General features: G+C 70.7%; 102 protein-coding genes, 2 tRNA genes and 4 pseudogenes. 64 read left to right on the top strand and 44 right to left on the bottom strand.

Going from position 1 to position 113,744, the window contains the following annotated elements; all coding sequences use genetic code 11:
* Nucleotides 1-40: 40 nt before the first annotated feature.
* Together ACTWPP_RS23245 and ACTWPP_RS23240 are read left to right on the top strand one after the other, a co-directional pair.
* A pseudogene (locus ACTWPP_RS23245) lies at nt 41-724 on the top strand (ABC transporter permease); the annotation flags it as partial.
* Between the two features lie 182 nt (nt 725-906).
* Nucleotides 907-1,800, top strand: a complete 894-nt coding sequence (locus ACTWPP_RS23240) for a glycine betaine ABC transporter substrate-binding protein (protein ID WP_443106443.1) — start codon at nt 907-909, stop codon at nt 1,798-1,800.
* 117 nt (nt 1,801-1,917) lie between these two features.
* Here ACTWPP_RS23240 and ACTWPP_RS23235 read toward each other — a convergent pair whose 3' ends face one another.
* Complete coding sequence (locus tag ACTWPP_RS23235) at nt 1,918-2,667, bottom strand: ZIP family metal transporter (RefSeq protein WP_443106442.1); 750 nt, start codon at nt 2,665-2,667, stop codon at nt 1,918-1,920.
* Between the two features lie 123 nt (nt 2,668-2,790).
* The gene (locus tag ACTWPP_RS23230) at nt 2,791-3,546 is read right to left on the bottom strand and encodes a hypothetical protein (RefSeq protein WP_443106441.1); all 756 of its coding nucleotides are present in this window, start codon (nt 3,544-3,546) and stop codon (nt 2,791-2,793) included.
* Nucleotides 3,547-3,709: 163 nt separating this feature from the next.
* On the opposite strand from ACTWPP_RS23230, the gene ACTWPP_RS23225 reads away from it, so the two are divergent.
* The gene (locus tag ACTWPP_RS23225) at nt 3,710-5,473 is read left to right on the top strand and encodes a BTAD domain-containing putative transcriptional regulator (RefSeq protein ID WP_443106440.1); all 1,764 of its coding nucleotides are present in this window, start codon (nt 3,710-3,712) and stop codon (nt 5,471-5,473) included.
* A 65-nt stretch (nt 5,474-5,538) separates the two neighbouring features.
* Here the strand turns inward: ACTWPP_RS23225 and ACTWPP_RS23220 are convergent, their stop codons facing one another.
* Complete coding sequence (locus ACTWPP_RS23220) at nt 5,539-7,686, bottom strand: (Fe-S)-binding protein (protein WP_443106439.1); 2,148 nt, start codon at nt 7,684-7,686, stop codon at nt 5,539-5,541.
* Nucleotides 7,687-7,996: 310 nt separating this feature from the next.
* On the opposite strand from ACTWPP_RS23220, the gene ACTWPP_RS23215 reads away from it, so the two are divergent.
* From ACTWPP_RS23215 to ACTWPP_RS23205, 3 genes are all read left to right on the top strand, one after another.
* Nucleotides 7,997-8,596 (top strand): TIGR03086 family metal-binding protein, encoded by a 600-nt coding sequence (locus tag ACTWPP_RS23215; protein ID WP_443106438.1) that lies wholly within the window; start codon nt 7,997-7,999, stop codon nt 8,594-8,596.
* 304 nt (nt 8,597-8,900) lie between these two features.
* A complete protein-coding gene (locus ACTWPP_RS23210; RefSeq protein WP_443106437.1) occupies nt 8,901-9,551 on the top strand; it encodes a DUF1326 domain-containing protein in 651 nt (216 codons plus the stop codon).
* Nucleotides 9,548-10,387 carry a DUF2182 domain-containing protein gene (locus ACTWPP_RS23205; protein WP_443106436.1) on the top strand — a complete coding sequence of 280 codons (840 nt, stop codon included), beginning with the start codon at nt 9,548-9,550 and terminating at the stop codon, nt 10,385-10,387. Before ACTWPP_RS23210 ends, ACTWPP_RS23205 begins: the two co-directional genes overlap by 4 nt.
* On the opposite strand, the gene ACTWPP_RS23200 is transcribed toward ACTWPP_RS23205, so the two are convergent.
* On the bottom strand, nt 10,384-11,592 hold the full coding sequence (locus ACTWPP_RS23200; RefSeq protein ID WP_443106435.1) for an acetyl-CoA C-acetyltransferase: 1,209 nt from the start codon (nt 11,590-11,592) through the stop codon (nt 10,384-10,386). The genes ACTWPP_RS23205 and ACTWPP_RS23200 overlap by 4 nt on opposite strands.
* A 192-nt stretch (nt 11,593-11,784) precedes the next feature.
* On the opposite strand from ACTWPP_RS23200, the gene ACTWPP_RS23195 reads away from it, so the two are divergent.
* The gene (locus tag ACTWPP_RS23195) at nt 11,785-12,024 is read left to right on the top strand and encodes a hypothetical protein (protein ID WP_443106434.1); all 240 of its coding nucleotides are present in this window, start codon (nt 11,785-11,787) and stop codon (nt 12,022-12,024) included.
* Between the two features lie 71 nt (nt 12,025-12,095).
* Complete coding sequence (locus ACTWPP_RS23190) at nt 12,096-13,640, top strand: 3-hydroxyacyl-CoA dehydrogenase (protein WP_443106433.1); 1,545 nt, start codon at nt 12,096-12,098, stop codon at nt 13,638-13,640.
* A gap of 63 nt (nt 13,641-13,703) precedes the next feature.
* On the opposite strand, the gene ACTWPP_RS23185 is transcribed toward ACTWPP_RS23190, so the two are convergent.
* The 5 genes from ACTWPP_RS23185 to ACTWPP_RS23165 form a co-directional block, all read right to left on the bottom strand.
* On the bottom strand, nt 13,704-14,924 hold the full coding sequence (locus tag ACTWPP_RS23185; RefSeq protein WP_443106432.1) for a CU044_5270 family protein: 1,221 nt from the start codon (nt 14,922-14,924) through the stop codon (nt 13,704-13,706).
* Nucleotides 14,921-15,490 (bottom strand): RNA polymerase sigma factor, encoded by a 570-nt coding sequence (locus tag ACTWPP_RS23180; protein WP_443106431.1) that lies wholly within the window; start codon nt 15,488-15,490, stop codon nt 14,921-14,923. The genes ACTWPP_RS23185 and ACTWPP_RS23180 overlap by 4 nt, the downstream gene beginning before the upstream one ends.
* A 164-nt stretch (nt 15,491-15,654) precedes the next feature.
* On the bottom strand, nt 15,655-16,821 hold the full coding sequence (locus ACTWPP_RS23175) for a CU044_5270 family protein (RefSeq protein WP_443106430.1): 1,167 nt from the start codon (nt 16,819-16,821) through the stop codon (nt 15,655-15,657).
* The gene (locus tag ACTWPP_RS23170) at nt 16,814-17,437 is read right to left on the bottom strand and encodes an RNA polymerase sigma factor (RefSeq protein WP_443106429.1); all 624 of its coding nucleotides are present in this window, start codon (nt 17,435-17,437) and stop codon (nt 16,814-16,816) included. Before ACTWPP_RS23170 ends, ACTWPP_RS23175 begins: the two co-directional genes overlap by 8 nt.
* Nucleotides 17,438-17,579: 142 nt before the next feature.
* Nucleotides 17,580-20,966 (bottom strand): S8 family peptidase, encoded by a 3,387-nt coding sequence (locus tag ACTWPP_RS23165; RefSeq protein ID WP_443106428.1) that lies wholly within the window; start codon nt 20,964-20,966, stop codon nt 17,580-17,582.
* A gap of 374 nt (nt 20,967-21,340) precedes the next feature.
* Here ACTWPP_RS23165 and dnaK point away from each other — a divergent pair, with 374 nt between their 5' ends.
* From dnaK to clpB, 5 genes are all read left to right on the top strand, one after another.
* Nucleotides 21,341-23,212, top strand: coding sequence for a molecular chaperone DnaK (dnaK, locus tag ACTWPP_RS23160; RefSeq protein WP_443106427.1), 1,872 nt, complete (start codon nt 21,341-21,343; stop codon nt 23,210-23,212).
* The gene (grpE, locus tag ACTWPP_RS23155; protein WP_443106694.1) at nt 23,206-23,862 is read left to right on the top strand and encodes a nucleotide exchange factor GrpE; all 657 of its coding nucleotides are present in this window, start codon (nt 23,206-23,208) and stop codon (nt 23,860-23,862) included. Before dnaK ends, grpE begins: the two co-directional genes overlap by 7 nt.
* 140 nt (nt 23,863-24,002) lie before the next feature.
* The gene (dnaJ, locus tag ACTWPP_RS23150) at nt 24,003-25,181 is read left to right on the top strand and encodes a molecular chaperone DnaJ (protein ID WP_443106426.1); all 1,179 of its coding nucleotides are present in this window, start codon (nt 24,003-24,005) and stop codon (nt 25,179-25,181) included.
* A gap of 5 nt (nt 25,182-25,186) precedes the next feature.
* The gene (locus ACTWPP_RS23145) at nt 25,187-25,633 is read left to right on the top strand and encodes a heat shock protein transcriptional repressor HspR (RefSeq protein ID WP_443106425.1); all 447 of its coding nucleotides are present in this window, start codon (nt 25,187-25,189) and stop codon (nt 25,631-25,633) included.
* Between the two features lie 66 nt (nt 25,634-25,699).
* The gene (clpB, locus tag ACTWPP_RS23140; protein WP_443106424.1) at nt 25,700-28,297 is read left to right on the top strand and encodes an ATP-dependent chaperone ClpB; all 2,598 of its coding nucleotides are present in this window, start codon (nt 25,700-25,702) and stop codon (nt 28,295-28,297) included.
* A gap of 51 nt (nt 28,298-28,348) precedes the next feature.
* Here clpB and ACTWPP_RS23135 read toward each other — a convergent pair whose 3' ends face one another.
* Nucleotides 28,349-29,059 carry a hypothetical protein gene (locus ACTWPP_RS23135; protein WP_443106423.1) on the bottom strand — a complete coding sequence of 237 codons (711 nt, stop codon included), beginning with the start codon at nt 29,057-29,059 and terminating at the stop codon, nt 28,349-28,351.
* Between the two features lie 105 nt (nt 29,060-29,164).
* Here ACTWPP_RS23135 and ACTWPP_RS23130 point away from each other — a divergent pair, with 105 nt between their 5' ends.
* Nucleotides 29,165-30,148: an NAD-dependent epimerase/dehydratase family protein gene (locus tag ACTWPP_RS23130; protein ID WP_443106422.1), complete on the top strand. Its 984-nt coding sequence runs from the start codon at nt 29,165-29,167 to the stop codon at nt 30,146-30,148.
* 144 nt (nt 30,149-30,292) lie between these two features.
* Here the strand turns inward: ACTWPP_RS23130 and ACTWPP_RS23125 are convergent, their stop codons facing one another.
* Nucleotides 30,293-30,730: a MarR family winged helix-turn-helix transcriptional regulator gene (locus tag ACTWPP_RS23125; RefSeq protein ID WP_443106421.1), complete on the bottom strand. Its 438-nt coding sequence runs from the start codon at nt 30,728-30,730 to the stop codon at nt 30,293-30,295.
* Between the two features lie 66 nt (nt 30,731-30,796).
* Between ACTWPP_RS23125 and ACTWPP_RS23120 the strand changes: the two genes are divergently transcribed.
* The 8 genes from ACTWPP_RS23120 to ACTWPP_RS23085 all read left to right on the top strand — a co-directional run bounded on the left by ACTWPP_RS23120 (nt 30,797) and on the right by ACTWPP_RS23085 (nt 39,716).
* On the top strand, nt 30,797-31,843 hold the full coding sequence (locus ACTWPP_RS23120) for a substrate-binding domain-containing protein (RefSeq protein WP_443106420.1): 1,047 nt from the start codon (nt 30,797-30,799) through the stop codon (nt 31,841-31,843).
* A 49-nt stretch (nt 31,844-31,892) separates the two neighbouring features.
* Complete coding sequence (locus ACTWPP_RS23115; protein WP_443106419.1) at nt 31,893-32,900, top strand: alpha/beta fold hydrolase; 1,008 nt, start codon at nt 31,893-31,895, stop codon at nt 32,898-32,900.
* A 167-nt stretch (nt 32,901-33,067) separates the two neighbouring features.
* Entirely contained in the window at nt 33,068-33,349 is a 282-nt protein-coding gene (locus tag ACTWPP_RS23110) for an FmdB family zinc ribbon protein (RefSeq protein WP_443106418.1), read from the top strand.
* A gap of 10 nt (nt 33,350-33,359) precedes the next feature.
* The gene (locus ACTWPP_RS23105) at nt 33,360-33,989 is read left to right on the top strand and encodes an AmiS/UreI family transporter (RefSeq protein WP_443106417.1); all 630 of its coding nucleotides are present in this window, start codon (nt 33,360-33,362) and stop codon (nt 33,987-33,989) included.
* 69 nt (nt 33,990-34,058) lie between these two features.
* The gene (gene fmdA, locus ACTWPP_RS23100) at nt 34,059-35,306 is read left to right on the top strand and encodes a formamidase (RefSeq protein WP_443106416.1); all 1,248 of its coding nucleotides are present in this window, start codon (nt 34,059-34,061) and stop codon (nt 35,304-35,306) included.
* 256 nt (nt 35,307-35,562) lie between these two features.
* On the top strand, nt 35,563-37,215 hold the full coding sequence (locus tag ACTWPP_RS23095) for a DUF7800 domain-containing protein (RefSeq protein WP_443106415.1): 1,653 nt from the start codon (nt 35,563-35,565) through the stop codon (nt 37,213-37,215).
* 453 nt (nt 37,216-37,668) lie between these two features.
* Nucleotides 37,669-38,988, top strand: a complete 1,320-nt coding sequence (locus ACTWPP_RS23090) for an NYN domain-containing protein (RefSeq protein WP_443106414.1) — start codon at nt 37,669-37,671, stop codon at nt 38,986-38,988.
* A gap of 80 nt (nt 38,989-39,068) precedes the next feature.
* Entirely contained in the window at nt 39,069-39,716 is a 648-nt protein-coding gene (locus ACTWPP_RS23085) for a tetratricopeptide repeat protein (protein ID WP_443106413.1), read from the top strand.
* Nucleotides 39,717-39,729: 13 nt separating this feature from the next.
* On the opposite strand, the gene ACTWPP_RS23080 is transcribed toward ACTWPP_RS23085, so the two are convergent.
* Complete coding sequence (locus tag ACTWPP_RS23080) at nt 39,730-40,257, bottom strand: hypothetical protein (RefSeq protein WP_443106412.1); 528 nt, start codon at nt 40,255-40,257, stop codon at nt 39,730-39,732.
* 69 nt (nt 40,258-40,326) lie between these two features.
* On the opposite strand from ACTWPP_RS23080, the gene pyrE reads away from it, so the two are divergent.
* The gene (gene pyrE, locus ACTWPP_RS23075) at nt 40,327-40,863 is read left to right on the top strand and encodes an orotate phosphoribosyltransferase (RefSeq protein ID WP_443106411.1); all 537 of its coding nucleotides are present in this window, start codon (nt 40,327-40,329) and stop codon (nt 40,861-40,863) included.
* Here the strand turns inward: pyrE and ACTWPP_RS23070 are convergent.
* A complete protein-coding gene (locus tag ACTWPP_RS23070; protein ID WP_443106410.1) occupies nt 40,860-41,270 on the bottom strand; it encodes a RodZ domain-containing protein in 411 nt (136 codons plus the stop codon). The two genes, pyrE and ACTWPP_RS23070, sit on opposite strands and share 4 nt — an antisense overlap.
* Before the next feature lie 60 nt (nt 41,271-41,330).
* Entirely contained in the window at nt 41,331-42,056 is a 726-nt protein-coding gene (locus ACTWPP_RS23065; protein ID WP_443106408.1) for a DedA family protein, read from the bottom strand.
* A gap of 173 nt (nt 42,057-42,229) precedes the next feature.
* On the opposite strand from ACTWPP_RS23065, the gene fbaA reads away from it, so the two are divergent.
* The 6 genes from fbaA (at nt 42,230) to ACTWPP_RS23035 (ending at nt 47,119) form a co-directional block, all read left to right on the top strand.
* Nucleotides 42,230-43,252 (top strand): class II fructose-bisphosphate aldolase, encoded by a 1,023-nt coding sequence (gene fbaA, locus ACTWPP_RS23060; protein WP_443106407.1) that lies wholly within the window; start codon nt 42,230-42,232, stop codon nt 43,250-43,252.
* Between the two features lie 98 nt (nt 43,253-43,350).
* Nucleotides 43,351-43,800 (top strand): winged helix-turn-helix transcriptional regulator, encoded by a 450-nt coding sequence (locus ACTWPP_RS23055; RefSeq protein WP_443106406.1) that lies wholly within the window; start codon nt 43,351-43,353, stop codon nt 43,798-43,800.
* A 78-nt stretch (nt 43,801-43,878) separates the two neighbouring features.
* Nucleotides 43,879-44,418: a GNAT family N-acetyltransferase gene (locus tag ACTWPP_RS23050; RefSeq protein WP_443106405.1), complete on the top strand. Its 540-nt coding sequence runs from the start codon at nt 43,879-43,881 to the stop codon at nt 44,416-44,418.
* A 25-nt stretch (nt 44,419-44,443) separates the two neighbouring features.
* The gene (locus ACTWPP_RS23045) at nt 44,444-44,863 is read left to right on the top strand and encodes a DUF3151 domain-containing protein (protein WP_443106404.1); all 420 of its coding nucleotides are present in this window, start codon (nt 44,444-44,446) and stop codon (nt 44,861-44,863) included.
* Between the two features lie 126 nt (nt 44,864-44,989).
* On the top strand, nt 44,990-46,273 hold the full coding sequence (locus ACTWPP_RS23040; RefSeq protein WP_443106403.1) for an adenylosuccinate synthase: 1,284 nt from the start codon (nt 44,990-44,992) through the stop codon (nt 46,271-46,273).
* Between the two features lie 6 nt (nt 46,274-46,279).
* Nucleotides 46,280-47,119 (top strand): glycerophosphodiester phosphodiesterase family protein, encoded by an 840-nt coding sequence (locus ACTWPP_RS23035; RefSeq protein WP_443106402.1) that lies wholly within the window; start codon nt 46,280-46,282, stop codon nt 47,117-47,119.
* Nucleotides 47,120-47,122: 3 nt separating this feature from the next.
* On the opposite strand, the gene ACTWPP_RS23030 is transcribed toward ACTWPP_RS23035, so the two are convergent.
* Nucleotides 47,123-48,208, bottom strand: coding sequence for a magnesium and cobalt transport protein CorA (locus tag ACTWPP_RS23030; RefSeq protein ID WP_443106401.1), 1,086 nt, complete (start codon nt 48,206-48,208; stop codon nt 47,123-47,125).
* Between the two features lie 340 nt (nt 48,209-48,548).
* On the opposite strand from ACTWPP_RS23030, the gene purD reads away from it, so the two are divergent.
* From purD to ACTWPP_RS23015, 3 genes are all read left to right on the top strand, one after another.
* A complete protein-coding gene (gene purD, locus ACTWPP_RS23025) occupies nt 48,549-49,784 on the top strand; it encodes a phosphoribosylamine--glycine ligase (protein ID WP_443106400.1) in 1,236 nt (411 codons plus the stop codon).
* A gap of 210 nt (nt 49,785-49,994) precedes the next feature.
* The gene (gene purB, locus ACTWPP_RS23020) at nt 49,995-51,305 is read left to right on the top strand and encodes an adenylosuccinate lyase (protein WP_443106399.1); all 1,311 of its coding nucleotides are present in this window, start codon (nt 49,995-49,997) and stop codon (nt 51,303-51,305) included.
* 28 nt (nt 51,306-51,333) lie between these two features.
* The gene (locus ACTWPP_RS23015; protein WP_443106398.1) at nt 51,334-52,116 is read left to right on the top strand and encodes an MOSC domain-containing protein; all 783 of its coding nucleotides are present in this window, start codon (nt 51,334-51,336) and stop codon (nt 52,114-52,116) included.
* A gap of 1 nt (nt 52,117) precedes the next feature.
* Here the strand turns inward: ACTWPP_RS23015 and ACTWPP_RS23010 are convergent, their stop codons facing one another.
* Complete coding sequence (locus tag ACTWPP_RS23010) at nt 52,118-53,161, bottom strand: suppressor of fused domain protein (protein WP_443106397.1); 1,044 nt, start codon at nt 53,159-53,161, stop codon at nt 52,118-52,120.
* Between the two features lie 272 nt (nt 53,162-53,433).
* On the opposite strand from ACTWPP_RS23010, the gene murA reads away from it, so the two are divergent.
* Both murA and ACTWPP_RS23000 read left to right on the top strand, forming a co-directional pair.
* Entirely contained in the window at nt 53,434-54,720 is a 1,287-nt protein-coding gene (gene murA, locus ACTWPP_RS23005) for a UDP-N-acetylglucosamine 1-carboxyvinyltransferase (protein WP_443106693.1), read from the top strand.
* A gap of 857 nt (nt 54,721-55,577) precedes the next feature.
* A complete protein-coding gene (locus tag ACTWPP_RS23000) occupies nt 55,578-56,906 on the top strand; it encodes a transcriptional regulator (RefSeq protein ID WP_443106396.1) in 1,329 nt (442 codons plus the stop codon).
* Between the two features lie 201 nt (nt 56,907-57,107).
* Here the strand turns inward: ACTWPP_RS23000 and hisC are convergent, their stop codons facing one another.
* The 7 genes from hisC to ACTWPP_RS22965 form a co-directional block, all read right to left on the bottom strand.
* Nucleotides 57,108-58,181 carry a histidinol-phosphate transaminase gene (hisC, locus tag ACTWPP_RS22995; protein WP_443106395.1) on the bottom strand — a complete coding sequence of 358 codons (1,074 nt, stop codon included), beginning with the start codon at nt 58,179-58,181 and terminating at the stop codon, nt 57,108-57,110.
* A 53-nt stretch (nt 58,182-58,234) separates the two neighbouring features.
* The gene (locus tag ACTWPP_RS22990) at nt 58,235-58,516 is read right to left on the bottom strand and encodes a DUF6401 family natural product biosynthesis protein (protein ID WP_443106394.1); all 282 of its coding nucleotides are present in this window, start codon (nt 58,514-58,516) and stop codon (nt 58,235-58,237) included.
* A 49-nt stretch (nt 58,517-58,565) separates the two neighbouring features.
* A complete protein-coding gene (locus ACTWPP_RS22985; protein WP_358464893.1) occupies nt 58,566-59,243 on the bottom strand; it encodes an NUDIX hydrolase in 678 nt (225 codons plus the stop codon).
* A 110-nt stretch (nt 59,244-59,353) separates the two neighbouring features.
* On the bottom strand, nt 59,354-60,697 hold the full coding sequence (locus tag ACTWPP_RS22980) for a flotillin family protein (RefSeq protein WP_443106393.1): 1,344 nt from the start codon (nt 60,695-60,697) through the stop codon (nt 59,354-59,356).
* Nucleotides 60,698-60,786: 89 nt separating this feature from the next.
* The gene (locus ACTWPP_RS22975; RefSeq protein ID WP_443106392.1) at nt 60,787-60,969 is read right to left on the bottom strand and encodes a hypothetical protein; all 183 of its coding nucleotides are present in this window, start codon (nt 60,967-60,969) and stop codon (nt 60,787-60,789) included.
* Between the two features lie 208 nt (nt 60,970-61,177).
* The gene (locus ACTWPP_RS22970) at nt 61,178-61,870 is read right to left on the bottom strand and encodes a hypothetical protein (RefSeq protein WP_443106391.1); all 693 of its coding nucleotides are present in this window, start codon (nt 61,868-61,870) and stop codon (nt 61,178-61,180) included.
* Nucleotides 61,871-61,957: 87 nt separating this feature from the next.
* Nucleotides 61,958-62,629, bottom strand: coding sequence for a lysophospholipid acyltransferase family protein (locus ACTWPP_RS22965; RefSeq protein ID WP_443106390.1), 672 nt, complete (start codon nt 62,627-62,629; stop codon nt 61,958-61,960).
* A gap of 370 nt (nt 62,630-62,999) precedes the next feature.
* Between ACTWPP_RS22965 and ACTWPP_RS22960 the strand changes: the two genes are divergently transcribed.
* The gene (locus ACTWPP_RS22960; RefSeq protein WP_443106389.1) at nt 63,000-63,389 is read left to right on the top strand and encodes an STAS domain-containing protein; all 390 of its coding nucleotides are present in this window, start codon (nt 63,000-63,002) and stop codon (nt 63,387-63,389) included.
* A 201-nt stretch (nt 63,390-63,590) separates the two neighbouring features.
* Here ACTWPP_RS22960 and ACTWPP_RS22955 read toward each other — a convergent pair whose 3' ends face one another.
* From ACTWPP_RS22955 to ACTWPP_RS22925, 7 genes are all read right to left on the bottom strand, one after another.
* Complete coding sequence (locus ACTWPP_RS22955; RefSeq protein WP_443106388.1) at nt 63,591-64,418, bottom strand: glutamate ABC transporter substrate-binding protein; 828 nt, start codon at nt 64,416-64,418, stop codon at nt 63,591-63,593.
* Nucleotides 64,419-64,431: 13 nt separating this feature from the next.
* Nucleotides 64,432-65,841 (bottom strand): hypothetical protein, encoded by a 1,410-nt coding sequence (locus tag ACTWPP_RS22950; RefSeq protein WP_443106387.1) that lies wholly within the window; start codon nt 65,839-65,841, stop codon nt 64,432-64,434.
* A 116-nt stretch (nt 65,842-65,957) separates the two neighbouring features.
* Nucleotides 65,958-66,707 carry an FHA domain-containing protein gene (locus ACTWPP_RS22945; RefSeq protein ID WP_443106386.1) on the bottom strand — a complete coding sequence of 250 codons (750 nt, stop codon included), beginning with the start codon at nt 66,705-66,707 and terminating at the stop codon, nt 65,958-65,960.
* A 5-nt stretch (nt 66,708-66,712) separates the two neighbouring features.
* Nucleotides 66,713-68,023, bottom strand: coding sequence for a VWA domain-containing protein (locus ACTWPP_RS22940; RefSeq protein ID WP_443106385.1), 1,311 nt, complete (start codon nt 68,021-68,023; stop codon nt 66,713-66,715).
* Nucleotides 68,020-69,150 (bottom strand): PP2C family protein-serine/threonine phosphatase, encoded by a 1,131-nt coding sequence (locus tag ACTWPP_RS22935; protein WP_443106384.1) that lies wholly within the window; start codon nt 69,148-69,150, stop codon nt 68,020-68,022. Before ACTWPP_RS22935 ends, ACTWPP_RS22940 begins: the two co-directional genes overlap by 4 nt.
* A 2-nt stretch (nt 69,151-69,152) precedes the next feature.
* Nucleotides 69,153-71,198 (bottom strand): tetratricopeptide repeat protein, encoded by a 2,046-nt coding sequence (locus tag ACTWPP_RS22930; RefSeq protein ID WP_443106692.1) that lies wholly within the window; start codon nt 71,196-71,198, stop codon nt 69,153-69,155.
* Between the two features lie 551 nt (nt 71,199-71,749).
* Complete coding sequence (locus ACTWPP_RS22925) at nt 71,750-72,964, bottom strand: hypothetical protein (protein WP_443106383.1); 1,215 nt, start codon at nt 72,962-72,964, stop codon at nt 71,750-71,752.
* Nucleotides 72,965-73,306: 342 nt separating this feature from the next.
* Here ACTWPP_RS22925 and ACTWPP_RS22920 point away from each other — a divergent pair, with 342 nt between their 5' ends.
* The 4 genes from ACTWPP_RS22920 to ACTWPP_RS22905 all read left to right on the top strand — a co-directional run bounded on the left by ACTWPP_RS22920 (nt 73,307) and on the right by ACTWPP_RS22905 (nt 79,964).
* Nucleotides 73,307-74,722 (top strand): hemolysin family protein, encoded by a 1,416-nt coding sequence (locus ACTWPP_RS22920; protein WP_443106382.1) that lies wholly within the window; start codon nt 73,307-73,309, stop codon nt 74,720-74,722.
* Nucleotides 74,710-75,726 carry a hemolysin family protein gene (locus ACTWPP_RS22915; RefSeq protein ID WP_443106381.1) on the top strand — a complete coding sequence of 339 codons (1,017 nt, stop codon included), beginning with the start codon at nt 74,710-74,712 and terminating at the stop codon, nt 75,724-75,726. The genes ACTWPP_RS22920 and ACTWPP_RS22915 overlap by 13 nt, the downstream gene beginning before the upstream one ends.
* Before the next feature lie 74 nt (nt 75,727-75,800).
* Nucleotides 75,801-76,853, top strand: coding sequence for a cation diffusion facilitator family transporter (locus ACTWPP_RS22910; RefSeq protein WP_443106380.1), 1,053 nt, complete (start codon nt 75,801-75,803; stop codon nt 76,851-76,853).
* An 81-nt stretch (nt 76,854-76,934) separates the two neighbouring features.
* Nucleotides 76,935-79,964 carry a hypothetical protein gene (locus ACTWPP_RS22905; protein ID WP_443106379.1) on the top strand — a complete coding sequence of 1,010 codons (3,030 nt, stop codon included), beginning with the start codon at nt 76,935-76,937 and terminating at the stop codon, nt 79,962-79,964.
* Nucleotides 79,965-79,968: 4 nt separating this feature from the next.
* Here the strand turns inward: ACTWPP_RS22905 and ACTWPP_RS22900 are convergent, their stop codons facing one another.
* Entirely contained in the window at nt 79,969-80,346 is a 378-nt protein-coding gene (locus tag ACTWPP_RS22900; RefSeq protein WP_443106378.1) for a phage holin family protein, read from the bottom strand.
* Nucleotides 80,347-80,477: 131 nt separating this feature from the next.
* Nucleotides 80,478-80,978 carry a hypothetical protein gene (locus tag ACTWPP_RS22895; RefSeq protein ID WP_443106377.1) on the bottom strand — a complete coding sequence of 167 codons (501 nt, stop codon included), beginning with the start codon at nt 80,976-80,978 and terminating at the stop codon, nt 80,478-80,480.
* A gap of 199 nt (nt 80,979-81,177) precedes the next feature.
* On the opposite strand from ACTWPP_RS22895, the gene ACTWPP_RS22890 reads away from it, so the two are divergent.
* Together ACTWPP_RS22890 and recQ are read left to right on the top strand one after the other, a co-directional pair.
* On the top strand, nt 81,178-81,837 hold the full coding sequence (locus ACTWPP_RS22890; RefSeq protein ID WP_443106376.1) for an HAD family hydrolase: 660 nt from the start codon (nt 81,178-81,180) through the stop codon (nt 81,835-81,837).
* 45 nt (nt 81,838-81,882) lie between these two features.
* Complete coding sequence (gene recQ / locus ACTWPP_RS22885) at nt 81,883-83,727, top strand: DNA helicase RecQ (RefSeq protein ID WP_443106375.1); 1,845 nt, start codon at nt 81,883-81,885, stop codon at nt 83,725-83,727.
* Between the two features lie 88 nt (nt 83,728-83,815).
* Here recQ and ACTWPP_RS22880 read toward each other — a convergent pair whose 3' ends face one another.
* Nucleotides 83,816-85,162, bottom strand: a complete 1,347-nt coding sequence (locus tag ACTWPP_RS22880; RefSeq protein ID WP_443106374.1) for a flavin monoamine oxidase family protein — start codon at nt 85,160-85,162, stop codon at nt 83,816-83,818.
* A 60-nt stretch (nt 85,163-85,222) separates the two neighbouring features.
* On the opposite strand from ACTWPP_RS22880, the gene ACTWPP_RS22875 reads away from it, so the two are divergent.
* The 4 genes from ACTWPP_RS22875 (at nt 85,223) to ACTWPP_RS22860 (ending at nt 88,487) form a co-directional block, all read left to right on the top strand.
* Nucleotides 85,223-85,810, top strand: a complete 588-nt coding sequence (locus ACTWPP_RS22875; RefSeq protein ID WP_443106373.1) for a TetR/AcrR family transcriptional regulator — start codon at nt 85,223-85,225, stop codon at nt 85,808-85,810.
* Nucleotides 85,811-85,885: 75 nt separating this feature from the next.
* Complete coding sequence (locus ACTWPP_RS22870) at nt 85,886-86,374, top strand: DUF5666 domain-containing protein (RefSeq protein ID WP_443106372.1); 489 nt, start codon at nt 85,886-85,888, stop codon at nt 86,372-86,374.
* A gap of 71 nt (nt 86,375-86,445) precedes the next feature.
* Nucleotides 86,446-87,123: a response regulator transcription factor gene (locus tag ACTWPP_RS22865; protein ID WP_443106371.1), complete on the top strand. Its 678-nt coding sequence runs from the start codon at nt 86,446-86,448 to the stop codon at nt 87,121-87,123.
* The gene (locus ACTWPP_RS22860; RefSeq protein ID WP_443106370.1) at nt 87,120-88,487 is read left to right on the top strand and encodes a sensor histidine kinase; all 1,368 of its coding nucleotides are present in this window, start codon (nt 87,120-87,122) and stop codon (nt 88,485-88,487) included. The genes ACTWPP_RS22865 and ACTWPP_RS22860 overlap by 4 nt, the downstream gene beginning before the upstream one ends.
* A gap of 550 nt (nt 88,488-89,037) precedes the next feature.
* Here ACTWPP_RS22860 and ACTWPP_RS22855 read toward each other — a convergent pair.
* Nucleotides 89,038-89,110 (bottom strand) — tRNA-Arg (locus ACTWPP_RS22855).
* Nucleotides 89,111-89,301: 191 nt separating this feature from the next.
* On the opposite strand from ACTWPP_RS22855, the gene ACTWPP_RS22850 reads away from it, so the two are divergent.
* Together ACTWPP_RS22850 and ACTWPP_RS22845 are read left to right on the top strand one after the other, a co-directional pair.
* Nucleotides 89,302-89,727, top strand: coding sequence for a hypothetical protein (locus ACTWPP_RS22850; protein WP_443106369.1), 426 nt, complete (start codon nt 89,302-89,304; stop codon nt 89,725-89,727).
* A 156-nt stretch (nt 89,728-89,883) separates the two neighbouring features.
* Nucleotides 89,884-89,972: transfer RNA gene (locus tag ACTWPP_RS22845), tRNA-Ser, on the top strand.
* Between the two features lie 24 nt (nt 89,973-89,996).
* On the opposite strand, the gene ACTWPP_RS22840 is transcribed toward ACTWPP_RS22845, so the two are convergent.
* The 3 genes from ACTWPP_RS22840 to ACTWPP_RS22830 form a co-directional block, all read right to left on the bottom strand.
* A complete protein-coding gene (locus ACTWPP_RS22840; protein ID WP_443106368.1) occupies nt 89,997-91,517 on the bottom strand; it encodes a tyrosine-type recombinase/integrase in 1,521 nt (506 codons plus the stop codon).
* Between the two features lie 198 nt (nt 91,518-91,715).
* Nucleotides 91,716-91,958: a helix-turn-helix domain-containing protein gene (locus ACTWPP_RS22835; RefSeq protein WP_443106367.1), complete on the bottom strand. Its 243-nt coding sequence runs from the start codon at nt 91,956-91,958 to the stop codon at nt 91,716-91,718.
* Nucleotides 91,959-92,020: 62 nt separating this feature from the next.
* Nucleotides 92,021-92,221: a hypothetical protein gene (locus ACTWPP_RS22830; RefSeq protein WP_443106366.1), complete on the bottom strand. Its 201-nt coding sequence runs from the start codon at nt 92,219-92,221 to the stop codon at nt 92,021-92,023.
* Nucleotides 92,222-92,391: 170 nt separating this feature from the next.
* On the opposite strand from ACTWPP_RS22830, the gene ACTWPP_RS22825 reads away from it, so the two are divergent.
* Nucleotides 92,392-92,763 carry a hypothetical protein gene (locus ACTWPP_RS22825; protein ID WP_443106365.1) on the top strand — a complete coding sequence of 124 codons (372 nt, stop codon included), beginning with the start codon at nt 92,392-92,394 and terminating at the stop codon, nt 92,761-92,763.
* Between the two features lie 188 nt (nt 92,764-92,951).
* On the opposite strand, the gene ACTWPP_RS22820 is transcribed toward ACTWPP_RS22825, so the two are convergent.
* Both ACTWPP_RS22820 and ACTWPP_RS22815 read right to left on the bottom strand, forming a co-directional pair.
* A complete protein-coding gene (locus ACTWPP_RS22820; protein ID WP_443106364.1) occupies nt 92,952-93,926 on the bottom strand; it encodes a C40 family peptidase in 975 nt (324 codons plus the stop codon).
* A gap of 30 nt (nt 93,927-93,956) precedes the next feature.
* A complete protein-coding gene (locus ACTWPP_RS22815) occupies nt 93,957-94,241 on the bottom strand; it encodes a helix-turn-helix domain-containing protein (protein ID WP_443106363.1) in 285 nt (94 codons plus the stop codon).
* A 182-nt stretch (nt 94,242-94,423) separates the two neighbouring features.
* Here ACTWPP_RS22815 and ACTWPP_RS22810 point away from each other — a divergent pair, with 182 nt between their 5' ends.
* The 11 genes and pseudogenes from ACTWPP_RS22810 to ACTWPP_RS22760 all read left to right on the top strand — a co-directional run.
* Nucleotides 94,424-94,924, top strand: coding sequence for a hypothetical protein (locus ACTWPP_RS22810; RefSeq protein WP_443106362.1), 501 nt, complete (start codon nt 94,424-94,426; stop codon nt 94,922-94,924).
* Nucleotides 94,921-95,229 carry a hypothetical protein gene (locus ACTWPP_RS22805; RefSeq protein ID WP_443106361.1) on the top strand — a complete coding sequence of 103 codons (309 nt, stop codon included), beginning with the start codon at nt 94,921-94,923 and terminating at the stop codon, nt 95,227-95,229. The genes ACTWPP_RS22810 and ACTWPP_RS22805 overlap by 4 nt, the downstream gene beginning before the upstream one ends.
* A 74-nt stretch (nt 95,230-95,303) precedes the next feature.
* Nucleotides 95,304-95,957, top strand: coding sequence for a hypothetical protein (locus tag ACTWPP_RS22800; RefSeq protein ID WP_443106360.1), 654 nt, complete (start codon nt 95,304-95,306; stop codon nt 95,955-95,957).
* Complete coding sequence (locus tag ACTWPP_RS22795) at nt 95,957-97,363, top strand: hypothetical protein (RefSeq protein ID WP_443106359.1); 1,407 nt, start codon at nt 95,957-95,959, stop codon at nt 97,361-97,363. The genes ACTWPP_RS22800 and ACTWPP_RS22795 overlap by 1 nt, the downstream gene beginning before the upstream one ends.
* Nucleotides 97,353-97,490 (top strand): hypothetical protein, encoded by a 138-nt coding sequence (locus ACTWPP_RS22790; protein WP_443106358.1) that lies wholly within the window; start codon nt 97,353-97,355, stop codon nt 97,488-97,490. Before ACTWPP_RS22795 ends, ACTWPP_RS22790 begins: the two co-directional genes overlap by 11 nt.
* A gap of 279 nt (nt 97,491-97,769) precedes the next feature.
* Nucleotides 97,770-98,153: a hypothetical protein gene (locus tag ACTWPP_RS22785; RefSeq protein ID WP_443106357.1), complete on the top strand. Its 384-nt coding sequence runs from the start codon at nt 97,770-97,772 to the stop codon at nt 98,151-98,153.
* A gap of 23 nt (nt 98,154-98,176) precedes the next feature.
* On the top strand, nt 98,177-99,133 hold the full coding sequence (locus ACTWPP_RS22780) for a hypothetical protein (RefSeq protein ID WP_443106356.1): 957 nt from the start codon (nt 98,177-98,179) through the stop codon (nt 99,131-99,133).
* Nucleotides 99,134-99,751: 618 nt separating this feature from the next.
* Nucleotides 99,752-100,960 (top strand): monooxygenase, encoded by a 1,209-nt coding sequence (locus ACTWPP_RS22775; protein ID WP_443106355.1) that lies wholly within the window; start codon nt 99,752-99,754, stop codon nt 100,958-100,960.
* A gap of 171 nt (nt 100,961-101,131) precedes the next feature.
* Complete coding sequence (locus ACTWPP_RS22770; protein WP_443106354.1) at nt 101,132-101,401, top strand: hypothetical protein; 270 nt, start codon at nt 101,132-101,134, stop codon at nt 101,399-101,401.
* A gap of 13 nt (nt 101,402-101,414) precedes the next feature.
* Nucleotides 101,415-102,374, top strand: coding sequence for a Rieske 2Fe-2S domain-containing protein (locus ACTWPP_RS22765; RefSeq protein ID WP_443106353.1), 960 nt, complete (start codon nt 101,415-101,417; stop codon nt 102,372-102,374).
* Nucleotides 102,375-102,768: 394 nt separating this feature from the next.
* Nucleotides 102,769-102,987, top strand: a pseudogene (locus ACTWPP_RS22760) (AfsR/SARP family transcriptional regulator); the annotation flags it as partial.
* Between the two features lie 363 nt (nt 102,988-103,350).
* Here the strand turns inward: ACTWPP_RS22760 and ACTWPP_RS22755 are convergent.
* The 4 genes from ACTWPP_RS22755 to ACTWPP_RS22740 form a co-directional block, all read right to left on the bottom strand.
* Nucleotides 103,351-104,406, bottom strand: coding sequence for a response regulator (locus tag ACTWPP_RS22755; protein ID WP_443106352.1), 1,056 nt, complete (start codon nt 104,404-104,406; stop codon nt 103,351-103,353).
* A gap of 739 nt (nt 104,407-105,145) precedes the next feature.
* Nucleotides 105,146-105,676: a hypothetical protein gene (locus ACTWPP_RS22750; protein ID WP_443106351.1), complete on the bottom strand. Its 531-nt coding sequence runs from the start codon at nt 105,674-105,676 to the stop codon at nt 105,146-105,148.
* Between the two features lie 354 nt (nt 105,677-106,030).
* Nucleotides 106,031-106,834, bottom strand: coding sequence for a polyphosphate kinase 2 (gene ppk2, locus ACTWPP_RS22745; RefSeq protein ID WP_443106350.1), 804 nt, complete (start codon nt 106,832-106,834; stop codon nt 106,031-106,033).
* A gap of 219 nt (nt 106,835-107,053) precedes the next feature.
* A complete protein-coding gene (locus ACTWPP_RS22740; RefSeq protein ID WP_443106348.1) occupies nt 107,054-108,133 on the bottom strand; it encodes a winged helix DNA-binding domain-containing protein in 1,080 nt (359 codons plus the stop codon).
* Nucleotides 108,134-108,805: 672 nt separating this feature from the next.
* On the opposite strand from ACTWPP_RS22740, the gene ACTWPP_RS22735 reads away from it, so the two are divergent.
* From ACTWPP_RS22735 to istB, 4 genes and pseudogenes are all read left to right on the top strand, one after another.
* Nucleotides 108,806-109,642 carry a hypothetical protein gene (locus ACTWPP_RS22735; protein WP_443106347.1) on the top strand — a complete coding sequence of 279 codons (837 nt, stop codon included), beginning with the start codon at nt 108,806-108,808 and terminating at the stop codon, nt 109,640-109,642.
* A pseudogene (gene istA / locus ACTWPP_RS22730) lies at nt 109,632-110,567 on the top strand (IS21 family transposase); the annotation flags it as partial. The gene ACTWPP_RS22735 and the pseudogene istA, both read left to right, overlap by 11 nt.
* Entirely contained in the window at nt 110,480-111,043 is a 564-nt protein-coding gene (locus ACTWPP_RS22725) for a Mu transposase domain-containing protein (protein ID WP_443106691.1), read from the top strand. The pseudogene istA and the gene ACTWPP_RS22725, both read left to right, overlap by 88 nt.
* Before the next feature lie 52 nt (nt 111,044-111,095).
* Nucleotides 111,096-111,740, top strand: a pseudogene (istB, locus tag ACTWPP_RS22720) (IS21-like element helper ATPase IstB); the annotation flags it as partial.
* Nucleotides 111,741-111,931: 191 nt separating this feature from the next.
* On the opposite strand, the gene ACTWPP_RS22715 reads toward istB, so the two are convergent.
* Nucleotides 111,932-112,606, bottom strand: a complete 675-nt coding sequence (locus tag ACTWPP_RS22715) for a hypothetical protein (RefSeq protein WP_443106346.1) — start codon at nt 112,604-112,606, stop codon at nt 111,932-111,934.
* Between the two features lie 237 nt (nt 112,607-112,843).
* Here ACTWPP_RS22715 and ACTWPP_RS22710 point away from each other — a divergent pair, with 237 nt between their 5' ends.
* A complete protein-coding gene (locus ACTWPP_RS22710) occupies nt 112,844-113,611 on the top strand; it encodes a DUF429 domain-containing protein (RefSeq protein ID WP_443106345.1) in 768 nt (255 codons plus the stop codon).
* Nucleotides 113,612-113,744 lie beyond the last annotated feature (133 nt).

Genomic DNA, 113,744 nt, shown 5'->3' with positions numbered 1-113,744 from the left:
TTCGGCGATCGACGCATCGGTCGTGGGGCTGACGGACACGTTGACGGTCCTGCCGCCGCTGGCGCTGACGCTGGTGCTGGCCGTGCTGGCGCTGCTCGTGAGCGGCTGGAAGCTCAGCGTGTTCACGATCCTCGGCTTCGTGCTGATCGACAGCATGGAGCTGTGGGAGGCCTCGATGGACTCCCTGGCCCTGGTGATCGTGTCGGCGGTGGTGGCGACGGCGCTGTCGGTCCCGATCGGGATCGCGGCGGCCCGCAATGATGTGGTGAGCCGCATCGTCCGGCCGGTTCTCGACTTCATGCAGACGATGCCGGCGTTCGTCTACCTCATCCCGGCGATCTTCTTCTTCAGCATCGGGGCCGTCCCCGGCGTGGTCGCGACGGTGATCTTCTCGATGCCGCCGGGGGTGCGGCTGACCGAACTCGGGATCCGCGGCGTCGACCCGGAGATGGTCGAGGCGGGCGAGGCGTTCGGCACCCCGCCGAACCGGATCCTGACCCGCATCCAGATTCCGCTGGCGATGCCGTCGATCATGGCCGGCATCAACCAGCTGATCATGCTGTCGCTGTCGATGGTCGTCATCGCGGGCATGGTCGGCGCCGGCGGTCTCGGTGGCGAGGTGCTGGAGGGCATCAACCGGGTGGACGTCGCCAAGGGCTTCGAGGGCGGTATCGCCGTCGTCATCCTGGCGATCTACCTGGACCGCCTCACCGGTGCCCTCAGCCATGGCCCGAGCATGCTCCGCACGCTTTTCGCGCGCGGCAGGAACGGCCGCGGTACGGCCCACCGCGGTGCGGCGGCCCCGGAAGCCGCCACGGCGGCCGACCCGGCAGCCGAGAAGCAGCTTGTCGGCTGACGAATCCGCTCCCCCTATCTCTCACCTTGCAGGTCAACGAAAGGACGGGAATGCGCTTCAAGTTCAAGGGTCTGACCATCGCGGCGATGACGCTGACGCTGGGGTTGGGCACCGCCGCGTGCGGCGACTCCGATTCCGGCTCCGGCGGGGGAGAAACCGACAAGAGCATCACCATCGGCATGGTCGCGGGCTGGGCCGAGGGCGAGGCCGCGACGCAGCTCTGGAAGAGGCTGCTGACCGACAAGGGCTACGACGTCGAGGTCAAGACCCTCGACACCGGGCCCCTCTACGCCGGCATGGCCAAGGGTGATGTCGACCTCTTCCTCGACGCCTGGCTGCCCGGTACCCACGAGGACTACTGGAAGCAGTACGGCGACAAGCTGGAGAAGGTCAGCGCGTGGTACGACTCGGCGCCGCTGACCATCGCGGTGCCGGAGTCCTCGCCGCTGAAGTCGCTCGAGGACCTCAAGGGCAAGGGCGACCAGTACGGCGGCAAGATCGTCGGCATCGAGAAGAGCTCCGGCCTGTACCGGGTGTCGCAGGAGGAGATGCTCCCCGCGTACGGCCTGGAGGACGAGTACACGGTCGCGACGTCCTCGACGGCGGCGATGCTCACCGAGCTGAAGAAGGCCATCGACGCCAAGGAGGACATCGTCGTCACGCTGTGGCGGCCGCACTGGGCGTACTCGAAGTACCCCATCCGTGACCTGGAGGACCCGAAGGGCGCCATGGGCAAGCCCGACGGCATCTACACGGTCGCCCGCAAGGGCTTCAGCGAGGACCAGGCGGACGTCGCCAGCTGGCTCAAGAAGTTCAAGATGACCGACGAGCAGCTCGGGACTCTTGAGGACCTGATGGAGAACAAGTACAAGGGCAAGCCCGACCAGGCCGTGGACGAGTGGCTGAAGAACAACGCCTCGTTCGCGCAGTCCATGACGGGCTGACCGCCCGCCTTCCGGGACGTTCAGTCTCAAGGCGCCAGAGGGCCGTCCGGGGTTCCGGACGGTCCTCTGCCTTTCTACGGGGCGTCCCTGTCCGGACGCCGCAGAGCCGTGGCGGCGTCAGTGTGCGAGGCCGACGATGAACAGGACGGCCGCCAGCCCGAGCCCGGTGGTGCACAGCGTCATCACGCGCGGGTGGACGCTGTGGGCCTCCGGCAGGATCTCGGCGGCGGACAGGTAGAGCAGGACGCCGGCGAACAGCCCGAGGTACGGCCCGAGGACGGCGTCCGGTACCTGCGCCAGCGTGCCCAGCGCGGCGCCGGCGATCGGGGCGGCGGCGTCGGCGAGCAGCAGCAGGACGGCGGGGCGGCGGTCGCCGCGGTTCAGGGACGCGGCGGTGACGGTGTTGAACCCGTCCGCGAAGTCGTGCGCGACGACGGCGAGGGCCACGAAGAGCCCCACTTCGGTCCCGGACTGGAAGGCGAGGCCGATGCTGAGGCCGTCGACGAGGCTGTGCGCGACGAGCGCGGACGCGGCGAGCAGCCCCGCCGGGCCGGCGGCGTGCGCGTGGCCGTGGGCGTGCACGTGCGGGGCGTATTCGTGTTCGTGGGCGCGGTGGATCGCCACCGCCTGCTCCACGACGTGCAGCAGCAGGAACCCCGCCGCGAAGCCGATCATGGGTGCGGGGACGCCGAGCGGGCGGTGCCGCGTCATCTCCAGCGACTCGGGGATCAGGTCGAACGCGACGACGCCGAGCATCAGCCCGCCCGCCAGCCCGAGGACGAGGTGCCGGTTGTCGCGTACCCGCATCGCCGCGAGGCCCCCGATGAGCGTCATCAGGAACGCGGCCAGGGACACGAGAACGGCCATCCCTGGGTCTTACCAAGGTGACCCCTCCGCAATCCCTCCCGGCGCCCTGAAACGCCGCAGGGGCCCTTGTGGCGGGTACGCCGCCGTCCGCTCGCCGTGCGGGTTCGCGAGCGGACGGGCGGCTCACTCCATCTCGTCCGCGTCGACGACGGCGCCGGCGGGCGGCCGCCGGACGTCCACCGGCTGGTCGTAGGCGAGGTATTCCAGGCGGTTCTCCGGCCCGCCGTCCAGGCTCAGCACGTACGGCCGGCCTCGTGTCGCGATCTGGATCTGGTCCCCGGCGGCGCTGGTCAGCGCCACGGCCGGAACGCCTCCGGCCGTCCCGGTCTTGCCCCTCTCCCACTGCGGTACGGCCTTCAGGACCTCGTTGAGCAGGCTCGAACGGTCCGTGAAGGCCGCAAGCTGCTCGAAGTCCGCGTTGTCGGCGGTCGTCTTGAGGTACTTGCCGGTGAACAGCTGCACCGCGCCCTTCCCGCCGATCGACTTCCAGAACGCGTCATTGCCCTTGAGGTAGACGGTGTCGCCGATCCTGATGATCTCGACGCGTTCCTCGCCCTGCTTGAACCATCCGGTCGCCTTCGTCTTCCCGGCATAGCGGAAGTCGAGCGTGAACGGCCGGCTGCCCTCCTCGAGCCGCCCGCGCATCCGCAGGGACTTCGCCGACGCGGTGGCCTTGCGGGCCCGGTCAAGGATCTCCGCGGCCGCCAGCTTCTCGACCCCGTTGGAAGTGGCGGCGGACGAGCCCGTGGCGGGCGCCGTGGCCGTCTTCGCCGGCGCCGTGCCGGTCTCCTGGTTCGGGCCGCAGCCCATGGTGAGCGCGAGCACGAGCACGGCCGGTAGGCCCAGCGCGTGGCCGGCGCGTAGTCGGTGATGAGGCACCCCGAGTCCCCTCTCTCATCTTCTTCGGTGGCATCGGCATCGACCGATGCCCCTGGAAGGAGATTGCCGGGCGTCCGTGCGAGAACGGTGCGGAGGCACTGTCGATATGCTGCGCTCACTGCGCCGGGACTGCTGAAAGCCTGCCGTGGCGCCGAAACGGCGAGTGGAGGTGGTCACCCTGCCGGGCGAGACCTCATCACTGCGCTTCGAGATCCTGGGCCGGCCGGCCGCCTGGCGGGACGGCCGGGAGCTCGACCTCGGGCCGGGGAAACAGCGGGCCGTGCTCGCCGTGCTGCTGCTGACGCCCAACCGGCCGGTGCCGACCTCCTCGATCGTGGCGGCGGTGTGGGGCGACGAGCCACCCGACAACGGCACGAACGTCGTCCAGAAGTATGTGGCGGGTCTGCGTCGCGTGCTGGAGCCGGACCGTTCGCCTCGTGCTCCGGGGCGGCTGCTGACGTTGACCGGCGCGGGCTACGCGCTGTCCGTCCCGGAGGGAGGCTTGGACGCCGACCTCTTCCAGGACCGTGTGAAGGCGGCCCTGGCCGTGCGCGCCGCGGGCGATCCGGCTCGGGCCGCCGTCCGGTTGCGTGAAGCGTTGGCCCTGTGGCGCGGTACGGCCCTGGCCGGGCTGAACGGTCCGTTCTTCGACGCGGCCCGGGAGCGGCTCGACGAGGAGCGTGCGGCGGCGCTGGAGGCTTCCGCCGAGATGGGGCTGGAGCTGGGGGAGCACGCGCGGCTGGTGCCCGAGCTGATCCGGCTGGTCGCCGAGTTCCCGCTCCGGGAGGGGTTCCGCTCCCTGCTGATGCTGGCGCTGTACCGGTGCGGGAGGCAGGCGGAGGCCCTGGCCGCCTACCGGGACGCGCGCGAGTTCTTCACCGAGGAGTTCGGCGTCGAGCCGGGCGAGCGGCTTCAGAGCCTCCATGTGGGCATCCTGCGTTCCGATCCGGCCCTGGCGGCACCGCCCGCGCCCGCCGGGAGGAAGGGCGAGGCGGCGCCGGCGCCACGGCCCTCGCTGGAAAAGGAGGCGGCCGGCGCCCTTCCCGTGCGTCCCGGACGGGTCGCCGGGCCACGCCCCGACGCTCACGCGGTACCCCGGTTCGCTCCCCCCGACCCGCACGCCGCACCCTCGGCGGCCGGGTACGTCCCGGCGGCGGCGTTCCCTCACCCGATGGCCGCGCCCGCCGCGCGGCGTTTCCCGCGGCCGGTACGGGCCGTCCTGGTGATGCTGCCGCTGCTCACCTTCGGCGCCGCGACATGGGCTCTGGTCGCCTACTTCGCGGGACGCCGCCGGAGCCTGCCGCTCGCGGTGATGACGTCGGCCTACCTTGTGCTGACGGTCGTCTTCTTCGCCGGCGTCGAGGCCGCCGACGCGGAGCGGACGACATGGTGGGACCTGCCGATCATGGTCTCGCTGCTGGCCACGGTGTTCGGCGGCGCCGTTCATCTCGCCGTCCTCACGGCCGGGCCGCCGTCGTCCGGGCCCGCCGCGGTCAGCCTCCCGCTGATCGAGCGCAGGGTCCGCCGGGAGCAGGCTCGTTCCCTGGTGGCGCACTATCCGTCGATCGCCCGCCGGCTCCGCATCGGACGTCCCGACCTGCCCCGCAACTTCGATGACGGGGGCCTGGTCGACGTCAACACCGCGCCCGAGCATCTGCTCGCCTCGCTGCCGGGCCTGGAGCCGTACCACGCGAAGCTGATCGTGCTGGCCCGGACGGCGCAGGGCCCCCTCGCCTCCGTCGACGACCTCGTCGCCCGGGAGATCCTTCCGTCCTGGACGGTGCACGCCCTGCACGAGGTCCTCGTCGCCATCCCCCCGCCCACCGACACCGACACAGCCGCCGGCACGGGCATCGACACGGGCACGGAACGGGACACGGCGACCGGCGCCGCGCTGCCACCGGCGCCGCCCGTCCCGGGCACCTGAGACCGGCGACGAGAGGACCCCCGGCCGAGGCGGTGGCCGGGGGTCCTTCTGCCGTCCGGTGTGCGCTACTCCGCCGCCACGGGCTCCTTCTCCGGGGCGGTGCCTTCGCCCTTGATGGAGCGGATCAGGAGCTGGGAGACGTCGACGACTTCCAGGGACTCCTTGGCGTCGCCGGTGTTCTTCTTCTCGTTGATGGCGTCGCCCAGCATGACGAGGCAGAACGGGCAGGCGGTGGAGACGGTGTCGGGGTTGGTCTCCAGGGCCTCGTCCACGCGCTCGGTGTTGATGCGCTTGCCGATGCGCTCTTCCATCCACATCCGCGCGCCGCCGGCGCCGCAGCAGAAGCCGCGGTCCTTGTGGCGGTGCATCTCCTGCGTCTTGACGCCGGGGACGGTCGCCATGATGTCGCGCGGCTGCTTGTAGACCTTGTTGTGGCGGCCGAGGAAGCAGGGGTCGTGGTAGGTGATGTTCTCCTCGATCGGGGTGACCGGGGTGAGCTTGCCCTCCTCGACCAGGTGCGCGAGCAGCTGGGTGTGGTGGACGACCTCGTAGTTCCCGCCGATCTGCGGGTACTCGTTGGCCAGGGTGTTGAAGCAGTGCGGGCAGGTCGCGACGATCTTCTTGGCGCCCGCGTCGTTCAGCGTCTCGACGTTCTGCTGGGCGAGCATCTGGAAGACGAACTCCATGCCGAGGCGGCGGGCCGGGTCACCGGTGCACGCCTCCATGGGGCCGAGGACGGCGAACTTGACGCCCGCGATGTGCAGGAGTTCGGCGACGGCCTTGGTGGTCTTCTTGGCGCGGTCCTCCAGGGCGCCGGCGCAGCCGACCCAGAACAGGTACTCGGTGTCCTCGGAGAGCTTGTCGTCGGCGACCTCGACCTCGAAGTCCAGCTCCTCGATCCATTCGAGGCGCTTCATCTCGGACATGCCCCACGGGTTGCCCTTGTTCTCGAGGTTCTTCAGCATGACGCCGGCCTCGGACGGGAACGAGGACTCGATCATGACCTGGAAGCGGCGCATGTCCAGGATGTGGTCGATGTGCTCGATGTCGACCGGGCACTGCTCGACGCAGGCGCCGCAGTTGGTGCAGGACCACAGGACGTCGGGGTGGATGACGCCGTCGTCGGCGACGAGTTCCTTGTCCACCTGCATGGCGAGCTTCTGCTCGTCGGTGAACTTCTCCCGCTGTTCCTCTGAAGCGGTCAGGTAGGGCGCCTTGGCGAGCGCGTGGTCGCGCAGCTCCAGGACGAGCATCTTCGGCGACAGCGGCTTGCCGGTGTTCCAGGCGGGGCATTGCGACTGGCAGCGACCGCACTCGGTGCAGGTCGCCATGTCGAGGAAGCCCTTCCAGGTGAAGTCCTCGATCTTGCCGCGGCCGAAGACGTCCTCGTCGGGGTCGGCCTCTTCGAAGTCGAGCGGCTTGCCGTCCGACATCATCGGCTGCGCGGCGCCCAGGCCGTCGGGGCTGCGCTTGAACATGACGTTCAGCGGCGCCAGGAAGATGTGCAGGTGCTTGGAGTGGACGACGAAGACCAGGAAGACGAGCGCGACGCCGATGTGCAGAAGCAGTCCGGCCGATTCGAGGATTTCGAGGGTGTCGTCGCTCATGCCCTCGAACAGGTTGCCGGTCAGGTGGGAGAAGTAGGCGGCCCCGCCGTAGCCGAAGTTGTCGCGGGCGACCTCGACGCCCCGGAAGAAGAACATCGTCCAGATCACGTTGAAGATCATGAATAGCGTGATCCAGGCGCCGGACAGGTGCGAGCCCTTGAAACGGGACTGGCGGCCGATGCGCTTCGGCGAGTCCTTGACCCGGATCGCGGTGAAGGCGATCAGGCCGGCGAGGGCGGCCAGGGCGATGGTGTCCTGGACGAAGCCGATCGGACCCCAGGTCTGCAGGCCGGGGATGTGCGCGTCAAGCCCGAAGAGCAGTTGGACGGCCGCTTCCCCGTAGACGGTGGCGAGCAGGAAGAAGGCCCACATGACGGCGAAGTGCGCGGCCCCGGCCACGGTCCACTTCAGCAGCTTGCGCTGGCCGAAGACCTCGACGGCCTGGCCCTCGATGGCCTTCCTGGGCTCCCGCTTGACCTGCAGCGTCCGTTCGGGGTCGGGCTGGCCGATCTTGGCGATCTGGTACAGGAACAGCACCCGCCGACCGGCGAGCGCCAGAGCGACCGCCGTTCCGGCGAGCCCAATGACCAACGTGATCCAGAACACTGTTCCGTCCTCCTGGGGTACGGGCGATGGCAGTCAGCGTAGGGCTCGCGACAGACTGCTCTTCATCCGGGGCCCGAATACTACTCGGTAGTAGCTTATGCGTCACATTCGCAGGTCACCCACGCTACGGCCATCCGAGGCCATTCGCGCACCGTCCCGGCGTCACGCATCCCACACCTTATGGATTCCCCGCGGCGATGAGTATCGGGCGGTTCCCGAGTCCATAACACCGGACGGATACCGTCCAGCCGGTATCCCGTCCAGTGGTACACACCGGATTCTTCCGCGGAGGACCCGAAGGAGAACGCGAATGACCTCGATGCCCGACCTCACGCCCGCCGCGCGGCGCATGGCCGATCTGCTCGCGGGCGTCCGCGACTACCAGCTCACCGCGCCGACGCCGTGCGCGGACATGTCGCTCGCCACGCTCATCGACCACGTCAACGGCCTGACCCTGGCCTTCACGTGGGCGGCCACGAAGGACTTCCCGGACGGCGCGTCGCCGCCGCCGTCCGCCGACGCGTCCGGCCTGCCCCCGGACTGGCGCACCCGCATGCCCGAGCAGCTCGACGCGCTCGCCGCCGCCTGGCGCTCCCCCGGCGCCTGGCAGGGCATGACCCAGGCCGGCGGCCTCGACCTGCCCGGCGACGAGGCCGGCCATGTCGCGATGAACGAGCTGGTCGTGCACGGCTGGGACATCGCCCGCGCCAGCGGCCAGCCCTACGACGCCGGCGAGGGCGAGATCGGGGCCTGCCTCGCCTTCGTCGCGCCGGCCGTCGAGGAGAGCGGCGGCGAGGGCGTCGAGGGCCTCTTCGGCCCCGCCGTCGAAGTCCCCGGCGACGCACCCGCCGTGGACCGCCTCATTGCCCTCACCGGCCGCGACCCGTCCTGGACCGCCGAGGGCGGATGACCCGGCCGGTCTTCGAGCCGGCCGACGCGCCGGGACGCGGGTAACGGGAGCTTTTACCCGCGCCGCCTGGCTCCTGATCTCGCGTTTTGTGACGATTGTTGGAGAGGTTGCCTTTGTTGGGGCCGTCCGTCCTGGTCCCGGCATCGAAAAACAAGATCACTCCGCCATCGCATCCGCGGGCTCCCCCTGCCTCACCGGACCCCACGTTCGCCCAGACCGCGAGGATCGCCGTCGCGGCGTGGGAGATCGTCAGCGGCCGGTGCTCCGTGAGACGGCGGCCGGAGCGCGATCAGAGGGGGAAGACATGACCGACACCGCCGCAATACCGCAATGGCATGTCGTCGGCGACTGGTTCGACGTCTGCAAATGCACCATCCCGTGCCCGTGCACCTACGCGCAGCCCCCCACGTTCGGGGACTGTGACGGTGTGCTGGCCTGGCACATCCGCGAAGGGCGCTACGGGGACGTCGCACTCGACGGCCTCAACGTCGTGATGCTGGGCTCCTTCGTGGGGAACGCGTGGGGCGAGCACTCCGACGCCTACGCGGCCGTCTTCATGGACGAACGCGCCGACGAATCCCAGCGCGAAGCGCTCGGGAAGATCTTCGGCGGAGAGGCCGGGGGATGGCCCGCCCAGTTCGTGGAGATGTTCGGTCCCGAGATGAGGGGACTCGAATACTCGCCCATCACGTTCTCGGTCGACGAGGACCTCGCCACATGGAACGCGGAGGTCCCCGGCAAGGTCGTGGCGAGCGCCGAGGCGCTCACCGGTCCCACGGCACCCGAGGGGGCACGGGTACAGACGATCAATCCCCCCGGTTCCGAAACCGGTCCGGGGCAGGTCGCCACCTGGGGCCGCGCACTCGTCGACCGGGCCGACGCCTACGGGTTCGGCTGGGACTGGGAAGGCCGCTCCAGCAAGCACATCCCGTTCGATTGGACCGGACCCGGGTGAGGGCGACGGCGCCGGCGCGGACGCGTCAGCGGGAACCCGGCTCCCGGCCCGCGCCCCACGAGATGGTGTTCGTCGGGGTCCTCATCGCCATCTCCGCGATCGCGTGGCTGGCCGTCCACCACCTCGCCACGCCGGACATGCGCGCCGGGATCCTGACCGGCTCCGCCCGCCCCGACGGCGGGGGCGGGATGCCGGCGATGCGGATGGACCACTCCATGAGCGCGGGGCTGTTCCTCGGCACCTGGTTCGTGATGATGGCGGCGATGATGCTACCCGCCGTGACACCGGTGATCGTGCGGATCGACCGGCTCCTGCGCCGGCGGGGCAGGACGCGCACGACGGCGTACATGCTGGCGGCCGGTTACCTGGTCGTGTGGGCGGCGGCGGGGGTGGCGGCGTACGGCCTGTTCATGGCCTTCCAGTCGACGGTGGCGGCAGGTGACTCGCCGGCCGCCGTGCGCGCGGGCGCCGTGGTGCTGCTGCTCGCGGGCGCCTACCAGCTCACTCCGCTGAAGCGGGCATGCCTGCGTCAGTGCCGTTCACCGCTCGCCGTCGTCGTCCGCCATGGAGAGAGGATCACGGCGAGCCCCTCGGGCGCGCTGCTCGTCGGCGTCCACCACGGGGCCTTCTGCCTGGGATGCTGCTGGGCGCTGATGGCCGTGCTGCTCGCCGCCGGAATGATGAGCCTCGTCTGGATGGGGATCATCGCCGCGGTGGTCCTCGTGGAGAAGGTCTGGCGGTACGGGGAACTGGTGAGCCGGCCGCTGGGCGCCGCGATGATCGCCCTCGGCCTCGTCCTGGTCGCCGTCCCCGACCTCGCGCCCGCCCTGACCTAGACCCTTTCGAAGACCGCGGCGAGGCCCTGGCCGCCGCCGATGCACATCGTCTCCAGGCCGTAGCGGGCCTCGCGGCGGTGCATCTCGCGGGAGAGGGTCGCGAGGATGCGGGCGCCGGTGGCGCCGACGGGGTGGCCGAGGGAGATGCCGGAGCCGTTGACGTTGACGCGGTCCCAGTCGGCGTCCTTGAGGCCCCACTCGCGGGTGACGGCGAGGACCTGCGCGGCGAACGCCTCGTTCAGCTCGATGAGGTCGACGTCGGCGAGGGCGAGCCCCGCCCGGTCCAGCGCCTTCGCGGTGGCGGGGACCGGACCGATGCCCATCGTGCGGGGCGGCACCCCGGCGCGGGCCCACGCCACGAGCCGGACGAGCGGACGCAGCCCCAGCTCGGCGGCGCGTTCGGGGGTGGTGACGACGCAGGCGGCGGCCGCGTCGTTCTGCCCGCTGGCGTTGCCGGCGGTGACGGTGGCCTGGTCGTCGGACCTGCCGAGGACGGGACGCAGCTTCGCCAGCCCCTCGACCGTCGTGCCGGGACGCGGGTGCTCGTCGGTGTCGACGACCGTGTCGCCCTTACGCGACCGGACGGTCACCGGGACGATCTCCTCGGCGAACACCCCCGACTCCTGGGCGGCCACGGCGCGCTGGTGCGAACGCACGGACAGCTCGTCCTGCTCCTCGCGCCCGATGCCGTACTCGCGCCGCAGGTTCTCCGCGGTCTCCAGCATCCCGCCGGGAACCGGGTGGTTGACGCCGCCGGCGGTGACGCGGCCCTGGGCGAGCGCGTCGTGCAGTTCGAGGGACGGGCCGCTGACGCCCCAGCGCGCCTGCGTCGTGTAGAACGGCGCGCCGCTCATGCTCTCCGCCCCGCCCGCGATGATCACGTCGCTGACGCCGAGCTGGATCTGCATGGCGGCGTCCAGGACGGCCTGGAGCCCCGATCCGCAGCGCCGGTCGATCTGGGTGCCGCCGACCTCGATGGGGAGTCCGGCGTCGAGCGCGGCGACGCGTCCGATGGCGGGGGCGTCGGCGGTGGGGTAGCAGTGGCCGAGGACGACCTCGTCGACCGCGTTGCCGGGCAGGCCGGTGCGCTCGGCGAGCGCGCGGATGACGGTGGCGGCGAGCTCGACGGGCGGGACCGTCTTCAGCACCCCGCCGAACCGGCCGATCGGGGTCCGCAGAGGCTCGCAGATGACCGCTTCACGCATGTTCGCTCCTCAACTCGGGGTGCCGGCGGCGCACCCTCGAAGGTTACGACTCGGGTTCGGACCGGGTGTCGCCGGGCTTCCGTCCAGCGGAGGGGAGATTGCGTGACGTGAGGTGGATCGCGCTCGGGGTAGCACCCGGCGTGGAGCGTCCCGCCCCGGGGCGCGACCGCCCATCAGGATCTTGGAGGACCGATGGCGAAGCTGCCGATGAAGATGCTCAAGACGTTGATCGCCGCGGTACTGGCTCTCACACCGGCGTCGGTCCCGGCCGCGGTCGCGGTGGCCGGGGTGCTGGGCGCCACCGCCGCGGTGACGGCCGGCTGCGGCGGCGGCGGTGGCGACGAGGACGGCGGCGGCGAAGACGGCGGTGACGAGGACGGCGGCGGGAACGACCGGGAGAACGAGAACGACGGCGGCAACGAAGACGACTGACGGTGAGCGGCCCCGGCGCCGTGGGCCCCTGCGACGCCCCTACTATCCTGCCGACGGACTCGGGAGGCGGCGTGGTGGAGCAGCAGTGGGCGCGGGACGTGCGGACGATCCGGGTGATCGGCGCCGGGGCGATGGGGCGCGGCATCGCGCAGTTCGCGGCGGCCGGCGGGCTGACGGTGGAGCTGGCCGACGTCCGGGCGGAGGCCGTGGTCGACGCGGTCGAGTACGTCTCCGGGATGTTCGACAAGCTCGTCGGCAAGGGACGGATGGCCGCGGACGAGGCGGAGGCCGCCAAGGGACGGCTGCGTCCGGTGGGTGAGCCGCTCACGCCGTTCCAGGAGTGCGATCTCGTCATCGAGGCGGTGCGCGAGGACCTGGAGACGAAGCGGGAACTGTTCTCGGCTCTTGAGAAGGTGTGTCCCGAGCACACGATCCTGGTCACCAACACCAGTTCGCTGCCGGTGACGGCGATCGGGGCCGCGCTCAACGACCCGTCCAGGATCGCGGGCCTTCATTTCTTCAACCCGGTGCCGCTGATGCGGTTGGTCGAGGTGATCCCGGGCGCGCGGACGGCCGAGTGGATTCCGGGCGCGCTGGCCGAACTCGTCAGGCGCCTCGGCCACGAACCGGTGCTCGCGCCAGATGCGCCTGGCTTCCTCGTCAACCACGCGGGGCGCGGCCTGGTGACGGAGGCTCTGCAGATCCTCTCCGAAGGTGCCGCCGAGCCCGCGGACATCGACCGCATCGCGCGGGACGTCCTCGGCCTGAAGATGGGGCCCTGCGAGCTGCTCGACCTCACAGGGATGGACGTGTCGCACCCGGTGATGGAGTCCATCTGGACGGGGTTCTACACCGAGCCGCGGTTCCGTCCGTCCAGGATCGGGCGGGCCCGGCTGGAGGCGGGCCTGTTCGGACGCAAGACGGGCGAAGGCTTCTACAAGTACGTGGACGGGGCCAAGCAGGAGCCGCCCGAGGTCACGGCACCGGCCGTGGGGGCTCGACCTGTCTGGGTGCACGGCGACGTCCGTGAAGAGCTGGGGGCGCTGCTTTCAACGGCCGGAGTCGACGTCGAGGCGGAGGACGAGCCGTCCAGCCAAGCCGTCGTGCTCGTCGCGCCGTTCGGGCGGAGCACGATCGACATGGCCCATGCCGAGGGCCTTCCCCTGGAGCGCACCTTGGGTATTGACCCGTTCGGTGGGTTCTTCACCCGTCTCACCGTGGCCGTGCACCCGGGCGTCGACGAGGAGACCGGTCGCGCCGGTCTCGCGGCCCTCGCCACTACGGGACGATCCGTCACCGTCGTCCGGGACGCCCCCGCGCCCGTCGCTCAGCGGCTTGTCGCGTCCATCGTGAATGTGGGCTGCGGGATCGCGGAGCAGAGGCTCGCCCGTCCCGAGGACATCGACACCGCCGTCCGGCTCGGGCTCGGCTACCCGCGCGGTCCGCTGGAGTGGGGGGAGGACGCCGGGGCCGGCCGCGTCCTGGAGATCCTGCGCGGCCTGCACACCTCCACCGGCGACCCGCGCTACCGTCCGAGCGCCTGGCTGGCCGAACGTGTGGCGCTCGGCCTCCCGCTGACCGAGACCGGCACCGTCCCGTCCGACCTCACGTCCTGACGGGCTCGCGGCGCAGGCCCCCCGCCCGGTCGCGGACGAGGGCCTGCCGGGATGGGAGCCCGGTCAGAAGGGAAGCTTCGCCGGCGGCTTCGGCCTGCCGTCGGTCCATTTCGCCGAGCGGACGGTCTGGTGCTCGATGACGAAGCCCGGCTTCATCTCGGCGAACTCGCCGCCGGGCCTGGTCAGCTGCTCCTGCCGGGACAGCAGCGCGCCCGTGCGCTCATCGAAGACGATCACAGGGCGGGAGCGCCATGTTCCCCTGCGGGCCTTCGGCCCGTCGGTGATCGTCGTGGCGCGGTCGCCGGCGGCCAGGGCGACGCCCGGCCGGCCCAGCGGATCGGTGACGCGGCCGATCGGCCGGACGCCCTCCTGGGCGGCCAGCGCGCGCATCAGGCCCGCCCGGACCTTCGGCGGGAGCGGGGTGTTCATCAGCAGAGACGCCGCTCTCATGATCTTGCGGTACGGCGTGGCCCGCCGGGAGGCCGGGCCCATTGCCGACGTGTCCGGCGGGAGGCCGGCGCCCCCCCGCCCGCCCTTCCGGCTGAGGAACATGTCGGCGAGCTCGTTCGGATCGGTCGGCAGGTTCTGCAGATCCTCCGCCGACCTGCCGCCCGCGAAATCGCCGCCGCCGCTCGCGTCGTGGCCGACCTCCGGCCCCTCCGACCGCCACGGCCCCGCCTTGGTGACGAAGACGAGGTCGCGGCCGTCGGACGGGACGCGGAAACTCGTCGGCGACCCGGCCTCGCGCCACAGTTCCATGTCCCGCGCGGTCTGCGGGCGGGCGGGCAGATCGCGCTGGAAGTACGCCGCGCCCATCCCCGACCTCGCGCCGTGCCAGCTGAACGACTCACTGTGCGAAACGGTGATCGCGTAGGTCCCGGTCTCGGCGCGCACGACGGCCGCCCGGCCGCTGACGACGTCGGTGTACCAGTACTCGCCGGCCGGCTGCGCCTCGGCCTTCTCCGCCGCCGCCAGCACCGCCTGCCTGCCCAGGTCGACACTGGCGGGAGTGCCCGGAGACGACGGGGAGCCGGGGCCGGAGCCGACGGCCGCGATCGCGACGGCGGCCGCGGCACCGGCGGCGAGGGCGCCCACCCCGAACGCCGCCCAGCGGACGGGACGGCGCCCCCGCGCCCGTCCCGCGGCGAGCGCCGTCTCCGGGGCCGCCCGGAGCGCCCGCTCCAGGTCCCGTTCCCGGCGCGCGCGGGCGGCGGCCGGGTCCGCCGAGGGGTCGAGCTCCTCAGGCCGTGCCGCCGACAGCGCCTTCATCACGTCATGCTTCATCGGACTGCTTTCCTCTTGGGAGTGATCTGGGACGGGCCGCGCGCGGACACGTCGAGGTCCGGCGCCCGTGACTGCGCGGTCAACGCGCGCTCCAACCGCCGCCGTGCGCGGTGCAGCCGCACGTAGAACGAGGCCTTCGAGCACCCGACGACCTTCGCCGCCTCGTCCGGTGACAGCGCATGCCAGGCGACCAGCGTCAGCAGCTCGCGGTCGCCGTCGGACAGGTCCGCCAGCGCGCGCAGCATCCCGGCGCGCTCGGCCACCGCCTCCGCGACGTCGCCGGCGGGCGGCTGCCCGGCCGCCCAGGTCCGCAGCTCGCGGGCCAGCGCGTCCCGCCGTTCCCGCACCCGGTACGACTCGCGCAGCAGGTTGCGCGCGATGCCGAACAACCAGGGCAGCGGCTCGTCCGGCAGGTCGCGGATGCGCCGCCACGCGACGCAGAACGCCTCACTCGTGATCTCTTCGGCGGCCTGCACGCCGACCCGGCTCACGACATAGGCGTGGACGCGCGGATGGTGCGCGTCGTAGACCGCCGTGAACCGGGCGATGTCTTCGGGGTCCGGCAAGGTCTGAGCCCTCCGTCTGGGGGTTTGGTCACCTGGGTAGTGATCCGGACTCGCCGCTTCTTACCGAAGCATCCGAAGTGCCTGGAAAGGAACGGCCGGTCTCCGTCCGCGGAAGGACGGAGACCGGCCGGTGCGGGACCCGGACGCGGGTCCGGGCCTGCGGGTCAGCGCAGTCGGAAGGGCTGTTCCGCCGGAGGTGAGGGCTTGGTGTTCGTCCAGCCGGAGCTGCGGAAGACCTCGTAGTTGATGACGAAGCCGGGCTTCTGCGTCCAGTAGAGGCCACCGGGGTCGGTCAGCTCCCTATGCCGGGACATGAGCGCGCCGCTGCGCTTGTCGAAGACGATCACGATGCGGGATTGGTAGGTTCCCTGCTCGCTCTTCGGCGTGCCGAACTCGCCGTCGTCAGTGGTGGGGAGGGAATGGCCGGCCAGCGCGACACCCTGGCGGCCCATCGGGTCGGTGACCTGGCCGATCGCGTGGACGCCCGGCTGGGCGGCCAGCGCCCGAATCAGACCGGCCCGGACCTTCGGCGGCGTCGGGCCGCCCAGGAGCGCCCCCACTTTCTGGATCTGGAGGTTGGGCAGCACCCGCGGGTCGATGCCCGCGGACCGCAGCTTCTCCCACTCAGCTCCCCCATCAAGGAACATCTTGGTGAGCTCGGCCGGGTCGGTGGGCAGGTTCTGCAGCTCCTGGGCCGACTTGCCCAGGGCGAACCTCCCGGCGCCCAGTGGGTCCGGGCCTGTGCCCGGCACGTCCGACCGCCACTTCGTCGGCTCGGTGGTGAAGGTGAGGTGCTTGTCGCCCGACCAGACGCGGAAACTCGACGGCGACCCGTCCTTGCGCCACAGCTCCTCGTCCCGTGCGGTCAGCGGGCGGGCCGGGAGGTCGCGGTCGTAGTACATCCCGCCCATGCCGGGCTTCACGCCGTGCCAGCCGAACAGTTCGCTGTGCGCACCGACGATCGCGTACGCGGCGCCGGACTTCGACCGCACGACATAGGACTGGCCGCTGATGACGTCGGAGTGCCAGTACTTGCCGGCCGGCTGCGCCTCGGCCTTCTCCGCCGCCGCCAGCACGGCCCGCCTGCCCAGGTCAACGCCGGACGCCGGCGGCCCGGGGGACGCCGGTGAGCCGGAGCCGACCGTCGCGATCGCGACGGCGGCCGCGGCACCGGCGGCGAGGGCGCCCATCCCGACCTTGAACCGCCACCCGGAGAAGAGCCGCCGGCGCGGCGGGTCGTCGAGCATCCGTGCGCGGGCCTCGGTCATCTCCTGCATCGTCGGCGGCGCGGGCTCCCCGTACGCCTCGCGGACCGTCCGCAGCTCATCCATGATCCTTCTCCATTTCGTGCATCGGATTGGTCCCGCCGAGCGCCTCGCGCACCTTCCTCCTGGCCCGGCTCAGCCGCGACCCGACCGTCCCGTACGGGATGTCCAGCGCGGCGGCCACCTCCTTGTGGCTGAGGTCGGCGAGCGCGACGAGCAGCAGCACGTCCCGGTCCCCGGCCGGCAGCCCGGCGATCGCCCCGGCGAGCCGTCCCCGCAGCCCTTCGGCGCTGACCCGGGCGTCCACCCGGTCCGCGTGCCCGGCCGTGTCCCGGACGGGCTCCAGGCGGGCGCGGGCCCGCAGCCCCCGGACCTCGCTGCGCCGGTGCTTGCCGATGACGTTCGTCGCGATCCCGTACAGCCAGGTGCGCACGCCCGCGCGGGACGGGTCGTAGCGGCGGCGGCCGCGGAACGCCTCAAGGAACGTCTGGGAGGCGATGTCGGACGCCGCGTCGGGGCCGAGCCGTCTGGCGGCGTACCCGTGGATCTCCGGGAAGTAGGCATCGAAGATCTCGCCGAACCTCTCGGGATCGTCCAGGGACATCCGCAGGGCGACCGAATCGTCGGCCCGCCCCGTGCCCCCGTTTCGGGGCGGGTCCGCAGTGAGGGGGTCCCCTGTCATTTCGTGCCTTTCCATGGCGCGGACGGCGGTCGCCTACGTATCACCCGCACCCGCGGTCCTCTTTCACGACCCGTTCCGCCTTCACGCGCGAAGGCCCTCCGCCCTGGACGGCAGGCGGAGGGCCTCGGCGCTTCGGGCGGCGCTACCGGATCCGGTACGCGCGGATGATCCGCTGGTCGATGCCGTTGCCTCCAGCATCCTCGGCGCTGACGCGCAGGGACACGGCCTGGCCCTTGACCGGGGCCGGCAGCGGGGCGCTGAACCTGCCGTCGCCCAGCGACTTCACCCTGACGGACTCCCATGTTCCGCCGTCGTCGACGGACGTCCAGAAGCGGAGCCGGACGTTGCGGGCCTCACCCGTGCCGGCGACGCGTGCGACGGTCAGCACGGCGGGTTCGCCCGTCGGCTGGTTGCGCAGGTCAAGGTTGAGGTCGTAGTCGACGATCAGTAGCGGGACGCGGACGCTCTCATGGTCGCGCGGCGCGCGGGAACCGAACGTCCAGGACGTCGAGGTACGGACCGACACCGGCAGGAGGGTGGACGCGTCGTTCTCGTACGTCAGCCGGAACCGGGACCGGCGGGCGGGGATCGTGAAGTCGCCCGACGAACCGTGCGTCTCGCCGAGTTTCCGGCCGCCCGCATGCAGCGCGAGCGTGCCGGGCACATCGAGGAGTTCGCAGTCGAAGCCGTCCGGCCGGGTCTGGAAATCGACGAGTTCGACGTGCAGATTCCGGCTCGTCCGGGCGGTGGGGGCGGGGGCGCAGGAACTGAACGAGACACCGGTACCGGAGTACGGGCCGGGACGCAGCGGCTGCCGTCCCCAGGTGTGCTCGACCCGCTGGCCGGGCCGCAGTTCGTGGTAGGTGCCCTGGTCGACCCAGTAGTCGCCGGCGACGGCCGCGGGGAACGCCTCGTCCATCCAGAGCATGCCCTCACCGGTCGACACGTGGTCGGTGCGGGTCGTGGCGGACGGCTCCGCGGTGGACCCCTCGAAGATCAGCAGGCCCTCGGGCGAGGTCCCGTAGCGCTTCTCCAGGATTCCCTGGCTCGTGTCGCCGTCGAACGCCGCGAACCGCTGGTGGACGTGCGCCATCCGTTTCTGTTCGGCGGCGGTGACGACGTGCGCCGGATCGGCGGGGATGTGGTCGCCGAGCGGATGCAGCACGTCGTAGACGGTGCCGGGCGCGGTCAGCCGATGGCTGGTGTACGCACGGAATCTCCCGGTCTCGGCGCCGTCCATCGGCTGGACGTACACGGGCGCGATGGCGGGATTGGCGGAGTACGCGGTGAGCGACCACATGCCCTGCTCCATCGTGCGGACGACGGACGCGGCGCTCATCGTCGCCTCGGCCGGGGTGCCCTCGACGCTCGCCCCGACCCGGACGGCCGCCGCGCCGTCGAGCGTCACGGTCATGTCGCGCTCGACGAGCACTTCGGGGTCGCCGGTGAGGGCGGAACGCCAGACGTCGCCGAAGTCGTCCACGCCGCCGAGCACCGCGTAGCGGCCCTCGGGCACGCGAAGCTCGGCCGTGCCGTCCGAGACGCCGACCGACTCCGAGTACAGCGCGATGTCGTTCAGGTTCATGACCTGGGCGTAGGCGATGAAGTTCGCGGGGTCGGTGCCGGGCAGCGGGGATGCTTTGAGCGTGAGCGTGTGCGATGGGGGTTCGACGTAGAACGTGACGGGCGTTTCGAGGGTCGCGCCACCGCCCTTCGCCGTCACCACAGCCGTGTACAGGCCGGGCCGGTCGGCGAGTCTGGACGCGTCGACGGTCAGCGGGCTCGCGGCGGTGCCGCCCGCCGGGACGGTCACCCGGGACGGGACGGTCGCGACTCCGTCGGTCGTGCGCCCGTCCCGGTCGGTGACCTCGACGCTCAGCGTCAGGCGGACGGGGTGGCGAACCCGGGACGTCCAGCCGAGCTTGGTGGACAACTCGCCGTGCTCGGGATACGTGGACACCCCGAGGTCGACGACGCCCCGGGCGGTGACGACGGGTTCGCGTGCGGCCTCGCCCACGTCGACCCGTCCGCCGCCGCGCTCGTAGACGTCTCCGCCGGTCACGGGGTCGGCGGTGCCGACGAGGGCGGCCTTGAGACGGTCGGGTCGCCACCCGGCGTGTTTCGCGGCGAGCGCCGCGGCGGCGCCCGCGACGTGCGGGGTGGCCATCGAGGTGCCCGACAGCCTCGTGTAGTGGGGCCCGATCGGGGTGCCGAGGGCGGTCCCCCCGGCGCGGGCGGCGACGATCTCGACGCCCGGCGCGACGATCTCCGGCTTGGCGACGTGCCCGCGCGGGCCCCGGCTGGAGAAGCCGGCCAGCCGGTCGTCCGCGCCGACCGCGCCGACGGTGAGCGCGGAATCCGCCGTTCCCGGTGAACCGACCGACCCGATCTCGCCCGCGTTGCCCGCGGCGACGACGAACAGGGTGCCGTGCTCGCGGGTCAGCTCGTTCAACGCCCGCGACAGCGGGTCGGTGCCGTCGGACGGCGGGCCGCCGAGGCTCATGTTGACGACGTCGGCGCGCGGCGCGGCCCACTCCATTCCGGCGATCACGCTGGAATCGGTGCCGAAACCGTCGTCGCCCAGGACCTTGCCGTTCAGCAGTTCGGCACCGAAGGCGACGCCCTTGCGCTCGCCGCGCGACGCGGCGCCCGTGCCGCCGGCGATCGCCGCGACGTGTGTGCCATGCCCCAGCCGGTCGGCGGTGCCGGCCGAGTCCGAGAAGTTCTTCGACGCGACGACACGTCCTTCGAGGTCGGGGTGCCCGGCGTCCACACCGGTGTCCAGGACGGCGATCCTGGCGCCGCGCCCGGTGAACCCGGCCCGCCACGCCTTCGGCGCGCCGATCCGCCGGAGGTTCCGGTCGAGCCTCCCGGTCGCGGGCGCGGCGGCCGTCCGGTCCGGGGCCAGGGCGCTGGGCGCCGTGGCAAGGGATGCCGTGACCCTGCGGTCCAGCCAGATGTGCCGGACGCCGCCGGTGGCCTTGGCGGACGGCCCGGCCATGCCGGCGAGTGCGGCGCCGAGCCGCCCGGCGTTCTTCTTCGGCTGCCGCACCGCGACCGCCTCGATGCTCGCCAGCTCCCGGGTGGTGGACGGCGTCCCCCCGAGCGCGGTGATCGCGTTCGCGCCCTCGCTCCGCTGGACGATCAGCGGCAGGTGGTCGCTGTGCGCGTCGTCGTACTTCTGCGCGACCAGGTTCGTGACGTCGAACAAGCCGGGATCGATGACCTCGCCGACCAGCCGCCGCATGTCCAGCGGGATCACGATCACATGCCCGTCCGGCCGGATCTCCTTGCGGAACCCGCGGCTCTTCCGCCCGGGCGCCGGGGTGACGGAGACGAGCGGCGGCCGCCCCTCGACCCTCCGCACCGTGACCACGTCCCCGGTCAGCAACGTCACTTTCCACGTGCGCCCGGGGGCGGTCTCGTCCGGGGGCGGCGGACCGGCGTGCGCGGTCTGCGGCACCGCCAACATCGCCGCCACCGCCAGCATCGCCGCGGCCAGCACGCGACTCCTGTGTCTGCGCGTCATCGAGCCTCCCTTTGCCTGCGTCGCCCCCGAACCCTTGATCCACATTTCCTTCCAAGATCCTCGTTATTACAAGATCACGACGATCACGATTGCGTGCCGGCCCTTCCGGTTCGTGCACCCTTCCTGAGGACGACCGGGTCGGGGGCCGCTCTCCTCCGTGAGGCCGATCTCTCGTTGCGGGAGGCCGATTCCGGGAACCGGAATACGGCGCTCAGACGTCCTGTTAAGAGAACGTCAGCAAAGTTGAGTCCGGACGACTCAAGTCATTTGACAAGGTGAGACCGTCCGGGCAACCTTGCGGACAGCAACCCAACCGGCCGCACCCCGGGGGCGACCGGGGAGCGATAACACCGGAAACGACGGAGGACGAGAACATGGCACGTGCGGTCGGCATCGACCTCGGGACGACCAACTCGGTCGTCGCGATTCTGGAGGGCGGCGAGCCCACCGTCATCGCGAACGCGGAGGGGTCGCGGACCACACCGTCCGTCGTCGCGTTCGCCAAGAACGGCGAGGTCCTGGTCGGAGAGGTCGCCAAGCGCCAGGCGGTGACCAACGTGGACCGGACGATCCGTTCGGTCAAGCGCGAGATGGGCACCGACTGGAACACCAAGATCGACGACAAGGACTTCAACCCCCAGCAGATCAGCGCGTTCGTGCTGCAGAAGCTGAAGCGGGACGCCGAGTCCTACCTGGGCGAGACCGTCACCGACGCGGTCGTCACGGTTCCCGCCTACTTCTCCGACCACCAGCGGCAGGCCACCAAGGAGGCCGGCCAGATCGCGGGCCTGAACGTCCTGCGCATCATCAACGAGCCGACCTCGGCCGCGCTGGCGTACCACCTGGAGAAGGAGAACGAGGCCACCATCCTGGTCTTCGACCTGGGCGGCGGCACGTTCGACGTGTCCCTGCTGGAGGTCGGCGACGGGGTCGTCGAGGTCAAGGCCACCAGCGGCGACAACCACCTGGGCGGCGACGACTGGGACAACAAGATCGTCGACTGGCTGGTCGAGAAGTTCAAGAACGCCAACGGCGTCGACCTGGGCAAGGACAAGATGGCCCTCCAGCGGCTGCGCGAGGCCGCGGAGAAGGCGAAGATCGAACTGTCCGGCTCGTCCGAGACGCAGATCAACCTGCCCTACATCACCGCGTCGGCCGAGGGCCCGCTGCACCTGGACGAGAAGCTCACCCGGGCCGAGTTCCAGCGGATGACCTCCGACCTGCTCGACCGGACCAAGGCGCCGTTCCAGTCGGTGCTGAAGGACGCGGGCATCACCGTCGACGGCATCGACCAGGTCGTCATGGTCGGCGGCTCGACCCGGATGCCCGCGGTGTCTGACCTGGTCAAGGAGCTGACCGGCGGCAAGGAGCCGAACAAGGGCGTCAACCCCGACGAGGTCGTCGCGATCGGCGCCAGCCTCCAGGCCGGCGTGCTCAAGGGCGAGGTCAAGGACGTCCTGCTGCTGGACGTGACCCCGCTGAGCCTCGGCATCGAGACCAAGGGCGGCATCTTCACCAAGATCATCGAGCGGAACACCACGATCCCGACCAAGCGGTCGGAGACGTTCACCACCGCCGACGACAACCAGCCGTCAGTGGAGATCCAGGTCTACCAGGGCGAGCGCGAGATCGCCGCGTACAACAAGAAGCTCGGCACCTTCCAGCTCACCGGTCTGCCGCCGGCGCCGCGCGGCGTCCCGCAGATCGAGGTCACCTTCGACATCGACGCCAACGGCATCGTGAACGTCAGCGCGAAGGACCAGGGCACCGGCCGCGAGCAGTCGATGGTCATCACCGGAGGCAGCGCGCTGCCGAAGGAGGACATCGAGAAGATGATGCGCGACGCCGAGGACTACGCCGAGGAGGACCGCAAGCGCCGCGAGGAGGCCGAGGTCCGCAACCAGGCCGACACCCTCGCGTACTCGACCGAGAAGTTCCTGCGGGAGAACGACGAGAAGGTCCCCGAGGAGCTGAAGACCGAGGTGAGCGACGCGGTCGCCGAGGTGAAGAAGGCCCTGGAGGGCACCGACGTCGACGCGATCAAGGGCAGCGCCGAGAAGCTGGCGCAGGTCAGCCAGAAGATGGGCGCGGCCATGTACGCGCAGAACCCGGAGGGCGCGCAGCAGCCGGGCGGCGAGGACGCCGGCCCGACGGCCGACGCCCAGGGCGGCGACCAGCAGCAGGACGACGAGGTCGTCGACGCCGAGATCGTCGACGAGGACAAGCCGAAGGGTGATGCATCGTGACGTCCTCTCCCGGAGAGGGCGAGGAGAAGGAGGGCCCGGTGATCCGCGACAAGCGGCGCATCGATCCCGAGACGGGGAAGGTCCGGGGGACCGGTGAGTCCGGCGCGCAGGCGGCGTCGCCGTCCGCCCCGGAGGCCCCGGCCGACGGGGGCGCCGAGGTCACCGGCGAGGAGCTCTCCTCGCTGAAGACCCAGCTGGCGGAGCGTCTCGCAGACCTCCAGCGGCTCAAGGCCGAATACGACAACTACCGCAGGCGCGTCGAGCGCGACCGGGTCGCGGTCCGCGAGCAGGCCGTCGGGCAGGTCCTGGCCGAACTGCTCCCGATACTGGACGACATCGGGCGTGCCCGTGACCACGACGAGCTCACCGGCGGCTTCAAGTCCGTCGCGGAGAGCCTGGAGGCGGTCACCGGCAAGCTCGGCCTGGTGCGGTACGGCGAGAAGGGCGAGCCTTTCGACCCGACCGTGCACGAGGCGCTCATGCACTCGCTCTCACCGGACGTGACCGAGACGAGCGTCGTGGACGTCCTCCAGCCGGGCTACCGCATCGGCGAGCGGATCCTGCGGGCCGCGCGCGTCGCGGTGGCCGATCCCGACCCCGACGGCGCCGCCGGAGAGCCCAGCGACGAGGCGGGTGACGACGGCGAGTGATCCCCGGCCCGGCGCCGAGGGATCTGGGGGTTCGTCCCCCGGAAGGACCCGGTGTCCCGTCCCGGCCACGACGGCCGGGACGGGACGGCCGGGGCACGTGAAGACATGTGGCAAGTGGCGATAGCAGAAGGCGGGGCGCCGTGAGCACCAAGGACTACCTGGAGAAGGACTACTACAAGGTCCTCGGTGTCGCCAAGACGGCCTCCCAGGAGGAGATCAAGAAGTCCTACCGGAAGCTGGCCCGCAAGTACCACCCGGACGCCAACAAGGGCGACACCGACGCCGAGGACCGTTTCAAGGAGGTCTCCGAGGCCTACGACGTCCTGTCGGACGACAAGCGCCGCAAGGAGTACGACGCGGTGCGGTCGATGCCGGGCGGTTTCCGCGGCCAGCAGGGCGGAGGCTTCCCCTTCGACCTCGGCGACCTGTTCGGCCAGCCCGGGGGCGCCGGCGGCGGGACGCAGACGGGCGGCGCCGGTGAACGCATCGGCGACCTGTTCGGCGGCCTGTTCGGCCGCGGCGGCGGCACCCGCACGACGGGCACGACGCGGCGCGCGAGGCGCGGCGCGGACGTCGAGACGGACGTGACGCTGTCGTTCGGGCGCGCGATGAACGGCGTGACCGTCCCGATCAAGCTGACCAGCGAGGCCCCCTGCAACGGCTGCCGCGGGACCGGCGCCAAGGCCGGCACCGTGCCGCGGGTGTGCCCGAACTGCGAGGGCACCGGGCACGAGACCCGCAACCTCGGCAACTTCGGCTTCCAGGAGCCGTGCAAGGACTGCCACGGCCGCGGCCTCGTCGTCGACGACCCGTGCCCGATCTGCCACGGCAGCGGCCGCGCCACCGGCACCCGCACCATCCAGGCCCGCATCCCGGCGGGCGTCGCCGACGGCCAGAAGATCCGCCTCAAGGGCAAGGGCGCACCGGGCGAGAACGGCGGCCCGCACGGCGACCTGTACGTCAACATCAAGGTGCAGCCGCACCGCGTGTTCGACCGCACCGGCGACAACCTCACGCTGACCGTCCCGGTCACGTTCCCCGAGGCCGCGCTGGGCGCGGAGATCAGGGTGCCGACGTTCCAGGGGCAGCCCGTCACGCTGCGCCTGCCGGAGGGCACACCGAACGGCCGCACGTTCCGCGTCAAGGGCCGCGGCGCCCCCCGGCGCGACGGCACCAAGGGCGACATGCTCGTCACCGTCGACGTCCAGGTCCCGCAGAAGCTCGACGACCAGGCGCGCGAGGCCCTCGTCCGGCTCCGCGCGGCGGGCACCGGCGACGACCTGCGCGCCGACCTCCTCCAGCAGGCACGACAGGAGTGAGTTGGGTGGATCCGTTCGGCGATGACACACCGGTCTATGTGATCTCGGTGGCGGCGCAGCTGTCCGGGCTGCATCCGCAGACGCTGCGGACCTACGACCGGATGGGCCTGGTGTGCCCCGGCCGGACGGCGGGACGGGGCCGGCGCTACTCGATGCGCGACATCGTGATGCTCCGTGAGATCCAGCGGCTCTCCCAGGAGGAGGGCATCAACCTGTCCGGCATCAAGCACATCCTGGAGCTGCAGCGCGACAACGTGCGGCTCCGCGAGGAGCTCGGGAAGGCGCACGCGGCGCTGGAGGAGCTCGCCAACGAACTCGAATCGACCCGTTCCGTCGCGGCGCGGCTGGCGCAGCAGCGGCGGCACGGCGAACAGGGCGGCACTCCCGGCTCCGACCTGGTGCCGATCAGGCACACGAGTGTCGTGGTCTGGCACGAGCGCGACCGGGACTAGGACATTGGGTAGTTGACGGGGGCCTGGGGGTCGCCCCCCAGAATGAGACGTGGGGACTTTGGGGACATGGACTACAAGCTGACGCAGAAGAGTCAGGAGGCGGTGTCGGTCGCGGTCCGGCGGGCCGCGGCCGAGGGGCACCCCGAGGTGGAGCCGCAGCATCTGCTGGTGGCGCTGATCGCCCTGGCGGACGGCACGGCGGTGCCGCTGCTGGAGGCCGTCGGCGCGGACTGGCAGGCGATCAGGCGGCGCGCCGAGGAGCAGCTCGCGGCGAAGCCGAAGGCGCAGGGCTCGACGGTGGCGACGCCGCGCCTTTCGGGGCAGCTCCAGCGGTCGATCAACACGGCGGCGAACCGGGCGCAGCAACTGGAGGACGACTACGTCTCCACCGAGCATCTCCTGGTCGGGCTGGCGGCGGACGGGGGCCCCGCGGCGGGCCTGCTGAAGGAGTTCGGCGCGACGCCGCAGGCGCTGCTGGACGCGTTCGAGAAGGTGCGCGGCCACGCCCGCGTCACCACGGAGAACCCGGAGGGCACCTACCAGTCGCTGGAGAAGTACGGCGTCGATCTGACGGCGGCGGCCCGCGACGGCCGGCTCGACCCGGTGATCGGGCGCGACTCGGAGATCCGCCGGGTCGTGCAGGTGCTGTCGCGGCGGACGAAGAACAACCCGGTGCTGATCGGTGAGCCCGGCGTCGGCAAGACCGCGGTCGTGGAGGGCCTGGCGCAGCGGATCGTCGCGGGCGACGTTCCCGAGTCGCTGCGCGGCAAGAAGCTCGTCTCGCTGGACCTCAGCGCGATGGTGGCGGGCGCGAAGTACCGCGGCGAGTTCGAGGAGCGGCTGAAGGCCGTCCTGCACGAGATCAAGGAGAGCGACGGGCAGATCGTCACGTTCATCGACGAGCTGCACACCGTCGTCGGGGCGGGCGCCGCCGAGGGCGCGATGGACGCCGGCAACATGCTGAAGCCGATGCTGGCCCGCGGCGAGCTGCGGATGATCGGCGCGACGACGCTGGACGAGTACCGGGAGCGGATCGAGAAGGACGCGGCGCTGGAGCGCCGGTTCCAGCAGGTCTTCGTCGGCGAGCCGACCGTGGAGGACACGATCGCGATCCTGCGCGGGCTGAAGGGCCGCTACGAGGCGCACCACAAGGTGCAGATCAACGACTCGGCGCTGGTGTCGGCGGCGGCGCTGTCGGACCGCTACATCACGTCCCGGTACCTGCCGGACAAGGCGATCGACCTCGTCGACGAGGCCGCGTCCCGGCTGCGCATGGAGATCGACTCCCGGCCCGTCGAGATCGACGAGCTGCAGCGCACCGTGGACCGGCTGAAGATGGAGGAGATGAACCTGTCCAAGGAGACCGACGAGGCGTCCCGGCAGCGCCTCGACCGGCTCCGCGCCGACCTGGCCGACAAGCAGGAGCATCTGACCGGCCTCGTCGCACGCTGGGACAAGGAGAAGGCCGGCCTCAACCGTGTCGGCGAGGTCAAGGAGCGGATCGACCAGCTGCGCGGCGAGGCGGAACGCGCCCAGCGCGACGGCGACCTGGAGACGTCCGCGCGCCTCACCTACGGCGAGATCCCGGAGCTGGAGAAGCGGCTGGAGGAGGCGTCGGAGGCCGCCGAGAACCGTGACGCGATGGTCAAGGAGGAGGTCGGCCCGGACGACGTCGCCGACGTGGTCGCGTCGTGGACGGGCATCCCCGCCGGGCGTCTCCTCGAAGGCGAGACGGAGAAGCTGCTGCGCATGGAGGACGAGCTCGGCAAGCGGCTGATCGGCCAGGCGGCCGCCGTCCGCACGGTGTCGGACGCGGTCCGCCGCGCCCGCGCGGGCATCTCCGACCCGGACCGCCCGACCGGCTCGTTCCTGTTCCTCGGCCCGACCGGCGTCGGCAAGACGGAGCTGGCGAAGGCGCTCGCGGAGTTCCTGTTCGACGACGAGCGGGCGATGACCCGCATCGACATGAGCGAGTACTCCGAGAAGCACAGCGTGGCGCGGCTCGTCGGCGCCCCGCCCGGCTACGTCGGCTACGAGGAGGGCGGGCAGCTCACCGAGGCCGTCCGGCGCCGCCCGTACTCGGCGGTGCTGCTGGACGAGGTGGAGAAGGCGCACCCGGAGGTGTTCGACATCCTCCTCCAGGTCCTCGACGACGGCCGGCTCACCGACGGGCAGGGCCGCACGGTCGACTTCCGCAACGCGATCCTGATCCTGACGTCCAACATCGGTTCGCAGTTCCTCGTCGACCCGACGCTGGAGAACGGCGCGAAGCGCGAGGCGGTCTGGAACGCCGTCCGGAACTCGTTCAAGCCGGAGTTCCTCAACCGCCTCGACGACGTGATCCTGTTCGACGCGCTGTCCACCGTCGAGCTGACCCGGATCGTGGACCTGCAGGTCGACAAGCTGGCCGAGCGTCTCGCGGAACGGCAGCTCACTCTGAAGGTGACCGACGCGGCCCGCGAGTGGCTGGCGATGACGGGTTACGACCCGCTGTACGGGGCGCGTCCGCTGCGCCGCCTCGTCCAGACGGCGATCGGCGACCAGCTCGCCCGCGAGCTGCTGGCCGGTGAGGTCCGCGACGGCGACGAGGTGGTCGTCGACCTCGACGAGGCCGCCGACCGCCTGACCGTCGAACCCTCCCGCGGCCTGACCCTCACGAAGTAGGACGCCCGTGTGCCCGCCGCCCCGTCCGACGGGGCGGCGGGCATACGCGTGTCAGGCGTTGAGCCAGTCGGCGGGGACGTCGTCGCGGAAGCGGTCGAGGGTCTCCTCGTCGCGGGCGCGGACGGAGAGCCAGCCGCCTCCACCGTCGCACAGGAGCAGCCCCGGGCCCGCGTAGAAGGCCTGTCCGCCGCCGCCTTCGGGGTAAGCGGGGAAGGGCAGGCGGGTGAAGCGGCGGGCCAGTTCGCCGTCGTCCTCGAAGTCGCCGTGGTCGCATACGGGCTCGTCCGCCTGGAGCGCCTCGGAGAGGACGATTTCGATGCAGGACACGGAGAATCCGCTCAGCCAGCCCTCCCAGCGCTCCGCCTCCTTGTCCCCCAGGTCGGTGCGCATGCGGACGGGCGGGTCGTCGTCGTCCAGGTCGGTGAGAAGGATCCCCCATGACGCGACGCCCTGGTTCTCTTCGCGGAAGACCAGGGCTTCCTTGCGGTCGTCCACGTAGAACCGGTCCGGGCTCAGCAGTGCGTGCATGTTGCTGTGCAGGTCGGTGCGGCGGCCGAACAGCGTGTACGCCTCGCGGAGAGCGGCGGGCAGGAGGACGCCCAGATCTTCTTCGACCGCCGTGAGCTCGGCTTCGGGCGTCCCGTCCTGGGGGGTCAGCGGGGAGCGCCAGGTCGCGGCGAACCCCCGGATGTAAGTCCAGGCGGCCGTTCGGTCACGCAGCGCGGACGGGAGATCCCGGACGAGGTCGAAGGAATCGGTCACGTTCGTGAAGCTACTCCGGTGACCGGGCGCCCGTCGGCGGATGTCCGGTTCTGCTGTGAGCGTGCAACTGTTCCGTACAGAACGTACAGAGGGCAGAGTCGTTCCATGAAGCTTCTGATGCTGGGCGGGACGGAATTCGTCGGACGAGCCGTCACCGAAGACGCTCTCGCACGCGGATGGGACGTGACCGTCTTCCACAGGGGGCGCCACGAGCCGCCTCAGGGAGTCGAGTCATTGCACGGCGACCGCACCGCCGAGGACGGTCTCAAGGCCCTCACCGGCGGGGAGTGGGACGCGGTCGTCGACACCTGGTCGGGCGCACCGTCCGCCGTACGCGACGCCGCGCGGCTGCTGGACGGGCGGGTCGCACGGTACGCCTACGTCTCGAGCCGTTCGGTCTACCGCTTCCCCACAGCGGCCGGGCTCGATGAAACCGCCGCCGTGGTGGACGGCTCCCCCGACGACGGCGAGGTCGACTACGCGGCGGCCAAGCGCGGTGGAGAACTGGCGGCGGCCGACGTGTTCGGCGACAGGGCACTGCTGGTGCGGGCCGGGCTCATCATCGGCCCCTACGAGAACATCGGGCGCCTGCCATGGTGGCTGACGCGGATCGCCCAAGGCGGTGAGGTGCTGGCGCCCGGCCCACACGACGCGGGGCTGCAGTACATCGACGCCAGGGACCTCGCCAAGTGGACCCTGGAAGCCATCGAGAAAGGGATCGGCGGGCCGTTCAACCTCGTCAGCCCACCCGGCCACACGACGATGCGCGAGTTGCTCGAAGCGTGCATCCAGACGACCGGTTCGGATGCCGAGCTCGTTTGGAAGGCCCCTGAAACCATCCTCGAAGCGGGCATCCAGCCGTGGACGGATCTGCCGATCTGGCTTCCACCTGGTGACGCATACGACACCATGCACCGCGCCAACGTCGACCGGGCACTGGCCACAGGGCTGCGTTGCAGGCCCGTCGAAGAGACGGCCGCCGACACCTGGGATTGGCTCCGGTCCATAGGCGGGCAGGCACCTCAGCGTCCCGACCGTCCCGTGGTCGGGCTGGCGTCCGACAAGGAGGCCGAGGTCCTGCGCGGCTGATCCGGCGAACGCGAGCGGCGCCGTCGCGGTCAGCGCCCGAACTCGCCTCGCTTCACGCGGGCGACGAACCCCGCGCCGGTGAGCAGGCGCGTCGTCCGGGGTCAGGCGGGAGGTGCCCGGCGCGGCCGTCCGGGCCGGGCCGGGTCAGGGCAGGTGGGCGGAGATCCGGGTCAGGAGGACGCGCAGCAGCGCCAGTTCCTCCCGGCCCACGGCGTCCCGGACGCGGCCCCACTCGGCCTCGACGACGGCGGTCAGCCGGGTCAGCTCCTCGTGGCCGTGTTCGGACAGGAACACCAGCACCCTGCGGCGGTCGGCGTCGTCCACCCGCCGGTACACCAGCCCCGCCGACACCAGGCGGTCCACCACCTTGGTGAGGGTCGGCGCGGGCATCAGGGCGTAGTCGGCGATCTCGGTCATCGGATGCCCGGCACGGTCGGCCAGCAGGGAGACGACGCGCCACTCCTCCACGGTCGAGCCGGCGGTCTTCAGCGCCGCGCCGAGCCGGGCGGCGATGCCGCGCTCGACCCGCGCGAGCACTCGCGGCAGGTCCATCTCGTCCTGCGGAACGCTTGTCGTAGTCATCGCAAGACCTAAGATTACCGTCTCGTAGGAAGTATTTTTGGCCTCCCATCGGTTACCGTCCCGGTTATGGACGACCTGAACGTCGCCCTGGTGGTGCCGTTGCAGGGGCCCGCGGGACTCTTCGGGCCCTCGGGGGAGCTGTGCGCCCGATTGGCTCAGGAAGAAATCAATGCGGAGGGCGGTGTGCTCGGCCGCCGGCTGCGGCTGGTCCGGGTGGACGGCGGCGCGCCGCCGCCGCAGGTCGCCGACCGGGTCGGCGCCCTCGTCGCCTCGGGCGCCGTGCACGCGGTCACCGGCTGGCACATCTCGGCCGTCCGGCAGTGCCTCGCCCCGCGCCTCGCCGGGCGCGTCCCGTACGTCTACACCGCGCTCTACGAGGGCGGCGAGCGTTCGCCGGGGGTCTTCCTCACCGGCGAGACGCCGGAGCGCCAGCTCCGTCCCGCGCTGCGCCGCCTCGCCGCGGAGTTCGGCGTCCGGCGCTGGACGGTCGTCGGCGACGACTACGTCTGGCCGCGCGTGTCCGCCCATGCCGTCCGGTCGTTTCTGGCCGAGCAGGACGCCGTGCTGTGCGACGAGCTCTTCGTCCGGCTCGGCACGCAGGACTTCAGCGGGCCGCTGCGCAGGATCGAGACGAGCGGGTGCGAGGGCGTCCTCATGCTGCTGGTCGGCGACGACGCGGTGGCGTTCAACCGGGCGTTCGGCGCGGCCGGCCTGCCGCAGCTGCGCTTCAGCCCGCTGATGGACGAGAACATGCTGCTCGCGACGGGCGTGGAGGGCACGCGCGGGCTGTTCGCCGCGGCCGGTTTCTTCGAGTCGCTGCCGACCGAGGACGGCCTCGACTTCGGCGCCCGCTACCATCGCCGCTTCGGCCCGCAGGCACCGCCGCTCAACAGCATGGGGGAGTCCTGCTACGAGGGGGTGCGCCTGCTCGGCGAGCTGTTCCGACGCAGCGGGACGCCGGACGTCGGCAGGATGAACGCGGTCGTCGAGGGACTCGGCTACGACGGTCCGCGCGGGCCCGTCGAGGTGCGGAACCGGCACCTGCGGCAGCGCGTGTTCCTCGCCGCCGCCGACGGGCTGGAGTTCGACGTCCTGTGCCAGCTCTCCCCTTGACCAGCGCTTCATACAGAAATAGTTTCGCTGAGAAATAGAGGGGGTTCTCATGGTGGCGACCTACGAACTCGGTGACCTCGTCCTCCAGGGCGGCGCGACGCTGCGCGGGGCACAGCTCACCTACGAAACACATGGCGACCTGGCGCCTGACAAGAGCAACGCCATCGTCTATCCGACCTGGTACTCCGGCAGGCACCAGGACAACGAGTGGCTCATCGGCGAGGGCATGGCGCTGGATCCCGCCCGTTACTTCATCATCGTTCCGAACATGCTGGGCAACGGCCTGTCCAGCTCGCCCAGCAACACGCCGCCCCCTTATGACCGGGCCCGGTTCCCGCACGTGACCATGTACGACAACGTCGAGGCCCAGCACCGGCTCATCACCGAGCACTTCGGGATCGAGCGGCTGCCGCTCGTGACCGGCTGGTCCATGGGCGCCGGCCAGACCTACCAGTGGGCCGTCAGCCACCCTGACATGGTGGAACGGATCGCGCCCTTCTGCGGCTCCTCGCGCACCAGCTACCACAACCGGGTGTTCCTCGAAGGCGTGAAAGCCGCCTTGACCGCCGACGCGGCCTTCGCGGAGGGCTGGTACACCACGCCGCCCACCCGGGGCCTGCGCGCCGCCGCCCGCGTCTACGCCGGCTGGGGGTTCTCCCAGGCGTTCTACTGGGATCGCCTCTACGAACGGCTCGGCTTCAGTTCCCTCGAAGACTTCCTCGTCGGCTTCTGGGAGGGCTTCTTCCTGGACGACCGTGATGCCAACAACCTGCTCACCATGCTCTGGACCTGGCAGAACGCCGATGTCGGCCGCACGCCGGGCTTCGATGGCGACACCGAGGCCGCCCTCGCGTCCATCAAGGCGCGCGCGCTCGTCATGCCGGCCGAGAAGGACCTGTACTTCCCGCCCGAGGACGAGGCGTGGGCCGTCCGCCACATCCCCGGAGCCGAGCTCCGCGTGATCCCCGGCGTCTGGGGACACTTCGCCGGCCACGGCAGCAATCCCGACGACACCGCCTTCGTCGACGCCGCCCTGAAAGGACTCCTGGCGGCCTGACCGGACGGCCCGAACGTCCGATCGCGTCCCCGCGGGGGGCGGGCGACCGGGTCGATCGTGCGCGGCGGCGGACGAGAAGCGCCATGACCATCGCGTTCCCCCTATTGACGGAAGCTTCCCGACAAAATACTTTCTGTGGAAAGTAATACGCGCGGCTGGAGGCCGTCATGGTGATCTATCAGTACCGCTGTACCCGCTGCGGACCCTTCGACCTCGCCCTGCCGATGGGCGGCGCACGGCCCGAGCACCGCTGCGCGCGGTGCGACGGCACCGCCCGCCGGGTGTACACCGCCCCGGCGCTCACCCGGCCCGGCGCGCCGCTGACCCGGGCGCTGGACGCCCAGGAGGCCGGACGGCACGAACCCGCGGTGGTGACGGCACCGCCTCCGGCGCGCCGCCGTCCCGCCCCGCCCTCCGACCCGCGCCACGCGCTTCTCCCGAGGCCCTGAGGGGGACCCGATGGCAAGTGTGGGCCTGCTCTACGTCGGCGCGGTGCTGTTCGTCAACGCGCTGATGATGCTGGGACGCGTCGAGGCGCGGTCGGCGGCGATCCTGAACCTGTTCGTGGGCGCCATGCAGGTGGTGCTGCCGACGCTGCTGCTGGTCGCCGCGGGCGACGACCTGGCGGCGATCACCGCGGCGGCCGGCATCTACCTGTTCGGATTCACCTACCTGTACGTGGGCATCGGGCTGCTGGCCGGCCTCGACACCACCGGCGTCGGCTGGTTCTCGCTGTTCGTCGCGCTGGCGGCGATCGTCTTCGCGGCGGTCAGCTTCTTCGACGTCCGGGACCACCCGTTCGGGGTCATCTGGCTCTGCTGGTCGTTCCTGTGGTTCCTGTTCTTCCTCGTCCTCGGCCTGAAGCGGGACGAGCTGACCCGCTACACGGGATGGGTCACCCTCGCCAACGCCGGGGGCACGACCACACTCCCCGCGTTCCTGCTGCTGACCGACACCTACTCGACCTCCGCCGTGTTCGCGGCGGTCCTGGCCGGCTGCGCCCTCGCCGTCTTCGCCGGACTGTGGGTCCCGACCCGCCCCGGACGCCGGCCGAGCAGCGCGTCCGCCGGAGCCGTCACCGGCCCCTGACCGGGGACGGCCCGGCCGGCCTCCCCAGACCTCACAAGATCATCCGAATCCGATCAGGGAGGGATCCCGATGCCCGAAGTCGTCTTCAGCGTCGACCAGGCCCGGTCGATGCGCGATCAGAACGCGCCCGGCCACAACAGGTGGCATCCCGACATTCCGGCGGTGGCCACCGTCCGTCCCGGGGCGGAGTTCCGGGTGGAATGCCGGGAGTGGACCGACGGTCAGATCGGCAACAACGACTCGGCCGACGACGTGCGCGACGTCGACCTGTCGCCCTGCCACATGCTGAGCGGGCCCATCGCCGTCGAGGGCGCCGAGCCCGGAGACCTCCTCGTCGTCGACATCCTCGATCTCGGCCCCGTGCCGCAGGAGGCCGGAGGCGCCGCCGGCCAGGGATGGGGCTACACCGGCGTCTTCGCCAAGCAGAACGGCGGCGGGTTCCTCACCGACTACTATCCCGACGCCTACAAGGCCATCTGGGACTTCCACGGCCAGCAGGCCACCTCACGCCACATCCCCGGCGTGCGCTTCACCGGCATCACCCACCCCGGCCTGTTCGGCACGGCCCCGTCCGCGGACCTGCTCGCGAAGTGGAACGCCCGGGAACAGGCGCTGATCGACACCGACCCGGCCCGGGTGCCGCCGCTCGCGCTGCCGCCCCTCGTGGACGGCACGCTCGCCGGGACGCTCACCGGGGACGCGCTCGCCAAGGTCGGCGCCGAGGGCGCCCGCACCGTCCCGCCGCGCGAGAACGGCGGCAACCACGACATCAAGAACTTCACGCGGGGCTCGCGCGTCTTCTACCCCGTACACGTACCCGGCGGCATGCTCTCGGGCGGCGACCTGCACTTCAGCCAGGGCGACGGGGAGATCACCTTCTGCGGCGCCATCGAGATGGGCGGCTACATCGACTTCCACGTCGACCTCATCAAGGGCGGCATGGAAAAGTACGGCGTGACCACCAACCCCGTGTTCATGCCCGGGAACGTGGAGCCGCGCTACTCCGAGTTCGTGAGCTTCGTCGGCATCTCGGTGGACCACGACTCCAACACCAACCACTACAACGACGCCACCCTCGCCTACCGGAACGCCTGCCTCAACGCCATCGAATACCTCAAGAACTTCGGCTACAGCGGCGAGCAGGCGTACCTCCTGCTGGGCGCGGCACCGATCGAGGGCCGGGTCAGCGGCGTCGTCGACATCCCGAACGCCTGCTGCTCGCTCTACCTGCCCACCGCCGTCTTCGACTTCGACATCCGTCCGACGGCCGAGGGCCCGCGCCGCGCCGACCGCGGCCAGTGCGCGGTCTCGTCCTGACCTCACGCTCGTGAGGGCGGCCGCCGCCCTCACCGGCGGCCCGGTCCCGTTCCAGTGCGGGCCGGGCCGCCGGCACGAGACCGCACCACGAGATCGGGTCACGGCATGAATCAGGGTCGCGGCATGAGGGAAGCCCACAACGCCCCGACCGCCCGGCGATCGGCCTCAACACCGAGACCGAAGCGAAGTGCTACACCCCTAACCCGGATGCCGCTCCAGTGGACGCGACAGGGCTTGGTCGGCTAAAGAGGCTGGCATGACCGCTTTGGTACTCGGGCCCCACCTCCGGCACGTGAGTCACCACACCGCGACGATCTGGGTGGAGACCGACCGTCCCTGCGAGGTTCGGGTCGTCAACAAGGAGCACGGCCTGGACGCGGGCGCCCGGACGTTCACCGCCCACCGCCACCACTACGCGCTCGTCGAGATCGACGGGCTCTCGCCGGGCGCGCGGATCCCCTACGAGGTGGTGGCCGACGGCGAGACCGTCTGGCCCGAAGGCGACACCGGATATCCGCCGTCCCAGATCAGGACGCTGGACCCGGCGAGTGACCTGCGGATCTCGTTCGGGTCCTGCCGCCGCTCGCCGGGCACGGTGGAGCAGTTCGGGTACGACGCGCTCACCGCGTTCGCGGACAGGCTCCGCACGGGCGGCGACTCGGTCGCCTGGCCGGACATCCTGCTCATGGTCGGCGACCAGATCTACGCCGACGAGCTGACCGACCAGATGCGCGAGTTCATCCGGGGCCGCCGCGGACCGGAAGAGCTGCCCATCGAAGAGGTCGCCGACTACGAGGAGTACACCTACCTCTACAAGCTGGCGTGGCACGACGATCCGGCGGTGCGGTGGCTGCTGTCCACCGTCCCGACCTTGACCGTCTTCGACGACCACGACATCAGGGACGACTGGAACACCTCCTACGCGTGGCGTGAGGAGATGTGGTCGCAGCCCTGGTGGAAGGCCCGCATCACCGGCGGGATCGGCTCGTACTGGATCTACCAGCACCTCGGGAACATGTCGCCGCAGGAACGCGCGTCCGATCCCGTCTTCAAGGCGGTGCGGACGGCGTCGGACACCACCGGCGACGCGGGCGTCGTCCTCGACGAGTTCGCGGAGAAGGCCGACAAGGAACCGGCCGGCGCACGCTGGAGCTACGTCCACGACTGGGGCGGAACCCGCCTGATCGTCGTCGACAGCCGATGCTCCAGGCTCCTCACCTCCGAACGCCGCGGCATGCTCGACGACGAGGAGTTCGAGTGGCTGGACGGCCACTGCCAGGGCGGCGTTGACCATCTGCTCATCGCGAGCTCCCTTCCCTACCTGCTGCCCATGGCGATCCACCATGCGGAGACGTGGAACGAGGCCGTCGCCGGGGGAGTCTGGGGCAAGGCCGGAGCCAAGCTCGGGGAGAAGATGCGGCAGGCCGCCGACCTGGAGCACTGGGCGGCGTTCGAAGGCTCGTTCCGCACCCTGGCCGCCGCCGTCGTCGCCGTCGGACGTGGTGAACGGGGTCCCGCACCGGCGAGCATCTCGTTCCTGTCCGGCGACATCCACTACTCGTACCTCGCGCGGGTCACCGAGCCCGGTACCGAGTCGACGATCTCGCAGATCGTCTGCTCACCGCTGCGCAACCCTCTGGCCGGGGTGTTCCGCTGGGCCAACCGCTTCGCGTACTCCCGGGCGGCCGGCGGGCCGTTCCGCGCGCTGGCGAGGCTGGCGAAGGTGCCGGTCTCGCCGATCCGGTGGCGCATGACCGACGGCCCCTGGTTCCACAACGCCATCGCCACCGTCGAAATGTCGGGACGGGACTGCGACGTGCGCTGGGAGACACCGCGCGACGGCGGCACGCTCACCGAGATGGGGCATGCGGAAATCACCGGCTGGCCGGGCCGCGGCCCGTCCGAATAATCCGCCGCCACGACCAGAATGGGCAACGATCGGTGGCCAGGTCATCACAATTTGCGAGCACGAAACGGCGCGCCCCACCCGGCCCGCACGGAAAGCCGCGGAACAACCCCCGGCACGGCGCCGACCAGGTCGCTCACCTGCCGCCCACCTGCCGCTCACCATGAGCGGTTGAAGCCCGGGTCGCGGGTGTCCCGGGATTGAACCCGCCACCTGCTTCTTCCCGTAAAGATCATGGGGAACCACAGGGCCGGCCCGAATCGGCTGGTAGCGTCCGCCGCGGCTTCTGATTTCTTTGTTACCGGGGAGTCGCCAACCGGCGGCCTGCCATGAAAGAGTGGCGAATCGCCGTATTGGCCTACCGGGCATACGCGCTTCACTACGCTATAGGCGCCCGGAGACACTACGCCGGATGGGCACGCTGTGAGCTCCCGTGTTGAGGAAGGGCGGTGTCGCATGGATCGCTGCGCGCTGTTCGTAGACGCCGGCTACCTGCTGGCCGACGGTGCGATGTCCGTGCACGGCACACGCCATCGCGAAACCGTTTCGTGGGACTTCGGCGGCCTCCTGCAGCTCCTGGGCAATCTCGCCAGAGAACGCACCGGAATGCCGCTGCTGCGCTGTTACTGGTACGAGGCGACGGTCGAGGGCCGCCGCTCCCCCGAGCACGACGCGCTCGCCGACCTGCCCGGACTCAAGCTGAGACTCGGCCGCATCCGCCCCGGCCGCCGCGAGGGCGTCGACTCCGAGATCCACCGCGACCTGATGACCCTCGCCCGCAACGGCGCGCTCACCGACGCCGTCCTGGTGAGCGGCGACGAGGACCTCGCCCAGGTCGTCACCGACGCCCAGGACCTCGGCGTCCGCGTCACCATCGTGCACGTCGCCGTCGACGGCAACTGGACGATCTCCCGCGTGCTGCGCCAGGAGTGCGACGACCTCATCGAGATCGGCTCCGGCCATCTGCGCCCCTACGTCAACCTGCTCGCCGGCATGGACGGCAACGCCGGCTCCTCGCTCGGGACGAGCCCGCTGTCCAACGGCCACGGCTCCAACGGCCACGGCAGCTCGCTCGGCCCGCTCCAGACCACCTCGCACAACGGGCCGCCGTCCGCGTCCCCGCTCAGCCAGCCGCCGGCGACGTCCGCGCCGCCCGTCCGCGACCTGGGCCCCGCCATGACGGGCGGCACCGGGCTGAACGGCCCCGGCTCGACCGGCGGCCACGGCATCGGCACCGGCCCGATGCCGCTGCCCGGCTCGACGGGCGGGCACGGCGGATCGTCCTACAACACCGGCGGGCATCAGGTCCCGCTGCAGCCCGCCCCGACGCCCGGGCCCTCCTCCACGCAGGCGCCGCCGTCCCCGGCGCCGCCCGCGCCGGCGCAACCGCCGAGTCCGGGCCCGCAGTACACCCCGTCGCCCGTCCCGGCGCCGTCCCGGCCGCCGCCCCCGCAGACGATGCCGTCGAGCCAGCACGGCCCGTACACGGGCCCGCAGCAGGTCTCGCCCGTGCCGGCGCAGCAGAACACCCCGACGCTGGCGGACGCGGTCAAGGCCGCCCACCAGGAAGGCCAGGACTTCGGCGAGTCCGTCGCCAGGGACGCGCCCGCCCTGTGGCTGGAGGCCGTCCTCGCCCGCAAGCCGCGCATGCCGTCCGACCTGGAGGCGCGGCTCCTGCAGGGTTCCTCGCTGCCCATCGACTTCCTCCTGCACGACGAGGTGCGGCACGCGCTGCGCCGCGGATTCTGGGACGCCCTAGAACGTTCCCGCAGGTGAGCCGCCAGGTACGCACCGGTATTGCGCGATCATCACCGATTCGGCCGCTTCGGCCGCGCGGCGACGGGTAGCGTTGAAGCGTGACGCACGTGACGGAAGACGATCTCGACGACCTGGAGTTCGACACCCTGCGCACCGGCGATCACATCTCGGCGGCGCGCCGGCTCGCCGAGCTGGCCGAGTCGGTGTCCGGCGGGGTATCACGCGCCAACGTCCTGCTGCGCGCCGGTGAGCAGTGGCAGCACGCGGGCGACCACGGCCGGGCCGCCGACCTGTACCGCAGGGCCATCGACGACGGCGGCGAGACCTACGGCGACCCGCGCGCCTACCTCGCCGACGCCCTCTTCGAACTGGGCCGCGCCGACGAGGCCCGCGCGCTCGTCGAACAGATCCGCGCCGACAAGCCGCGCGACCCCGAGGTCTACCGCGCCGTGGCCGAGGTGCTCTACGCCCAAGGCGACGCGACGGGCGCCCACGAATGGGCGACCAGCGGCGCCGACGTCGTCCTCGCCCTGCGCGACCGCGCCGTGGGCACCGGCATCGGCGGCGGCCCCGACGAGTCCCCGGCCCCCGAGGCCGAGACCCTCACTCCGGGCCCCGACGACATCGCCCTCGCCGAGGACAGCCTCGAAGCCCTCCTCCGTCTCCGCTACCGCGCCCGCATCGACCTCGGCCGTGGTGAAGACGACTACGACGCCCTCTTGGACGACCTCCTGAAGAACGGCTGAGACTTCAAGCCGGTCATAGCGTGGCCACTAGTTCGCTCAGGGATTGGGCTACGGCCGCCGGGGGTTCGTGTTCCGTCACGGGCCAGCCGCGTAGGCGCGCCTCTCTGACGGCCTCGTCGTGCGCGGAGGAGCCGGAGCGGTCCGAATGGGTGCGGAGGTACCCGCAGGGCGCCTCCGGCCAATCTGGGGGCATGGGGAGGTCATCGTGGGGCGAGCCCTCGCCGTGGAGGTGCAGGGGGCGCGGAAGGTCGGCGTCGACGAACACGTAGCCGCCCACGGGACGGTGCGCGGCGCGCTGGGCGAGGGCTACGCCGGGCAGCAGGGGCCCGGCGGCGCCGTGTGCGGCCAGGACGAGCGGGGCCACCGGATCGGTCGCCGTGACGATCAGTGAGACGCGGGCGATGTAGCGGGGGCCGGTGCCGTCCGGTACGTCCGGCGCGACCACGTCCAGTCCGTACGAGCGCAGCATCTCCGGCAGGTCGCCCCAGGCGGCCGCGTCGGCGTTCGGCGCGTGCAGCAGAACCAGCGTTCCCGGCGTCATCTCTCCCCCTCCCGGGCACCGTACACGGCGGCGACGGGGGCGCGGCGCGGGGTGAATAGGCTTCGTCGGGTGAGCGATCGCGAAGAACTGCTGCAGATGATCAAGGACAAGGCCGTGGTGCACGGGGACGTCGTGCTGTCCTCGGGCCGGCGGGCGTCCTGGTACGTGGACCTGCGCCGGGTGACGCTGGACGGGTCCGCGGCGCCGCTGGTGGGGCGGGTCATGCTGGACGAGACCGCCGACCTCGATTACGACGCCGTCGGCGGGCTCACGCTGGGCGCCGACCCGGTGGCCGCCGCGATGCTGCACGCGGCGGCGGCGAGGGGGCGCGTCCTGGACGCGTTCGTCGTGCGGAAGGCGGGCAAGGCCCACGGGTTGCAGCGGCGCATCGAGGGACCGGACGTGGCGGGGCGCCGGGTGCTCGCCGTGGAGGACACCTCGACCACGGGCGGGTCGGTCCTCACCGCGGTGGAGGCGCTGCGGGAGGCCGGGGCGGAGGTCGTGGCGGTCGCGACGATCCTGGAGCGCGGCGCGGCCGGGCGCATAGCCGGGGAGGGCCTCGCCTACCGCCACCCGTACGGGGTCGCGGATCTCGGTCTGAGTTAGGACGACGGTTCGCGGACGAACCACTGGCCGCGCTGGCCGTTCGGTTTCCGCGGCTGCACCTCGCCGTAGATGGTGACCTGCAGGGAACCGCCGTTGGTGGCGACGACCTGGAGGGGGGCCTCGTCGTATTGGAGCGTGTCCCCGGTGTCGAGCGTGCCGTTGGTGAGCACCTTGCCCTGGGCGTCGGCGACGCGGACGACCACGTTGGTGGGCTGGCCGGTCACGCGGAGGACCAGGGGCACGGCGGCCGCCTGCGACCTCGTTGCCTGGGTGGGGCTGGGGGACGCCTCGGCGGAGGACGGCTCGGCCGAGACGGGACCCTTCTGCTCAGGGTCGCCGGAAACCGCGTTGACCAGTGCCATGCCGCCCACGACCAGAAGGGCCAAGGCGGCCATCACGGCAAGCACCGCGATCAGTATGCGCGCGAGACCCCTAGGGTCCGACCGATGACGTCCCACATGGGGAGGTTAGCGATAACTGTCACCGCTGAGCGACGGACGTGACTCTTCGGGGCCATTCTTATTCGGACCCTGGTCCGGTTTACGGCCCTTCATCATCTCCCGGACGATCGGAATCAGCGACAGGATGACGATGACCGCGACGCCGGGAAGGATGTACTTCTCGATGTTCGGCACCTTGGAACCGAGGAAGTGGCCGACCAGGAAGAGCGACTCCGTCCAGAGGATCCCGCCGACGGCGTTCCAGATCAGGAACTTGCGGGAGTCCATGCCGAGCATCCCGGCGAGCGGGTTGAGGAACGTCCGCACGATCGGGATGAACCGGGCCAGCACGACCGCCTTGGCCGGGCCGAACCGGTTGAAGTAGTACTCGGCCTTCTCCACCCACTCATGCTTGAAGATCCTGGAGTCGGGGCGGTCGAAGAGCCTGCGGCCGTAGCGGGCACCGAGCCAGTGTCCCGTCTGGGCGCCGGCGATGGCCGCGATCGGGCCGCCGATGAGCAGCGCCGGCAGCGAAAGCGGCTGGAACTCCTGCCCGTTGACGGTCGTGACCGCGGTGAGGATTCCCGCCGTGAAGAGCAGCGAGTCACCAGGAAGCAGGCAGCCGAACAGCAGGCCGGTTTCGGCGAAGATGATGGCGATCACGCCGATCGTCGCGAACGTGCCGAAGAGCTGCAGCCATGCGGTCGGGTGCAGCCACTCGGTGATACTGAGGGGAAGGGCAGTGAGATCCACACCGTGAGCGTACCTTTCCACACACTCCGATTAGGCGAGATACTGAGGGTGGACGGCATGCCCGACCCGGAAGACGGGTGACCTGGGCCCCATCCCGGGGTTCCCGGACCACCGGGTGCTACCGCCCGGCCGGATGCCCGGCGGCACCGACCAGTACGAAAGGACGCTGATCAATGCCCATCGCAACGCCCGAGGTCTACGCGGAGATGCTCGACCGTGCGAAGCGGGAAGGCTTCGCCTTCCCCGCGATCAACGTGACGTCCAGCCAGACGCTGAACGCCGCGCTGCGCGGCTTCGCCGAGGCCGAGAGCGACGGGATCGTGCAGGTGTCCACCGGAGGGGCCGAGTACCTGTCCGGCGCCACGGTCAAGGACATGGTGACGGGTGCGAGCGCCCTCGCCGAGTACGCCCGGGTCGTGGCCGCCAAGTACCCGGTGAACATCGCGCTGCACACCGACCACTGCCCGAAGGACAAGCTGGACGGCTTCATGCGCCCGCTGGTCAAGATCTCGCAGGAGCGGGTGGCGCGCGGTGAGGAGCCGCTGTTCCAGTCGCACATGTGGGACGGGTCGGCGGTCGAGCTGCACGAGAACCTGCGGATCGCCGAGGAACTCCTGGAGGAGTGCGCCAAGGCGCGGATCATCATGGAGATGGAGATCGGCGTCGTCGGCGGCGAGGAGGACGGCGTCGCCCACGAGATCAACGAGAAGCTCTACACGACGCCGGGTGACGCGCTCGCCACCGCCGAGGCCGTCGGCGTGGGCGAGAAGGGCCGCTACATCCTCGCGGCGACGTTCGGGAACGTGCACGGCGTCTACAAGCCGGGCTCGGTCAAGCTGCGTCCCGAGGTGCTCAAGGAGATCCAGGACGCGGTCGGCGCCAAGCACGGCAAGGACAAGCCGTTCGACCTGGTGTTCCACGGCGGCTCCGGCTCCACGCTGGAGGAGATCCGGGAGGCGGTGTCGTACGGCGTCATCAAGATGAACATCGACACCGACACGCAGTACGCGTTCACCCGCCCGGTCGCCGAGCACATGTTCCGCAACTACGACGGCGTGCTGAAGGTCGACGGCGAGGTCGGCAACAAGAAGCAGTACGACCCGCGCTCGTGGGGCAAGGCGGCCGAGGCCGCGATGGCCGCACGTATCGTGCAGGCGGCCGAGAACCTCCAGTCCGCCGGCCAGAAGATCAAGTAGCGCGGATGCGGCACGGCCGGGCGGCCGGGGCCCGGTTCCACGGGTCCGGGCCGCCCGGCCTCCGCGTTGCTTGACGAAACTCCGGTAGGCTCGGCGGTGTGGCACTGCCCCGCACCTACGAGTCGCAGAACTGCTCGATCGCCCGGTCGCTGGAGGTCATCGGCGATCGGTGGACGCTGCTGGTGATCCGCAGCGCGTTCGAGGGCGTGCGGCGTTTCGACGATTTCCAGGACGCGCTGGGCGTGGCCCGCAACGTCCTCACCGACCGGCTCAACCGGCTGTGCGACGAGGGCATCATGCGCCGCGTCCCGTACCAGGAGCGGCCGGAGCGGCACGAGTACCGGCTGACCCGCAAGGGCGTCGAACTGTGGCCCGCGATGATGACCCTGCTGATGTGGGGCGACCGCCACTACGCGCCCGAAGGCCCGCCGCTGATCATCGGCCACCGCGGCTGTGACGGCGCTTTGACCCAGCGGTTCACCTGCGATTCCTGCGGCGCCGCCCTCGGCCCGTCCGACGTGGCTCCCCGCCCCGGCCCGAGCGCCTGACCCCGGTCGGTCCGCGGTCGGCGGGCTTTGCACTCCTTAGAGTTGCTTCACGAAACTTTCTGCGGTCCAATGAGTTGCATGACGAAACTCGATGTGCGCAGCGCCGCCCACATTGACCCGGCGCTGAGCGACGTCCGGATCCGCCCGTACGGCATCACCGACCACGACCGCGTCCACCGGATGTCGGGCCGGCTGTCCGCCGCCAGCCTCTACACGCGTTTCTTCTCCGGCACGCCCCGCATCCCCGACTACTACACGGGCATGCTCGACGGCCTCGACCACTGGGACCGCGAGGCCATGGTCGCGCTGGACGGCGACGAGATCGCCGGCATCGCCGAATACGTCCGCCACACCGGCCACCCCTGGCGCGCCGACATCGCCGTCCTCATCACCGACCCCTGGCAGCACCGCGGCCTCGGCAGCACCCTGGTCGCCTGCCTGGCCCAGCTCGCCGGACGGCGCGGCATCACCGAGTTCGACGCGGACGTCATCCTCACCAACCGGAACGCGGTCCACTTCGTCCGGCGGGGCTGGCCCGCGGTCCGCCCGACCAGCGAGGGCGGCTCCGCGCACTTCCGCCTGCCACTGCCCGCTCCCACCGGCCCTGACCCGGGTTGATGGGGACATGACTCGCCTGCTTACGATGACCCGCATGACCCAGAACCTGCTCGGCGGCCCTCCTCCGACCGAACTGCCGGACAACACCGAGGCCCGCACGGCCCTGGAGAACGGCGTCGACCCGTTCGAAGTCGCCGCGCGCCACCCCGACTACCCCGGCGCGTGGGCCGAGCTGGCCGACCGCGCCTTCACGGCCGGCAGCGTCATCGACTCCTACGCCTTCGCCCGCACCGGCTACCACCGCGGCCTCGACCAGCTCCGCCGCGCCGGCTGGAAGGGCCACGGCCCCGTCCCGTGGGAACACGAGGCCAACCGCGGCTTCCTGCGCGCCCTCCACGCCCTGGCCCGCGCCGCCGCCGCCATCGGCGAGGACGACGAGGCCGAACGCTGCAGGGCCTTCCTCCGCGACAGCAGCCCCACCGCCGCCGACACCCTGACGACCTGATCGCCTCCCGGCCCCGGCGGTGAGGTGCGGTTTCCTCAATCTGCCGGGACGGGTAGGCTTTGATCGCAAGAGGCCCCATCGCTCCTTGCGGCGACAGGGGCCTTCGTCGTGGGAAGGGAAAGTGGCATGCCTGCCATCGTTCTTGTCGGAGCGCAGTGGGGAGACGAGGGCAAGGGCAAGGCCACCGACCTGCTCGGCGGGGACGTCGACTACGTCGTCCGCTACCAGGGCGGCAACAACGCCGGTCACACCGTGGTCATCGGGGACAAGAGCTACGCGCTCCACCTGCTGCCGTCCGGGGTGCTGTCACCCGACGTCGTCCCCGTGATCGGCAACGGCGTGGTGATCGACCCGGCCGTCCTGCTCGGCGAGATCGACGGCCTGCGGGACCGCGGGATCGGCTGCGAGCGCCTGCTCATCTCGGCGAACGCGCACCTGATCATGCCGCACCACCGGGCCCTCGACAAGGTCACCGAGCGCTACCTCGGCAAGGCCCGGATCGGCACCACCGGCCGCGGCATCGGCCCCGCCTACGCCGACAAGATCAACCGGATGGGCATCCGCGTCCAGGACCTGTTCGACCCGAACATCCTCACGCAGAAGCTCGACCTGGCGCTGCGCGAGAAGAACCAGGTCCTCACCAAGGTCTACAACCGGCGCCGCATCGACACGGGCCCGATCGTCCAGGAGTACCTGGCCTACGGGGAGCGGCTGCGGCCGTTCGTCGCCGACACCGCGCTCATCCTCAACAAGGCGCTGGACGACGACAAGCTCGTCCTGCTGGAGGGCGCCCAGGGGACGCTGCTGGACATCGACCACGGCACCTACCCGTTCGTGACGTCGTCCAGCCCGACGGCGGGCGGCGCGTGCGCGGGCTCCGGCCTCGGCCCCACGAAGATCAGCCGCGTGATCGGCATCATCAAGGCGTACACGACGCGGGTGGGGTCTGGACCGTTCCCCACGGAGCTGCTGGGCGAGGAGGGCGAGTACCTGCGCAAGACCGGCGGCGAGTACGGCGTGACCACGGGACGCGACCGCCGCTGCGGCTGGTTCGACGCCGTCATCGCCCGCTACGCCACCCGCGTCAACGGCGTCACCGACTACTTCCTCACGAAGCTGGACGTCCTGTCCGGGCTGGAGCGGGTCCCGGTGTGCGTCGCCTACGAGATCGACGGTGTGCGCGTGGACGAGATCCCCACGACGCAGACCGAGTTCCACCACGCCAAGCCCGTCCTGGAGTACCTGGACGGCTGGCGGGAGGACATCACCGGCGCCAAGACGTTCGACGACCTCCCCGAGAACGCGCAGGCGTACGTCCGTTCCCTGGAGGAGATGTCCGGCTGCCGGATCTCCGCGATCGGCGTCGGCCCGGGACGCGACCAGACGCTCTCCCTGCGGTCGCTGGTCTGAGGTGCGGTGACCGTCGAAGTCCACGGCCACCGGGGAGCGCGCGGCCTCCGCCCCGAGAACACGCTCGCCGGCTTCGTCCACGCCCTCGAACTGGGCGTGGACGCGGTCGAATTCGATGTGGGCGTGTCGGCCGACGGCGTGGTCGTCCTCAACCACGACCAGGCCCTCTCGCCGGTGAACCTCACCGACACCGCCCCCGTCCGGCCCGGCGACGCCGCCTTCCCCTACGTCGGCAAACCGATCCGGGAGCTGACGCTCGCCCAGCTCCGGACGGTGGACGCGGGCGTCCGGCGCCATGAGGCGTTCACGCAGACACCCGTGCCCGGCGCCCGGATCCCGACCCTCGCCGAGGCCTGCGCCCTGCTGGCCCCCGCGGACGTGAAGCTCGCCGTGGAACTCAAGACCGACCCCACCTGGCCGATCGGGGACGTGCGGCGGCTCACGGCCGCCGTGGCGGGCATCCTGACGTCCGCCGGCCTGACCCGGAGGGCGCGTCTCCTCGCGTTCGACTGGCGCGTCCTGGCCGAGGCCCGCCGCCACCACCCGGAGTTCACCCGCGTGGCCCTGATCGAACGCAAGACCCTCGTCCCGGGCACCCCGTGGCTCGCCGGTCTCCCACCGGAGGACCCGGTGTCCGCGGCAGCGGCGATCGGCGCCGCCGTCCTGTCACCCGAACACGCCGTCACGACGCCCGGCCTGGTCGAGCGGGCCCACGCCCAGGGCCTCCAGGTCGCCGTGTGGACGGTCAACATGCCCGAAGACATGACCCGCTTCATCAAGTACGGCGCGGACGCCCTGGTGACCGACTACCCCGACCGTGTCCACACCGTCCTCGCGGCCCGGTGATCCCTAGAGCCAGCCGTTGCGGCGGAAGCCCCTGTGGAGGGAGAAGCAGGCGAGGGCGATCAGGCAGAGGATCATGGGGTAGCCGTAGCGCCAGCGGGTTTCCGGCATGAAGTCGAAGTTCATGCCGTAGACGCCGGCGATGGCGGTGGGGACCATGAAAATGGCGCCCCAGGCGGAGATCCTCCGCATGTCCTTGTTGTCGGCCACGGTGACCTGGGTCATGTGGGCCTGCAGGATGGGGTTGAGGAGTTCGTCGTAGGACTCGACCTGTTCGCGGACGCGGGTGAGGTGGTCCTCGACGTCGCGGAGGTACTCCTTTATCTCGGCGGGGACGAAGCGGCGGCCGGACAGGTTGCGGAGCGGGCCGGCGAGGGGCCCGACGGCGCGCTTGAGCTGGATGACCTCGCGCTTGAGGCGGTAGATGCGGCGGGACTCGTCGGTGCGCTCGGGGGAGAAGACGGCCTCCTCGACCTCGTCGATGTCCTCCATGACGGCGTCGGCGACGCCGACGTAGCCGTCGACGACGCGGTCGGTGACCGCGTGCAGGACGGCCGCGGGGCCGAGGGCGAGGCGGGCCGGGTCCTTCTCCAGGTCGCGGCGGACGGGTCCGAGTTCGCCGTGGGTGCCGTGCCGGACGGTGACGACGAAGTCGGGGCCGCAGAAGAGCATGATCTCGCCGGTTTCGACGATCTCGGCGCCGCCGGGGCCGCTGGCGACGTAGCCGACGGTCTTCATGACGACGAAGTGGACGTCGTCGTAGCGTTCGAGCTTGGGCCGCTGGTGGGCGTGGATGGCGTCCTCGACGGCGAGGGGGTGCAGGCCGAAGACCTCGGCGAGTTCGGAGAGTTCGGTGGAGGACGGCTCGTGGAGGCCGACCCAGACGAAGCCGGCGCTGTCGTCGCCGGGGGTGAGGCGGCCGTCGCGGATGAGGCGGACGGCGTCGGCGACGGTGTCGGTGGAGACACGGTGGCCGTCGATGTAGGCGGCCCAGTCGATGACGGCGGAGCCGCGGTGCGGCGCCTGGACGCCGGTGGGGCGGCCGCGGGTCTTGAACAAGGCGCGGCCGGGGCGGACTCGTGTCATGGCCATGGGGTGCTCCTAACCCGCCGGCCACGCGCGCAGGGGCGCGCTCGACCCCGGCTGGTCAGCAGGAGGAGCGCGCGAAGGCGGTGGCCGGACGCCAGATGGAGGCGGACGGTCGGACAGTCCTGTCCGGACTATGAGGGTTTTCCGGCGAACTGCAAGGATCACCAGGACTCATCCCGACCACCTCCTTTCACACCTCGGCAAAGCCTGTGGAAGCTTACCAGCCGACATTTAGGACGCCGTCCACAACGGTCACGTTCACGCGTGCGGATGTGACACCCGTCTCGGTCGGCCCTCCGTCCCGGCGGGGCTTGTGCCCCGGCTCCCAGTAAGCTCGCGTGACGTGCGAGTACTCGTCCTTGGATCGGGTGGCCGCGAGCATGCGCTCGCCCGCGCCCTGCATCGTGACCCTGCCGTCACCGCCCTCCACTGCGCTCCGGGCAATCCGGGCACGGCCGGGATCGCGGACAATCATCAGCTCGATCCCACCGATCCCGTGGCGGTGACGGAGCTGGCCGGGCGGCTGCGGGCGGATCTCGTGGTCGTCGGCCCGGAGGCGGTGCTGGTGGCGGGCGTCGGCGACGCGCTGCGCAAGGCGGGGTTCCCGTGTTTCGGGCCGGACCGGGCGGCGGCGCGGATCGAGGCGTCGAAGGCGTTCGCGAAGGAGGTCATGGCGGCGGCCGGGGTTCCGACCGCCGATGCGCGGGTCTGCGACACGAGCGCGGAGGCGGAGGAGGCACTGGACGCGTTCGGCCCGCCTTATGTGGTGAAGGACGACGGTCTCGCGGCCGGGAAGGGCGTCGTCGTCACCGGGGACCGCGCGGCCGCGTCCGGGCACGCCGCCGCATGCGGGCGAGTCGTCATCGAGGAGTTCCTGGACGGCCCCGAGGTCTCCCTGTTCGCCCTGTGCGACGGTGAGCACGCCGTTCCGCTGCTGCCCGCGCAGGACTTCAAGCGCGCATACGACGGCGACGAAGGGCCCAACACGGGCGGTATGGGCGCGTACACCCCGCTTCCGTGGGCGCCGCCCGAGCTGGTGGACGAAGTCATGTCCTCGGTCGTCCAGCCCGCCGTGGACGAGCTGCGCCGCCGCGAGATCCCGTACGTGGGCGTCCTGTACGCGGGGCTGGCGCTGACGTCCAGGGGCGTGCGCGTGGTGGAGTTCAACGCGCGCTTCGGCGATCCCGAGACGCAGGTCGTCCTGGACCGGCTGGCCACCCCGATCGCGACGCTGCTGCAAGGGTGCGCGATCGGCGGCCTGGATCCCGCGTTCCGGCCCGAGTGGCGTCCCGGCGCGGCCGTCACGGTGGTCGTGGCCGCCGAGGGGTACCCGTCCGCCCCGGTGAAGGGCGACGAGATCACCGGTCTGGACGAGGCGTCCGAGGTCGAGGGCGCCTACGTCCTGCACGCGGGCACGAAGCTGGACGCGGAGGGACGTCTCGTCACGGCCGGCGGCCGCGTCCTGAACGTCGTCGGCACCGGACCCGACCTGGCCACCGCCCGCGAGGCCGCCTACGAGGCCGTCTCGAAGATCGCCCTACGCGGCTCCCACCACCGCACGGACATCGCCGATCTCTAGTTGGTGCCCGGACGGCTACACCAGCCACCAACCCCGGCCCCGCACCGGCCGGAACCACCGCGATCGCGTCCGAAGGCAGTTCCGAGCCTGCGAGGGACTGATCGCGCAGCGAGCCGCAAGGCGAGCCGGAGCGATGCAGCGATCGCACCGCGGTGCCGCCGAAGGAGGGCCCGCCAGGGCCCGACGCCAAGGCCCCGCAATAATGAAAGAGTGATCGAGCGGTACACCCTTCCGGAGATGGGACGCGTCTGGAGTGACGCGCACAAATACGAGCTGTGGTGCCAGGTGGAGGTCCTCGTCGTCGAGGCCCACGCCGAGGCAGGCACGATCCCGCCGGAGGTGGTCGAGCCGGTCCGCAAGGCGCCGCCGCCGACGCCCGAGGCGGTGCACGCGATCGAGGCGGTCACTCAGCATGACGTGATCGCCTTCCTGTCGGCGTGGGCGGACAGCACCGAGCCCCGCGAGGCCGCCCGGTACGTCCACTTCGGCATGACGTCGTCCGACCTGCTCGACACGGCGCTCGCGCTGCAGCTCGTCGAGGCCACCGACATCCTGCTCGCGAAGGCCGACGCGCTCGTCGCGACGCTGCGCGACCACGCTCTCGCGCACCGGGCGACGCTGCGGGTCGGGCGGACGCACGGCATCCACGGCGAGCCTGACGTGTGGGGGCACCGCGTCGCCGACTTCGCGTTCGCCATGGCCCGGTCCCGCGACCGGCTGCGGCGCGCCCGGGAGGCCGTCGGGGTGATGGCGATCTCCGGCGCGGTCGGGACGTACTCCAACATCGACCCCGCGATCGAGCTGCACGTCGCCCGCAGGCTCGGCCTGACGAGCGCGGACGTGTCGACGCAGGTCGTGATGCGGGACGGCATCGGGGAGTGGGTCTCAGCCCTGGCGATCATGGCGACGGTGTGCGAGGCGATCGCGCTGGAGGTCAGGCATGGCCAGCGCACGGAGGTCCGCGAGCTGTGGGAGCCGTTCGGCAAGGGCCAGAAGGGCTCGTCGGCGATGCCGCACAAGAAGAACCCGATCATCTCGGAGCGGCTGGCGGGGATGGCACGGATCGTGCGCGCCCAGATCGTCCCGGTTCTGGAGGGCATCCCGCTGTGGCACGAGCGCGACATCTCGCACTCGTCCACGGAGCGGATCGCGCTGCCGGACGCGTCCGTCGCCCTCGACTACATGCTGAACCTGACGAACCGCCTCATGTCCGGACTTGTCGTGGACGAGGCGCGGATGAAGGCCAACCTGGAGTCGACCGGCGGCCTGATCTACACCTCGACCGTGCTGCTGGAACTCGTCGAGGCGGGCATGTCACGCGACGACGAGGCGTACCCGCTCGTCCAGAAGGCCGCGATGGAGACGTGGGAGAGCGGCACGCCGTTCCGCGAGACGCTGCGCAAGCACGCCACGGAGGCGGACCTGACGCTGGACGAGGCGCGCCTGGACGAAGTGTGCCGCCCCGAGCGTTTCGTCGAACGCCTGGGGCCCGTCTTCGACCGCCTCACCGACCTCCAATGACCCCTTCGCCGGCCTGACGGGAGGGATCTTGACGGCGACCCTGACCGAACTGAACGCCTACCCGCTCAAGAGCGGCGGCGGAACCGCTCTGCACAGCGCCGAGCTGACCGCCACGGGCCTGCCGTTCGACCGCGAGTTCATGCTCGTCACCCCGGAGGGCCGCTTCCTGTCGCAGCGGGACCTCGCGAAGATGGCGCTGATGCGGCCGTCCTACGACGGCGAGATCCTCACCGTGGACGTCCCGGACGCCTCACCGCTCGTCCACAAGGCCACGGGTGACGGCGAGGTCGTGGACGTGGTCGTCCAGCGGAAGGAATGCCAGGGCGTCGACCAGGGCGACGAGGCGGCCGCGTGGTTCTCGTCCCTGCTCGGCCAGGACTGCCGGATGGTGCGCTTCACCGGCCACAGGCCCACGTCGCGGGGCGAAGGCGAGGTGATGTTCGCCGACGGGTACCCGCTGCTGCTCATCTCCGCCGAGTCCCTCGCCGACCTCAACGCGCGCCTGGACGAGCCGCTGCCGATGAACCGGTTCCGCCCCAGCCTCGTCATCGAGGGGCTCGGCGCGTTCGCCGAGGACACCGCCCGCCTCCTGCGCGTCGGCGAGACCGTCATCGAGGCGGTCAAGCCGTGCAGGCGATGCGTCATCACCACCACCGACCAGGAGACCGCCGAACGCGGCCGGGAGCCGCTGCGGACGCTCGCCGCCTACCGCACCCGCGACCGCGGCATCCAGTTCGGCCAGAACTGCGTGCCCCGCACGCTCGGCACCCTCACGCTCGGCGACCCGGTGGAGATCCTGGAAGCGCACTGACTCAGCCGACGACCTGGTCGGTCTCGTTGCCGTAGCGGTCCTTGATGACGGTCGGGACGATCTCCACGGTGAGGCCCGGAAGCGACGGGACGGCGGAGCTCCCCGCCACGGGACGCAGAACGGCCGTGAGATCGTCCAGAGCGGTCAGGGGGACATGCACGTCCAGCACGCCCTCCAGCGGCTCCTCGACGGCGTAGGCGTCACCGGGATAGAACGTGATCCTGGCGTCGTCGCTCTGAAGGATCAGCTCGCGGCCGAACGGGAGGCGTCCCCGGAGGGATTCGGCGATGTGCGGGGCCTGGTACGCGCCGAGCCGCAGCGTCGTCGATCCGGCGGCGCGCTCCCACTCCACCTTGGGGACGTACAGCATGCCGCCGCTGGAACCGTCCCGCGCACTGCCCTCCTCGACGGCCCGGGCGACATCGGGGCGCGCCATCAGGGACGACCGGTCGATGTCGGTGACGAACAGCGGCATGTGCGGCGCGAGCACCTTCATCAGCTCGTCGGCCTTCCACTGGCGCAGCGCCTCGTACTCGTCCTCGGCCAGCCCGACGACCTGCAGGAAGAGGACCCGGCCGTGCGGCGTCGAGATCTCCCCGAGCTCCGGGTCGGCGACGAAGGTGACCGCGCGGATCTGCGAGTCGTCGCGGTCGGCGTTGAGCGGCCCGTTGGCGTTCATGTGGTGGCCGGGCTCGAACCAGTTGCCCGACTTGAACACGTACCGGCCGAGGTTCTGCAGCAGGTTCGGCGCCCACATCGGCGGAGTCGCCTCCGCCGGGTCGCGGGCGACGCGGAACGTGAACTCGAAACCCCAGCCCGACTCGTCCGGATTCTCGGACTCCTTCTCGTACAGCTCGGTCATGCCGTACGAGACGAAGTGCCAGTGCGGGACGGGTTCCGTCCGCGGGTAGGCGCTGATGCCGTCGAGCGGGTCGGGGCCGCCCAACGACCATTTGAGGACGGTTCCAAGGTGCAGTGGGCTCGCATCCCCGTAGAGGGGCCGCAGGGCGCCGTCGATGGCGTCCCATCCGGGTGATTCATCCATGGATGATCACCATAGACTCCACCGCGGACGCCGCGCCGCCCCTTCGCTCACCTTGGAATCTTCCGCGGGAGGCGAACCTTCGGGGTGCTTCGGGTGTCTCAACGAACAGAACCTACGCCACGGTGGCGCGGGCCGGACACCACACAGCCGGGCCGATGGTTTACTGGGGTCGCGTTGGCGCAGAGGGGGGACACCGTTCGGCGCGCTCGGCCCTCGTGCTCCCACTTGCAGGCACGTAACCCGCACCCGAGAAGGAGTATGGCGGCATGAGCATGGGCCACGAGGTTCGCTATCGCGTGCGCGGCGGCAGGCAGCTGCACGGCACCGTCTTCGTCCAGGGCGCGAAGAACGCCGTCCTGCCGATGATCGGTGCCTCGCTGATGGCCGCCAAGGGACGGACCGTCCTGCGCAACGTGCCGATCATCGAGGACGTGCGGCGGGCGGTGGAGCTCGCGCGGGCCGTGGGGGCGAAGGCCGAGCTGCACGAGACCGAGCGGACCCTGGTGATCGACGCGTCGTCGCTGAGCAGCCCGGTGCTGCCCGCGGAGATCGCGTCCCAGTTCCGCGGCTCGTTCCTGTTCGTCCCGGCGCTGCTGCACCGGCTCGGCGAGGCGATCATCGAGGGCGTCGGCGGCTGCAATCTCGGCAGCCGCAACCTGGACTTCCACTACAACGGCTTCAAGCGGATGGGCGCCACGGTCACCGAGCACGTGGCCGACAACGGCGACGGCATCATCCACATCAAGGCCGGCGACCTGCGCGGCGGGACGCTGTACTGCGACACCCCGTCGCACACCGGCACCGAGAACCTGATCATGGCGGCGGCGCTGGCGCACGGCACCACGCTGATCAAGAACGCGGCGCTGGAGCCCGAGGTGCTGGACAACATCGCGATCCTGCAGGCGATGGGAGCCAAGATCAGCGGCGGCGGCACCGGGTTCGTCACCGTCGAGGGCGTGGACGAGCTGACCGCCGTCGAGCACACCGTGATGCCCGACCGGATCGACGCCGGCGTGTTCGTGATGGCCGCGGCGATCACCGGCGGCGACCTCAGCCTCGTCGGCGCCACCCTGGAGCATCTCGGCGTCGCCGCCGACAAGCTGGAGCAGATGGGCGTGGAGTTCCACCAGCAGGGCGCGGTGCTCCAGGTCCGCCGCGACCGGACGCTGCGTCCGATCAACGTCATCACCGACGAGTACCCGGGCTTCGCCACCGACCTGCAGTCACCCATCATGGCGCTGTCCTGCCTGGCCGACGGCCCGTCCTACGTCTATGAGCGGATCTTCGACGGCCGGTTCAAGCTGGCCGACGAGCTCGGCAAGATGGGCGCCGACATCGAGGTGGACGGCAACCGCGCCAAGGTGAACGGTCCGCGGGCCCTGCGCGGCGCGGAGGTCGAGGCGCACGACCTGCGGTGCGGCAGCGCCCTCGTCCTGGCCGGCCTCGCCGCCGAGGGCGAGACGACGATCACCTCGGCCTACTACCTGGACCGCGGTCACGCGCACACCGCCGAGCGCCTGTCCCAGCTCGGCGCGGAGATCGTCCGCGAGGCCGATTGACCGGGCGCCGGAAGGCCGTGCACCGACCGGACGCCGGGCGGTGCACGGCCTGATTCGGCCGATTGTGGCCCCGTCCTGACCAACTCCGGAGTGACACCTGACGGGCACTGTAACGCGGAGTCGTGAAGTGGTTCGGCAATGCGTGACGAGCTGACTACGGATCGCTGGGCCACCGCGTCCCCCGGTCCCCCACGACGGGCCCGTTGAGCTGGGGAGAAAACACCTGGAACGGTCCGCTTCGGCCAGGCCGTAACGCGGTAAAAAATCACCGGCTCCGATCGCCGCGGCCGCAACACCGGATCACTCGTCTTTCCAGGCGGGCTGACACCGGGACGGACAAGTTTCGGCCCGCGTGTAAACCAAACGGACACCGTAGGGGTCTCTCCAGTGCGTGACGGCGTCAGGAGAGGCCCCCAGACGTGTTTTCGGGTCTTGTTTTTCAACTTCGGACGCCCGAAGATGCAGGATCAAGGCTGGCCGAATGGTGACAAATTACTGACCAGGGGGTCCCGTAGGTTACTTTTTCGCCGCACTCTTGATTCGATTTCGCGTCCGGGCGTCACACAACGTCGCCCTGACCCGATCTGCCAGAGAAGGCGTCTCCTTCCGCCCCCGGGCGGATGAGGTTGCGGGAAGCAGCTTTCTTCCGCTTCAGGGTGGGGGCTGTGGAAGCAGCTTTCTTCCGCTTCAGGGTGGTGGGTGGGGGCTGTGGGAAGGCGAATCGCACGGGAACTGCGGTGCTGGGTCAGAAAGCAGGGGCGACAAGCCATGAGTCAACCGTTGGGCGGAGCGTGCGCGAACGCGTGGTCGGGGTCGGACCCCCGCCGAGAGGATGGACCGGAAGCGAGCGATCATCGATGACGGCCGCACGAACGGGGTCGGTCACCCCCGACCTCACGATCGGCGTCGTAGGCCCGCATGACCTTGTCGAAAGGGTCATGCTCATGGGCCACGGCCCCACACCGGTACCGAGCCGGCTGGTGGCCGCCGCATACCGAGACGAACAGGAGGCGGCCGACAAGGTCGTGCGGCTGGGATCGGGCGTGGACGTGTGCCTGTTCGCCAGCCCCGTCCCCTACGACTTCGCACGCAAGGCGGGCGTGCTCACCATGCCCGCCACGTACGTCCCGCTGAACGGCGCGGCCCTGCAGGGCGCGCTGCTGCGGGCCTCCCTCGACGAACGCTTCGACCCGGCCAGGGTGAGCATCGACGTGCTCGGCCGCGCCGAGGTCGAGGAGGCGTACTCCGAGATCAGCCTGGGCACCGAGCAGGTGCATCTGCGCGAAGAGGCGGCGGGCCCCGGCACGCTCGCCGCCTTCCACGAGCGGCTGTGGCGGCGCGGCGCGACCACGGTCGCGATGACCTGCGTGCACGCCACCGCGGAACGGATGGAGATGGCCGGCGTGCCGACCCTCCGCGTCCGCCCGACCGGCGCGGCCATCCGCAGCTCCTTGCAGACGGCGGCGCTGCTCGGCGCCCACCATCGGCTGGAGGAGTCGCAGCTCGTCGTGGTGCTGGTGGACGTACCGACGCTGCGCGAGACACCGCGCCGCGTCACGCCGCGCTACTGGCGGGACGAACTGAAGCTCGCGCTGCACCGGGTGCTGCTCCAGGAGGCGCACCGGATGAACGCGTCGGTGTGGCCGCTGGACGACCACAGCTACCTGGTCATCGCGACGCGCGGCTCGGTCACCGCGTCCACCGAAGGGTTCCGGACGCCGCCGTTCGTCGAACGCGTCCGCGAGGAACTCGGCCTCGCGATCGAGGTCGGCATCGGCATGGGCCGCACCGCGCACGAGGCGGAGAACCACGCCCGCGCCGCGCTGGCCCGCTCGCAGAGTTCCCAGCGTGCGCAGGGCTTCGCCCTGGACCGCGACGGCCGGGCCCTCGTCCCGGCGCCGCGCACACCGCCGCGCACCCCTCCGCAGGCCAAGCCCAAGGGCCTGGAGATCCTCGCGCGCCTCGCCGACAAGCTCGGCGACCAGGAGCAGCCGCTGATCGTCGACGCGGAGAACGCCGGAAAGATGCTGGGCGTCACCCCCCGCACCGCCCGCCGCCTCCTGCGCACCCTCGTCGAGGAGGGTCTCGCCTGGCCACTGCCCCCGAACCGCACTCCGCAGCCAGGCCGCCCGAGGCAGCTCTACCGCCTGATAGTCGAGAAACTAGGTCCCGCCAAGACAAGTTGACCCACCCCCCAGCGGGAGACCCCAACCGTCGGCCTCAACACTCGCGATCGCGACCGAAGGCAGGTTTCGAGCCTGCGAGAAACCTGATCGCGCAGCGAGCCGCCAGGCGAGCCGAAGCGATGCAACGGTCGCACTGCAGTGCCCGCCGAAGGAGGGCCCCCAGACCGGGGGCCGACTACACGACCGCCAAGGGCACTGCAATCAAACAGGGAATCCCTTGGCGACGGCCAGGAACGCGTCGTTCTCCTCGGGGGAGCCGATCGAGACGCGGGCACCCTCACCGGCGAACGGGCGGACGCTCACTCCCTGGGCGTCGCAGGCCTCGGAGAACTCCATCGTCCGGTCGCCGAGGCGCAGCCAGACGAAGTTGGCCTCCGTGGGCGGGACCGTCCAGCCGTCGGCGAGGAGGGCGCCGCGGACGCGGTCGCGTTCCTTCACCGTCCCCTCGACGCGCTCCAGCAGCTCGTCCGTCGCCTCCAGCGACGCGATGCCCGCGGCCTGCGCGATCGAGTTCACGCTGAACGGCAGGAACGTCTTGCGGATCGCGCCCGCCACCACCGGGTGCGCGACGAGGAACCCGATGCGCAGGCCGGCGAGCCCGTACGCCTTGGAGAACGTCCGCAGGATCGCCAGGTTCGGGCGGTCGCCGTACAGCGTGAGCCCGTCCGGGACCTCCTCGTCGCGGATGTACTCGCGGTACGCCTCGTCCAGCACGACCAGGCAGTCGGCGGGGACGCGGTCGAGGAACGCCTCGAGTTCCGCGCGCCGGACGGCGGTGCCCGTCGGGTTGTTCGGGTTGCAGACGAAGATCAGCCGCGTCCGGTCCGTGATCGCGTCGGCCATCGCGGCGAGATCGTGCGTCTCGTCCCGCAGCGGCACCTGGACGCCCGTCGCGCCCGACAGCGACACCAGCAGCGGGTACGCCTCGAACGACCGCCACGCGTACACGACCTCGGCGCCCGGCTCGGCGGCGGCCTCCAGGAGCATCTGGGTCACCCCGACCGAGCCGCAGCCCACCGCGACCTGGTCGGCGGGGACGCCGCAGAACGACGCGATCGCGTCGGTCAGCGCGGTGGCGTTGTTGTCGGGGTAGCGGTTGACGTTCCTCGCCGCCTCGCCGATCGCGTCCACGACCGACGGGAGCGGGCCGTGCGGCGACTCGTTCGACGACAGCTTGAACGAGCGGCTCTCGGGCGACACCACGACCTTGCCGGGCTTGTAAGCCACGAACCGGTCGAGGACGGAGCGGAAGCGCGGAGTGGTTGCCTCGGACACCGTTGTCCTCCATCTTGCAGGGGTGATGGCCCCAGCCTACGCAGCGCCCTCCATCACGCGGTACGCCGCATCATCCAGCAAACCGCCACGATACGGACGAACTCCCAGTCGTGGGTGTCGTCCGGCCACCAGCCGCGCTTGAACGCGCCCTCGGCGAAACGCCGCAGGTACTCCATCAGCTCCTGTTCGCCGGGCTGCCCGAGTTCCTCCCGGAGGCTGGCGACATGCTGGTCGACGGCGGCCGCCAGGCCCGGGGAACCGGCCATCTCCGCGACGCCGGCCTCCCCGATGTCCCTGACGAGCAGGCTGAGCACTTCGGGCGAGTCACCGTTCATAGCGTGCGAAACTAGCAACCGTCCCGCGACGCCGTGAAATCACCCCTGGTCAAGAAACCCGGGGACGCAGCATCGGCGGGCGCAGCTGCTCCGCGTCGCCCCGCCGGTACAGCCGCGCGGGACGGCCGCCGTCCCGCGTCGTCGTCCGGTCGGTGGGGATGAGGAACCGGTCGGCGCCGGTGACCTTCCGGTGGAAGTTCCGCGGATCCAGGCTCGTCCCCCACACGATCTCGTAGACGCGGCGCAGCTCCGCGACGGTGAACTCGGGCGGGCAGAACGCGGCGGCCAGCGACGTGTACTCCAGCTTGGCGCGCGCCCGCTCCATCCCGTCGCACAGGATCCGCCGGTGGTCGAACGCGGCCCGGTCGTGGTGGACGAGATCGTCCGCGACCGTCCACAGCACCTGCGCCCGGCTGGACGCGGGCAGATCCGGCGCCAGACCCAGGTAGGCGACACTGACCACCCGCTGCCGGGGATCCCGGTCGGGATACCCGTAGGTGGCGAGCTGCTCCAGGTGGATCCGCACGTCCGCGAGGCCCGCCCGCTCCGCCATCAGCCGGGACGCGGCGGCCGGCAGGTCCTCGTCGAGCTGGATGAATCCGCCCGGCAGCGACCACGCCCCCTCGTACGGCGCCCGGTCACGCCGCCACCGCAGCGCGCACAGGCGCTGCTCCCGCACGGTGAGCACGACAAGATCGACGGAAACGGCGAGCCGCGGGACGGACATGAAACGAACTTAGCCGCAGTGACCCACCGCACGCGCCCGGACCGTCACTCCGGACCCAAAGATCACGAAGGCCCGGCCGGATGCCGGCCGGGCCTCACGACGACGGACGCTCAGTCGTCCTTGGGGGCGTCGACGGGGACGGCCGGGGCCGCCGGGGCGGAACCGTTCTGGCCGCCGTGACCGTTCTGGACGTTCATGTTGCCGAGGAGCTGGCGGGCGAGGCCGAGGCCGGTGCCGCCCAGCGTGAGGGCCTTGGCGAGCATGTCCTCGATGCCCTGGGCGCCGTTGAGCACGACCATGTTGTCGACGTTGCCGAACACGCCGGCGCCCGCCTCGACGATCTGCGGCCACTGCTCGGCGAGCTGCTGGGCGATGACGGCGTCGGTGTTCTCGGCCAGCGCCACCGCGCGGGCCTTGATCGCCTCCGCCTCGGCGAGACCCTTCTGGCGGGTCGCGTCGGCCTCGGCCTCACCGAGGAGCCGGATGGCCTCGGACTCCCGCTGCGCCTTCAGCTGGACCTCGGTCGCCGCGGCCTGGGCGTAGGAGATGCGCTCCTCGCGCTCGGCCTCGGCCAGCTTGACCTGCTCGTACGCCTTGGCGTCCGCGGGCTTGCGGATCTCGCTCTCGAGCCGCTTCTCGGTCCGCTCGGCCTCGAGCTCGGCGTTGCGGGTCTCCTTGAGGATGACCTCCTGCCGGGCCTGCTGCGCGGCCTGCTGCACCTGGCCCTCGTACTCGGCCTTCTTCATCTCGGTGTCCCGGATGACGGCGGCGTTCTGCCGCTCGGTCTCCTGCTCGCGCTCGGTGGCCTCCTGGTTGCGCTCGGCCTCGGCGATGCGGGCGGCGGAGGCGACCTTGGCGGCGTGCGGGCGGCCGAGGTTGGTGATGTAGTCGGTCTCGTCGTCGATCTCCTGGATCTGCAGGGAGTCGACGACCAGGCCGAGCTTGCTCATCTCGTCGGCGGCGGAGCTGCGGGTCTCGCTGGTGAGACGCTCGCGGTTGAGGATGAGGTCCTCGACGGTCAGGTTGCCGATGATGGAACGCAGGTGGCCGGTGAACAGCTCGTGGATCGCCCCGTCCATCGAGGCCTGCTGCTCAAGGAAGCGCCGCGCCGCGTTGGCGATCGAAACCAGGTCGTCGCCGACCTTGTAGATGACCACGCCCCGGACCTTGACCGGGATGCCCTGCTGCGTCACGCAGCTCACTTCGAGGTTGGCGGCGCGGCTGTCGAGCTGCAGCCGCCGCGACACCTGGAAGCCCGGCAGGACGGACGTCCCCTTGCCCGTCACGATTTTGAACCCGAGGCTGTCCATGCCGTCGATCGGCTTGGACTTGGCGCCGAGCCCGGAAATGATCAGGGCCTCGTTCGGCTCGGCGACCCGCCAGACCAGCTTGAACAAGATGATCAGCAGGACGAAGGCGACGACGGCTGCGATGGCCACGGCGAGTACGGGCATACGGCCTCCTCTTCATTTATGGGGCGGCCGACCGCGGGGCGGGCGCCGCAGAGTTTCCCAGTAGACGCGGGAAACGGGCGTTCGGTTCATTACTGGCCGAGTGCGGCCGCCACGTACACCGTGCGGGGCGGCTGGTACTCGACCACCACGACGATCACCCCGACGCCGATCTCGTCGCGGGGGTCCACAGGATGGGCGTAGAAGGCCTCGACCCCGCCGCGGATCGGGATCATCACCTCCCCGACCAGCCCCGGCCCGATCTTGCCGGTCACCCGGCCCTCCCTGCCGATCAAAAGACAAAACCCCCACGCTGGACTGGAATGCTCGAAGCCGCTCTCCGCGCACGTAAGGCGAACGTTATCCGGTGGATGAGACGGATAGCGACCCACGCTCCCACGGACGGATCCGCCGGTCATGAACCCCGGCCGACGGCCGCCACCGAGGCGATCCGCCCCGGCGCGGCCGGGGGTTCCGGACGGGCTACGGCAGGATGCGGTCGGCCTGGGCCAGGGAGTCGCGGGCCAGGCGTTCGGCCTCCGCGCGGGTGGCCCGGGGGCCGTAGACGGTGATCGTCGCGAGGTAGTGGCGGCCCCGGACCACGACGTACCAGGTGCGGGCGCGGGTGTCGCCGCTGGTGGTGGCGACGCCCACGGTGCGGGAGCCCTCGCCGATGTCGCCCTTCGGAGACTCCGCCACCCGATGCTGCGACCACTGGGAGCCGACCTTGGTGCGAAACCTCAGGCAGCCGCTGGGGACGCGGGCGTTGACCTGCTTCTCGGCGTCGGCGGCGGACATGCCCATCAGGGTCTCGGTGACGGTCTGCCCCCGCTTGGCGAAGGTGACGAGCGCCGCGGGGACGTCGCCGGGCAGGGTGCCGCCGGGACGGCCCGTTCCGCAGCGGGGTTTGTCCAGTTCGGCCGCGCGCTGGAGCCTGGCGGCGTTCTGGATGGCCTTGAGCGTGCCGTACGAGCCCGAGTCGGGCTCTCCGGCCTTCTGGTAACCGGGCACTTCGGTGAGGAGTGCCTGGGCGAGCTGGTCGGAGGTGTAGCCGACGCCCGCCACCTCGGCGGGGGCGGTGCCGTGGACGGGGCGGGCGCGTTCACCGGCGTCACCGCATGCGGAGACCGCGGCGGCCGTCGACAGCAGCATGATCGGGAGGAGCCTGTGCGCCATGGCGGTGACCTTACGGCGCAGAGGGTGCGAGTCGCCCCGGACGACACGCGTTGGGGGCGAACCGGCCGACTCGTCGTTCCCGCCGGTTCAGCCTTGTTCGGCTCGTTCGTTGTACTCGGCGGCGTACTCCTGGCCGGACATCTTCTGGATCGTCTCGACGATCTCGTCGGTGATGGCGCGGCGGGCCTTGGCGGGCGGCAGGTCGCCGTAGTGGGAGAAGTCCATCGGGGGGCCGATCCGCACGGTGGGGCGGGGGCCGAAGACGCGCGGCATGGACGCGCCGAGCGGCTGGATCTTCTCGGTGCCCTCCAGCGCGACGGGCAGGACGCGGGCGCCGGACTCCAGGACGAGCCAGCCGACCCCGGTGCGGCCGCGGTACAGCCGCCCGTCGGGCGAACGGGTGCCCTCCGGGTAGATCGCGAAGGCGCCGGCGTTGTCGAGGACCTCGGCGGCCTGCTCCAGCGCGCCCATCGCGGCGCGCCGGGCGCCGCGCCGGACCGGGACGTGGCCGAGGTTGGTGAGGAACCATCGGACGAAGCTCCTCTTCAGCCCGCCGCCCTCGAAGTAGTCGGACTTGGCGATGTAGGTGACCGGCCGGGGCACCGCCAGGGGGATGATGAAGCTGTCGATGAACGACAGGTGGTTGCTCGCGACGATGAGCGGCCCGTAGCTCGGCACGTTCTCCCCGCCCACGACCCGCGGACGGAAAAGCAGCCAGAGGATCGGACGCACCACGCGCGTCATGAACGTGTAGAACATCCAGCCTCCCGAATTCGCCACCGACACTGTAACGTCTGCGTCGATCCGGGCCCGAGTCAGCGCCCGCCTTTCTGTCCGCCGGTCGGGTCAGGAATTGCCCAACCGCAGGTCAAGACCGATGCGAGCGGCCTTATTCACCATTTCTTACTATACAGTAAGTTTCTCTTCAGTAAGTTATTGACCCGTTTCCGGGATCTCCCGGGACGCGGCCGGACGCTCCGGACGATCCGTCAGGTAGGGTCTACACCGGAGACCGGACGGCCGTCTCGGGCATGTTACGGTCCGGGGCACCGCCGGGGCGACCTGGTCCTTTTCCCGGGAAGTGCTTGGAATGCGGGCACGGGTGCGCAATCCTGAGGAGTCACCTGAGATGGCCGGGTACCACCGGATGGGGCGTGAGGTGACCATGGACTTCGACATCAACCTGATGCGCGACGACCGGTGCACTCTCGTACGCGTGCACGGCGACATCGACGTGGTGTCACGCACGCGCTTCGAAGAGGCCCTGTTCGAGGTCGTGGACTCGGGCGAACCCCTGGTCGTCGACATGCGCGAGGTCACGTTCTGCGACTCCACGGGCCTGAACGCGATCGTCGCCGCCAACCGCCGCGCCGGTGAGCGCGGCACCTCCGTCGCCCTCGTCGCGCTGCCGCCGCGCGTCCAGCGGGTCTTCCGCATCACCGGGATCGACAAGTTCATCCCGATCTACGACACCCTCCGGGAAGCCATCGTCGCCCTCCCCACCACCACGCGTCCCTGACGAGTACGCACGCCAGAGGTCGCAACCGCGACCACGCAACAACCTGAGGCGTCGCGATCGCGTCCGAAGGCGGGTTCGAGCGAAGCGAGAACCTGATCGCGCAGCGAGCCGCAAGGCGAGCCGAAGCGATGCAGCGATCGCACCGCAGTCCCCGCCGAAGGAGGGCGCCCTGGCGCCCGACGCCAAGGGAACTGCAATGAACTACGTGCAGCCCTCGAACTGGGGGACGTGGGGGTTCAGCTTGAGGCCCGAGTCCCCGAACCACTTGTTCAGGAGCCGCGCGGCCGTGCCGTCCTGGTACATGCTGGTGATGGCGCGGTTGACGACCTCGCAGCCCTTCAGGTCGCCCTTCTTGAGGCCGACGCCGTACTTCTCGTCCGTGAACGGCGCGTTGATCATGCGGCCGGGGCGGCCGGCGGCGAACCCGGCGAGGATCAGGTCGTCGGTCGACACGGCGTCGAGTCTCCCGGCGGCGAGCGCGTCCATGCAGGCCCCGTAGGTGCCGACGGTGACGGGCTGCGCGGCGACCTTGCGCTCCTCGATGACGCGGCGCCAGGAGTTGGAGCCGGTCACCTCGCAGATCCGCTTGCCCTTCAGGTCCCGCACGTCGTTGATCGAGGTGGCGTCGGCGCGGACGAAGGTGTCCTGGTGCGCGACGTAGTACGGGCCGGCGAAGGTCACCTTCATCTTGCGCCGCGCCGTGATCGAGTACGTCGCGACGATCATGTCGACGGTGCCCTTGGCCAGCGCCTCCTCGCGGACGGACGAGTTCGTCGTCCTGAACGTGATGCGGTCCTCGGGGACGCCGAGCCTCCCCGCGATGTAGGTGGCGACATCGACGTCGAAGCCCTCGTAGGTGCCGTCCTGGCGTTTCACGCCGAGGGCGGGCTGGTCCGCCTTCACACCGATGACGAGGGAGTCCTTGCCGGCCACGGTCTCCTCCTCGGTGCCGCCGAGGCCGCAGGCCGGCAGCCCGGCCGCGGCGGCCAGGAACGCGGCTGCCGCGGCGATGACACGGGTGGCGCGCATGCTCGTCTCCCTTTCAGCGGAACTCGGCCAGCCGGGGGCGGACCCCCGCGAGGATCAGCAGGGCGATGACGGCGGCGCCGCCCGCCGGCACGGCGTTCCAGCCGCGCAGCCCGCCGTCGGCGTCGTCGATCGCCTCGTCGAACGCGTCCTGGTGGACGGCCGTCAGCTCGCTCAGCGCCTTGTCGTAGGCGCCGAAGTCGCTGATCGCGTTGGACGTGCGGCCCATCCGCACGTCGACGGCCGCGGCCCGGTCCCCGGACGACGCGAGCTGCCGCATCCGCGCGTCGTTGCGCTGGACGGTCCGGTACGCCTGGAGCGTCCTCTGCAGTGCGTCCGCCTCGCGGCCCCGCTCCGCCGTGCGCGCCTCGTCCCCGAAGAAGCCGAGGAACGGGACGTTGTCCTGCCCGGCCTTGTACGAGCCGAGCTTCCCCTCAAGGCCCGCGTAGTAGTTCGCCAGGTTCACCGGCTTGTCTCCGATGTCCGGGTAGATCACCGACAGGGACTTGTCGAGGTAGGTCTGCTCGTAGGTGTCGGCGCGTCCCGGGTCGAGGAGGTAGCGGCTCTCGTCGGCGAACGCGCTGTGGCTGATCGCGCGGGCCCGGGACAGCTGGAGGATCGAGTCGAATCCGTCCTCCTTGGCCTTCCGCATGTGCCCGGCCTGGGCGGTCAGCAGGCTGGCCCCCACGGCGGTGAGGGCCAGCGCGGCGAGCGTCGCCAGCACCAGCGGGACGTTCAGGACGCGGCGGAACGTCCGCGCGAGGTAGAGCTGCGTGGCGATCAGGAACAGCAGCACGACGAGGCCGGTCACGGCGACCCATGTGCGTCCCGCCAGCACGGCCGAGCGTTTCGTCTCGTACTGCTGCCGGACCTGCGCCCCCGTGTCGAGCGTGATGTTGTACGCCTTGGGCAGGAGCTGGAGCTTCATCAGGTCGGTCGCCTGCCGGTAGGCGTCGACGACCTCCTGCGGCAGTTCCCCCGGCGCGTGATCGGCCTGCGCGTCGAGTTCCATGGCGCGCCCGACGAGCCGCTCGTACTTGCCGAGGCCGTCCAGCACCTCCTGGACGGTGCGGCGTAGTGCCTCGTCGCTGCCGGCGAGCTGCGCGGCCTGCACCGCCGCCGCGTCGGCCTCCGCGCGGCGCCGCTCGTACACCTTCAGCGACTCGTCGTAGCCGATGCCGAGGTCGTGGTCGCGGCCGATCAGCAGGATGTTGGAGACCTGCGCGTCCATGTCGCTCAGCGCGAAGTACAGGGTGCCGGTCGCGACGACCTGCGGGCCCGCGTCGTGGCCGATCGTCTGGACGGAGTCGCGCGCGTTCCCGATCGCCACGGTCAGGACCGCCAGCAGCACCAGGATGGCGGCCAGGCACAGCACCACGTGGGTGCCGATGCGGCCGGGGATGGTCCGGAGCCACCGGCCGCGCACGAACGTCCTCAGGCGTCCCGCGCGGGGCCGCCCGGTGTCCGCGGGCGCCGGCGACGCGGGCGGCCTCGGCGCGGGGGGCGGCGGCCCTGCCGGCGAACTGCGAGACGGAGTCATCGTCATGACGGGCCTTCCTGCAGGGACAGGGTGATCGTCGTCCAGGCGCCGACGTGGATGCGGTCGCCGTCGGCCATCGGCACCGGCGTGTTCACCTCGATCGGCTCCGTTCCGCCGTTCACCGTGGTGCCGTTGGTCGAACCGGGATCGACCAGGTGCCAGGTTCCGTCCGGCTGTGCGAGCAGGACGGCGTGCAGGTGCGAGACGCCGGGGTCCTCGGGGGGCGCGCTCAGGTCGATCTCGGGGAGGATCGCGCGGGACGTGCTGCGCCGCCCGATCCGGACCTGGTCGCCGATCAGCGGGACGCGGCGCTCCGGGCTGTACGGCGGGAACGCCAGCGCCGCCGCGTCCGGCCCCATCTGCGCGATCACCATGTCGAAGTAGGCGCGGTCGGCGGCGATCAGCGCCGACGGGCCCGCCGGGGCGAGCCGCGGGCTGCTCGTCCGCTGCGACGGCACCAGCGGCCTCGGCCGGGCGGCGCGGGCGACCGACAGCCGGGCGGTGTGGAGGGCGCCGGTCTCGAAGTCGTACCCGTCGACCTCGCAGAAGCGTCCGGAGCGGGGCGTGCCGCAGTGCGGGCAGGTGGGGGACGCGGCCTTGTCCGGCCCCGCCTCGGCCTCCGGCGCGGACTCCGGCGCGGGCGCGGCGGCGGGCGCGGCGAACTCGGCGCGCTGCGCGCCGTCCATGAGGTCGCCGCACACGTCGCAGTAGTCGGTGGCCTCGGACGTGTGCCCGCTCGGGCAGACCGGCATGAGCGTCAGCCTCCTCGCGCCTCGTCGCCGTGGCGGGTCCGAACGGTCCGGACGGAACGGGTGTCGAGCGACATCTCGTCCGCCTTGGACACCTCCCGCTTCAGCCGCACCGTGCCCCGTACCGGGTCGATGACGTCGACGACCCGGTCCAGCAGGCCGGAGATCTGCTCGTTGCCGACCTCCCGCGCCAGCACCACCGCTCGTCCGAGCCTGGCCGTCGCGGTGTCCTCGTCGCCTCCCCGCCTCGCCTCCAGGCCCTCCTGGATGGCGTCGGCCAGCTCCGACTGCCCGGTGTGGTGCGCGACGCGCCCGTTGATCCGCGTCGACCTGGCCTCGTCGTCGGTCCACTCGGCCAGGACGTTCCCGGACGCGAGGACCTGGTCACCGGCGATGAGCTTCACCCAGGCGGCCCGCATCTGCCGCCCCACATCGCCGGGCTGCACCTCGACGCACACGTGGTACTCGCGGTTCTCGTCGCCCCACGCGCCCAGCGGATAGTCGCCGGTCTGCGTCCCGGACTCGACGCGCCTGCCGGTCAGGTCCTCCACGGCCGGCACCATCTGCTTGATGAACCGCAGCTCCGCCTGCTGCGGCGTCCACACGCGCAGCGACACGTCCGCGACCTCCTTGCTCATCGCGGCCTGCGTCATCGCGAGGAAGTCGGCCTCCAGGTCCGCCGGGTCGGGGACGTCGAGGAACCCGCCCAGCAGCGCCGAGGTGATCTTGCGGACCTCGGCGACGTCCCAGTCGGTGCCGACGCCGCGCGCGTCGCACTGGAAATGCCCCGAGCACTGCCGCAGCGCAGCGTCCAGCTCCTCGGCCGTCTCGTGCTGGTTCTTGCCGTCGGTCAGCAGGATCGCGTGCTTGACGGCGTCCTCGTAGCCGGTGAACAGCCGGTCGGCGAGCCGCAGCCACGACCCGATCGCCGTCCCGCCGGCCGCCTCCAGCCGCCCCACCGCCTGCGCGGCGCTCCGCCGGGACGTGTCGTTGGCCTCGGCGAGCCGCTCCCCCTGCGGGTAGATCATGCGCGGCTGGTTCGCGCCCGCGACGACGGCGAACCGCACCCCGTCGCGCAGCACGTTCACCGCCGCCCGCGCCGCCCTCTTGGCGGCGGCCATCTTGCCCCGGTAGGACATCGACCCCGAGGTGTCGATGATGATGATCTCCGCGGCGGGCACCCGTCCGCTGCCCGTCCCCCCGCCGCCACCGCCGGACGAGCGCGCCTCCACGGTCACGATCGCGTGCATCTCCCGCCCCCCGGCCGGGAGGTAGGGGTTCTGGTCCACGCGGACCGCGAACTCGGGGAAATCGCTCATCTGCCCGGCTCCCTGCTCGGTTCTGGCGGCGGACAGGGGAGCACCGCCACCGTGACGTTGTCGTGCCCGCCCGCGTCGAGCGCCGCCCGCAGCAGCCGCCGCGCCGCGCCGAGCGGCCCGTCCGGACCGCCCGCGCCGTCCGCGCCGTCCGCGCCCAGTGCCACGGCCGCGAGGTCGGCGGCCTCGGGCAGGTGGTTCCACAGTCCGTCGCTGCAGAGCAGCACAAGCCCAGGGGCGGCGGGCCGGAACGCCGCGAGCCGCGGCTCGACCGCGCCCGCGTCCGCGCCCAGCCACGCGGTCAGCAGATGCGCCCGCCGGTCGGCCCACGCGTCCGCCGCGCCCATCTCCCCGCGCTCGACCATCCGCGCGGCCCACGAGTCGTCCCGCGTCAGCAAGCGCGGGGCGCTGCCGTACGAGGCCCCGGCCGGCAGCCAGTACGCCCGGCTGTCCCCGATCCACCCGACGGTGACGTCCGGCCCGTCGACGATGGCCGAGACGAACGTGCACGCGGGCGCGGACTCCGAGTCCCTGGCGAGCCCCGTGACGACCTCGCCCGCCCGCACCGCCGCCTCGCGTGTGGCCTCCCCCGCGTCCGTGCCCAGCGAGACGCGTCCCGCCAGGACGGCCACCGCGGCGTCGGCGGCCAGCCGCGACGCCTCCTCCGACCCCGGCGCGGTCGCGACACCGTCGCACACCACCGCGCACGCCCCGGTGGGCAGCGCCGCCAGCGCGAACGCGTCCTCGTTCCGGCGGCGCCGCAGCCCGAGGTCGCTCACCGCCGCCGCGAACCCGCCCAGCTCCGCCTCGACGTGCTCCCGCCCGCTCGGCTGCCGGAACCCGCACTGCTCGCAGTACCCGTCCGCGCCGACGGCGCCGTCCCCGCAGTCCGTGCACACGCCCGTCCCGGCCACGTGCCCAGGGCCGTGCGACGGCCGCGCATCGGACACGGTCGCCGAGCCGGGCACGGTCGTCGGGCCGGGCACGATTGTCGGGCCGGGCACGGTCGTCGGGCCGGGCGCGGTCGTCGGGTCGGGGCGGCCGCATTCCTCGCAGAAGCGGTCGTGTTCGTGGACGGGCTCGCCGCAGGTGCGGCAGAGCCCGATGTGGGTGTGCTGGTCCGCGTCCATCGTCAGAACAGCGTCCTCGGGCGCACCGCGTTGGCCCGTTTGACCATCGCGTGCCGGTGCTCGGTGCCATCGGCGAGCTTGGCGAGGACGCGGTAGGTGTCCTCCAGCTTCGCGCGCAGCGACGCCTCGTCCAGGTCGGTGCCGAGGATCTGCCGGCGGGAGCCCGCCGGCGGCGCCGGGGTCCGGTCGGCGCGGACCCAGGCCAGCGCGGCCTCCAGCAGCTCGGCGGCGAACGCGGCGGTGCGTTCGGTGTCGAGCCGCAGGGACGACAGGCGCCGGCCGGCCTCGACGAGCGTGGCGGCGTTCAGCTCACCCGGACGGCGACCCCGGACGGCGGTGGCGACGGCGGCGAGCTGCGCGGCGAGGTAGTGGCTGGAAACACGGGGAACCGAGTCCAGCACGCGCTCGGCGGCCTGGCGGTCACCGGCGGCGAGACGGGCGCGGGCGAGGCCGAACACGGCGCTCACATGGGTCGGGTCCGTGCGCCAGACCTTCTCGTAGAAGCGGTCGGCGTTCGCCATGTCGCCCAGGATCTCGTGGCAGAAGGCGAGTGCCAGCTTGGGCGCCTGCTCGCCCGGCGCGAGGTCGTACAGGTCGTTGAAGACGGCGGCGGCCTCCGCGCCGCGCCCGCCCGCGAGGGCGCGGACACCGCGGTACCAGTCGACGCGCCAGTCGTCGGGGACCTCGGCGGCGATCTCTTCGAGGAGCCGCCGGGCGCCGTCCAGGTCGTCCATCTCGATCCGGACCCGGACCAGCGCGAGGCGTACCTCCCGGGACGCGACCGGCGCGGCGCTCAGCGCGGCCGCCAGGTCGCCCGGGTCGCGGGCGGTGAGCCCGGCCAGGAACGCGGCGGCCGGGTCGGAGCCGTACACCAGCGGGACGGGCAGCGCCGCGGCGGCGGCGGGCGGCTCCAGCGGCGCGAGGATGGGCCCCGCCGCGCCGCCGTCCCCGCCGGACGGCATGGTGATCTCGGCGCCTGCGGTGTGCTGCTCGGCGCCGAACAGCGGCGACGGCGCGGGCCGCGGGCGCCCGTCCTCGGCCGACAGCACCTCGCGCAGGACGCCGGTGAGCTGCTCGGCCATCTCGGCGGCGGTCTGGAAGCGGCGGGCCGGGTCCGGATGCGTGGCGCGGCGCAGCAGCCGGTGGTACGACTCGTGCCGCTGGAACAGCGGGACCTCGTCGCGGGGCGGCAGGCTGCGCAGATGCCGTCCGGTGTAGCCGCGGAACGGGAAGCTCAGCACGGCCAGCGTCCGGCCCACGGTGTACAGGTCGGACGTGATCGACGGGCCCTGCGAGCCGATCTCGGGCGCCTGGTAGCCGGGCGTACCGAAGATCGGGCTGTCGACGTCGAACGCGCGGCGCACCCCGCCGAGGTCGATCAGCTTGAGCTGCTCCTCGGACTGGATGGCGTTGTCCGGCTTGAAGTCGCAGTACAGCAGCCCGACGCCGTGCAGGTAGCCGAGGGCGCTCAGCACCTCCAGCCCGTACGCGATCACCTGGGGGAGGGGGAGCGCCGCCTGGTCGCCGTGGTCGCGGCGGGTGCTCAGCAGGATGTCCTTCAGCGACCGGCCGCCGACGTACTCCATCACGATGTAGCCGGAGTCGTCGTGCCGGACGAAGTTGTAGATCTTGACGATGTTGGGGTGCTCGACCTCGGCGAGGAACGCGCGCTCGGCGGTCGCGGCGGCCAGCGAGTCGGCGTCCCCGGTGTCCAGCAGGCCCTTGAGGACGACCCACCGTTCGCTGACGTTGTGGTCGCGGGCCAGGTAGACCCAGCCGAGCCCGCCGTGCGCCAGGCAGCCGAGCACCTCGTACTGGCCGCCGATCATCTCGCCGGCCCGGAGCTTCGGCGTGAACGAGAACGGGTGCCCGCAGTTGCGGCAGAACCCCTCGGTGCGGCCGGGACGCCCGCCCCGGCTCCGCCCGACCTTCTCGTCGCAGCGGCTGCAGTAGCGCCGGTTCTCCGGCACCTCGGGCGTCTCCATGATCGCCGAGGCGGGGTCGCGGGCGGGGACGGGCGGCACCTCGACGAGCCCGGCGCCGAGCATCCCGCGCCTGCTGGCGCCGCTGGAGCCCGTCCCCCGGGTACCGCCGCGCGACGCCGTGCGCCCGGACCCGATCGTTCCCCGCCCGCTGCCCGCCGAGTCGCCGGAGGCCGAGCCGCGGCCGCTCGGCCCGCTCGGGCGGGACGGGCCGGACGAGCCCGGCTGCCTGGTGGTCGGGGGCGCGGCGGGGGTCCGCGTCGTCACCGCGGCGGGCGCCGGCGGCCGGCCGGCGGGTGCCGGCGGGGTCGTGTACGGACCGGACGGCGCGGACGGCCGCGCGGGCGGCACCGACCGGGCGGGCTGCGCAGCCGGGCTGCCGGGCCGCGGCGCCTGCGGAGACGGCACGGGCTGCGCCGATGGTGCGGGCTGCGCTGAGGGTGCGGGCTGCGCTGAGGGTGCGGATTGCGCTGAGGGTGCGGCCGGAGCCGGTTGTGCGACCGGGGCCGGTTGTGCGACCGGGGCGGGGGCGGGTTCCGCGGCCGGGGCCATCCCGCAGACGTCGCAGAAGCCGTCGGCCTCCACCTCGCCGGCGCAGCCGGGCTGGGTGCATCGGTTCATCGCCGGGACCCCGTCTCGCTCTCGCACGCCCTGATCGCTCGCTGGTACTCCGCGAGCACCGTGGTCGCCCTCCGCAGATCGCAGGGCGCCGTCCACAGCACGTCACGGGCCTCCCCGTACAGCACGGTGAGCCGCTCGTCCTCGACCAGGCCCAGGCGCGCGGCCTTGGCCAGGTAAGCCTCCAGGCGTCCCCGGAGCTCGCCCCGCCGGTCGAGCAGACCGGCACTGAGACGCAGATCGCCGCGCGCCCGTTCCAGCGCCTCGTCGGCGGCGCGTTCGAGCTCGGCGAACCGCCCGGCCATCTCCACCCAGCGGCCCGCCTCCCGGAGCCGTTCCAGGGCGGTGAGCCGGTCGCGGAGCGCGACGCCCAGCCCCCGCGACGGTTCGGGGAGATTCGGCGACTGGATCTTGGCGAGGGCCATCGCGTGCGCCTCGCAGGCGCGCCGCTCGGTCCCCTCGACCTCCTCGATGGACGCGGTGACCCGCGCGACGTGGTCCGCGTAGTCGTCGCGCATCCGGGCGACGCCCGCCAGCTCGTCGCCCAGCGAGGTCAAGATGGTGCGGACCCGGTCGAGGCGGCCGGTGTCGGCGCCGCCGTCCCGGACGAGCGACAGCGGATCGGTGCGGATCACTTTGCCGAGCGCGGTCAGCTCACGTCCGACCCGGTCAAGCTCGGGATGCCGGGTGCCGTCGAGGGAGTGCGCCAGCCGGGCCGTCTCCCGCCAGCTCTCCTCCACCGCTTCGAGCGGCAGCAGCAGTGCCGTCCAGGCGGCGTCGGCGGCGGCGACCTCCCCCGCGACGAACTCGTACGCGTCCGACATCATCGCGACCGCGTCGTCCAGCGTCACCCGCTCCTCCTGCGGGCCGAGCAGCGTGCGGTCGCGCAGCGGGATCTCCCCGTCGGGCAGCTCCACCGACGTTCCCGACAGCAGCCCGGACAGATCGACCAGCGTCGCCATGTCGGGACGCGGCGACCGCCCGCGCAGCTCCGACGCGGCGTCCAGGACGCGCTGGTAGGCGTCGAACAGCGCCCACAGCCCCGCCATGACGGCCTTCGCTTCCTCCCAGCGACGCCACGTCTCCCCGGTGAGGCGGGCGCCCTCCAGAAGGCGGCTGCCGTCGTGCCCGTCGAGTTCGAGAAGAGACGCGGAGATGCGGTCGCGCTCCTGCCGGAGGGTCCGCAGGGCATGGTCGACGCCTTCACGGCTCATGGGCGCGGCGGCCCCGGGCCCGCTCTGGTCCAACGTCTGCCCCGCGATCGCTCTCCTACGGTCCCCCCGAGCATGCCCGGCACACCGGTCTGGGAGCACGGACCGGTCCACTATCGGACGTACGCTCTCATACAAGTGTGATCCGTGACACTAGCCGAAACAAGCATCTTTCTCCCCTGGACGGGCCGCACCGGGCACATCCGGCCGGGACCGTCCGGCCGCGGACCCGTACCCTGTGCACCGGGAACCTCGTTGTCAGTGGTGACGTTACGAGAGTTAGCACGTCTACGAGAGGAGTGGTGAGTCCGCAGTGTCGGACCCCAGTCATAGACCCGGTGCCCCATGTTGACCGCGGTGCTGGGGGTGCTCGCGGTGATCCTCCTCACCGCCGCCACCGGATACTTCGTCGCCCAGGAATTCGCCTACGTCGCCGCCGACCGCGCGACATTGGAACAGGCAGCCGAACGTGGCGACGTTCCCGCGAAACGGGCACTGAAGGTCATCGGCAGGGTTTCGTTCATGCTGTCGGGCGCCCAGCTCGGCATCACGATGACGACCCTGGTCGTCGGGTTCATCGCCAAACCCGCCCTCGCGGAGCTGATCCAGCCGCTGCTGGAGGTCATGGGCGTCCCCGTGGGCGCGACGGGCGCGATCGCGCTCGCCACCGGCTTCGTCCTGGCGACGCTCATCCAGATGCTGCTGGGCGAGCTGTTCCCCAAGAACCTCGCGCTCGCGCGCGCCGAGTCGCTGGCGCGCGCGCTGGCCGCGTCCACCCTCGTCTACCTGGCGGTCGCGGGGCCTTTGATCCGGCTGTTCGACAGCTCCGCCGAGCGCCTGCTGCGCGCCGTCGGCGTCGAGCCCGTCGAGGAGCTGCACAGCGGCGCGACGCTTGAGGAACTCGGCGACATCATCGGCAAGTCGCACAGCGCCGGGCACCTGCCCGCCGACCTGTCCGGGCTGCTGGACCGGGCGCTGTCGTTCGGCGACCTCACGGCCGACGAGGTCATGGTGCCGAGGCCGCAGGTCCGGACGCTGCCCGGCACCGCGCCCGTCACCGACCTCGTCGCGCTGATCCGCGAGACCGGGCACAGCGCCTACCCCGTCTACGGCCAGGAGGTCGACGACGTGATCGGCGTCGCGGGCGTCCGCGAAGTCGCCGACGACACGCTCGACCCCGCCACCCCCGTCCGCCGCGTCGCGCGGCCGGCGCTGCTCGTCCCCGGCAGCCAGCCGCTGTACGGGGTGATCGAGCACATGCGCGACTCCGGCGAGGAGTTCGCCTGCGTCGTCGACGAGTACGGCGGCCTCGCCGGCATCCTCACCTTCGAGGACGTCGCCGAGGAACTCGTCGGGGAGATCGCCGACGAGACCGACGCGCGGGAGGAGGCCCCGACCTCCGGACCGGACGGGTCCTGGCTCGTCGACGCGGGCATGCGCATCGACGAGGTCGGCCGGCTGACCGGGCTCGACCTCCCCGAAGGCGACGCCTACGACACCCTCGGCGGGCTCGTCATGGCGGAGCTGCGCCGGCTGCCGTCCCCCGGGGACCGCCTCACCGTCGACCTGGACGCCGGCTCGGTCGAGCTGGAGGTCATGAGCGTGGCCCGCCGCGTCGCCGAGAAGATCCTGATCAGGACGCCGTCGGCCGCCCCGGCGCAACGTCCGCCGGTCACCGGCCCGCCGTCCTCGATGCCGCCCCCGGCCGCCGCCGGGGACGACACGGTGCCGTCCGGTTCGGAGGCGTCGTGGACCCGCTGACCACACTGCTGATCACCGCCCTGCTGCTGGTCGGGAACGGGTTCTTCGTCGCGGCCGAGTTCGCGCTCGTCGCGGCGAACCGCCCGCAGCTCGAACGCGCCGCCGCCAAGGGCAGCCGGCCCGCCGTCGCCGCCCTCGCCGGCGTCCGGGAACTGTCGCTGATGCTCGCCGGCGCCCAGTTCGGCATCACGATGTGCTCGCTGGGCCTCGCGATCGTCACCGAGCCCGCGTTCGAGCACTTCCTCGAACCGCCGCTGCACGCGCTCGGCGTCCCCGACGCCGGGACGAAGGCCATCGCGCTCGGCACCGCCCTCGCCGTCGTCACGTTCCTGCACATGGTCATCGGGGAGATGGCCCCGAAGTCGTGGGCGATCACGCACCCGGAACGCTCGGCGCTGATCCTCGCGCTGCCGTTCCGCGCGTTCGCCAAGGTGTCCAGGCCGATCCTGTCGGCGCTGAACTCGACGACGAACGCGCTGCTGCGGCTCTTCCGCGTCACGCCGAAGAACGAGCTGGACAGCCACACCGACCCGGCCCGGCTCACCCACCTGGTCGGCGAGTCCCGCCGCCTCGGCCTCATCGGACGCCACGACCACGAGCTGCTCCGCCGCGCGATCTCGGCGCGGGAGGCCACCGTCGGGCATCTCGTGGTGCCCGCCACGTCCGTCACCACGATCGGCGCGGACGCGACCGCCGCGCAGATCCGCCGGACCGCCACCGCCAGCGGCCACAACCGGCTGCTCGTCCGCGACCACGACGGCGCGATGACCGGGATCGTGCACGTCCGGGCGGCCATCACCGAACCGAACGGCGAACGCCGCGCGGACGAACTCGCCCACCCCGCGACCGTCCTCACCGCGGAGACGACCGTCCTGGACGCGGTCAGCCGCATGCGCCGCGCCCGGGCCCCGCTCGCCGTCGTCAACGACGCGCACAACGAGTTCGCGGGCATCGTCACCCTGGACGACCTCCTGGCGGAGCTACTGGCCACCAACCCGCACTGACGCAGGCCGCGCACCTGCGACGACGGCGCAGGTGGCGAGGTGCTGCAACGGGATATCCGGGTCATCCTGGCCATATGAGCGGACACGGCCACGATCATGGACACGGGCACGGCAACGGGCATGGGCGCGGGCATGGGCATGGGCATGGGCGGCCGTTCAAGCACCGGCTGCCCCACATCCTGCGGCCCCACTCGCACGAGGCGGCCGACAAGGTGGACTCCGCGATGGAGGCCAGCGCCCAGGGCATGCGCGCCCTGTGGATCTCACTCGCGGGCCTCGGCGCGACCACCGTCCTCCAGGCCGTCGTGGTCGTGTTCACCGGCTCGGTGGCGTTGCTGGGCGACACGCTCCACAACGCCGCCGACGCCCTGACCGCCGTCCCGCTGGGCATCGCGTTCCTTCTCGGCCGGCGCCCGCCGACCCGCCGCTACACCTACGGGTACGGACGCGCCGAGGACCTCGCCGGCGTCGTCATCGTCCTCGCCATCGCCGCATCGGCCCTGGCCGCCGGGTACGCGGCCGTCCACCGCCTCGCCCATCCACAGCCTGTGGAACACCTGGCCGCGGTCGCGGGCGCGGCCCTCATCGGCTTCATCGGCAACGAACTCGTCGCCCGCTACCGCATCCGCGTGGGCCGCCGCATCGGCTCGGCGGCCCTCGTCGCCGACGGCCTCCACGCCCGCACGGACGGCTTCGCGTCCCTCGCCGTCCTGCTGGGAGCCGCAGGGCTCGCCCTGGGCGCACCCTGGGCCGACCCTGTCGTCGGCCTCCTCATCACCTTCGCGATCCTGGCCGTCCTGTGGCAGACCGCCCGCGAGGTCTGGCGCCGCCTCATGGACGCCGTCGACCCCGCCCTTGTGGACCGTGCCGAGGCCGCCCTGTCCGCCACCCCGGGCGTCCTCGCCGTGGGCGACGTCCGTCTCCGCTGGATCGGCCACCACCTCCGCGCCGAATGCGACGTCGTCGTCGACCCCGCCTCGACCGTCGTCCGCGCGCACCAGGTCGCCGTGGACGCCGAGCACAGCCTCCTGCACGCGCTCCCCCGCCTGTCCGGCGCCCTGGTGCACCCCGACCCGGAGCCCCGTCACGGTGAAGATCATCACGCCGCGCTGGCCGGGCACCGATGATCACTGACCTGTGAGACGTTAGTCCGGCGCAGAATGGGAAATTACGGCCCCGGGCGGTCGATCTGGGACGGGATGACGTCGGTGAATCAGCCATCAGAAACCAACGGGCCTGACGAAGAGAGCCCTGAGACCGTCGAAGACGGGCACTTCACGCCCGCCTACGTCCCGGCCTCCGAAGTCCCCACGATCACCGTCCCCCGCCCCGAGAGCACCACGGACAACGCGGCGGACGACACCGCCGGGCCTTCCGCCGCCGGCGCCGAGACCGCCGAAGCGTCCGCCGTCGAGCCGTCCACCGGTGCGGAGTTCCTCGCCACCGGCGAGGACGAGTCCCAGGGCGTCCCCGCCGAAGAGCAGCCCGCCGAACCGCCGGCCGGTGCGAAGCCCTCGCCCGACCCACGAGCCGACGACCGAGCGTTGGACGACCTTGAGCCCACGTCCACCTCACCGGCCGACAGCGACGCGCCCGAGGACGTCCCGGCGCACGCCCCGCCGGAAGAGCCGGCCGACGCCGAGCCCGGGTCCGGGCTGGCGGCTGAGGACGCCGAGGGGCCGGCCGACGACGTACCTGGCGATGCCGCGCCCCCGAGCGAAGCTACGGGCGGCACGGAGACCGTGTCCGATATTCCGGTCGGCGGTGGAATCACCCTGGCGGACGAGGCCGAGGCTGAAGCCGAAGCGGAAGCGCAGGTCGGCGACGACGATGAGGCCGCGGCCGGACTGGATCCTCGGGCGGCGTTCGAGACGATCCCGCTCGAAGGGGTCGACGAAGAGCGTGACCCGACACCGCCGCTCGGGATGGAGGCCGCCGAGGACGGGTGGGGCGGGCCCGAGCTGGTCGAAGACGTGTACGGGCCGCTGACCGGGTTCTACGAGCGGCTCGACGAGCGGCTGCGGGAGGTGCCCGAGGACGTCCCGCCGGTCGGCTGGGCGCCGCACATCGCGGCCCTGCGCGCATTGCGCGAGGAGCGGGTCACGGGTGACTGGGAGGTGCTCGCGCGGTTCCTCGTCGCGCCCGGTTCGCTGGAGGAGGGGACGGAAGCGGTCCGGCTCGTCCAGACGGATGAAGGGGACACAAGGGAGGGAAACAGGGCCGTCCGGGACATCGTGAAGGAGCTGGCGGCGGCGGACGGCCGGGCGCTGGTGGTCGCTCCCACTCCGGAGCGGGCCGCCGAGCTGCTGCGTGGCGTGGAGAGCGATCCCGAGGTCTTCTCCTTGCTGATCGAGACCCGTCCGGCGACGGCGGAGGCCCGTTCGGTGGAGACGCGGGCCATGCCGCCGGTGGACGAGGAGGCCGTCGGGGCGCCGCCGGTGAGGGAGCCCGGTTCCAGTGGGACGGTCGAGTTCAAGCCCGTGGCAGGGCGGCCCGACCCGAAGGCGGAGGAGGGCTCGTCGGCGGTCACGAGGGTCGAGCCGCTGCCCGTGCTGCCGGAGGGGGAGCCCGTCGTCCCGGAGGAGGGGCCGTCCGCGCCGGAGACGCGGGTGCGGTCGGCGGCGCTGCGTCCGGTCGGGGAGGCGTGGCGGCATTCATGGGACACGGAGGCGCGCCTGATGCGGCGCGGGCTGATGTGGCTGGAGCAGTGGCCCCGGGACGCGGCGGCGCTGAAGTCCGTCCAGGCGGAGCATCTGCGGCGGGGCGAGGACCTGGAGGCCGAGCAGGCGGCTCTGGCGGGCGCGATCGAGGAGTCCCGGAACGCGGCGGCTGCCGCCGAGCAGGCCGCTGAGGAGGCCGGGGCCGAGGCGGAACGGCTCGCCGCCGTCCAGGAGGAGGCCGAGGAGGAGCTGACCGGTCCGCGCGCGGAGGCGGAACGGCTCCAGACGGTCGCGGACGAGGCGGCCGCGGAGGCGAACGCGCTGACCCGGACGGCCGACGCCACCTACGCACGGTGCGTCCAGATGGACGAGCGCGCCAAGACCGCGCAGGCCGAGCTGCAGGCCGCGCGGCAGGCCGAGGCGTCCCTGACCGACGAGCTGGCGCAGGCGCGGCAGGCCCTGCCCGGCGCGGCGGAGGAGGCCCACCGGCTGACGGCGGCGGACGCGGACGCGGCGGCCGAGGGCCACGCCGCCTACTACCGGCTCGTTTCGGCGGAGTCGGCGCTGTCGGCGGTGCGCCGGAAGATGTCGTTCGGGCAGCGGCTGCACGTGGCGGCGCCGCCGTCGGAGTGGAAGAGCCTGCGCGCGGAGCTCAAAGCCAGGACGCGGGAGGCGGACGAGGCCGCGCGGCGGGCGCGCGAAGCCAAGGACGCGGCGGAGAACGCGGAGCGGATCCGGCGGGGCCTCGCGTCGTTCGTGTCGGAGGGCGGGGCACGGCTCAAGGCGGCGCAGGAGGCGCAGGAACGCCTGGGGACGGAGCTGACGTGGCTGGCGGCGCAGCGGGAGACCGCGGGCGCCGAGCACGGGGAACAGGCGCGGCTGGCCGCGGAGTCGGTGGAGCGGGCCACGCAGGCGGGCATGCGGGCGCGCTCCGCGCACCAGGCCGCGCAGGAGATCGAGGACCGGGTGAACGCCGCCCGGACGTCCCGCGAACAGGCCCTCGCGGCGGCGGAACGGGCCCGGTCGGACGCGGAGACCGCCACGGCACGGGCCGCGGAGGCGGAGGCGGCGCTCGAACGCCGCACGACCGAGGCCGCCGAGGAGACGTCCCGCCGCGAGGCCGATCTGGAGACCGCCCAGCGCACCGAGGCGCGTTCGCGGGAGAACGTCGTGGAGATCTGCGGCTCGGATCCCGCCGAGGACCCCGAGGTCGTCCCCGCGCATCAGCGGCGCGCGATGGCCCGTATCGAGCAGCTCACCGGCTACCTGGACGGCGGGCTGGCCGCGGGGAGCGAGGTGCTGCTGCGCACCGCCGACCTCGTCATCGGGACCCCGGCGGGCGTCGGCCTGACCGCCCGCGACGAGGAGTTCGACGCGTTGATCGTCGCGGACGCGGGGGAGGTCACGGACGCCGAGTTCCTCATCGGCGCCGTCCGGGCCCGCCGCTGGGTCCTCGTGGGGGCGTCCGGCTCGCGCCCGCCGTCGTACCGGGAGTACGCCGGCGCCCCGTCCGGCAGGCCGGAGGACGGCCCGTTCGGACGTGCCGCGACCGCCGCCCCCCACCTGCTCGGCGGCTGAGGGGTCAGTCCTTGTCGTCGGGGACGAACAGGTGGAGCAGCCAGCCGGCCACGCCGACGACGATGGCGCCCCAGAACGCGGGCCAGAAGCCGGTGACGTGGAACGGCAGGTCCAGCCGCTCGGCGAGCCCGCTGGTCAGCCAGAGCAGCAGGGCGTTCACGACGAGGCCGATCAGCCCGAGCGTGACGACGTAGAAGGCGCAGCCGAGGGTTTTGATGATCGGCTTGATGACGGCGTTGACGAGGCCGAAGATGACGGCGACGGCGACCAGCGTGAGTGCCCGCCGGCCCGCCGTGTCGCCGTCGACCGAGATGCCGTGGATCAGCACCGTGGCGGCCCACAGGGCCACCGCGGTGATGCCCACCTTGAGAAGTATCCGCACACCACGATCATGGTCCGGCCGGGTGGCGCCCGTCGTCCCTCTATGCGGCGATTAAGGCGGATGCTCCCGTCATCATCCAGGACGAGCCGGCCGGCTCCGCGTGGGAGACGACCCTCACGGCCTGGTGCCCGCTAGTCGTTCCGGGTGAAGAACGGCGAGGTTCCGGGGTTCTTCGCGCGCGGCGCGACCCGGGTGCCCTGGACGGCGGCGGTCGCCGGCTCGCGCCGGGGAAGCGGCCCGGTGTTGCCCGCCGGGCGGGACGGGCCTGCCGGGCCGGCCGGGCCCGACGGCGCCGGCCCGGGGCGGGAGCCCTGCCGGGCCTGGGCGAGTTCGCGCTCCAGGCGGCGCTTCTCCGCGACGAGGGTGGTGAGCGACTCCTCGTGCTCCTCGCGCAGGTCGCGCAGGTCGCGGCGGGTGCGCAGGCGGCGGGCGGCGCCCACGAAGGTGAGCAGCATTCCGGTGAAGAAGACGACGGCCACGGCCGCGCCGGCGAGGAAGACCTGCCACTGCTCGTTCACACCGGGAACGGTCTGGCCGAAGACGACGAGCTCGGTGGTGCCGGTGTTGTCGAGGACGACACCGGCTCCGGCGGCGATGCCGGCCGCGACCAGCAGGAAACCGAGGAACACCATGGGCAGATCTCCTCTGCTGTGACTCCGGAGGGGGGACGGAGGTTCACCACCATGCCAGACTGAAACTGGATCATGTCGCATTCGTCGGATAAATCCAGGTCAGAGGGTATTCGTCCGAACTGCTGCGCAAGGTTCCCTTCCGAGCGCACCGGATAGTGATCACTGCCGGGAGGGCGCACCGAGACACCGGGAGGACCCCATGCCCGTGCAGGCCATCGTGTTCGATCTGGACGGCGTCCTGATCGACTCAGAGCCCGTGTGGGAGGAGGTGCGGCGCGCGTACGTCGCGGACCGCGGCGGACGCTGGCTCCCCGGCACCCAGGACCGGCTCATGGGCATGAGCACCGAAGAGTGGGCCCGCTACCTCGCCACCGACCTCGTCGACGGCGTCACGGCGGAGGAGGCCGCCTACGAGGTGATCGACCAGATGCTCCAGCGGTACGAGGCCGGGCTGCCGCTGCTGCCGGGCGCGGAGGCCGCCGTCCGCCGGATGGCCGAGTACCGTCAGCTCGGCCTCGCCAGCTCGTCGCCGCGCGCCCTCATCGACCTGGTGCTCGGCAAGCTCGGGGTGGGCGGGCTGTTCCGCGCCACCGTCTCGACCGAGGAGGTCGACCGCGGCAAGCCCGCACCGGACGGCTACCTGACCGTGGCCGCCCAGCTGGACGTGCCCGCGCACGCCTGCGTCGCCATCGAGGACTCCAGCAACGGGCTCCGCTCGGCGCACGCCGCGGGGATGACGGTGATCGCCATCCCGCGCCCGGCGCACCCGCCCGCGCCCGACGCGCTGGAGCTCGCCGCGCACGTCGCCGATGATCTGGACGAGGTGACCCCGGAGCTGGTGGAGGTTGTCCACAGGTGAGCGTTCCCGGGGGCGGGCGTCGGCGGCCGCTCATAGTATGGGCCGATGGCTTCCCCCGAGACTCCGGAAACCCTCGACACCCTGCGGCGCGTGTTCGGGTACGACGCGTTCCGGGACGGCCAGCGCGAGATCATCGAGCATGTGGTCTCCGGCGGGGACGCCCTCGTCCTGATGCCGACCGGCGGCGGGAAGTCGCTGTGCTACCAGATCCCCGCGCTCGTCCGCAAGGGCACCGGCATCGTCATCTCGCCGCTCATCGCCCTCATGCAGGACCAGGTCGACGCCCTGCGGACCCTCGGCGTCCAGGCGGGCTTCCTCAACTCCACGCAGGACCTCGACGAACGCCGCGTCGTCGAGGCGCAGTTCGTCGCCGGCGAACTCGACCTCCTCTACCTGGCGCCCGAGCGGCTGAAGCTCGGCTCGACCGTCGAGCTGCTCGACCGCGGGACGGTCGCGCTGTTCGCGATCGACGAGGCGCACTGCGTGTCGCAGTGGGGGCACGACTTCCGTCCCGACTACCTGATGCTGTCCGGCCTGCACGAACGCTGGCCCGACATTCCGCGCATCGCCCTCACCGCGACCGCCACCGAGGCGACCCGGAGCGAGATCGCGACCCGCCTCCAACTTGAGCAGGGCCCGGGGTCGAAGACGCGTCACTTCGTCGCGAGCTTCGACCGCCCGAACATCCAGTACCGGATCGAGCCGAAGACCGACGCCAAGCGCCAGCTCCTGCGCCTCCTCCAGACCGAGCACAAGGGCGACGCGGGCATCGTGTACTGCCTGTCCCGCAACTCGGTGGAGAAGCACGCCGCGTTCCTCACCGAGAACGGCATCGAGGCCCTCCCGTACCACGCCGGCCTGGACGCGCAGACGCGCGCCGCCAACCAGTCGCGCTTCCTCCGCGAGGACGGTCTCGTCATCGTCGCGACCATCGCGTTCGGCATGGGCATCGACAAACCCGACGTCCGCTTCGTCGCCCACCTGGACCTGCCCAAGTCCGTCGAGGGCTACTACCAGGAGACGGGACGCGCCGGACGCGACGGCCTCCCGTCCACCGCCTGGCTCGCCTACGGGCTGCAGGACGTCGTCAACCTCCGCAAGATGATCGACGGAGGCGAGGGCGACCCCGCGTTCCGCCGCCGCCAGGCCATGCACCTCGACTCCATGCTCGCCCTCTGCGAGACCGTCGAATGCCGCCGCGTCCAGCTGCTGAACTACTTCGGCCAGTCCGGCGAGCCGTGCGGCAACTGCGACACGTGCCTGACACCGCCCGAAACATGGGACGCGACCGTTCCCGCGCAGAAGGTCCTGTCGGTGATCGTGCGGCTCGACCGGGAACGGCGGCAGAAGTTCGGCGCCGGGCACATCATCGACATCCTGCTCGGCAAGAAGAGCGCCAAGGTCATCCAGTTCGACCACGACTCCCTGAAGCCCTTCGGGGTCGGCGCCGAACTGCGCGAGGTCGAATGGCGCGGCGTCGTCCGGCAGCTCCTCGCCCAGGGCCTGATCGCCGTCGAGAGCAACCACGGCACCCTGCTCCAGACCGACACGAGCGCCGATGTCCTGCGCGGGCAGCGCAAGGTGATGATGCGCCGCGAACCGGAACGTCCCGCCACGAAGGCGGCGAAGACCGCCAAGGACCGCAAGGCCCCCGTCGAACTCCCCGCCGAGACGATGCCGATCTTCGAACGTCTCCGCGCCTGGCGCGCCGCCATCGCCAAGGAGCAGGGCGTCCCCGCCTACGTCATCTTCCACGACGCGACACTCCGGGAGATCGCGACCGCGCTCCCCTCGTCCCTCACCGAACTGGGCCGTGTGAACGGCGTCGGCGAGAACAAACTCGCCAAATACGGCGAGCAGGTCCTCGAAACCCTGACCGCCTCCGACTAGCACCCCCGCCTGGCACGACGAACCCGCGAGACAGAGCAGCCGAGCCTCCCCCGCCCGACGTGACGGCGGCCGCGCGGCGCGACGACGGCTAAGGGGCCGTCGTGAGCGCCGCCTCGCGGGCGGCGCGGTGGCCTGACTCGACGGCGCCGTCGATGTACCCGGCCCACCTGGTCGCCGTCTCGGTCCCGGCCCAGTGCAGCGGCCCCACGGGTTTGCGCAGCGCCGGGCCGAAACGAGTCAGTGTCCCGGGAGCGGCGAACGCGCCGTAGCATCCGCGCGAGTACTCTTCCTCGGCCCAGTCCCGCTCGATGTACGCGACGGGCTTCCTCGCCCGCGGCCCGAAGTATCCGGCGAGGTCGGCGAGGACCTGGGCGCGGCGCTCCTCGGCGGTCAGGCGCGCGGCGATGTCGGCGTGCCGTCCCTCCAGGAACCCGACCAGCACACCCGGCGTGCCGCCCTCCGGCGTGTTGTCGAACGTGATGCCGAACGGGCGCCGCGCGCTGGTGACCTGGCCGCTGAACCCGTCCTCGCGCCAGAACGGCTCGTCGTACACGACGTTGACCTTGATGACGCGTCCCATCGGCAGGCGCTGGACGAGCTGGTCGCGGTCACCGGGCAGGCCAGGGGTGTAGCGGATGCGTCCGGCCGGCGGCGGCGGGACGGCGATGATCGCGCGGCGGGCCCGGATCTCCCCGGCCGGCGTGCGGAGCCGCACGGAGCCGTCCTCCCAGTCGATCTCGGTGACGGGGGAGTTCAGCGACACGCGGTCGCCGAGCTCGTCCGCCAGCGCGAGCGCGATCCGCTGGGACCCGCCGGAGACCCGGTCCTGCTGGGCGCCGCCCGTAGTGTCGATCAGCGGGTCCAGGCCGCCGGCGGCGGCCATGTAGAAGCCCGCCCACAGCGCGGACATGTCCCCGGCCTCGGCGGAGAAGACCGCCTGCGTGATCAGCCGCATGAACGCGCGGCCCCCGCCGGTGTGCAGGTTCCGGCGGATCCACGTGTCGAACGTCTGGGCGTCGAGCCGCGCCGCGTGCCGGGCCGTCCACGGCGCGTCCGCCGGGATCCCGCGCATCATGCGCTCGACGCGCACCTGCCCCTGCGCGATGTCGGCGAGCGTGACCGGTGAGAGGCGGGGGATGCGGCCGGTGTACTCGCCGCGCGTCCTGCCGATCTCGGCGATGTGCTTCCCGCGGTCGTAGGTCGGGTAGGTCGACAGCCCGAGTTCGCCGATCAGGGCGAGCACCCCGTCCTGGCCGGGCCCGACCCACTGGCCGCCGACCTCGATCGGTTCGCCGCCGGGCAGTTCCCCGTTCAGCAGCCGTCCGCCGACCCGGTCGCGGGCCTCCAGGACGGCCACCTCGTGCCCGTCCCGGACGAGGTCGCGGGCGGCGACCAGCCCCGCCGTCCCGGCCCCGACGATCGCGACATCGACCATGTCACCGCTCCTCATGCAGACTGCATCCGACATACATCATGTATGTGTTACACATACCGGATGGAGCAGGTCAAGAACCGGCGGCAACGTTATGTCGAAAGCACCCGCGCCGCTCTCCTCGACACCGGCCGCCGCTTCTTCGCCGAACGCGGCTTCACCGGCGTCTCGGCCGAGGAACTCGTCCGCGCCGCCGGGCTCACCCGCGGCGCCCTCTACCACCACTTCGCCGGCAAGCAGGGCCTCTTCGAAGCCGTCTTCGAAGACCTCGAAGCGCAGGCCGCCGCACGGATCACCGCCGCGATGGCCCGCGACAACACCCCCCGCGACAAGGCCGCCGAGGGCGTCCGCGCCTTCCTGGAGATCTGCTCCGACCCCGACTACCGCGAGATCGTCCTCCTCCAGGGCCCGATCGCGCTCGGCTGGCAACGCTGGCGCGAACTCGACCAGCGCTACCTCGGCACCATCCTCACCGACGGCCTCACCGCCCTCCTCGGCGGCACCGGCCCGCACCCCATCGCCCTGACCACGGCCGCGTTCTACGGCGCGCTGACAGAACTGGCCCTCTCCATCGCCGACGCCGACGACCCGCCGCGGGCCCGCGACGAGGCCGTCCACCTGATCGGCGCCATGCTCGACGGCCTGCACTGAAACCGGCGGCGATTCCCAGGGTTCTCCCAGGATCCGCGCGGACTTCTGCCAGCGGCCCCGGGTTACATGATCTCCATGCGAACCAGACACACGACGACGCTCGCCGCCGGTGTGAGCGCCGCGGGCCTCCTCGGCCTGGGCCTCTACCTCGCCGTCCCCGCCTTCGCCGCCGACCCCTCGCCGTCCGCGTCCCCCAAGGCGGAGCCGAACCATCCCCGCCGGGACCACCCCGGCGAAGACCGCCCCTTCCGCCGAGGCCACGGCCTGCGAGGTCACCTGGGCGGGCACGGTGTCCACGGCGAGGCCACCGTCCGCCGCGACGACGGTTTCCGCCTCGTCACCTGGCAGCGCGGCGAGATCACCGCCCTGTCGTCGACGACACTGACCGTCAAGAGCGCCGACGGCGTCTCCTGGACGTGGACGGCCAACGGCGACACCCGGATACGCAAGGACCGCGAAAAGGCCACCATCAAGGACCTCGCCGACGGCGACGAGATCCGCGTCGCCGGCGAACGCTCCGGCGACACCCGCACCGCCAGGTTCATCCGGGTCCCGAAGGACTGACCGGTTCAAGACCGCCGCCGGCGCAGGCGCGGTATTTTCGGAGCCACGGAACCGACGATTCGCGGGAGCCGATGAGCGAGGGCAGGCGCGTCCTCGTCGTGGACGACGAGGCCAACATCCGTGACCTGATCGAGGTCGCGCTGCGCTTCCACGGCTTCACGACCGTGACCGCGGAGACCGGCGACAAGGCGCTGCGCGCCGCCGCCCGCGAGCGGCCCGACCTCGTCCTGCTGGACGTCATGCTGCCCGACGTGGACGGCTTCGAAGTCTGCCGGCGGCTGCGCGCCGACGGCGACCAGGTCCCGGTGATCTTCCTGACCGCGCGGGACACCCCGTCCGACACCGTCACCGGCCTCACCCTCGGCGGCGACGACTACGTCGGCAAGCCGTTCTCCATCGAGGCCCTGATCGCGCGGGTGCGGGCCGTCCTGCGCCGCGCGGCCCCGCCCCCGTCCGACGCCGTACTGCGCGTCGCCGACCTGGAACTGGACGAGGCGCACTGGACGGTCCGGCGCGGCGGCGTCGCCGTGGACCTGTCCCCGACCGAGTTCCGCCTGCTCGCCTACCTGATGCGCAACGCGGGCATGGTGCTGTCACGCGCCCAGCTCCTGGAGGGCGTGTGGGGCTGGGACCACGGCAGCCCCCAGGTCGTGGAAACCTACATCAGCTACCTGCGCCGCAAACTGGACCCGCTCGGCACACCCCTCATCCACACCCAGCGCGGCGTCGGCTACGCGTTGCGGCCATGACGCTCAACGCCCGGCTGCTCACCGGCCTCCTCGCCATCACCCTCGCGGGACTGGCGGTCATGGGCCTGGTGAGCGCCCTCGTCCTGCGCGGCTACCTGATGCACCGGGTGGACGAGCAGCTCCAGTCCGTCCCGGACCACGCCGTGGCACGCCTCCTCCGCCCCGGGCTGCCCGAGCGGGGCGTCGCCCCGGCCCAGTTCGTGGTGCTGGTCGTCGGGCCCGCGAACCGGGTGCGCGTCCTCAGCGGCGACGCACCGAACCCCAGCCGGGCCGTCACCGAGGTGGAACGGCTCAACCGGGACGAACTGAACGCGCACGCACGCACACGCACCCCGTTCTCCCTCCCGGGTCTGCGCGCCGTGGCCCGCCCCAGGCGCAACAGCGTCATCATCGTGGCCTCCCCGCTCGGTGAGATCCACTCGGCCGTCCGCAACCTGGTGCTCTCCGAGATCGCCACCGGCATCATCCTCCTCGCGCTGCTGGCGCTGCTCGGACGCAGGCTGATCGGCCGCGGCCTGCGCCCGCTCGGCCGCATGGCCGCCACCGCCGACGCCATCACCGCCGGCGGCGACCTGCGCGCCCGGATGCCGGAACCCGGCCACCGCACCGAGACCGCCCGCCTCGCCGCCGCCATCAACGTGATGCTGGAACGGATCGAGCAGGCGTTCTGGGCCCGGAGCCGCTCGGAGGCCCGCGTCCGCGCCTTCGCCGCCGACGCGTCACACGAACTGCGCACACCGCTGACGGCCATCCAGGGTTACGCGGAGCTGTACCGGCACGGCGCGCTCGGCCCCGATGAACTGCCCGACGCGATGCGCCGCATCGAGGACGAGGCGCGCCGCATGAACAGGCTGGTCACCGACCTCCTCGAACTGGCCCGCCTGGACCGCGAGGCGTCCCTGGAACCCGTCCCCACAGACCTGGTCGTCCTGGCCCGCGACGCCGTGGCCGACGCGACCGCCACGGCCCCCGACCGCCCCATCGAACTGGACGCCCCGGAGACCCTCGTCGCGAACGTCGACGAGTCACGGATCCGCCAGGTCTTCACCAACCTCCTGGCCAATGTCTGTGCCCACACACCCCCCGGAACACCGGCGACCATCCGTCTCGCACCGGGAGTCATCGAAGTGACCGACGAAGGCCCGGGCATGTCCGCCGACAACGCCGCCCGCGCCTTCGAACGCTTCCACCGCGCCGGACAGAACGCAGGCGGAACCGGCCTCGGCCTCCCCATCGTCGCCGCCATAGCCGCCGCCCACGGCGGCCGCGCAGACCTGTTCTCCGCCCCGTCCAGGGGAACGACCGTCCGCATCACCCTCCCAACACACCCGAACGAAACACCCCCACCGCCAGACCCCGCCTGAGGACCACGCGGAGTACTGGGAGGACCCTGCACGGCGAGTTGACCAGCTACAAGCGGCACACCAGCTCACCGAAGCCCGGCAGGACCAACGCCCCGATCAGGCAGCACATACCGCCCGCAACAAGCCACCGTCCCGACACCCACAGCGCAACTGACGAGACCCGCACTTCCCTGAGCCGCCGGACATCCACGTCCTGCCGGGACCACGCGACACTCCAAGGTCATCGCGATCCCCCAACCCAGGGCCAGTTGGGGCCCCAAAGCCCCCATCACGCAAGCCCACCGGCACGACGATCCAGCTAGCAGGCAGGCCCAGCGCCGCCAAGCCTCCCCGCACGGACAGACCTCGGGGGTCGATGATGGCCAAGTAAGCGGACGTGGCGTACGGGGTGCACCCAGGCATCACGAAAGACGTCCTGGGCATCTGCTCGTCGACGACAAGCGGGCGGCTGAGGCCATGAGCGGCGCTCTCTGGATGCAGAACGAACCCCGTGGCTCCCATGGCACACACAAGAGGCCCCTCCAAGATCGGAAGGGGCCTCCCACTGCTGCGCACCCGAAGGGATTCGAACCCCTAACCTTCTGATCCGTAGTCAGATGCTCTATCCGTTGAGCTACGGGTGCCTGCCGGGGACAACTGTACCGGCTCCACGGACCCGTCCGCGAATCGGTTGTGCTAGACGAGCTGGGGCGTGGGTGTGACCTGAGTCACGGAACTTTTTGTGGGGGAGGTACGCCAAAAGGGTGATCGAGACGGGAGCGACCTGCGAGGTTTGACTCCGTTCGAAGCCCAAACCCCCTGAAGGAGAATTTTCATGCGCATGTCTGCCGCCAAGCTGGCCGGCGTCGTCGTCGTCGGTGGCCTGATGCTCGGTTCCACGGGCTGCGGGGCGGTCGACGCCCTCGCCGGGGGCAAGAAGAAGACCGCCTGCAAGAACATCGAGAGGGAGCTGCGGAGCTTCTCCACCAGCGGCCTGACGTCGTCCGGCGGCGCCGACTCGACTGCTCGGAAGTTCTCCGAGACCGCTTCCGCGATCCGCTCGGAGGGCCGGAGCGCCGGAGGCGACGTCGAGACCGCCGCCGTCGCGTTCGCGGGCGACCTGGACGAGACGGCGACGCTGCTGCGGCAGATGAGCTCCGGCAGCACGAGCCCGCGCCAGCCCAACACCGCCGCCATGCGGCGGCACGGCAACGACCTGGCCGAGGCCTGCGGTTTCAGCGGCTTCCGTCTGGGCGGCTGACCATCGGCGGTTCGCTCCTGCGGCCCCGGGAGCGGAACGTCCGGCCGATTGTCTTAGCGTAGCCACGGTGTCTCGGACTATGCTGCTGAGACCCACGGGCCAGACTTTGCCGGTAGGCGCGCCGAACCGGTAGCCTGTTTGCGCCTGACGGCTACTGGAGGATTCGCCTAGTCCGGTCTATGGCGCCGCACTGCTAATGCGGTTTGGGTGCAAGCCCATCCGGGGTTCAAATCCCCGATCCTCCGCCTCTGACCAGCGGTTTCCTTGATCTAGTTCGGGTCGAGGGGACCGCTGGTTTTGCGTTGGGGGGCCGATGGGGGGCCGACGCGGCGGGGGACCACTGCCGCGGCCGCCTCGGCGGCGGCTTTGAAGACCTGAGGGACCACGGAGGCGTAGACGTCGGCGGTGAAGGACGACCGCGCATGCCCCAGCGTCTCGCTGACCACCTTCATCTCGACCCCCGCGGCCAGGGACAGCGTGGCCGCGCCATGCCGGAGATCGTGGAACCGGATGGGAGGGAGCGGTCCTCCAGCGAGTGCGGCTCGCACCTTCGCCTCGCCAACCCGGTGACGCTTGGCGATCTGAGGAATCCCCCATTTCTGGACCTCGTGTCGCCGTCTGATGGCGGTGTACTGCGTGATGAGCAGCTCGAACCGCTGGGAGACCCACTCAGGGCGGAGCGGCGAGCCGTCAGGACGTGTGAACACCAGCCCCGAGTTCACCCAGGCTGGGCCGGCCGCGAGCCTCTCGCTCTTCTGCCGGGTTCTCCAGGCCCGCAGGTGCTCGACCGTGGCGGCGTCAAGCGTGACCGCACGGTCCCCAGCGTCGGACTTGGCGTCGTCCGGCTCCAGGTCATCGTCTGGCCTCGTTTCGCGAATCGCGAGGATTCCCCCGTCCAAGTCGACGTCACTCCACGGCAGCCCGGCCACCTCAGCTCGCCGCAGCCCTCGGAAAGCGACGAGGTGGAACAGCGCGTACTGCCGTTCCGTCTCGTGGATGAAGTCGAGGAAGGCGCCGGTCTGCGCGGGAGTCCACACCATGACCGGGGCCGGGAGCTTTCCGTTTTCCTCCCAGCGGGCGATGCGAGGGGACGTCCATACGAGGGGTTTCCGGCGCGGCAGACGAGGAAGTTCGACATGCTCGGCCGGATTGTGCGTGAGGTACTTCTTCTTAACGGCCGACCCCATAGCCGAGCTGAGCACGGCGTGTACTCGCTTGATACGTGCGGGCGAGAGAGGCTTCGTCTGCTTCTTACAGCGTTCCTCGCCCTCCTTGCTCTTCTTCGTGGAGTCGGCTCGGGCATCGAGGAGCCGACGCAGCATCTCGCTGGGCTTCTTACCTTCCGGAAGCGGCCGATTGATCTGAAGCATGGCCGCATAGAGCTCGCTCACGTGGTGGGCGCGTAGGTCGACGAGCCGGAGGTGCCCGAGTCCCGGTTTGTGATACAGGTCCACTGCCTCGCGGTAGCTGCTCAGCGTGGAACTCTTTAGATCGACCTTGCCGGCGATCCATCGATCGAGCCACTGCCCGACCGTCATCCGATGGTCCGAGGCGTGTCCGTCAGCCCCCATCTTGGCGAGCTCTTTCACGAGCTCCTTCTCGGCGTCCTCCTTGGTCGGAAACGGGCCGACTCGTGGTCGGCGCCGCTTGCCATCGGCCGAGGCGGGGGCCTCGTAACGGAACCACCAGGTCCCGTGGCCCTTCTTCTTGATATCCGGGCAGTTCGTCTCATAGCGCTTGCCGGTCTCGGGGTTGGTGCAGCGGCACCGCTTGAACACGGCCCCTTTCAAGACATCACCATCCTTTGAGGACTCTCTGTAACCGCATTTACACTGACAGTGCTAACACTGACATCCGGCGCCGTCAAACGACGTCGCCAATAGGACGAATAGATGCAATTCGGAAATGCGGCGCGTTGCCGCTTCGGTCAGCCGGGCGCTCTGCCCCGTGCCGAGCTGAGCGCAGGCACGGGGCAGGCGAAGGAAGCATCAGAGCCTTCGGCTGTCCTTCGCACCTATTAAGGCTGCAACGTCCTCAACCTCGATCAGTCGCAGCAGGCTTGCCGTCGGCACCCGGTAGCGGGTACCGACACGAATGACCCTGCAGGGGAAGTCGCCACGCTTCGCCAGCTCATACGCGTGGCTGCGGGAGAGACCAAGCGCATGAGCGGCGGTCACGATGTCGACGACCGTGGGGAGATCCGGCACTTCGGCGTACTTCATCAGCTTCATGATCGAACTCCTGAGATTGAAGGTGAGCGCTTTGCTGTGGCGAGCGTGATGCGTTGTCTGGATTACGTGAAGCACCAGCCGGCGTCGCAGGTGCCGTCTCCGTCGTCGAAGGGGAGGGTGTCGGCTGTTGGGGTGACGTCGGCGAGGGGGGCGTTGTAGCGGGTGAGGTAGACGGGGTCTTTGCCGAGGTGGGCGCGGCGTTTGTTGATGGTGGCTTCGAGGTGGCAGGCCTTGGTGAACAGGGCTGGTTGGGCGCGGCGCATGTCTTGCCAGGTGGTGAGGCGGTGGAAGGGGCAGAACCAGCAGGCGGATTGGGTGGGATGGGGAGGCCGGCGGAGCGGATGATGCGGGGGCAGTCGGTGCGGCGGATGCCGAGGTCCAGGAGCGGATAGACGATGCGTTCGTAGGGTTCGTGTCGACGGGCGTTGGCGCGGTGGATCTCGTCGAGGCTGATGCCGATGGCGATGGTGGCGGGGTTGGCCGGGGTGGCGCCGTGGGCTTTGAGCCAGCGGCCGATGACGCGGATTTTGAAGTCGGCGGTGCAGGAGCGGGTGCCGGGGGCGCCGTTGCTCATGCGGACGGGGATGGGGATGGATCGGGAGCCTTCGCGCATCAGGCGGCCGTAGAGGGTTTCGGTGGTGCCGTCGCGGCGGGTGCGGTGCAGTTCGCGGAGGTCGATGCCGTGGGCGGCGGCGTAGGGGGCGGCGTGGTCGCGGATGTAGCGCAGGGTGGCGGGCTGTTCGGAGTCGTCGCCGACGTTGGCGAACAGGAACGTGGAGAAGTCGATGTGGCCTTGGCCGGCTAGGACGAGGGCGGCGGTGGATTGCCAGCCGCCGCCGTAGCTGAAGGCGCGGATCGGCCCGCAGGGCGGCTTCTGCTTCGTCTTCTTCGTCGGGGACGTGCCTGGTGGGTGCTGGTTTCTGGTTGGAGGGGTGGGGCTGGGGGCGTGGTGTCGTTTGGGGTTGTGGTGTGGGTGCAAGCGTTCGTCTCCGGTCAGGTTTCGGTGGTGGGTGGTGTGGGGCGGGTGGCGCCGATGTATTGGCGTTCGCGGTAGGGGTTGCCGGTGAATTGGGCGATGCGGACGACGTCGCCTGTTTGTGGGGCGTGGATCATGCGTCCGCGGCCGTAGTAGATGCCGACGTGGTGGATGGTGGCGGGGTTGGCCGGGTTGGTGGCGAAGAAGAGCAGGTCGCCGGGCTGGAGCCTGGTGCGGGGGATGTGGGTGCCTGCGTGGTATTGGGCGGCGGCGACGCGGGGTAGGCGGGCGCCGGCTTGGGCCCGGGCGTGTTGGGTGAGGCCGGAGCAGTCGAAGCCTTTGGTGTCGGCGCCGTGGGCGATGCCGTAGGTGGGGCCGGAGGGTCCGCCGCCGCCCCAGGAGTAAGGGGTGCCGAGCCACCGCAGCGCCGCGCGGACGGCGATGGCGCCGCGTCGGCTGGTGGTGGGGGTGGCGTAGCGGGTGGCTTGGTCGAGGACTTTGCGGACGTACCAGTCGGCGTGGTTGTAGTGCCAGATCGCCCGGTGCAGGTGCTTTCCGCCTTTCCCGGCGCCGTTGGCGCACAGGTAGTTGGCGGCGCCGTAGATGGCGTCGGCGGGGTTGTAGCGGTCTTTGTTCCTGTCGTGGTCGCCGTCGGCGCCGTAGGCGGCCCAGGTGGCGGCGAGGAATTGCATGGGGCCGCCGGCTCCGGCCGAGTTCTCGCCGGAGTGGACGCCGGGCATGGTGGAGCGGCCGTGGTCGGATTCGATCTTGCCGACGGCGGCCAGGACGTTCCAGGGCAGCCCGGGGCAGGTGGGGGCGGCGTCCATGTACCAGCGCAGGTACGCGGGCGGGATGTCGCGTTGGGCGAGGGCGGTGGGGGCCCCGGCCAGCCCTGAGCCAATGCCGACGGCGGAGTTCTGCCCGGCGAGAAGGATGACGAGCGCCAGCGGCAGGAGAAGAGCGGCGGCGCAAGCGGTGACCGCGGCCTTCACCCGGTGGGCCGCTGCGGCGGATTGAGGCGGTTAGTCGGCGCCGGCGCGGGCCTGGCGTTGGGCGCGGTAGCCGGCGCCCTTGCTGGGCTCCGGTTCTTCGGTTGAGTCATCGGTGGCTTCCCCGGATTGGTGGTGGGGCTGCCGCAGCACCTGGCGGACTGCTTCCCAGGAGTACCGGAAGTCCTTGCCGGTCTTGAGGGCTGGGATCTGCCCGGCGTTGGCCATCCGGCGGACGGTCTGGGGCGACAGGCCGAGTTTGGTCGCGAGTTCGGCGGTGGTGAGGACGTCGGGGTCGCGGCCGGGTGTCTCGGTCATCGCGGGGGCTCCTGGGTCAGCGGTCACGGTTCGTCCTTCCAGTGTGGTGGATGGGTGCTGCGGAAGCACGTTCTGACGCGTGGTGGCGTTTCAAGAAATTGTTTGGCGATGCTTGCGCTCCATAATCTTGCCACGTACGGTGATCGTCCAGCAACTCAGAGCATCGATTCGGGGGTATGTGGGTGAGTCTTCGACAAACCGGACCGATCCCGGGCCACCAGGCACGGGAGGTCCTGGAGGTGGTCGTGGTCGGCGCGCATGGCGGTGCCGGGACGTCCACGCTGACTGCGCTGCTGCCGGCGGCGTGGGACATGGGGTCGATCAAGCCGCTGCTGGAGGTGGGCCGCTCGCCGCTGCGCGCCAAGGGCCGCCCAATGGTCTTGGTCGTGCGGAACACGGCGGTGGCGGCCAAGGACGCGACGGCCGCGATCGGCGCGTTGTGGGACTGGGATGAGCGGGTGTCGGCGCTGGCGATCGTCAGCGACGGCGGTCCGGAGCCGCGGGACGCCACGGCGCGGTTCGCGCTGCTGGAAGGGCGGGTCGGTGGCGTGGTGCGCATGCCGCGCGTGCGGGCGCTGCGGCTGATGGACGACCCGTGCCTCGTCGACCTGCCGGGCAAGGCACGCCAAGCCCTCGATGAGCTCCGCCGTCTGGCCGCCCCACCGACCAGCAGGAGGTGGTGATCCTGCTGACCTCGCTCATTAGCCTCTCGCTGCTGCTACCGCACGCCGACGTCGACGTGCCCGACCCGCCTCCGGAGCCGCCGCCGGGGCTGGATCAGAAGATGAACACGCTGCTGGCGTGGGGCAAGTGGGGCGTGCTGATCTGCGGCGTCGCGGGTCTGTTCATCTGCGCGGGCCAAATGGCCATCGGACGTAAGAACCGATCGACGTTCGCAGCTGATGGCGCGACCGGCATCCCCTGGGTGCTCGGTGGACTCAGCCTGGCTGCGACAGCCGCGCCGATCGTCGGGGTGTTCTTCGAATGAGCCGACGCCAAGAGGGTGTTGCGTGGTGGCGGCGTAGCTGGGTCATCGCGGCGACGGTGATCGCCGGTGGGACGTTGATCGGCCTGGTCGTGCCGGTGGCCTTCAGGACCGAGCCGCCGGAAAGAACGCCGACCCCGGTGCGAACAACTGTGCAGCTGGGGCAGCTGGTGAGCGCACCGCAGGTGTCCTTGGCCGACGTGTCGTGGCGGGATTTCCACGGCATCGTTCTCCCCTACTCGGCGCAGGACGGGCCACGGGAAGTCGAGGGAGAACTGGCGCGTGGTTTCGCCCGGACACCGCCCGGGGCCTTGCTCGCCGCAGTCCACATCACGGTGCGGGCGAGCATGCAGTGGGGCCCGGAGGTGTTCGAGCCGACCATCGACCAGCAGGTCATCGGCCCGGACGCCGAAGCCCTGCTGGCAGCGACGCGGGAAACCTATGAGCGTCACCGCGGCGATCGTCCAGACGGTGCCGCGCTGGGCCGGGGCTATGTGGTCCTGGAGGGATTCCGCTGGCAGGGCTACTCCCCGGTGGCGGCGAGCGTGGATCTGGTGTCGGCCGGTCCGGGCGACAGCGATGTGACCGTACGTGCCGCGACCCGGATCCAGCTCCACTGGCACAACAACGACTGGCGCGTGGTCGCCCCACCCGGCGGAACATGGGCCGGAGCGGCAGCACCAGTCGAGTCGCCGGACGGTTACGTCCGGTTCCCGGGCGGGGGTGGCTGATGTTCCCGCTCGACCCGTGTTCCCCGGTCACGGATCCGGCATGCGTCCAGCCGGTCGACAACGACGACAGCGGCAACCCGCTCGTCCCCTCGATCCCCGATATCCCCGGCATGATCGGCGGGAAGGTGCTGGATGAGGCGGCCGAGTCGTTCCAGGCGGCGGTCGGCTGGCTGATCTCCAAAACCGCGTCCTGGTGGGTGGAGACGCCCTCGCCGGATCTGGAGGACGAGTCGGCGATCGGCTACCTGCAGCTGCTCGTCCAGCCGTTGACGGTCGCAGTCGCGGTGATGGCGCTCCTGGTCGTCGCCGCGAGGATGGCGCTGACCCACAAGGCCAACCCGCTGCTCGACGCCGGCCGTGGCCTGGTCGTGCTGGCGGCGGTCACCGCGATCGGCGCGACCGTGCCGAACCTGCTGCTGCAGTGGGGCGACGAGTGGTGCGGCTGGGTGCTCAGCGCGTCCTCGCAGGGCGACTTCGCCCAGCGGATGACCAAGATCGTGACCTTCCCATCGGGTACGCCGGCCGCGCTGGTGCTGACCCTGTGCCTGTTCGCACTGCTCATCGGCATCGTCCAGGCGATCCTGCTGCTGTTCCGCGGAGGTGCGCTGGTCATCTTGGCGGGTCTGCTGCCGCTGGCGGCGGCCGGCATGATCACCTCATCGACCAAGTCGTGGTTCCCCCGGGTCGCGGGCTGGATGCTCGCGCTGATCTTCTACAAGCCCGCAGCGGCAGCGGTGTATGCGACCTCGTTCGCGCTGGTAGGGGAAGGCCAGGGCCTGCATGCCCTGCTCATGGGGTTCGCAATGATGCTGCTCAGCCTGATCGCCTTTCCCGTCCTGTTGAAGTTCTTCACCTGGACGACCGGGGGTATCCAGGCCAGTAGCGGCGGCGGGGTCCTCGGCGCGCTGATGGGCAGTGCCACCGCGATCGGCGCGCTTCGCGCCTACGGCGGAACGAGCGGCTCCGGAGGCGGACAGTCCGGTTCGGCTGGCGAACACGCCGACTACCTCAACCAGCAGCTCGGCGACCAGGACACTCCCCCGCCCGAAGACGGCCAGACGGGCCAGCCGCCCACCCCACCCGGCCAGGAGCACGGCGGGCAGGCACCGACCGGCACTCCCGGCCACGAGACCCCCGACCCGAGCGCCCCATCAGGAAGTGGCCATGCGGGCGCCAGCCACTCCGGGACGGGTCAGAGCCCGCAAGGCGGCGGTCACGGGTGGGCGCCACCCGACGGCGGTCACGGTGAACCGGTCGGCCCCACCCTCATCCAGACAGCGGAGAAGGAACAGCAACGCGGCGAAGACGCGGTCCGCTGGGCCGCCACCGGCGGCACGGGCGCCGCGGGCGGTGGCGGTGGCCCGACCGGCGCAGTCGGTGAAGGAGGCGGCGGCAGTGGGAAATGACATCCGCACCTATGGCGGCTGGCGACGTCGGCACGGCATCGGGCTGCTCGGCCTGGACACCATCTCCACCTTCGTCGCCCTGGGCACCGTGATCCTGCTGGTTCTGCTCGCCGCCACCGGGGAGTAGCCCTGCCTCCGCGACCACGACCACCTCCAGGACCTCCCGTGCCTGGTGGCCCGGGATCGGTCCGGTTTGTCGAAGACTCACCCACATACCCCCGAATCGATGCTCTGGGTTGCTGGACGAGCCCCGTCGTCGGCCAGGAACTCAACCCCAGCGGCCTGACGAAACGAGAACTCACATGACCAGTCACGCAACGCGCCATCGTCCCCACGCCCGTATCCGCCCCAGCCCGGCAAGCAGGACACACTTCGCCGCCCCATCGCCCAATCGGAGGACGACCTGATGACGCACGAACGCGAACACGACGACGTCCGGCGCGGCTGGTTCACCGAGATCCTCACCAGCGCCCTCAATGACCTGGCCCATGCCGAACGAGTCATCACCTCCTACGCCGCCCAGAATCCCGACGGATTCATCGCCTGGGGCATGGCCGAAGGCGAAGCCGTCCAAGCCCACCAAGCACTTCGCCAGGCACCCTCCCTCCACACCGCCACACCCACCGACTACACCGCCGTCAACGCCACCGCCGACGCTCTCTACGAACTCACCAGAAAGATTTCCCAGAGCCTGGTCCGGGCCGCCGAACTGGCAAGCGACCCCGACGACAAAATGGCCTGCCTCCAGGCCGCCCTGCACGCCGGCCGACTCCGAGAAGCCCTGCGGTAGCCGCCGTGGTCACCTTCGGGGAGATGACCGCGCTCGCCACCGAACACCTCACCGACCTACAACACCAACTCCACACCAAACACCTCGCCCGCGACCTGGGCCGACGCACCATTCCGCCCGAACTCGCACGCCTCACCCACGTCCTCGCGCGCTACCACGACCAGATCGCCAACGGCTTCGGCGCCCCGCACCCCCACACCACCGGCGTGCGGGACGCCGCCCACCGCGCCAGCACCCTCATCAAACAAGCCGAACAGATCCTCGGCCGACCCGCCGCCACAGAAACGCCAAAGTCGGTCCTGGCCCAGAAACTCCGCGCCACCTCCATCGCCCTCGGCTGCGGCCTGGACCTGCTATCCACCCACTTCCCCACCTCAGACGACCACACCCCGTCCGCAACCGCCGCCATCATCACGGCCCCCGACTCAGCCCGCACCCTCCTGCACCAACTCAGCACCCACACCGCCACCGTCGCCCACCTCGCCCAACGCACGCAGCCACCCGCAAACCAAGCCAGCGCCCTACTTTTACGCGCCGCCGTCCTGTCACGCATACACAGCGAAAATCAGACCCAACCCGCCATCATCGCTGTCCCACTCCACGGCACACCAGAACGCACCCCACCAGAAGTCGGCGAAGATTTCACCCAAACCCTCAGCGGTATCAACGTCAGCATCCAACGCCTGAGTAACTCCCAGCCCGCAACCTCAGTCACTACATGGCGCTACCTCGCCAGAGCCGCCACCATCATCTGCGACCTCAACCTCAAAACCATTCAGCAACTCATCTACCGCATGAAGGAACAAAACGAGCCCGACCACCGATCAGCCCTCCAACAAGCAACCACAGCCATAAAACAAACCGGCAAAAATGGAGAGACATCGTCCTACGCTGGGACGAACAAACAAACCACCACGGCCACCCCGCCAACGGCCCGGCAACCGACGCAAGCGACCTCATCCTCCGCCTCGGCCGCCTAATCCACGCCGACCCAGCCTGGACACCAAGCCCCCGCGCCTCCTACCAAATGAAACCACCCGAAGAGCTAGCACCCGACCTCGCCCAAGCAGCCCGCATCGCCACAGTCACCCTAAAAGCCATCGAGGCCTGCAACACCCTCGCGGCCAACCACCGCGCCGCAATCAACGACGCAGCAGTACTGGGCATACTGAACAAACAACGGCAATACCCGACCCACATGCCACGCGTCCCCGCATCAGCACACCAGCTATCCAAGGCTTACACAGCAGCAGAAGCAAAGGGCCACGAGGCGATAAGCACACTCGGCCAAGCAATCCAAGCCCTAACCACAGACCCCCAACCCCACTCCGACGAAGTACATCTAATAATCCGTCGAGCAGCAACTAACGAACAACATCAAGCTTCCCTGGCGGCAACTCACTTTCCAGCCCACATAAATGACTGTCTGCAGGCTCCACTGCATCAGACTTCCACACAGCGCCCAGACAACCCAACCTCGAATATTCGCAAGGTGTCGAACGGTGCTCCGAAGAGTAGTACCGCAGTACCGCCTCCCTCCCGCGGATGAGGACCGCAGTACGACGAAACAGGACGGAATCAGGCCTAGCGTCAAGGCCATGACGAAACCTGACAGTCCACTGTGGAGGTTCAGGGCGACCACCATGGCGCTGGCGACGGCGTTCGCTGTCGTCGCCGCCTGCGGGTCGGACGCCGACAACAGTGCGGCGCCCGCCGCGACCGGATCGCACGGCGCGCACGCGAGCGGGTCGTCGGCTCCACCGCAGCCGCTGCGCGCCGGCGAGAGGTTCGTCGACCTGAAGATGGCCAAGGCATACAGGCCCGCGCCGCCGGAGGGCGGCACGGACGAGTACCGGTGCCAGATGATCGATCCGGGCCTGACCAAGGCGGCGTTCCTGACCGGGACCCAGTTCACGCCGGAGAACGTCGCCATCGCACACCACGCCATCGTGTACGCGGTGCCGCCGGGTGGCGCTGCCGCAGTGCGCGAGCAGGACGCGAAGACCCCCGGCCTCGGCTGGCAGTGTTTCGGCGGGACCGGCGTGGCCGGCGCTGAGGTGGAAGAGGGGGAGGCGGCATGGGTGGACACCTGGGCGCCGGGCGCCACGGAGACGCTGCTCGACCAGGACGCCGGCTACAAGCTGGAGCCGGGCAGCCTGCTCATCCTCCAGATCCACTACAACCTGCTCGCGACCGACGGCAAGCCGGCCGGGTCGGACCGCTCGGGGGTGCGGCTGCGGCTGACGGACGGCACGCCGCAGACCCGGGAACTCGAGACGTGGTCGCTCGACGCGCCGATCGACCTGCCCTGCGCCGCCGACGAGTCGGGTCCGCTCTGTGACCGGGCGGCCTCGATCGCGGACGTGACGAAGCGGTTCGGGCCGGAGGTCGGCGAGATGGCGGACCGTCAGGTGGAGGAGTGCAACCCGGGCGGCGTGCCGAAGCCCGGTGACACCCAGACCTGCGACCATAAGGTGGAGGCGCCAATGACGCTGTTCGCCGGTTTCGGCCACATGCACATGCTCGGGCGGGCCATAAAGGTCGAACTCAACCCGGGCACACCGAAGGCCAAGGTCGTGCTGGACGTGCCGCAGTTCGACTTCGACAACCAGCGTCTGATGAAGCTGCCGTCGCCGGTGGAGATCGGCCCGGGAGACACCCTGCGGGTGACGTGCACGCACGACGCGGGGCTACGCAAACGCCTGCCGCAGCTGAAAAAACTCCCGCCGCGATACGTCGTGTGGGGCGACGGCACCAGCGACGAGATGTGCATTGGCATCATGACGGTCTCCCCCCGCAAGTCCTGACGAAGCGTCGAACGTGTGTGAGCTCACTGAGGTCGACAAGCCGAATACAGCTCTGAGCTCACACACGCCCGCACTGAACTCACACCCGTGCGGCGTCGTGGCGGTCGGACGGGCGGTGACGTGGGCAGCTGACCCGGCAGCGGAGCGGTCGATCACCTGCTCGGACGCTCCATGAAGGTCGAGGTCAACCCCGGCCCCGCCGATGCCCACACCATTCTCGACGTGCCGTCGTTCAACTTCGACGACCAGAAATACGAGCAGTTGGGCACTCCCTTCGTCCTCAAGGCCGGAGACAACGTCCGGGTCACCTGCACCCACGACGCCGGGCTACGCAAACGCCTGCCGCAGCTGAAAGAACTCCCGCCGCGATACGTCGTGTGGGGCGACGGCACCAGCGACGAAATGTGCACCGGGATTCTCATCGCCACACCTGCGACATGAAAGGCGACTTCTCTTGTCCCCCACGCCTTCCCCCGGCAAAGCAACGCCACGGGCCGATGCGCCACTACGGACACCGATCTGGACACTCCTGCCGCTACGCGTCTTCCTCGGCGGCACATTCCTCTACGCAGGCCTCTCCAAAATCCTCGACACCCACTACCTGGACCACACCTCACCCCTCGGCGTCCACGCTCAGATGCTGCACGCCGCGACAACCTCCCCGATCGGCCCGCTGGTGTCATTCGCGGCCGAACACCCGACCGTCACCGGCCTGGTTATAGCCTTCGGCGAGGTCGCTGTCGGGCTGGGTACTCTGCTCGGGCTGTTCACCCGCATCGCCGCACTCGGCGGGTTTCTCCTCGCGCTCAGCTTCTTCCTCACCGTGAGCTGGACGACCCGCCCGTACTACTTCGGCGCCGACATCGTCTTCGCAGCCGCCTGGACCCCGCTGCTGATTGCCGGCGACGCAGGCCTGTTCTCCACGACGGCCCGCCTGCGCGCCGCGATACGCCGTCGTCGCCAGCCGAACTCCACCCCAGACGACGTCAAGCGACGCATTCTGCTCTGGGGCGGCCTGATCACCGCGACGACCGCTACCCTCGGCGGCGGCGTCATCGCCCTTACCCGTCGCACCACCACCAACCCGAAACCAAGCCAGCCAACAGACCCGGGAACGAAATCCCCGACAGTGATCGCTGCGGTTTCTGCCGTCGCCGTCGGTTCGTCGACAAGCTTCACCACACCGAATGGTTCCGCGGCATACCTGTTACGCCCCTCGACCGACACCTTCATGGCATTCCTCGCCACCTGCACACACCAGGGCTGCCCCATCACGCCCACAGGCTCCGGCTTCCGCTGCCCATGCCACGGCTCCACTTTCGACGGCAACGGCCAAGTCACCGGCGGGCCGGCAACAAAACCCCTGATCAACGTGCCAGTGCAAGTCGTCGACGGGCAGGTCACCACCGCATAACCAGACCCAAGCCCGGTGTCAAGCACCCAAAGGGATGGCGCCGGAAATACCGCCAAAGTTGAGCGATACATACCGCATAAGTTTACCCGATATTTCCGTCCACAAAGGATCAGCTAGCCGCACCGGGCGGGTTCCGCGCATCCCATCTCTCGTACTTGGAATACTCGGCAAATCTTGGCTAACAGGATGGGCGCTGGTGGCGATTCCGCTAGTGAATAGCTTGTGACACTCGGCTGCACTGGGGGCGTACGTGTCTCACTGGGGATGTGAAGGACGCAGCTACCGTTCGGTGCGGCCGGGAGCGGTGTCACCGGACTCTAATTCCGCATATCTGCGGCTTTGCGGTGCCGGAGGGACAGGTTGTGTCGATTACTCATGTTCGGGGGAACAGACCATGGACTTCAGAATGCTCGGATCATTGGAGGTCAGCCAGGCGGGGAAACCGGTAGGACTGCTCGGACGCCGTCAGCGGAGCCTGCTGGCGGCCTTGTTGTCGCAAGCGAATCTCACCTCCAGTGTCACCTACATCACCGACGCGGTCTGGGAGAACCCACCGAGCGCGCCGGACTCCAACATCCGCACCTACGTCACGGGCCTGCGCAGACAGCTGCAGGAACCAGGCGAGCCGTCCCGCGGTTGCAGACTCGGCCGGGTGGCTACCTGCTGGTGGTTCGCGACGGCGAACTGGACGTTGCTGTCTTCGAGCAACTGGCTGACCGGCGACCGGGCCGCTGCCGTCGCCGATGTCGCCAACCGCTTCGACGCCGAGGTCGCCGAAACCGAAGGCCAGCTGCTGCAACAACAGTGCAGCAACGGCAAACCCATTCCCGGCAACACCCAAACCTGCGACTACCCGGTACCGCAGCCCATGAAGGTCTACGCGGGGCTGGGACACATGCACGCGGAGCGGATCGGCCCGGAGCGGTACGGCTGGGAACTACGGTCGCGCCCCCCGACGGACGCGCGAGATGAAGCGCTAAATCGGCCGGGTGAGTCCCAGGTCGTAGGCGAGGATGACGGCCTGGACCCGGTCCCGTGCGCCGATCTTGGCGAGGACCCGCCCGACGTGGGTCTTCACCGTCGACTCCGACAACGTGAACCGTTGCGCGATCTCGCCGTTGGTGAGGCCGTGGCCGATGGCGACGAGGATCTCGCGCTCGCGGCCGGTCAGGAAGCCCAGCCGGGGATCCTCCCGCACGGGCCCGCAGAGGTCATCGCCGAGTCGGTCGGCGAACGCGTCGAGCAGCCGCCGAGCCAGCGCCGACGCGATCACCGCGTGCCCGGCAGCGACGGCCCGGATGCCGGCGAGCAGCTCCTCCGGGCGGGTGTCCTTCAGCAGGTAACCGCTCGCCCCGGCCCGCAGCGCGGCGAGCGCGTACCGGTCCACGTCGAACGTCGTCAGCACCAGGATCCGCGAACGCCTACCGGCGGCGACGATGCGCCGGGTGGCCTCGATCCCGTCGACGCCCGGCATGCGGATGTCAATCAGCACCACGTCGGGATGCAGCTCGGTGGTCCGCCGAACGGCCTCGGCGCCGTTCTCGGCCTCGCCGACGATCTCGGTGTCGGGGGTGCTCTCCAGCAGCATGCGAAACCCGAAGCGCTGCAGCGGCTGGGCGTCCACCACGAGCACAGTGATCATGAATGGTTGCCTTTCCGGGTCGAGTAGACCGTCCAGCCGTTCGTCCACTGCGGGGCTGGCGCTGACCGTGCCGCCGTAGAGCGCGGCGCGTTCGGCCATGCCGGCGAGGCCGAGACCTGCGTCGCCCGCGATGCCTTCTTCATACTGAGCGAACCTGAGGCGACTGTTAGAACGGCGCTCAGGCCGGTTGGCCGCCGGCGCGGGGTCGTCGTCGGGCGGGCCGCTGTCGTGCACGACGATGTGGACCTGGCAGGAGTCGGCCGCCAGGTTCAGGTCGACGGTGGTGCGCGGGCCGGCGTGCTTGAGGGCGTTGGTCAAGGCCTCCCGCACGATGCGGAAGGCGACCAGTTGCACGCCGAGGTGCAGCCGGTCGGGGCTGCCGGATCGCAATCATTGCAACAGCCGATTTCGCAGCGCTCGGATCCGTGCTCCAGGGCGACGTTCGACTCCTTGCGGTGCTCGATGATCAACCTTGTCTCGATCGGGGCTGGGAGACACTTGCGCACGGAAGCAGCCGAGGCTCCTCGGAAATAGCTCTAACTTAGAGCACGCTGTTTGGGTTTTCTGAGAGGGAAGGGATTTGTGTCTATTTATAGTCATATGCCGGGTTTGTGATCGCACAGGTGTCCTGTTGGTGGCAGATCTGGAGCCGGGCTCGGGTGGCTGCTCAAGACGGCAGGGTGAGTATTGGATCGAACTCGGGCCACTCCTACAGGACGTAGGTGGTGGCCAGCGGCACGTGCCGTAGCACGCCATCGCGGAGCATAGAAGTCATCCTGCAGGGTCGGGGCCCGTGGCATAGGTGGTCGCGTTTCCGGGAGCGGCTGCAGAGCTTGAGCCACTCGCTATACCACGCCGGCGAACCCGCCCTCGGTCAGGCGTCGGGAGCAGCACCCCCTGCAGGCCACATGATTCATGTTCTCGTCCGAGGCAAGGTCAACCTAATGAACACGGCGACCGCGCGGTCATGGCTCCCCTCTGTGTCAAGGGGCCGTACTGAGGGCGGCCGTAGGCTGGGTGATGCGGGTCCGGGAAGTGGCTTGTCCGAAGTGCCAGGCATGAGGATGTGAGTCGGCCACGCTGGATTCGACTGAAGCCGTCTCTGCGTTGGCCGTTGCGCCACGGCAGGTCAGCGCCGCCTCCGGCTGTTCGGTGGGCTCGGCAGTTCAGCGGCGATCTCGGCGAATCCGTCCAACACTTCAGGGCTGAAAGTACCCTTGACGGCCTCGGCTTCGGCGACGGTGAGCCGCGCCTTTCTAGGGATCGAATGGTAATAGCGGCCGGTGAACCGAATACCGGCCAAGCCGAGCTTGCTCGCGGCCAGCGGTTTGATGTCGCCGGTACCGTAAACATCGATCACCCGCTGGAACCGTCGCCGGTCACCGCTGTCGCGAAACCTTGCCCAAGCGACCGAGACGAGGGCGGTGTTCCCCCTCCGGTCGGCGATCGCGAAAAGCCTCCGATTCAGCGATGTGCATGGATTTCGGATGACGGTTCGCTGCACCTCCCCCCAAGTGACGCGCAAACACCCCGCGTCCCGTTGATCGAGCGACCGTCTGACCTGCCGCATGCCCAGGCGCCGCCATGCCTTGTCGGCATTCCCCTTACGCGCGGAACGCCTTGCATCCCCTTTGCGGGCATTGACGGTCTTCGCACTCACCGAGGAGGCTTCGCCCGCCCCCACGCCCGCGGCGCCGCCGGCGACTCCGCCACTTCCCACCATCTGATCGCGGCCAATCCGGCCGCGATGGCCTTTCCCCCGCCACCGTCATCGATGCGAATCCGTCGACCGTTCTTCGTGATCCAGCGCTCCGCCATAACCGCCCTCCCAACCTCATCGGTCGGATCCCAGTAAGGCTAGAGCAGGCCACGGACGATTCCTGGCGGTCTCCCCACGACGTCCGGATCCGGACGTGGCGTGCCAGAAGCGGACCGGAAGCGCAGATCATCTTTACGGACATCTGCGCGGAAAGCCCGCCACGAGATCTTCAGCGAGCGGGCCCCCGGGAGCCCGTCAGCCTCGGAGGGTCGCCGCGTGGTCCGGGACGTGGGTCTGCGCGTCTCGCGGGGGCCGCTCGTAGCCCTTGGAAGGCGGGCGTTCGGGGAACCGGAGCGGTGGATGCTCCACTTCGTGGTAGGGGATGCTCGACAGCAAATGGGAAATCATGTTGATGCGGGCCCGGCGCTTGTCGTCGCTTTCGACCTCGAACCAGGGTGCCTCGGGGATATTGGTGTGGACGAACATCTCGTCCTTGGCGCGCGAGTACTCCTCCCAGCGCGATATCGACTCCAAGTCCATGGCGGACAGTTTCCATCGCCGCATGGGATCTTCGAGCCGTTTGCGGAAGCGGCGTTCCTGCTCGGCGTCGCTTACGGAGAACCAGTATTTGCGCAGCAGGACGCCGTCCTCGACGAGCATGCGCTCGAAGGTCGGGCACTGGTGCAGGAAGCGCCTGTACTCCTGGTCGGTACAGAAGCCCATGACCCGTTCGACGCCCGCGCGGTTGTACCAGGACCGGTCGAACAGGACGATCTCCCCGGCCGCGGGCAGGTGTTCGACGTACCGCTGGAAGTACCACTGGGTTCGCTGCCGCTCGGTCGGCGTCGGGAGCGCGACGATGCGGGCGACGCGGGGATTGAGGTACTCGGTGACGCGTTTGATGGTGCCGCCCTTGCCGGAGGCGTCCCGTCCTTCGAACACCACGGCGATGCGCACCCCCTCGGCGCGTGCCCAGTCCTGCATGACCATCAACTGCTCCTGCAGCCGGAGAAGTTCACGCTCGTAGATCCGCCGGGGCAATCGCCGGGATGAGCCCATACCGCCTCCATATGTCGAACATGCGCGCCTCCGCCTCAGTCTGGCGGATGCGCCACCCCATCCCGCGTGGGGCCTGGGTCGGGGTCTTCGCACTCGGCGCCGTGGTCGCGGTGGGCCAGGGCGCGGTAGGGCGCGCCAAGGCCGGGAGTCTCCGTCGTCTCTCGCGCGGAACTCGCCGGCCGCGCGTCGAGGGGCCGCTGTCCAGGGCCAGGTGTGCGGTCACGGAAAGGTGATCTCGGCCTTTAGGTCCAGGTACTCACCGTACTGCCGGGCGGCCTGGTCCAGGGCTTCGATTTCTGAAGGCGTAAGGGTTCGGTAGGGCCGCAGGTCGAAGCGCACACGGTCGCGGCCGATGGTGCGCCGCATGGAGGTGAGGAGCTGCCCGTCGACCAGGGCCATGCCGATCGCGGACTCCCGGGTGCGCGGCACGACGCCGGCGGCGTCCAGCACCCAGCGGGAGTCCTGGTAGCCGCGGTAGGTCTCGTCGAGGACCTGCAGAAGGTGGGCCGCGGGGTCCTGCCGCCGGTCGGGGGCTTCTCCGGGGGCGTGCCAGAAGGTGCGACCGTCGTGCTCGAACGAGTCGAGCCGGTCGCGCACGTGCCGCAGGCCAGCGCGCACGTCGGTGAGGGTGAGCGTCGCCCAGTAGGCGAGGTCCCGTTCAGTGGCCGGGCCATGCCCGGTGAAGTAGCGCAGCGCGAGTTCGGCGAGGGCCTCGTCCCGGGAGAGCCGCCGCGGTGCGGGCACGCGCTCGGCCATCAGCGCGTAGGTGTGTTCGCCGTCGACAACTCGGCCGCTGCAGATCAGGCGGTTCAGTTCGGCGTGGGCCAGCAGGATCATCAGCATGTGCCCGCTGCCCTGGACTCCGCGCTCGCGCGACTCCTCTGCCAGCTGGGTGCGGGTGAGGTGTCCCCGGCTCGCCAGCGCCTCCATGACGGCGGCGGTGGCCCGGTCAATGGTGCGTTCGTCGAGGCCGTGGGTGTCGCGCAGCTGCTTGCCAGTGATCCGCCGTACACGGGGGCCGGTCAGATCGAGCAGCCAGCCGATGTCCTCGGCCCGCACGAAGTGCCACGTCGGGCGCAGGACGTGGGTGCGCACGACGGCTCCGTCGTCGCAGAGGGACGCCAGGTCGGCCCCGTCGGGTTTCCGCGTGCGCGAGGCCACCGCCCAAGCCGACTGACTCGGGTTTTCCGCCTGGACGGCCAGCAGTGTGCCAACCGCCTCGTCCGCCGACCCGGCGTGGGGCCGAACCAGGTGCTGACTGCGCAACCTCCATCGAGCGATGTCGACGTCCCGCACCATGCCCCACTCTCCGATCCGAGCCGTTACCAGGCTAACCAAGCACCTCGACGACGGCGTACTCGACTTGGCCTGGAAGTACGGCGCCGTGCCGGGACGTGGCGAGGTACTGCAGGTACGGTCGCCTGACGGCAGTGCGAGGTTCGTCGACTCAACGATCAACCACTGGCTGTCTTCGCTGCACCTAGTCGGCAGCCGCCGCAGTGCTGGACCTATGGCTCTACTGGCCGACGTGGAACCTCTTCTGCTGCCGAGCCGGGACTCTCCCGGACCGCCTGCGGTGGGCCGGATCTCAATCGGCGACAGAAGCTGCCCTGGTGATTACGGTGAGTGCCCATATGGCGAGTGGTCACCTTGGACAGCTTCGGCGGTTGGTGAGCACAAGGTGCGCACGAACTGAAATGGATCATGGTGGACGAGGGTGCATCGCGGGAACGCTGACCTGCGGGAACGTGAATTTGCCGGGATGGCGAATCATCACATAGCACGCCCGAAAAAGAACTGCTAATGCGGTTTGGGTGCAAGCCCATCCGGGGTTCAAATCCCCGATCCTCCGCCTCTGACCAGCGGTTCCCTTGATCCCGTCGGATTGAGGGAACCGCTGGTTTCGCTTTGGGGGGCCTATGGGGGCCAACGCGGCGGGGGACCACTGCCGCGGCCGCCTCGGCGGCGGCGTTGAAGACCGCGTCGGTATCGCTGATCGGATTCATGGTGAACCGCCAGACCGAGCACCGGCTGCAGACAGAGCAAGCCGAACAGAGCCGCCAGCTCAGGCTGGACTCGGCGATGCGCGCGGGGCAGCTGATCGCCCCCACCGACGGGGCCTCATCCGATCCGGCCGCACTGGCCTCCGGGCTCCTCGCGCTCACCAAACTCGACAACGCCGATCTCGCCGTGACCCTGCTGGTCGACCTGTGGTCCCCCAAGAATCCGCGTGTCTCCCATGAGACCGCCGTGCTCATCATCGACGCGGCGCTGCGTTCGCCATCGTCCAACGCACAGCTCATCGCCGCCGAACTGCTGTGCCGCCACTCGACCCGCCTCAACCCCTGTCAGTCCCTGCACTGGCCAAGCGCGGTGGAGGGCTGCTGGATGCCAGATCTCAGCCCACGAGCCAAGCTGCTGCTGGTCGAGGCGCTAGTGAACATGACATTGGCGGGACCGACCAACGAGAGCGCCCTACGCGCGGTCGCCGTCCGTCTCTACGGCATCTGGCGCGACGATCCCGAGCCCCGTGTGCGGGGCTGCATCGGCAAGCTCATCGACTCACTGATCGGCAGGCTCAACAACCTCGGCTGCAAGGACTTCACGCAGGGCACCCAACAGGTCATGCTCAGCGAGCTGCAGGAGGCCGCCCGGAGCAGGAACGACAACCCGGACGGCTACCTCGACCGGTTGTCGACCAGATTCGCCGACGACCTCCGCGACTGGGAGTGGCGTTGGGCGGCTGGTCGTGAAGCCTTCCGGGTGATGTTGATCATCTGGGTTGGGGGCGGTCACGGTGGTGCTTGAGGCTGAGCGGTGGCTTGAGCTGCGCCGGTTCCGGGCGTTGCGGGAATCGGGTGCGACGATCTCGGAGATCGCCCGGGAGACCGGGTTGAACTGGCGCACGGTGCGCAAGTACCTGCAGGAGGACGGCCCGGTGGCGGCGCCTCCGGTGGCGGCTCCGCGGCCGAGTCGGCGGAACCAGATGATCGCGGCGTACGCTCCGGTGATCGATGCGTGGCTGCGGGCCGAGTTGCTGCTCAAGGGCACGGTCATTTGTGAGCGGCTGGTTGAGGAGTACGGGTTCGCCGGCAGCTATCAGCGGGTGAAGCTGTATCTGCAGGAGGCACGCCCCCGGATCGCTGAGGAGCTGGGGTTCACTTTCGGGGAGCTGGCGGGGCTGCATCGCCGGTTCGAGGTGGTTCCGGGTGCCCAGGCCCAGGTCGACTGGGGTGATGAGGGCGGCGTCCTGGCGCACATGGGCATCGCGAAGGTCTACTCCTTCCACATGGTGCTGTCGTATTCGCGGGACCCGTTCTGCTGCTTCACCACCAGCCAGGACCTGGCCACCTTCTGGGCGTGTCACCGTCGGGCGTTCGAGCATTTCGGCGGGGTGCCGGGCTCGATCGTCTACGACCGGACCAAGACCGTGGTGCGGCGGCACGTCGCGCCGGGCAAGGCGGTGCCGCTGCATCCCGAGGCGGTGGCGTTTGCAGAGCATTACGACTTCACCATCGATGTGCTGGCCGCCTACCGCCCGACAGGCAAGGGCCGGGTCGAGCGGCAGGTCACCATCATCCGCGATCACGTGCTGGCCGACCGGTCGTTTTCGTCTCTGGACGAGCAGGATAAGGCGTTCCTGTCGTGGGTGCCGCTGCGGCGTCGCACCGTCCACCGCACCCACGGCGAGGTGATCGGGGTGCGGGCCGGCCGCGACCATGCCGCGCTGCGGCCGGCTCCGGCCCGCCCGTATCTGGTGGTCGACCGCATCTGCGGCACGTCGGCAAAGACTGCCTGGTCGCCTTCGAGGCCAACCTCTACTCCGTTCCAGCGGCCCGGGTGTTTCCCCGGCAGTTGGTGGAGGTACGGGCGTCGGCGGCCACCGTCAGCCTGCACGCCACCGTCCCCGACGAGCACGGCATCACCCTGTTGGCGGTGCATCCACGGGCGGTCGGCCGCGGCGCCAAGGTGGTCGACCCCGACCACTGGAACGGGCTGCCCGATGGGCACACCCGCGCCACCACCACCGGCGGGCCAGATGGTGACGCCGGGCGGGGCGCCGACGACCTGGCCCCACGCCGACGGCGCCCGGAACCGGCCGGAGCTCTGCGCTTCTTGCTGGCCAGGGCCGACGCCGCCAAGGTCGAGGTCGACCGGCGACCGCTGTCGGTCTATGACCAGATCACCGGCACCGGCCCCTTCACCTGACCACGCAGACGTTCACGAGCCGATCTTCACGAGCCAGAGGGATTGAAATCCGTTGAGTGATTTGGTCACCACCCGGATCCGCGCCACCGCCGCCAAGCTCGGGCTGCCGCACCTGGCCGAGCAGCTGGGCGAGTTCGTCGGCCGCGCCGACGAGGCGAAGATGGGCTATCTGGACTTTCTGGATCTGGCATTGGAAGAAGAGCTCGCCGTCCGTGAGGAACGCCGGATCCGGCATGCGCTGCGCATCTCCCGGATGCCGCACCATAAGACCCTCGACGACTACGACTTCTCCTACCAGCCCGAGCTGGACGCCCGCAAAGTCCGGGACCTGGCCGCCTTGGCGTTCGTGAAGGCCAAGTCCAACGCCGCCCTGCTCGGTCCGCCGGGAGTCGGCAAGACCCACATCGCCGTCGCCCTGGCGGTCGCGGCCTGCCGGGCCGGGTTCAGCGTCTACTTCACCACGCTGGACGACATGGTCCGCCAACTCAAAGCCGCCGACGCCATCGGGCGGCTCGCCGCCAAGCTACGCGTCTATCTCCGTCCGCACGTCCTGGTGGTCGACGAGATCGGATATCTGCCGCTGGCCCGGGATGAGGCCAACCTGGTCTTCCAGATGATCTTCAAAAGGTATGAGAAGGGTTCGATCCTTCTGACCAGCAACAAAGCCTTCTCTGAGTGGGGAGGCGTGTTCGGCGACGAGGTCCTGGCCCACCGCCATCCTCGACCGGCTCCTGCACCACTGCGAGGTCACCGCCATCAACGGCCCCAGCTACCGCCTCAAGAACCGCCTCGCCGCCGTCAACACCGAGATCGCCGCCACCGGCTGACACCCAGTAGTCGAGCCCGTCGGCACCCGCGGCACGTTCGGTCGGCGCCGGTGGACATTCCTCAGCCTTCACCAATTTCAGCGCGATACCGGGCCTCGTCCAGGTCCTCAGCCAGATCAGCCAAGGTGACCTCGGGATTCAGCGCGGTGATCACACGTTCAGGCAATGGCCGCAGCGAGTAGATGTGACGCACCGCCTCCAGATCGACCGAGACCTGGTAGTAGTCCTCGGCGAACCGCCGGAATCTCTCAGGGACGGGATCGATGAGCAGCCCGAAGAGGCGGGCTGCTCCATCGGCATCCTTCTCACCATCGGGATAGTCGATCTCACCCACGTGCCAGCGGTCATCGCCGATCTCGCGCCACAGACACGCGGTGATCAAAGGCATCCCGGACTGGTCACAGAAGGCCGGCTCCTGGACGCACGACCTGAAGACCTCCGGAACCGAGTCCAGAACCCCCGGCCAAGGCCCTTCGTTCACATACGGGCTCATCATCGACTCGTGAGCAAGCCCGCGAACATAGGCACCAGCCGCCGAGAAGACGATCGAGTACTCATCCCCCGAGCCGTTCCTCATCGAGGCCACCTCCTCCTCCGGCGACCAGTCCGCAGAGAAGGAGTAGTACCGGCTCTCCCAGTCGGGGCTCAAAATCGCCTCCAGCACGGACATCGCTCGGCACAGGTCTCGAAGCCGATCGATGTCGGGCAGCGATCGAGCCACCTCATGAGCAGTCATAAACAGCATCTAACCGGATAACGAGCACCCCACAAGCCTCCGCCGACCCAACGGCCCGCACCAGGCTGGATCGCCACCCGGAAAACCACCCACCCCCACATCGACGGACGGAGCCCATCAACCCGAGACACCTCTGCACGTCTATCCGTACCCAGGTCTGCACGCGAAGGAGTACGCCGACAGTAGTACGGTCGTTCATCGACCGCCGACTGTTTCCGGCCTCCACACCGGCACGAGGTGCTGCTCTACGGTGAGGGGATGCTGACGGTAGGGGTCGATCTGGCGGCAGAGCCGCTCAAGACCGCCGTGGCCTGCATCGAATGGTCCGACGGCATCGCCCGAGTAAGCCAGGTCGAAACACGCGCCAACGACGGCCTGATCCTGGATACGATCGCCAGCGCCGACAAGGCCGGCATCGACTGTCCGTTCGGCTGGCCGGACGCCTTCGTCGACTTTGTCACCGCGCACCGGGCCGGCAACCTCAAGGTGCCCGACGGCGTGACCGGGCTCGGCTGGCGCCGCGATCTCACCCTCCGGGTCACCGACCAGATGACCTACGAACAAACAGGACTCCCGCCCCTCAGGGTCTCCGCCGACCGCATCGGCCACACCGCGATGAGATGCGCCGGCCTGCTCGCCGCACTGGCACACCGAGGGCAGCCGGTCGATCGCAGCGGCGCCGGCGTCGTCGTCGAGGTCTACCCGGCGGCCTCCCTCAAACTCTGGGACCTCACCCACCGCAGCTACAAAGGAAAGGACAAGCAGCGCGAACGCGAGCACTTGGTCGGGAAGCTCAAGGACACTGCGCCGTGGCTCGACCTGAACAGCAGCGAGCAGCAGTGCCTTGACTCAGACGACGTCCTCGATGCCGTCATCGCCGCCCTCACCGCACGCGCGGCAAACCTTGGCAAGACGATCAGCCCGCCCCGGCAACATCTGACCACCGCACGGACCGAAGGCTGGATCGCGCTACCCGCCTTCGCCCTGCCCGAATTACCCACCTAACACTCACTTCGCGGCTACTTGTTTCATTGCCTCAGGACCGGTGCCCGGCCAGGCTCGGTCCAGGCGCCCGGGCCGTCGCTCTCTTTGCGGCTGCCCACGCTGGTCGTGTGGCTCTCTTTTGGCCTGCGCGGTC

Source organism: Actinomadura sp. 3N407, from assembly GCF_052245875.1.
Taxonomy (GTDB): Bacteria; Actinomycetota; Actinomycetes; order Streptosporangiales; family Streptosporangiaceae; genus Spirillospora.
The sequence above is the reverse complement of the archived record's forward strand: the minus strand, read 5'-3'. Positions and strand labels throughout refer to the sequence as shown.

Excerpts from the sequence above, each read along its gene's own strand:
- ACTWPP_RS23240 (WP_443106443.1), top strand. The coding sequence starts at position 907 with ATGCGCTTCAAGTTCAAGGGTCTGACCATCGCGGCGATGACGCTGACG.
- ACTWPP_RS23235 (WP_443106442.1), bottom strand. The coding sequence starts at position 2,667 with ATGGCCGTTCTCGTGTCCCTGGCCGCGTTCCTGATGACGCTCATCGGG.
- ACTWPP_RS23215 (WP_443106438.1), top strand. The coding sequence starts at position 7,997 with ATGACCTCGATGCCCGACCTCACGCCCGCCGCGCGGCGCATGGCCGAT.
- ACTWPP_RS23210 (WP_443106437.1), top strand. The coding sequence starts at position 8,901 with ATGACCGACACCGCCGCAATACCGCAATGGCATGTCGTCGGCGACTGG.
- ACTWPP_RS23200 (WP_443106435.1), bottom strand. The coding sequence starts at position 11,592 with ATGCGTGAAGCGGTCATCTGCGAGCCTCTGCGGACCCCGATCGGCCGG.
- ACTWPP_RS23195 (WP_443106434.1), top strand. The coding sequence starts at position 11,785 with ATGGCGAAGCTGCCGATGAAGATGCTCAAGACGTTGATCGCCGCGGTA.
- ACTWPP_RS23185 (WP_443106432.1), bottom strand. The coding sequence starts at position 14,924 with ATGAAGCATGACGTGATGAAGGCGCTGTCGGCGGCACGGCCTGAGGAG.
- ACTWPP_RS23175 (WP_443106430.1), bottom strand. The coding sequence starts at position 16,821 with ATGGATGAGCTGCGGACGGTCCGCGAGGCGTACGGGGAGCCCGCGCCG.
- ACTWPP_RS23170 (WP_443106429.1), bottom strand. The coding sequence starts at position 17,437 with ATGACAGGGGACCCCCTCACTGCGGACCCGCCCCGAAACGGGGGCACG.
- ACTWPP_RS23165 (WP_443106428.1), bottom strand. The coding sequence starts at position 20,966 with ATGACGCGCAGACACAGGAGTCGCGTGCTGGCCGCGGCGATGCTGGCG.
- dnaK (WP_443106427.1), top strand. The coding sequence starts at position 21,341 with ATGGCACGTGCGGTCGGCATCGACCTCGGGACGACCAACTCGGTCGTC.
- clpB (WP_443106424.1), top strand. The coding sequence starts at position 25,700 with ATGGACTACAAGCTGACGCAGAAGAGTCAGGAGGCGGTGTCGGTCGCG.
- ACTWPP_RS23130 (WP_443106422.1), top strand. The coding sequence starts at position 29,165 with ATGAAGCTTCTGATGCTGGGCGGGACGGAATTCGTCGGACGAGCCGTC.
- ACTWPP_RS23125 (WP_443106421.1), bottom strand. The coding sequence starts at position 30,730 with ATGACTACGACAAGCGTTCCGCAGGACGAGATGGACCTGCCGCGAGTG.
- ACTWPP_RS23120 (WP_443106420.1), top strand. The coding sequence starts at position 30,797 with ATGGACGACCTGAACGTCGCCCTGGTGGTGCCGTTGCAGGGGCCCGCG.
- ACTWPP_RS23115 (WP_443106419.1), top strand. The coding sequence starts at position 31,893 with ATGGTGGCGACCTACGAACTCGGTGACCTCGTCCTCCAGGGCGGCGCG.
- ACTWPP_RS23110 (WP_443106418.1), top strand. The coding sequence starts at position 33,068 with ATGGTGATCTATCAGTACCGCTGTACCCGCTGCGGACCCTTCGACCTC.
- ACTWPP_RS23105 (WP_443106417.1), top strand. The coding sequence starts at position 33,360 with ATGGCAAGTGTGGGCCTGCTCTACGTCGGCGCGGTGCTGTTCGTCAAC.
- fmdA (WP_443106416.1), top strand. The coding sequence starts at position 34,059 with ATGCCCGAAGTCGTCTTCAGCGTCGACCAGGCCCGGTCGATGCGCGAT.
- ACTWPP_RS23095 (WP_443106415.1), top strand. The coding sequence starts at position 35,563 with ATGACCGCTTTGGTACTCGGGCCCCACCTCCGGCACGTGAGTCACCAC.
- ACTWPP_RS23090 (WP_443106414.1), top strand. The coding sequence starts at position 37,669 with ATGGATCGCTGCGCGCTGTTCGTAGACGCCGGCTACCTGCTGGCCGAC.
- ACTWPP_RS23080 (WP_443106412.1), bottom strand. The coding sequence starts at position 40,257 with ATGACGCCGGGAACGCTGGTTCTGCTGCACGCGCCGAACGCCGACGCG.
- fbaA (WP_443106407.1), top strand. The coding sequence starts at position 42,230 with ATGCCCATCGCAACGCCCGAGGTCTACGCGGAGATGCTCGACCGTGCG.
- ACTWPP_RS23050 (WP_443106405.1), top strand. The coding sequence starts at position 43,879 with ATGACGAAACTCGATGTGCGCAGCGCCGCCCACATTGACCCGGCGCTG.
- ACTWPP_RS23045 (WP_443106404.1), top strand. The coding sequence starts at position 44,444 with ATGACCCGCATGACCCAGAACCTGCTCGGCGGCCCTCCTCCGACCGAA.
- ACTWPP_RS23040 (WP_443106403.1), top strand. The coding sequence starts at position 44,990 with ATGCCTGCCATCGTTCTTGTCGGAGCGCAGTGGGGAGACGAGGGCAAG.
- ACTWPP_RS23030 (WP_443106401.1), bottom strand. The coding sequence starts at position 48,208 with ATGGCCATGACACGAGTCCGCCCCGGCCGCGCCTTGTTCAAGACCCGC.
- ACTWPP_RS23010 (WP_443106397.1), bottom strand. The coding sequence starts at position 53,161 with ATGGATGAATCACCCGGATGGGACGCCATCGACGGCGCCCTGCGGCCC.
- murA (WP_443106693.1), top strand. The coding sequence starts at position 53,434 with ATGGGCCACGAGGTTCGCTATCGCGTGCGCGGCGGCAGGCAGCTGCAC.
- ACTWPP_RS23000 (WP_443106396.1), top strand. The coding sequence starts at position 55,578 with ATGACGGCCGCACGAACGGGGTCGGTCACCCCCGACCTCACGATCGGC.
- ACTWPP_RS22990 (WP_443106394.1), bottom strand. The coding sequence starts at position 58,516 with ATGAACGGTGACTCGCCCGAAGTGCTCAGCCTGCTCGTCAGGGACATC.
- ACTWPP_RS22985 (WP_358464893.1), bottom strand. The coding sequence starts at position 59,243 with ATGTCCGTCCCGCGGCTCGCCGTTTCCGTCGATCTTGTCGTGCTCACC.
- ACTWPP_RS22980 (WP_443106393.1), bottom strand. The coding sequence starts at position 60,697 with ATGCCCGTACTCGCCGTGGCCATCGCAGCCGTCGTCGCCTTCGTCCTG.
- ACTWPP_RS22970 (WP_443106391.1), bottom strand. The coding sequence starts at position 61,870 with ATGGCGCACAGGCTCCTCCCGATCATGCTGCTGTCGACGGCCGCCGCG.
- ACTWPP_RS22965 (WP_443106390.1), bottom strand. The coding sequence starts at position 62,629 with ATGTTCTACACGTTCATGACGCGCGTGGTGCGTCCGATCCTCTGGCTG.
- ACTWPP_RS22960 (WP_443106389.1), top strand. The coding sequence starts at position 63,000 with ATGGCCGGGTACCACCGGATGGGGCGTGAGGTGACCATGGACTTCGAC.
- ACTWPP_RS22955 (WP_443106388.1), bottom strand. The coding sequence starts at position 64,418 with ATGCGCGCCACCCGTGTCATCGCCGCGGCAGCCGCGTTCCTGGCCGCC.
- ACTWPP_RS22945 (WP_443106386.1), bottom strand. The coding sequence starts at position 66,707 with ATGCCGGTCTGCCCGAGCGGGCACACGTCCGAGGCCACCGACTACTGC.
- ACTWPP_RS22940 (WP_443106385.1), bottom strand. The coding sequence starts at position 68,023 with ATGAGCGATTTCCCCGAGTTCGCGGTCCGCGTGGACCAGAACCCCTAC.
- ACTWPP_RS22935 (WP_443106384.1), bottom strand. The coding sequence starts at position 69,150 with ATGGACGCGGACCAGCACACCCACATCGGGCTCTGCCGCACCTGCGGC.
- ACTWPP_RS22930 (WP_443106692.1), bottom strand. The coding sequence starts at position 71,198 with ATGCTCGGCGCCGGGCTCGTCGAGGTGCCGCCCGTCCCCGCCCGCGAC.
- ACTWPP_RS22925 (WP_443106383.1), bottom strand. The coding sequence starts at position 72,964 with ATGAGCCGTGAAGGCGTCGACCATGCCCTGCGGACCCTCCGGCAGGAG.
- ACTWPP_RS22920 (WP_443106382.1), top strand. The coding sequence starts at position 73,307 with ATGTTGACCGCGGTGCTGGGGGTGCTCGCGGTGATCCTCCTCACCGCC.
- ACTWPP_RS22910 (WP_443106380.1), top strand. The coding sequence starts at position 75,801 with ATGAGCGGACACGGCCACGATCATGGACACGGGCACGGCAACGGGCAT.
- ACTWPP_RS22895 (WP_443106377.1), bottom strand. The coding sequence starts at position 80,978 with ATGGTGTTCCTCGGTTTCCTGCTGGTCGCGGCCGGCATCGCCGCCGGA.
- ACTWPP_RS22890 (WP_443106376.1), top strand. The coding sequence starts at position 81,178 with ATGCCCGTGCAGGCCATCGTGTTCGATCTGGACGGCGTCCTGATCGAC.
- recQ (WP_443106375.1), top strand. The coding sequence starts at position 81,883 with ATGGCTTCCCCCGAGACTCCGGAAACCCTCGACACCCTGCGGCGCGTG.
- ACTWPP_RS22880 (WP_443106374.1), bottom strand. The coding sequence starts at position 85,162 with ATGGTCGATGTCGCGATCGTCGGGGCCGGGACGGCGGGGCTGGTCGCC.
- ACTWPP_RS22875 (WP_443106373.1), top strand. The coding sequence starts at position 85,223 with ATGGAGCAGGTCAAGAACCGGCGGCAACGTTATGTCGAAAGCACCCGC.
- ACTWPP_RS22870 (WP_443106372.1), top strand. The coding sequence starts at position 85,886 with ATGCGAACCAGACACACGACGACGCTCGCCGCCGGTGTGAGCGCCGCG.
- ACTWPP_RS22865 (WP_443106371.1), top strand. The coding sequence starts at position 86,446 with ATGAGCGAGGGCAGGCGCGTCCTCGTCGTGGACGACGAGGCCAACATC.
- ACTWPP_RS22860 (WP_443106370.1), top strand. The coding sequence starts at position 87,120 with ATGACGCTCAACGCCCGGCTGCTCACCGGCCTCCTCGCCATCACCCTC.
- ACTWPP_RS22850 (WP_443106369.1), top strand. The coding sequence starts at position 89,302 with ATGCGCATGTCTGCCGCCAAGCTGGCCGGCGTCGTCGTCGTCGGTGGC.
- ACTWPP_RS22835 (WP_443106367.1), bottom strand. The coding sequence starts at position 91,958 with ATGAAGCTGATGAAGTACGCCGAAGTGCCGGATCTCCCCACGGTCGTC.
- ACTWPP_RS22830 (WP_443106366.1), bottom strand. The coding sequence starts at position 92,221 with ATGCGCCGCGCCCAACCAGCCCTGTTCACCAAGGCCTGCCACCTCGAA.
- ACTWPP_RS22815 (WP_443106363.1), bottom strand. The coding sequence starts at position 94,241 with ATGACCGAGACACCCGGCCGCGACCCCGACGTCCTCACCACCGCCGAA.
- ACTWPP_RS22795 (WP_443106359.1), top strand. The coding sequence starts at position 95,957 with ATGTTCCCGCTCGACCCGTGTTCCCCGGTCACGGATCCGGCATGCGTC.
- ACTWPP_RS22785 (WP_443106357.1), top strand. The coding sequence starts at position 97,770 with ATGACGCACGAACGCGAACACGACGACGTCCGGCGCGGCTGGTTCACC.
- ACTWPP_RS22780 (WP_443106356.1), top strand. The coding sequence starts at position 98,177 with ATGACCGCGCTCGCCACCGAACACCTCACCGACCTACAACACCAACTC.
- ACTWPP_RS22775 (WP_443106355.1), top strand. The coding sequence starts at position 99,752 with ATGACGAAACCTGACAGTCCACTGTGGAGGTTCAGGGCGACCACCATG.
- ACTWPP_RS22770 (WP_443106354.1), top strand. The coding sequence starts at position 101,132 with ATGAAGGTCGAGGTCAACCCCGGCCCCGCCGATGCCCACACCATTCTC.
- ppk2 (WP_443106350.1), bottom strand. The coding sequence starts at position 106,834 with ATGGGCTCATCCCGGCGATTGCCCCGGCGGATCTACGAGCGTGAACTT.
- ACTWPP_RS22740 (WP_443106348.1), bottom strand. The coding sequence starts at position 108,133 with ATGGTGCGGGACGTCGACATCGCTCGATGGAGGTTGCGCAGTCAGCAC.
- ACTWPP_RS22715 (WP_443106346.1), bottom strand. The coding sequence starts at position 112,606 with ATGACTGCTCATGAGGTGGCTCGATCGCTGCCCGACATCGATCGGCTT.